The organism is uncultured Slackia sp. (assembly GCF_944321625.1).
Lineage (GTDB): Bacteria > Actinomycetota > Coriobacteriia > Coriobacteriales > Eggerthellaceae > Slackia.
This window is the reverse complement of the sequence record NZ_CALUMA010000117.1, coordinates 1-111,061: the sequence shown is the minus strand read 5'-3', so window position 1 is coordinate 111,061 and position 111,061 is coordinate 1. Positions and strand designations below refer to the sequence as shown.

The window sequence follows — 111,061 nt, the reverse complement described above, 5'->3', positions numbered from 1 at the left end:
GCTCTGCTCCTCAAGGCTGGTCTTGATGGCATCCGAGAACTCGGTGGGCACCTGGTCGATGGAGGTCACTTCCTCGGGAGCGGTGAACACGTCGGTGCACTTGATGATATGAATGCCGTAGCTGGAGGTGACCAGACCACTCACCTGGTCCTTCTCAAGGCCGTCGAGCGCGGTCTGATACTCGTCGACAAAGCTGGTCATCTTGTCCCAGCCCACGTTGCCGCCGTCCTCGGCGCTACCGGTGTCCTTGGAGTATTCCTTGGCGGCCTCGGCAAAATCAAGTTCGCCGGCGTTGATCTTGTCCAGAACCTCCTGCGCGGTAGCCTCATCGTCGGAGGCGAACAGGATATGGCTGGACTTCTTGGCGCCGTCGTATGCGCTGGCATACATCTGCGCGTACTGCAGCATGTCCTCATCGGAAGGCTCGGTCACGGTGGCGACCTTCTCCTTGAGACCGTCCTCCAGAATGCTCAGCTCAAGCGTGCTGCGATAGCTGGCCTCGGTCATACCTACGGACTTAAGCGCCTCGTCCCACTCCTCATCGGAGTTGTAGTAGCTGCGCATGGTCTCAATCTGGGAGTTCACGTCGTCAGTGTTGACGGTCACGCCGTTTTCCTCGGCGGCCTGACGCAGAAGCTGCTGGCTGGCGTAGTAATCGATGACCTGGCTGCGGATATCATCCACGGTGTAGTCGTTGTCAACGAGCCACTGACCCCAATCGTTGTCATTCTCGAGCGCACCCTGGGTGCGGAAATTCTGGATGTAGGTGGTCACGACCTTCTCGCCGATTTCGGTGCCGTTGACGGTAGCGGCCACACCTTCGGACGTGTCGTAGATGTCCACGCTTTCGTCCGACGCGTCGGCCGTGTTGCCGCCGCACGAGACGAGAGCGGTGCCGCATGCGGCCGCCAGGGCCACCGCGCATGCAAACTTAGCGATTGCGGAACGCTTCATAATTCGTTTACCCTCCGAACTCAATTCGGGCAAGCCCGCGTTCATCGCAGCGCACGCCTCTACGGAAGACGCCGCGCATGGGGCGATGGATGCGGGTCGTGCGCGTGGTGCACGAAACCCATATACCTTGACGCTTATTCTCGCACAGTGATTTTTTCGGAGAAAACCGCTTCATAATACACTCATAGAGCGCCCATGAAATACGTATTGAAGCATACGAAAAACGCCGACCCGAAGGCCGGCGTTATCCATACGATTCTTAGGCAAAAGCCGAAGCGCGTTATTTCTTGTTGGCCTTGCGGCGGTCGGTCGCGCTCAGCAGGCGCTTGCGCAGGCGGATGCTCTGCGGAGTGACCTCCACCAGCTCGTCGTCCTCGATGTACTCGAGCGCCTCCTCCAACGTGAAGGTGATGGGCGGCGTGAGCTGGATGGCCTTGTCGGCGGTGGAGGAGCGCTGGTTGCCCAGGTTCTTGGTCTTCTCCACGTTGACCACCATGTCGCCTTCCTTGGCGGACTCGCCCACGATCATGCCCTCGTAGCACTCGTCGCCGGGCTTCACAAACAGGCGGCCGCGCTCCTGCAGCGTGTCCAAGGCGTACGCCACAGCCTTGCCGGTGGACATGGCGATCATGGAGCCGTTCTTGCGACCGGGCATTTCGCCGGAGAAGGGACCGTACTCGCGGAAGCGGTGGAATAGGACGGCCTCGCCGTGCGTCGCGTTGAGGATGCGGGTCTTGAGGCCCATGGTGCCACGCGAAGGAATCTTGAAGGTGAGGTGCGTCACGCTGTCGTCGGACGCCATGTCCTCCATGATGCCGCCGGCGTTGCCCATGACCTCGATGGCCTTGCCCGCGTAATCGTTGGGCACGTCCACCGTGGCCTCCTCGATGGGCTCGAGCTTGTTGCCATGCTCGTCCACCTTGTACACCACCTGGGGGCGGCCCACCTGGAACTCAAAGCCCTCGCGGCGCATGCTCTCCATCAGCACGGACAGATGAAGCACACCGCGGCCAGCCACCTCGACGCCGGATTTATCCTCGGTCTCGTTGATGCGCATGGAGATATTGGCCTCCTTCTCGCGCATCAGACGCTCCTTGAGCTGGCGGGCGCCCACGATGTCGCCCTCGCGACCCACGATGGGGCTGGTGGACGCCTCGAACACGACCGACATGGTGGGCTCTTCCACGGCGATAGGCGGCATGGACACAGGGTTCTCGGGGTCGGTGATCACGTCGCCGATGTCGGCGTCCTCGATGCCGATGACCGCGATGATGTCGCCGGCATGGGCCTCGGTCACTTCGTCCTTGCCCAGGTTCTCGAACGTATACACCTTGCGAACCTGCGCGGTGCGCTGCGTGCCGTCGGGGCGAACTACCAGCACCTGCTCCTTCTCGTGCATGGTGCCGCTGTGCAGACGGCCCACGCCGATGCGGCCCTCGTAGCTGCTGTGGTCGATGGTGCACACCTGCATCGCCACCGGACCGTCGGGGTCAACATCGGGAGCGGGAATCTCTTTGAGGATGGTGTCCAGCAACGGGATCATGTCCATGTTGTCGTCGTTGTAATCGTAACGAGCGTAGCCGTTCACGGCAGAGGCATACACGACGGGGAAGTCCAGCTGCTCGTCGGATGCGCCCAGCTCGACCATCAGGTCGAACACCTTGTCGATGGCGCCTTCGGGGTCGGCGTTGGGGCGGTCGATCTTGTTCACGACCACCACGATGCGCAGGCCGCACGCCAGCGCGTGGGACAGCACAAAGCGGGTCTGGGGCTTGGGGCCCTCATAGGCGTCAACGATCAGCAGCGCGCCATCGGCCATGTTGAGCACGCGCTCAACCTCGCCGCCGAAATCGGCATGGCCGGGCGTATCGATGATGTTAATCTTGGTGTCCTTGTAAGTGATGGAGCAGTTCTTGGACAGAATGGTGATGCCGCGCTCGCGCTCCTGGTCATTGCTGTCCATGACGCGCTCCTCAACCTGCTGGTTGGCACGGAACACGTGCGTCGACCACAGCAGACGGTCGACCAGCGTGGTTTTGCCGTGGTCGACGTGCGCGATGATGGCAACATTGCGAAGGTTCTCTTGCTTCATGCTTTCCTTGCTTCCTCTAAATGCGTGTGAATTCAAGCCGGCTCGCAGGCATGCGGCGGCCCTCCTGAGTGCAACCAGCAGATTTTAGCAGTTCAGGGTTAAATATCGGAGGAATATGAGGTTACTTTGCGCGTTCCACATAAAGGAGCGGCGGATGGATAGGTTATCCGATGCGATGGGGCCCGAAGCGCCCAGCGTTATTCTTCGTCCTCGGCTTCGTCATCTTCGTCGTCATCGCCCTCGAGCGCACGACGCTGCACGTCGATCTCTTTGATGTGGTCTTTGATGGTACCCAGGCTTTGCATGGCGCCGATCATCTTCACGATACCGAAAATCAGCATAGCGCCCGCGATACCCGCCATCCATACGACGCGCCTCATAAGAATAGCCAGGAACAGGCCGAACACCGCCATCGCCATGGCCTTGCGACGTTCGTCGATGAGGTAGTCGCGCTGCGCCACCAGCTGAGTGCGGGCGGCGGTGAGGCCGGCGAGCTTGGCCTCCTTCGATGTCCATGTAGCGCCGTTCGAACGCGCATGCCCGTGAGAAGAGGAAGAGCCTTTGTTGCCTTTTCCGCTGGTCAGGAAATCGTATGCATCTTGCAGGCGCTTGAATTGCTCAGTGGCGCGGTCAGCAAGCTTCTTATTGTTGGCGAAGCGGTCGGGGTGCAGAATTTGCACGCACTCCTTATAAGCCACCTTGATGTCCTTCATGGTGGCGTCCTCGTCCAGACCCAGTATGTTGAGCGCCTCCGTGCGATTCACGTGAACCTCCATGAGCAAAACGTTTCAGTTGATGCCAGATTATAGCAAGGTACGAAAGCCAAAAGACCGCCGGGCCGACGAACCATCGCGAGATTCGATGCACCGTTCGCATAAAAAAATTGCAGGCTCATTTCTGAACCTGCAACATCATTCGTGGTGGAGCATAGGGGGATCGAACCCCTGACCTCAGGCTTGCAAAGCCCGCGCTCTCCCAGCTGAGCTAATGCCCCATATGGGTGCCTTTTCGCGTTCCGACCGTCGCAGATATAATAAACGCTCCACCGGCTCGTGGCTCACGGTGGAGCGTTTATTCGCGGAAAAGTGGTGGGCCTGACAAGATTCGAACTTGTGACCTCACGATTATCAGTCGTGCGCTCTAACCAACTGAGCTACAGGCCCGCGAAAAAGTGCTTGGCTATTATAATCCCATCGTTTCCAACGATGCAAGAACTATTTTTGAGAATTTTTCAGCCGCCCCGGAAGCTCCCTCTTTTCGAGGTGGGGCTTGATGGTATCCCGTCATTTTGACGTTAAATTTGCCTTCTTCGGGGGATTTTGGCGTCAAAATGACGGGATATGTCGAGTGGCGGGCTTAATAGGCCCGTCGAATGACGAGTCCAACAGGCCCACTGCAAAGCGAAGCGCGCCCCGCGAAAAAGGAAGTGCCACCTCGAAAGGCGGCACTTCCTGATGAGTTGCGTATATTGCGACAACCGCTGCGACGGCTACGCGACGGACCATCCGTCGCAAACTCGCGCGCTACTCGTCGCGCTCGTCGTCGGCGAACCCGTCTACTTCCTCATCTTCGAATTCATCGACAGGGACATCCACGAGCTCATCCTGGTCCGAATCGGCCTCAGCGACCAGCGTCTCGCCCTCGTCGATGGACTTGTCGTCCTTATCCTTAGAGCTCTCGGTGGCAATGGCAACAGCGCACACTTTGTCACCCTCAGCCACATTCATCACGTGCACGCCCTGCGTAGAGCGACCCAGCTGGCTGATATCTTCGACAGGGGTGCGGATGACCACGCCCTCCTCGGAGATGATCATCAGCTCATCGCCGGGCTCGACCACCTTCATGCCAGTGAGCAGGCCCTTCTTCTGGGTCATCGTGATGGTGAACACGCCCTGGCCGCCGCGATGGTGTGTAGGATACTCGCTCATCGGGGTGCGCTTGCCATAGCCCTTCTCGGTGATCACGAAGAGCTCCGTACCGGGGCGCGCGATTTCCATACCAAGAACGTTCACACCGGCGGGCACGGTCATACCGCGGACGCCCATGGTGTCGCGGCCCATCGCACGCGTCTCAGACTCTTCCCACATGATGGCCTTGCCTGCGCTGGACACCATCACAACCTTCTCGCCGGGCTTCACGCGGCGCACGGCAATCAGGCTGTCGCCTTCCTTGAGGTTGATGGCGATCAATCCATCGCGGCGCGAGCGGTCGTACAGACTCATGGAGGTCTTCTTCACCATGCCCTGCTCGGTGCCGAACATCAGGTACTCGTCCTCGGGGAAGTCCTTTGTGGCGATGATGGCGCTGATGGTCTCGTCTTTCTCGAGCGGCAGCAGGTTCACGATGGCGGTGCCGCGCGCGTGACGGCTGGCCTCGGGCAGCTCGTACACCTTCAGGCGATACACCTTGCCGCGCGTGCTGAAGAACAGCATGTAGCTATGCGTGGAAGCCACGAACAGGTGCTCAACGAAGTCGTTGTCCTTCAGGTTCACGCCCTGCATGCCCTTGCCGCCGCGCTTCTGCTGGCGGTAGGTATCGACCGGCAGACGCTTGACGTAACCCGCCTTGGTCACCGTGACCACCATGTCCTCCTCGGCGATGAGGTCCTCGACGTCGAGGTCCTTGGCCTGGCCGGAGATGCGGGTGCGGCGCGGGGTGTTGTACTTCTGCTTGATCTCCTGCAGCTCCTCCTTGATGACTTGGCGCAGCAGCTCGGGGTCGGCAAGGATGCGCTTGTAGTAGTCGATCTTCTCTTTGAGCTCGGCCAGCTCTTCCTCGATCTTGTGGCGCTCCAAACCGGTCAGGCGGCGCAGGCGCATCTCGAGGATAGCGGAGGTCTGCGCTTCGGAAAGTCCGAAGCGCTCCATCAACTTGGCGGCCGCCTCTTTGTCGGTCTGGGAGCCGCGAATGATGGCGATAACCTCATCGATGTGGTCAAGGGCGATGAGCAGGCCCTCCAGGATATGAGCGCGTTCCTCGGCCTTGCGCAGGTCGAAGCGCGTGCGGCGAGTCACCACGTCTTCCTGATGCTTGATGTAATGGAACAGCATCTCCTTGAGCGAGAGCGTATGCGGCACGCCGTCCACCAGGGCCAGCATGTTCACACCCCAGCCCACCTGGAGCTGCGTGTGCTTGTAGAGCTTGTTGAGCACCACCTGCGGAATGGCGTTCTGCTTGAGCTCGATGATGATGTCCACCGGGCTGTTGCGGTCGGCGCCGTCGTGCACGTTGGAAATCTCGGGCAGCTTCTTCTCGCGGATGAGCTCGCCCAGCTTGGTCATCAGGTTGGTGCGGTTGACCTGGTAGGGGATCTCGGTCACCACGATGGAGCTCTTGCCGTTCTTGCCCTCCTCGACTTTGCATTTGGCGCGGATGGTCAGGCTGCCGCGACCGGTCTCGTAGGCGTCAAGGATGCCCTTGCGGCCCATGATGATGCCGCCGGTAGGGAAGTCCGGGCCGGGGAGCACGGTCATGAGTTCCTCGGTGGTCGCATCGGGGTTGTCCAGCATCATGCAGACGGCGTCGATGGTCTCGCCCAGGTTGTGCGGCGGGATGTTGGTAGCCATGCCCACGGCGATGCCGTTGGAGCCGTTCACCAGCAGATTGGGGAAACGCGCGGGCAGAACCTCGGGCTCCTGCAGGCTCTCGTCGTAGTTGGGGCGCCAGTCGACCGTCTCTTTTTCCAGATCGCGCAGCAGCTCCATGGCAGGTTTGGCCAGACGGGCCTCGGTGTAACGCATGGCGGCGGCGCTGTCGCCGTCGATGCTGCCGAAGTTGCCGTGGCCGTCCACCAGAGGCACGCGCATGGAGAAATCCTGCGCCAGGCGCACCATGGTGTCGTACACCGCGGAGTCGCCGTGTGGGTGGTACTTGCCGATCACGTCGCCCACGGTACGGGCGGACTTGCTATGGGGACGGCTGGGCGTGATGCCGCTGTCGTACATCGCGTACAGGATGCGGCGATGCACGGGCTTCAAGCCGTCGCGCACATCGGGCAACGCGCGCGACATGATGACGCTCATCGAGTACTCGAGGAACGAGGTGCGCATCTCGCGGCCCAGTTCGGCGGACTGAATGCCGGCCGCGCCAGTCTCCGCCGCTTCAATAGTGGTGTTATCAGCCACGATACTCCAATCTTCCTACATCGAAGGCAACCATGCAGGTTGCCTAAAAGTCAGCGAGCATGGGGTCGGGAAGGGGTTCCACGCGCAGTTCCGCACGAGCCGAACAGCACCCAATGTGCTGTTCGTGCGAGCAGGACTGTTTGAGCATGGAGCCCCTTCCCGACCCCATGCTCGCGTCTAACTCGCAAGTCTTCCTAGATATCCAGGAAGCGCACGTCGCGGGCGTGGCGCTGGATGAACTCCTTGCGGGGCTCAACCTGGTCGCCCATGAGCTCGGACACCGCCAGCTCGGCAGCCGCGGCGTCTTCGATGCTCACCTGCAGCAACGTGCGCGTTTCGGGCTCCATGGTGGTTTCCCACAGCTGCTCGGGGTCCATCTCGCCCAGACCCTTGTAACGCTGCATGTCGTACTTGTCGGCGTCGTCGCCAAGCTCGGCCATAAGCTTGTCTTTGGCCTCGTCGTTGAACAGGTACTTCAGAATCTTGCCGCTCTTGGAGTTCTTCTTCTTCAGACCGTACAGCGGCGGCTGCGCGATGTAGATGTAGCCGCGGTTGATCAGGTCGGGCATATAGCGGTAGAAGAACGTCAGCAGCAGGCAGCGGATATGCGCGCCGTCGACATCAGCATCGGTCATGATGATGATGCGATGGTAGCGGGCCGCGTCGCCGTTGTAGTCGTCGCCGATGTTGGTGCCGATAGCGGTGATCAGGCTGGAGATGGTATCGCTGGACAAGGCGCGGTGCAGACCGGCGCGTTCCACGTTCAGGATCTTGCCGCGCAGAGGCAGGATAGCCTGATACTTGCGGTCGCGCGCCTGCTTGGCCGAACCGCCTGCAGAATCGCCCTCTACGATGAAGATTTCGGAGAGCGCGGGATCCTTGCTGGAGCAGTCGGCCAGCTTGCCCGGCATGCTGAAGCTGTCGAGCACGCCCTTGCGGCGGGTCATCTCGCGGGCCTTGCGCGCGGCCTCGCGGGCCTTGAGCGCCTGGGTCGCCTTGCCGATGATGCGTTTGGCGGGAGCGGGGTTTTCCTCGAGGTATTCGGAAAGGCTCTTGGTGACCGCGCTTTGCACCAGACCGCGAATCTCGGTGTTGCCCAGCTTGGTCTTGGTCTGGCCCTCGAACTGCGGGTCGTGCAGCTTCACGCTGATGACGGCCGCCAAGCCCTCGCGCGTGTCGTCGCCGGAAAGGTTGTTGTCCTTCTCCTTGAGAATGCCGTGCGCGCGGGCGTATTCGTTGATGGTGCGGGTGAGCGCGTTCTTGAAACCGTCCAGATGCGTGCCGCCCTCGTGCGTATTGATGTTGTTGGCGAACGCCATCACGCCGCTGGAGGAATAGCTGGACGACCACTGCATGGCCACCTCGACCGTGCCGTCATCGCTCTCGGCCTCGAAATAGATGGGCGTATTGAGCGTCTCCTTGCCCTGGTTGAGGTATGTCACGAAGTCGACGATGCCGCCGGCGTACTGGAACGCCTCGGTCCTGGACTTGCCCTCGTCGTCGAGCTGACGCTCGTCGGTCAGCTGGATATGCAGGCCCTTGTTGAGGAACGCCATCTCGCGGAAGCGATTGGCAAGCGTGTCGTAGTCGTACTCGGTGGTGTCGGTAAAGATCTCGGGGTCGGGCCAGAACGTGGTTTTGGTGCCCGTGCCCTGGGCGTTGCCGATGCGCTCGAGCTTTTCCACGGTCTTGCCGCGTTCGAACGCGATGGCATACAGACTGCCGTCGCGCTTGACCTCGACCTCCATGCGGGTGGAAAGCGCGTTCACGCAGGACACGCCCACGCCGTGCAGGCCGCCGGACACCTTGTAGCCCTCGCCGCCGAACTTGCCGCCGGCGTGCAGGATGGTCAGAACCACCTCGACCGTGGGGATTTTCTCTTTAGGATGCTCGTCCACAGGAATGCCGCGGCCGTTGTCGGCGACCGTGATGGAGTTGTCCTCGTGGATGGTCACGTCAATCTTGGTGCAGAATCCCGCCAACGCCTCGTCGACGGAGTTATCCACGACCTCGTACACCAGATGGTGCAGGCCGCGCGGACCCGTGGATCCGATGTACATGCCGGGGCGCTTGCGGACGGCCTCCAGGCCTTCGAGCACCTGGATGTCCGAACCGTCGTAGTGGCCGGGTTTTTTCTCAGACACGTACTACCCCCTTCTTTTACTCGACCGGCGCGCGCCGGCATGGGTTTTCACGTGAAACACCGCGCATGCCCACCCGAATTCGCCCTTGTTGGCGGCCGGCTGAGCAGCGAGATTTCAGGGTGCCGAAACACCCGGATAATCGCTTTTCATAGAGCGGTTTTGCGCGCGTCTGCGCGAACTTTCTAATTATACCAGAGACAAGGGGTTTCATACGCGCCCTCAACGCGTATCTCACAAGCCTCCATAAGCCGCATAAGCGGCGTTTTTAATCGTTTTCGCTATCTTCGTCGGATTTGCGCTCAAGGCCTGAAATCATCGCTTTTAAAAGCGCCTCGCGCATGCGAACGTCCTCGATGGCCTCGGCACGCTCCCGAAGGTCTTCCAGCTCCTCAGGCGGGAGAGGGCGCCGCGGAGGCGTAGGCGGCAGATAATCGGGCGTTTTTTCGCGATACGGATGGTTCTCTTTATACGACCCGTGCGATATGAGGATGCGGAACTCGGAAATATCCTCGCCGAAGCGCTCGAGCAGCTTGAGTTTGATCATCTCGCGGCGGGCGTTGAGCTCGGCTGCGAAGATGCTTTCGTCCACATACACGATGAGAATCTTGCGCTGGGCATCGCCTTCGCCCTCGCGAATGATGTACACGGAATTCGTATGGTCCAGGAATGCCTGCGCATTGGGACGGCAGCAGATTTCCACCACGCTCTTCCACATCTGCTTCACCTTGTTGGCGCGGGCGGCCTTGGCAGCCAGCACGTCGCTTTCAGCCGCCTGGCGAAGCGACCGACCCAAGGCCGCCGAAAACGGCGTCATATTATTGGACATGCTACACCTCCCGTCCCAGGTCAATCACGCGAGCGCGCTGCATGATGTCGTCCTCGAAAAACGCGGTCTCGGTGGTGGTGATGAACGTCTGGATGTCCTGGCGCAGCAGGCTCACCAGCGCATGGCGACGCGCGGCGTCGAGCTCGCTCATCACATCGTCCAAAAGCAGCACGGGGCTCACGCCCGCCAGCTCGCGCACCAGACCCACCTCGGCGATTTTCCAGGCCAGCACCAGCGAACGCTGCTGCCCCTGCGAGGCATACATGCCCGCGTTGCGCCCGTCGATGAAGAACTCCACGCGGTCGGCATGGGGCCCCACGCAGGCGCGTTTGCGCGCAGCCTCCTCCGCGCGACGGGCAGCCAGGGCGGCATTGAACGCCTCGGTCGCCTGCTCTTTGTCGTATTCGAGCATCATGGGCGCCCACGAGGCGGCCTGTTTGACCGACTCGTCCTCCCATGAAGGCACGTACCCCATCTCAACCTTTTCCTCGCCCTGCGTGATGGAGGCGTACGCCCGGGCGATACGCGCGGCGAGGTTGCGGAACAGCGCGGATCGATACAGATACAGCTGCACCGCGGGCGCGCACATCATATCGTCGACGCTCATCAGCAGCAGCGGGTCGGCGCCGTCGCGCAAAAGCGCGTTCTTATGGCGCACGATACGCTCGTAATCGCGCTTCAGGATGCGGTGGCTGCGCGAAAGCTGGCAACCAAGGAGGTCCAACGCCGCGCGGCGATGCGTCTGCGCGCCCTTGACCAACACCAGGTCATCGGGCGAAAACGTAACGGAAGGAAGCACGCCCTGCATATCCTGCACGGTCTTGCGCTTGCCGTTGAGCAGGCAGCTCCTGTGCCCCGGTTGCAGCACGTGCCGCACGTCCAGGTCGCGCGCGTCGGACAAAAGATGCGCGCGAAGCGTCGCCTGTTCGGCGCCCCAGCGGATGAGCTCCCTCGATTTGGCACCGCGAAACGACCCGAATGCGGTCAAAAGCTGGATGCCCTCGACCGCATTGGTCTTTCCTGACGCGTTGGGCCCCACGAATACCGTGAGGTCGCCCACGTCGTCCAATTCGAAATGCTCATAGCTTCTGAAGTCGTCGAACCGAAGCGAACGGATGCGCAGGTCCGACGATGCGCGCTCTTCCCCCACGGCAAGGCCCTGCTAGATGCGCACCGGCATAACCAGATAGAGGAAGTTCTCGCCCTCGGCCGACTTGAAGATGCCGGGCTTGAGCGACGACTGCGTTTCCAGGAACACCTGCGAGGTGCCCACCGAGGTGAGGCCGTCCAGCACGTACTGGTGGTTGAACGCGATCAGCGCGTTGTCGCCCGCGACCTCGCACGGCAGAATCTCCTCGGCGCGGCCCACGTCCTGCGACACGCTGGTCACGATGGCGTTCTTCGCGTCCTTGTTGATATCGAACTTGACCGGTTCGGTGGGGCTGCTGATCAGGCTCACGCGACGCACCGCGGTGATCAGGTCGGACGTGGTGAAGCACGTCTTGGTGACGTAAGTGTCGGGAATCAGCTGGCGATAGTTGGGGAAGTTGCCCTCGATGCGGCGGTTGATAAGCACCATTTTCTGGAACTCGAACACCACCTGGTTCTCGGACAGGCCGATCTCGATGGAGTCGGCCAGGGCGGGCAGGCTCGCAACCTCCTGGAGGAACGCGCCGGACACGATGGCCTCAAAGCCTTCCTCGACGCCCGGGGCCGCCACGTCGCAGATGGCCAGACGATACGAGTCGGTAGCCACCATGCGCAGGCCCGATTCCGTGGTGGAGATAAGCACGCCGGTCATGACAATACGGCTCTGATCCTTGGAAACCACCTTGGCCACGCGCTTGACCATCTTGCAGAACTCCGAGAACGGCACCATGATGCGGTTCTTCACGTCCACATTGGGAAACGCGGGGAAATCCTCGGGGTCGAGCGTCTTGAGTACATATGACGCGGAATCGCAGGAAACCGACACGGTGCCGTCGTCCTCGTTGGTCTTGAACTCGACCGCGGCATCGGGCAGGTTCTTCACGATATCCAAAAGCAGTTTCTCGGGAATGACGGTTTCGCCCGGCTCTTCGACCAACGCCATGACGTCGTAGCGGATGGAGCGCTCGAGGTCGGTGGTCTGCATGGTGAGGCCGGCTCCCTCTGCCTTGATATAGACGCCCGAGAGTACGGGAAGGACAGAGCGGGTCGATGCTCCCTTCGCTACGATAGTCAGGGCATTGAGGAGCTCGCTCTTGTTGATGTTGAATCTCATCTTTGTATTCCCTTCCTCTTTTAATTTAAATTAATTGAATAGTAGTAATAATAAGCGCGGTGGAAAAGGTGAAAACTATGCATCGTCCCAAGCCAGCGCGCGGCTTTCATGACTGAAGGCATAAGGGAAAACCTGTTACGGTTTCCACCGGATTTTTGAAGGCTCTCAACTTTCCACCGCTTTCGACCGTTTTTCCCTTAGTTTTCCCGAATGTTTTTGATGATGATCTCAAGCTCCTCCTGAAGCTCGCGACTCTCGCGCAGGCGGTCTTCGATCTTCTCGACCGAGTACATGACCGTGGAGTGGTCGCGGTTGAACTTCTTGCCGATGTCGTTGTAGGGGATGTCCAGCATCTGGCGGCACAAATAAATCGCCACCTGACGCGCATACATGATATTGCGCGAGCGCTTGGACCCCACGAGGTCGGCGTGGCTTACCTTGTAGAACTGCTCGACCTCCTTCTGGATGGCGCTTACCGAGAGGCGGCGCGTCATGCCTGATGAGAAGTGGTTTTCAAGCAGAAGCTTCACGTCGGCCAGCGTGATGTCGGGGTTGTTGAAGTACGTGATCTGCGAAATCACCTTGGTCACGGCGCTTTTGAGCTCGCGCACGTTGGAGCTGGAGATCTCGGCTATATACATTTGTATATCTTCGGGCACGTAGAAGTCGTAGCTGTCTTCGGCGCGCTTGTATTCCTCGATGAAGCCTTTGATGATGCCCAGCTTGGTTTCCACCTCGGGCGGCTGGATGTCAAAGGTGCCGCCGGAATTGAAACGGCTCTTGTAGCGTTCGTCGATGTCGATCATCTTGGGCGCGCGGTCGGCGGAAAGCACCACCTGGCGCCCCTGGGCGGTGAGCTTGTTGAACAGCTGGAACACGATATCCACCGTGGCGCTTTTGCCCTGGAAGTATTGGACGTCGTCGATGAGGAGCACGTCGGCGTCCAGATAGCGCTTCTGGAAGTTTTGGTAGCTGTCTTTATTCTTGTCGTGCGCCGCCACGGCCGAGGTGTAGTCGGAGAGGAATTCCGACGAGTCGATGTACACCACGTGCATGGACGGGTTGGTCTCAAGGACGTAGTTTTGAATGGCGCGCAGCAGATGCGTCTTGCCGAGCCCCGATTTTCCATAGATGAACAGGGGGTTCAGGTTGGGCTTTCCCGGCGCTTCCGCCACGGCTACGGCCATGGAGTAGGCAAGACGGTTGGAGTCGCCGATGACGAAGTTCTCGAACGTGAGGGATGAGGCCAGGCCCGCGTCGTCGCTGGGGCGGCGGGTTCCCTGGGGCTCTTCGTCTCTTCTTGACGGCCGCTCGTCGCGCGGGCGATCATTTCGGGGTTCCTCGTGCGGCGCCACGTGGGTTTTGGTGTGGTCGGTGGGCGAAGCGGTGCGCGCGGGGGGTTCCACCGTGGTGGCGGGCGCAGCAGGCTCGGGGTGGTCGGCGGCCGGCGTTGCCGCGGGCGCGGCCGGTGCCGGCGCGGGAGCCGGAGCGGCGGGTGCCGCGGTGGGGTCCACTTCGATTTCAACCAGGTAATCGATGCCGAACAGGTCGAGCAGCGCCTGCTGGATGGCGGTCATGAAGCGCTTTTCCACCTGCATCTTGATGAATTCGGTGTCGGCGGTCACGATGAGGAAGCCGTCCGAGATGGCCTGGGGCGTCAGGCGGCCAAAGAAGGCATCGACCTGCACGGGGTTCACGCTGTCGTACCCCTTGACCTGCGCAATCACGCGCTGCCATGTATCGTAAAGATTGTTCGAATCCATAAGCGTTCCGAATCTCCCTTAATGCCGCAGGGCAATTATAGTAGCCCTCGGCCGTCTTGGCGTCTCATCTGCGGCGCTTCTACGCCTTTTCCTCGTTCTGTTCGCATGCCGCTTCGTCATGCGGTGTCGGGCTGTGTTCCGGCGCCGACTTTTCGAATCGCCCGGTTTCCCGGGCGGCTTTTGGCCTGCTCGTGTTCCGGCAAGTGTGCGAGCGCCTGCCCTTCTTGTTAAAACAGCTGGTCAGCAACTTGGCTGCCGAAATCGGTCAGCACGCGCACCTTTCCCACCGTCTCCACGATGCCGTGCTCCTCCAGCTTGCCCAGGATGCGGTGCACCGTCGAGGGGCTGAGCCCCAGTTCGTCCTTGATGTCCGTCACACGCAGGGTGTGCTCCTGCATGAACAGGTACAGCACGTCCTTCTCGCGGTCGGTGAGCGCGGGGATGATGACGCCGCGCTTCTTCTGCGAGATGGGCCGGCGGTCTTCCTCTTCCGGGGAGATGCTGATGGTGACCACGGCGCCCGTTTTGAGGTTGTCCTCGATGGTTATGCGGCCGTGTTTAAACGAGAGATACTCTTTGACCAGGGGCAACCCAGATCCGACGCCACGGATGTAGCGTTTCATGGGTTCGGTCGCCGACGAGAAGCCCGGCATCTGGGCCTTCTCCTTCTGCGGGATGCCCGGGCCCTGGTCGGAGAATCTAATGGTGTTGCCGTGGTCCAGGATAGACACGATGATCTCGCGGAACTGAGCATGAATGAAGTTCTCGCTGACCTCGCGGATAGCGGTGTACGGAATGGTGCCGCCCGCCTGCTGGGCCTGGGTGTAGATGGTGGACGCCAACGCCTCGATGAATTCCGCCGTGGTGTTGGGCGGAATCTCGGTGATGCGCGGCGCGCTCATAAGGTCGTCGTAGCATGCGATGCGCGCGGAAGTGAGTGCACGCGCATAATCGGCGCTGAGCGTGGCGTCTTGTTCCGGGGCGTCTTGTGGTGTGTTTGATGTGTGTTCCAACGCTTTTCCCAAGTTTTCTGGTTTTTCCAATATGGTTTTTTCTGCCGGAAAAAGGAAAAAATCTTTTCCCGAATGGATTCCTCAATTCTATAGGTGCAGCGCGACTTTTCCAAGAACTTTTCAACCAAACGTGGAAAATTTCATAGCAATCCACCGCGTGTTTTCCGAGTTTTCCACTTTTTATTCAAGGAATGTGGAAAACAGCGGAAACACCGGAAAGAAAAAGCGGAAAACTTGAAAATCTGGGTTGACATATAGGAAAAACTGGAAAACAAAAGCGAAAAAACGAGGGTTTGTACGCTTTTCCCGCATTTGGATCCATGTTGCCGGATATTCGGACGGAAAAACATGAAGCAATAGGAAAACACCAGGTCAAAAGCTATTTATAAGATTGACCAGCCTTTTTGATTCCCTTATTTTCCAAAGGAAATTCCAGCCTGAAAAACGTTTTCCGGAAGTTTTTCCACCGAAAAACACGCGTACATACTGGGTTTTCCTCTTTTTCCACAATCTCAACCGGGTGGAGCCTCTGAATAACCCCGCTTTAGTTCTAAATCGCATGGAAGAGCCGATTTTTCAACCATGTTGCGGTTCTATGGAGATTGAAATGGGGCAAGTTTTCAACATCTATTGTTCTTATGTGAGAATAAACTATCTCTTGCCGTCAGGACCCCGATTTTAGGGTCGATTGCCAATGTTTCAGCACTTCAGAGCCTCTTCACAACGTAAAAATAGTTCTTTACATCACTTTGCATTGGGGTATACTTATGCGGCTATTCACTTTAGGATGATTTTGTCAGACCGTGAAAGGGAGAAGATATGAAGCGCACCTATCAGCCCAATAAGCGCAAGCGCGCCAAGACCCATGGCTTCCGTGCCCGCATGGCTACCAAGGGTGGTCGTGCCGTCCTCGCCGCTCGTCGCGCTAAGGGCCGCAAGCGTCTTTGCGTGTAAAGCCGAGGTGTCGGTGTGAAATCGACCATTAAGTCGAGCGCCGATATATCGCTGCTTTTCTCGCAGGGCAAAAGAATCAGTACTCCGTTTGTTACTGTGCTAGCCATGAAGCGGAGCGATCGACACGACCATGACCGCAATCATGGTCGTGTTGCTTTTATTGCGGGAAAAAAGCTCGGATGTGCGGTGTGGCGCAACAGCGCTAAGAGACGCATGCGCGCCATCGTATGCGATCTTGGAGGCCCGTGGGAGGGGTACGATATAGCCTTCATGGCTCGCTCCCCCATCATGAAGGCCTCGTATGGCAAAGTACGATCCGCCTGCGAGAAGGCACTGATAAAGGCGAACATCGTCAATCCCGCTTCGCGATAATGCTCCGGGCGGGGGCGAATTGAGGGATGTGCGAATGGAATCGGTAGGTTCTGCGCTGCGGGGGCTTCCCGCGCGGGCCGCTTTGGCGGTCATCAGATTCTACAGGCGTTCCATCTCTCCGATGTTTCCTCCTTCATGCAGGTATATCCCTACATGTTCCGAATACGGGCTCATTGCCATCCAGCGATTCGGGTTCATAAAGGGAGGTTGGCTTACCTTGCGACGTATCGGGCGATGCCACCCGTTTCGCAAGGGCGGATACGACCCTGTTCCCAAGAAATAGCGGCGCCGTTTAACCATCCAGGTGCCCAAGCTTCTTTGGGAGCGTTGAAAATTCCGGAATATGCCGCATACGCGGTTGGTGGTTCCCTACAAGAGAGGAAAGTCTATGTGGGAAGCAATCAAAGACTGGATATTTAACTGCATCCAGTTCTTCCAGGGCATCGTGGGCGACTGGGGCCTCGCGATTATCATTATCACGATCATTTTCCGCTTGATCGTGGCGCCCATCATGCACAAGCAGATTAAGTCGAGTTTCCAGATGCAGAAGGTTCAGCCTCTGATGAAGGAAATTCAGACGAAGTATGCGAACGACCCCATGCGTCAGAACGAGGAGATGCAGAAGCTCTACGCTGAGACCAAGTTCAACCCCTTGGCCGGCTGCTTGCCCATGTTTCTCCAGATGCCTATCTTCATCGCAATGTTCCAGACGCTGCGTGAGATCGGCGCGTCGCACCCTGATATTCAGTACACGTTCTACGGTCTGGTGTCTGATCTCACCAAGACTCCGGCCGACATGTGGGCGCAGGGCTTTGGCGCATTCTTCCCGTATCTGGTGCTGATGCTGATCTTCGCTTTCGCGACGTTCCTGCCCATGATTCTACAGAACCTCAAGAGCGATTCCCAGCAGCGCAACCAGATGCTTATCATGGGCGCGATCATGACCCTCATGATGCTCTGGATTTCCTGGGGTTCGCCCGCTGGCGTTCTTCTGTTCTGGGGTGCATCCTCCATCATCGGTATCGCCCAGCAGCAGATCACCATGGGCATCCTTCGTAAGGAAGAGGCCGTCAAAGAGGCCGAGACCATCGAGGTCAAGCCTGTGCAGGTGGATGTCGAGCGCCGCGTGAAGAAAAAGCGTCCCACCAAGAAGCGTTAATCATCTTTCGCCTGAACGGGCAAAATGGCCTCCAAGGCGTTTCGGCGCAGACGAGGCCGCCCAGCGATACGTTTGCTGGGATACATTGATTATGACGCGCGCCCTGTCTGTTGATAGGGCGTTGGGAGAAAGGAAGAGTCATGGCTGAAGAAGAGATCATGACCGAAGAGCCTGAAGTCCAGGAGGAAGCGCCTCGCGGCGATGCTCCCCACACCGAGACCATCGAACTTACTGAGGAAGAGCTGGACAAGGTTGCCGATACTGCCATCGATGCGCTCCAGGGTATTCTGAAGCACTTCGATGTGGGCGAAGTCACCATCGACGAGTACGAAGGCGACGAAGGCGAGCTGATTCTGGATATCACGGGCGACAATCTCGCCATCCTCATCGGTCGTCACGGCAAGACGCTCGATGCGCTCCAGTTCATCATTTCCGCCATCACCACGCGCACGCTTGGATTCCGTTACCCCGTGGTCGTGGACGTTGAGGGGTATAAGAACCGTCAGCGTCAGAAGCTTGAGAGCATCGCTCAGTCTGCTGCGAACCGCGCCGTCAATCAGCAGCGTAGCATTAAGCTGCGTCCCATGACGCCGTACGAGCGCCGCATCGTTCATCTTGCGCTTCGCAATGACCCCGATGTGGAAACCGCATCCGAGGGCGAGGGCAGCGCTCGCCACGTCGTGGTGATTCCTCGCCGCTAACGGCAGGAAGCGCTACGAGTGCTTATCTTGAAGCGTTCGTTATTGCGTCTGACATAGTATTTCTTTAAGGGAGCAGGTTTACTTCTGCTCCCTCTTTTTTATCCCGCATGGTACCCTGATGCACGCAAGCCGGGAGATATGGCCACAACCACAAAGAGGCACGTATGACTGCATTCTCTGAATTGATGAAAACTCGATACGGTATTGAGGTTTCCGACACGCAGGAGGAACTCCTTCTGAAAGATCTCCATGCAATCATGGAAGTTAATAAGGTCATGAACCTCACGCGCATTACCTCCGAAGAGGAGGGGATGGTGCTTCATCTTGAGGACAGCCTTACGGGTCTCCCTTATGTGAATGATGCGCCTCAAGGACTGTATGGCGACCTTGGTACCGGCGGCGGTTTCCCCGGCATCCCTCTTTGCATCATGACGGGCAGGCAGACCATGCTCGTTGATTCTGTTAAGAAAAAGGTGCGGGCGCTCGAGGGGGTTGCGTCCGATCTGGGGCTACAAGAGCAAATCACGGGATACGATGGTCGCATTGAGGATCTTGCTCTTGAGAAAAAGGGAGCGTTCTCGATCCTGACTGCGCGTGCGTTGAGTTCGCTGCCTTCGTTGATGGAGCTCGCTTGCCCTCTTCTTCGCAAGCACGGCAGGCTGGTGTGCTATAAAGCGCAGCCTTCTGAAGAAGAGCTGTCGATGGCTTCCGATATTGAGGGTCTGCTTAGCATGAAAAAGATCGCGCACGATTCATTCGAATTGAGCGACGGGTCGCAGCGGTGCATCATCGTGTACGAGAAGATCGATAAACCGCATGTGCGCCTCCCTCGCCGCGTGGGCCTTGCTCAGAAGTCTCCTCTCGTGCGACCTCAGAAATAGTTTGGATTCGTGTCTGATACGACTCCTGTTTCAAAATCAGTAAGGATGGCGTATTCGTTGCGGGAGAGGTCCCGCTGTGATGAAACGCTCCTTGCGTCAAGTCCGAAGTCACTGTTGATGTGGTGAAGCTGCTTCTTTCTCCTGTATCATTGCCACACCCTTCTCAGCTGCCGTAGTGTTTCACGTGAAACATAGGTAATGAGCAAAGAGGGTGTACGAATGGCGGAAGATAGGTCGATAGAGAAAGAACAACATCAATCGCATGGGTGAGACTTCTGTAAGCATCGCGCTCAGCGTATCGCCAGGTGAATCTCCGATGTGAGCAATATGACATAAAAGGCTGATGTTTCACGTGAAACATCAGCCTTTTGTTTGACCCAGCGGTCGGCTTAGTGGATACGCGGTTTCTTGATAGGGGCAGTTCATGCGTATCCGTTTTGGTAATCAAGAGGTGAGCCGCAACTGAGAGATATCTATCCACCTATCTAATACCTGATCTCTCTTTCAGACGTCAGATGTCAGAAGCTGGAATCGCAATCCGGATCAGGATCAGAATCGGAGTCAAAATCAAAATCAAAATCAAAATCAGAACAGGCCTCACCTTTCTTTGAGCGGCTAATCAATCGGCCGATTAAGAAACCAGCATGTTATCCAGTTGTCCAACTGATCCGATGATTTATTGACTATCCATTCATTTATTCGTCTAACAACGACCTAATCGGGCAACAACAACCGACAAATCAACCAACCAGTCGATAGCAAACTAACAACGCAGCATCAATGAATGAATAGGCGTCGTTTTCCAGTCCATCAAGCAATAACGAACCGATTAGGTAGCAACAACCGCCTAACCAGACAGCAGCCAGCAAACCAACCAACAAACCAACAAACCAACCAACAAACCAACAAACCAACAAACCAACCAACAAACCAACAAACCAACAAACCAACAAACCAACAAACCAACAAACCAACCAACCAATCAATCAATCAATCAATCGACTAATCAATGGGCGCCACCACTCGTCAGGTCAATCAATCAGTCGATTAACTAGAAGGAATCAGCCAATCCTTCTTGATGTGTTCCGCCGCGATGCGTCAAATTGCATCCCGGTAGAAGGTTTCACGCGTTCATTCGGTTGCTACTGCGTCAGCTTTTGACAAAAGTTCTCGAACCAAGAACTTTTGTCAAAAAAGAGAGATGCCGTTGCTGTCATGACCAGCAATCCAAGAGGATCGAATTCATAGGGATCCAATCCAAGGGGGTCCACTGCAAGCGCTCCTTAAGTACCATGCTGTGGGTAAAACAGGGTCAAGGGTTCAAGGGTCAAGGGTAAAAGGCAAAAGGCAAAGGGCAATCTCGATGGGATTACCCGGGAATCTCTTTTACCAATCCCCTACTTATATATATGTAAGGGATTCCATTCGTATGTGAGGAAGATAGCGAAAAGATGCGCCATCCTGACACTGGTTCCGTCTTGACGCCATTGGCGTGGTGCTGACCAATAGGACAGGCGGCTTATTCAAGCACCTACTTCCGGGTCAAGATAAGAAAGAAAATAATGAAGCGTTGCAGCGCAGGGTGGTATTCGCTGACAACGGGGTATAATATCGAATCCGACGCTTCCGTCAGTTTTCTTATCGATGTTTCACGTGAAACATCTCGTTCTGACTTTGGTTATAGAGTGTAGCCTGCCCGGTGCACCTTCTATATAACAGTACATTCGCAGCAGAGGAGGATTTTGTGGGCTTATTCGATAGCTTCAAGCGTCAGACAAATCGCTTCCATGAAGAACCCGTTGTGGAAGACAATCATGCATCTTCTCAGGTTGAAACCAACGAGGAGCCTGTTATTGAGGGTGCTCCTGTTGAAGCCACTGAGGTTCCTGAGACTGTAAACATGACTTCGGCGGAATCCGAAGAGGTTGTTTCACGTGAAACATCTTCCTCCGAGGAGCAGGTTGCAAAGTCCGCTGCGGATATGTATATCGCTACGCCGATTAAATCCTACGCCGATAAAAAGCCCGTTAAGCACGTCGTCGGCGCCACCAAGGTCATCGCTATCCTTAATCAGAAGGGCGGCGTTGGAAAATCCACGACGGCAATCGACCTTGGAGCTGCTCTCGGCGAGCTGGGCAAGCAGGTTCTCCTTATCGACCTCGACCCCCAGGGCAATACGTCGAGTGGTCTCGGCATCGAGAAAAACCGCCTCGATCAATGCATCTACGACGTCCTCCTTGGTGAAGCAGCTCTGACGGACGTGATTATCCCCGATGTTTGCGAAGGCTTGGATGTTGCGCCCGCCACCATCAATCTTGCTGGCGCCGAAGTCGAGCTCGTGGCGGAAATGGCGCGCGAGAATCGCTTGAAGGAAGCGGTTGGCGCCGTGCGTGGTCGCTATGACTATGTGTTCATTGACTGCCCTCCGTCCCTTGGCCTGCTGACGATTAATGCTTTGGTTGCCGCCGATAAGCTCCTCATTCCCATCCAATGTGAGTTCTATGCTTTGGAAGGTGTGACCAAGCTGCTCGATTCGATGAAGCGCGTGAAGACCCATCTGAATCCGAGCCTCGATATCTTTGGTGTGCTGCTGACGATGTACGATGGCCGCACGACGCTGTCCAAACAGGTGGCGAGCGAAGTGCGCAACTTCTTCGCGAAGCGTGTGTTCGATGTTGTGATTCCTCGTTCGGTTAAGATTTCCGAGGCGCCGAGTTTCGGTCAGCCCATTACCCAGTACGATCCCAGTGGCAAAGGCGCGGAAGCGTATCGCGCTCTTGCAAAGGAAGTGATATCTCGTGGCTAAAAACACCAAAGGTGGACTTGGTCGTGGCCTTGACTCTCTCTTAGGTGGATACGAAGCGGCAATGGAGCCCGCTCGTCCCGCTGCCCCCGCCCAGAAAGAACAGCCTGCGACGCCTGCTCCGACGCAATCCCCGAATATTGATCCGGTTGAAAAAAGAATCACGCCCGCCCGCACGGCGGACCGAGAGGTGATTCGTGAAGAGGACCTTCCTCAAGAGGATCGCGCTGTTCTTAACGGCGAAAAGAAGGAATCTTCCTCCGTTAAGACGACGCAAGAAACGGTGAAGCCGACGATTGCCGTCAAAGATGTGGTTGCAAAGAAGGAACTCATCGAAGAAAACGATGGCGTTACCATCATGGGCGTCGTCGAGCGCGTTCCTGGGGCATCTTCGGCACCGCGTCCTGCTTCGGCCCAGTCGCCTGCTGCAGTAAAAACGACTCCTGCAGTAAAAACGACTCCTGCAACCGCTTCTACGAAGGCTGCTTCTGTGACTACAGTCACCCCTGCTTCTTCAGCGTCGCGTGCAGCTACGAATGCTGCCGCCAATGCTGTTGAGAGCATCGAGGGCGAACCCATGACCATCGAGGTCGCTATCGACCAGGTGAAGCCTAATCCCAATCAGCCTCGCATGCATTTCAATAAGGAAGAGCTCGAAGAGTTGTCGTCCTCTATTCAGAAGGACGGCCTTCTGCAGCCTATTGTCGTTCGCAAGGTTAATGATACCTATGAAATCATCGCTGGTGAGCGTAGATGGCAGGCGTGTAATCTGGCTGGCATGAAGACGGTTCCCGTTCGCGTTATTGAAGCGGACGATATGAAGGTGCTTGAGCTGGCTTTGATTGAAAACCTCCAGCGCAGCGACCTCAATCCCATTGAAGAAGCGTATGGCTACAAGAGGATGATGGAGCGCGGCGGCAGGACGCAGTCTGAGGTTGCGGCAGCTGTCTCTAAGGGTCGATCCACTATCGCCAATGCCCTTCGTCTGCTTGATTTGCCCGAGGAAGCGCAGCAATTGCTGTATGAGGAGCGCATTACTGCTGGTCATGCGCGAGCGATTCTGTCTATCCCCACTGAGGAAGGACGTCAAAAGCTGACCGATAAGCTCAAGAGGGAAAAGCTTTCGGTCCGTGAGGCTGAATCTATTGCCCGTCTTTTTGCCGGAAGAGCAAAGGCGGCATCGCAGCCTCCTCGTCCTCCTGTGCCCAAGCTGTATAAGACCACGGCAAAATCGCTTGCAGCGGAGCTTGGCACCAAGGTTCGTATTCGCAGCGCTAACGGCAAGAATAAGATTGAGATTGAGTTCAAGGACGAAGAGGATCTCCAGCGTCTCCTTGAAAAAATGCATGAGTCTGGTCGTGAGGAAGAATAGGCCGCATGGCTGAGATAAAAGCATATTCGCTCGATGAATTGGGGCAGCTCTTCAAAGACAAGGGTTTGCCCCAATTTCGCGCGAAGCAGGTATATCAATGGCTCTATCAAAAGGGCGCGTGCTCGTACGATGAGATGACGAATCTCCCCAAGAACCTGCGCGCGACTTTGGCGGAAGAGCTTCCGCTTCTCCCTGCTGCGGTTATCGACCGACAGGTTTCATCCGATGGAACCAGGAAGTACGTCATTCAGTTCACCGACGGCACTGCAACCGAAATGGTTGCCATTCCTTCCCAGGATCGCCTAACCGTATGCTTTTCCACGCAGGTGGGGTGCGCGATGGCGTGTTCTTTCTGCGCGACGGGCCATGAAGGGTTCACGCGCAATCTTCTTCCCGGAGAAATGGTTGAGCAGGTCTTGATAGCGCAGCATGATATGGGTCGACGCGTGACCAATCTTGTTGCAATGGGTCAAGGTGAGCCGTTCCTGAATTATGACAACGTGAGAAAAGCATTGACCATTCTGAATAGCGAGCAGGGGCTGAATATCGCCGCGCGTAAAATTACAGTATCTACCTGTGGAGTCTTTGCTGGAATTCAGAAATTTGCTCAGGAGCCTGAGCAGTTCACGCTTGCCGTGTCGCTTCATTCTGCCATTCAGAAAACCCGCGATGAATTGATGCCCAAGGTTGCGAATCAGCCGCTTGCAGAGCTTCACGAGGTTCTGTGTCAGTATCAAGCCATCTCGAAGCGCAGAATTACATTCGAGTATCTCATGATTTCAAATATGAATGATGATGAGCGGAACCTGGATGCACTAGTTGATTTCTGTGATGGGCTCAGCTGCCATGTGAACCTCATCCCTTTGAATGAAATCGACGATTCTCCGTTCAAACCGGCTTCCCATCATCGTGTCGAGCGATTTATCGAGCGCCTACAGGGTTCAGGAACCGAAGCTACGCTGCGCCAATCCCGCGGCGGCGATATCGCAGGCGCGTGCGGGCAACTTAAGAATAAGACCTTGTAATAAAGGGGTAAGAGGAGCTAAGGGGCTGTAAGGCAAAAACGTGTCCGAGCAATCTTCCTCTCGCTCCTGAACAGGTATTTCGTCCTGCTGGAAGGGTGAAGGCATAAATAATGGCCGCCCAATCGAGCGGCCATTATCATGACTAAGTATTTCCGGCGGCATCGTTGTGCGCTGCCGATGAAGGACATCACCCCAGCGATGCTTTGGGGCATCGCTTTGCAAAGCAGTTGTATCGCTTACAGGGCGGCAGCGGCCTTCTGATAGCCAGCCTTGTGCATACCCTCGAACTTGCCGGTCATCTCGAAGAAGTGGGCGATATCCTCAAAACCCTCTTCGCGAGCGACCTTGGCGAACTCGGGATACATGTTCTCTTCCTCGTACTGCTCGCCAGCAGCGGCGTCCTCGAGGTTCTTCTTCACGTCGCCGAACATGCCCAGGTACACGGCCTCGGCCAGAGCATGGGCGGTTTCCTCGGCCATGGGACGGTCGAACGCAGCGGCGGCCTCTTCCTGGCCGGCCTCCTTGGCAATCTGCTGCCACAGGGTGTACTTACGGTTGGCCTGGGACTCGCCAGCGAAAGCGGCAGCCAGGTTCTCAGCGGTCTTGGTGCCGCTCACATCGGGCAGCTCATACTCATAGAAGGCGGCCTGCTTGGCATGGCACATGGGGCACTCTTCGGGGGCGGAGCCAACGTGGAGGTAGCCGCACACCTTGCAACGATAGATCTTCATAGCATCCTTCTTTCTTATTAGGACAATGTTGCAATAAGCACTGACGGGACAATAATACTGCTTCAATGTGTTCTGTCAACGGAAATCACCCAACCTATACGCCATGCGATATATTGGTCACGCAACGATACAACCAGCGCGCCGCGACGCTCGATTCATCGGCGGCGCGCCCGCGCGTAAGGATGAAAGATGGCTTATTCCGGTAATCCCAAAGATTATTCGGTCGCTGTGGTGTACGGCGGCACGAGCGGAGAGCGCGAAGTCTCTCTGAATTCCGGCAAATGCTGCGCCGCTGCCCTCGAAGAGGCGGGTTTTTCTGCCACGCTGATCGACCCCTCCTCCAAAGAGGACCTGAAGCGCCTGATCACTGAGGATTTTGATGTCGCGTTCCTTACGCTGCACGGCAAGGGCGGCGAAGACGGCAGCATTCAGGGCTTCCTGCAGACGGTGGGCATCCCCTACACTGGCTCGGGCATCTTGGCGAATGCCATTGCGGTTAACAAGCCCCGTGCCAAGGAATATTACGCCGCCGCGGGCCTTCGCGTCGCGCCTTCGATGGCCGTGGGCAAAAACGACGTGCTCGACGACGAGGATATGGGAGAAATTGTCGAAACCGTGGGCATTCCCTGCGTGGTCAAGCCTTCCACTGAGGGCTCTTCGCTCGGCATGACCATCGTCAAAGATGCCGCCGACCTGCGCGAAGCCATTGCGACTGCGCTTGCCGTGGACGATGAGGCCATGATTGAGGCCTTCATCGAGGGCACTGAGCTGACCATCGGTGTGCTTGGTACCGAGGACCCCTTCGCCCTTCCCATCATCCAGGTGGTGCCCAACCAGGACGAGTTCTACAACTATCACGCGAAGTACGCCGAGGGAGGCAGCACCCATCTGTGCCCCGCGCCCGTTTCTGCCGAAATCACTGAAGAGGCGCAGAATATGGCCGTCGCCGCGCATTCAATCCTTGGCTGCCGCGGCATTTCGCGCAGCGACTTCATGCTGGACAAGGAGGGCCAGTGCTGGATCCTGGAAACCAACACGCTGCCCGGCATGACCAATACGTCGCTGGTTCCCGACGCCGCACGTGTGGCGGGCATGGAATTTCCCCAGCTGTGCGAGAAGCTTATCGAATTCGCCTTGGAAGACGAATAATTCCCGCTCGGCAAGGTTTTTAGGACGCTTCGGTGTAAAAAGCGTTTCTTGAACCAAAAGCCTCCCCTCTGGCCCTTTTGGAGGTTCGGAGATGGGAGGCTTTCTTTGTTGCGAAAGAGCCTAGAACAATCCCATCGAGTGTAGCAGCCATACGACGCCCGCGATGACGGCGAAAATGAACGCCCATCCAATCACGTAGCATCCGGGATTCTTACGACGCGCCTGGTCAAGAAGCTTATCATGCAGGGTGCGATGGTCTTTCAAGATAGCCGTCCTGCCATCCCCTTGGGGAATCTTCACCTTGGCGCCCGGCTGCCACGACGAAGGGTCGTTGGCGATGGCTTCCACCGCCTGAGAATTCAAATCGGGGTCGGGACGCAATCCGTCGGCGGCGCGGCTCGCGAATGTGCTCAGAAATTGCTCGAATTGTGCGGCATAGCGAGGCGCGAACGCGATAATGGCCGCTTCTCCCCAATATTCGCTCCGCGCCACATCGTCGCTATAGGCAGTGAAGCTCAGCACATAGCGAATTTCCCACCCTTTGGCCTTGTAGATCGCCAGCGTGTGAGACACCATAGGATTGAGGTGCCCAATCAGCGCGCCGTAGGGGTTCTTGAGCCATGCCTGCTGACGTTTATCCTGGTCAAGTTGCCATTCTATCGTTCCTATATCGCCTACGGCATTATCGGGTCCGCCCAACGCCGCACCGGTTTTCTTATCCGGCGCGACAAAACGGGCGTATGTTCCGAAATACACATCTGAGGCGTTGAAATGTGCCATGAGGGCCCTTTCGTGTTAGGCTAATGCGTGCTAACTAAATCGACGAGATTGCGACATATAAACTATGAGTGTATACGACTTTATCACCGAAGGCACGCCGAAAGATGTATGCGAGCGCTATGCCGCGTTGTGCGACGTGGCTGCCCGCTCGGATTTTGGCGAACTCGACCGCAATGTAGTGATTCTTGACACCGAGACCACGGGATTCTCGCAGCATCATGACGAATTGACGCAGATTGCCGCCGCGCGCATGGAATGCGGCAAGGTCACCGATTGGTTCGTCACTTTCGTGAACCCCGGCAAGCCCATCCCCGAGGACGTCGCGCGTCTTACCAATATTCACGACGAAGATGTGGCGGATGCCCCTCTACCCGACGAAGCTCGCGCCCAGCTGGCGGAATTCGTGGGTGACGCCACCGTTGTCGCGCACAACGCGGCATTCGACAAGGGGTTCACTACGAAAAGCCCCTCGGGCTATCCCCTGCTCGAAAACCTTTGGGTGGATTCGCTCGACCTGGCGCGCATCGCGCTTCCGCGTCTGAAGTCGCATCGCCTGATTGACCTGGTCAGAGCGTTCGACGCCCCTATTTCGACCCATCGCGCCGACGCCGACGTCGAGGCGCTGTGTGCCGTATACCGCATCCTTCTTGCGGCGATCGCAAGTATGCCCCTCGATCTGGTGGAACATATTGCGTCTCTGGCCCCGGTTGAGGAATGGCCCACCGGCGCGGTGTTCTCGTGTATGGCAAGCCATATGGCTGCGCTCGAAGAAGCAAAGGCTGAAACCGGCGTGGAGTGCAAGCGTTACCCCCTTACCATCAGGGGTTTACGCCATGCGCGCCTGTCGGCGGCACAACAAAGCGACCATGCCACGCGCAATGCAGTCGTGGGCGACGCGACTACTGCAGGTCAACCCCTTTCGCCAGACCTCGCGCCGCGTGACGTGCGTTTTTCCTCCGACCAAGCACCCATCGAATTCCCCGATGCTCAGGAAATTGCCCAGGCGTTTACCGCCGATGGTATCGTCGGCGGTCTCTACGACGGCTTCGAGCCGCGCCAGGAGCAAGCCATCATGGCCGACGAGGTTCTGAAGGCGTTTTCGACCGGTACCAACCTCGTAGTGGAAGCGGGCACGGGCGTGGGCAAATCCATGGCGTATCTGTTGCCCGCCGCGCTGACGGCCGTACGCAATCATGTGCCCATGGGCGTCGCCACCAAGACAAACGCCCTGCTCGACCAAATCGTTTACAAGGAACTCCCCCTGCTCGCGCAGGGCCTTGCCGCCAACGGCGAAGGCGACCTGAGCTACGTGGCCCTCAAGGGCTTCTCGCATTATCCCTGCTTACGCCTGGTGGACCGCGTTGCGCACGAGGGTGCGCGCGTGGTCAATGTGGCAGGCAAGGACGTGAGCCAGGCTCCTTCTATCGCGGCGCTGCTTTCGTTCATCGAACAAACCGAATATGACGACATCGACGGCCTCAAGCTCGACTTCAAGGCGCTGCCCCGCTACGCCTTCACCACCACGTCGCGCGACTGCCTGCGCCGCAAATGCCCCTACTTCGGTACGCACTGCTTCGTGCACGGCCTGCGCAAAAAGGCAGAATCCGCCGATATCGTAGTAACCAACCACTCGCTGTTCTTCTGCGACCTGGCCGCCGATGGCGGGCTTCTGCCCCGCGCCCGTTACTGGGTGGTGGATGAGGCCCATGGCGCCGAGGCCGAGGCTCGCCGCGCACTCGCCATATCCCTCGACGCGGCCGAAATGGTGCGCCTGGCCAACCGTCTGGCCTCTGACGACGCCAAACGCAACGTTTTCGTGCGCACCGAGCGTCGCGCTCCCCTCGATTCGGGAACGCAGCCCGAGGCAAGCACGCTGTTCTACGGCCTTACCGAGAAAGCACGCGCACGCGGCAAGGCGTTCGCCGACGCCGCAACCGAGCTCGCTCATCACATGAAAGACCTGATCGCATGCGACACCGGTCGCGGCAACAAGGGCTATGAGAACATCGAGCTCTGGATTAACGACCAAATTCGCCAGGACGCACGTTTCTCGGCGCTGCGCGGATACGGCCGCACGTTCCGCGAGGCCGCCGAGCGCCTGATCACGTCGGGCAACGAGCTCATCGCGTTCCTCGAAGGCGTGGACGGCGTCGCCGACTGTCAGCGCGAAATCGCAACCGTGGTGATCGACGCCAAAGAGATGCTCCAGGCAAGCGAGCTCATCCTTGAGACGGGCGACCCGCGCTTCGTGTATTCCGCCAAGCTGTCGCGCAAGCCGGAGCGCATCGCCGAATCGCTGACGGCGCAGATCGTCGATATCGGGCAAACCTTGGGCGAAACGCTGTACGAAAACACCGAAAGCGTGGTGTACGCCAGCGCTACGATCACCGTCGGCGGCGAATTCAGAACCTTCATGAACGCCATGGGCTTGGGCGCCGACGAATCGTCGCGTGTGGAAACGTGCCTTTTGGGTTCAAGCTACGATTTCGACGCCAATATGCGCGTGTTCGTGATCAAGGACATCCCCGAGCCCAACCAGCCCGGTTACCTCGAAACGCTTCAGGAGCTGCTTACGCGCGTGCATGTGGCGCAGCAGGGCAGCATGCTCACGCTGTTCACCAACAGGCGCGAGATGGAGGCCTGCTACGACGCGGTTGACCCCGTGATGAAGGAAAACGGCCTCAGGCTCGTGTGCCAGAAGTGGGGCGTGTCCACCAAGGGCCTGCGCGATGACTTCCTCAAAGACGAACACCTTTCGCTGTTTGCCCTCAAAAGCTTCTGGGAGGGCTTCGACGCGCCGGGTGCCACGCTCAAAGGCGTGGTCATTCCTAAGCTGCCCTTCGCAAAGCCCACCGACCCCCTGTCGTGCGAGCGCGCGCAGCGCGATTCTGCGGCGTGGTCGCACTACACGCTGCCTCAAGCGGTGATTGAGGTGAAGCAGGCGGCAGGGCGTCTGATCAGATCGTCCACCGACACCGGCGTGCTGATTCTTGCCGACCGCCGCCTTTTGACCAAGGGATACGGCAGGTCGTTCCTCAAGTCGCTTCCCTCGCAGAACATCACCGCGTGCACCATCGACGAGGCCGTGCTGGCCGTCGAGGCGCTCGCGCGTATCGCGGACGAGCGTGCGCCGCGCGGAATCGCCGCCCCACCCGATGAGGCAGGCAACGCGATAGGCGGGGTCTATGGCGCATAACGACAACCGTTCGCACCTGTTCAGGGGCATCGCCGAAAACCTGCATATCAAGGGCAATACCGCGGGCACGTCCAACGAGCTCTCGCTTTCGGTGTTGGACGAGCGCAGCAAGAAGGCAGACGGCAAGTCGTCCACCACGCCACGCCTCTCGCGCCTGAACAAGGTGTCGGTGTTTTCCGTCGAAAAAGGTGCATCGCGTAAAGAGAAGAAGTCAGAGAAAAAAGCAGAGAAAAGGGCGGAGAAAAACGCCGGAAACGCCCCCACCGGGGCCGATGTGGCCGGATACGCCCTCGACCTGTCCACCAAGGGTCGCGCCGCCCGTGCGCGCAAGCGTGCGCTGGACGACCCCGAAGCCGAGATTCGCCGCCGTAAATCCGCGCGTCGCGCCCGCCGCGTCGTAGGCACGGTCGTGGGCGTGGCGGCATCCATCGTGGTCATCGCCTACGCCGGCTATCACCTGTGGAGCGCCTACCAGCAGAACATGGAAAACCTGACGGTGTTGGGCCAGGCCATGCAAGAGCTGGAAACGGCCGACGAGGTGGTTCTTGCCGTGGACGAGCTGGCGACGGATGGCATCGGCGACACGTCCGACGAAGACCTTGACGCCTTGATTGCCCAGATGGACGCCGCGCGCATCCACATCAATGCCGCCGCTGCGTTCGGCGATACCGCATATGAGTCGATGGAGCAATCCGCCGATCGCGAAGCCGCTCTGAAGGCGCAGGAAAGCGCCGCGGCACGCACCGAATTGCTGGACGACGCGCTGATCATCATCCAGGCCGAATCCCAGGCGCGCACCGCATCGACGGCGATGCAGCAATGCTGGGATTCCCTCGTTGCGGCCGACGCCCTGCTCAAAGAGGCCGCAGCCATGGTGACCGAGACCACCAACGAAAACGTCAAGGCCTCCGAGGAGAAGACCATCCAGGCGCGCGACACCCTCAACGAGGCCGCCGCGTCACTCGCTTCCGCGCAGGAGGCCTACCCTTCGGCGGACCTTTCCGTATTCGAGTCCTACATTGCCAAGCGTCTTGAGGCCATCGAATACGCCCTTGCGAGCAACGAGGCGATCTACATCCAGGACAAGGCCACGGCGGACGAGCAGAACGCGCTCTACAACGAGGCCGACGCCGAAGCGGTGGAAATAGCCCAAAAGCTCCCCAAAGATCCTACGCAACCCATCGAGGACGCCCTTGAGGCTGACACGCAGGAAACGCGCGACAGCTACTTCGACACACGTGAAGCAGCCGCGCAGTCCGATGCGTATATTCGGGATTATCTGGGGGAAAGCCAGTAAATCGGCCCGGATGAGGCACGATGGGCTATACTATTGAACGAATATGCCCGTATTTGAATAACGTACCGCGAACGATAAGGTGTAAACATGAGCACACCGATGGACCACATAGCATATCTCTCGCAGGAGATTGGCGCCCGCCCTTCCGGCACGGAGGAAGAGCAGCAAGCGGCGCTCTACATCACTGATTGCCTTCAGAAGGAGGCGCACCTCTCGGCGAGTATCGAGGATTTCGCCTGCTCCACCAACCCTGGATTGTCTAAGGTTATCTGCCATGCCGTGGCCATCGTCGCGGTGTTGCTTTCCATCGTGCTGCCCGTTGCATCCATTCCCGCTGCCGTAGTTGCGTTCCTCGCGGCGGCGGTTCTGTTTCTTGAGACGTTCGACAAGCCCGCGCTGTCCCAGGCGTTCATGAAGGGCATCAGCCAGAACGTCGTGGGCAAGTACGAGCCGGTGCGCGACCCCGAAAGCGCAGGTGCGCGCCGCCGCAAGGTCATCCTGGTGGCCAATTACGACAGCGGCAAACTGCGCCGCGACCTAGCGCATCCGCTGGTGAGCGTTCGTCGCGTGCTCGACATCGCCGTGCTTGCGGCAAGCGTTCTGATTCCGGTGTTCCTGCTGATCTGCGGTATTGCGTTCGGCGGCGTTCAGGGCGCCGGTGCGATTGCCATCATCGTGATCAAGGTGGTTCTGGCCGTTATCGTGCTTATCCCCGTGGTGTTCTACATCCTTGAGAAGACCGCCGATTATAACGAGGCCGCCAACTCCAACGCCGCCGGCGTTGCCGTCATGCTTGAGGTTGCCCGCCGCCTTGGCACGGGCGAGGTGAGCTCTTCCCCGATCGCTTCGGGCGTGATGCATGACGAGCAGACGGCGCGCGAGGCGGGCGTGGTGCCCGACGGCGCCACCATTAGCTACGAATCTGACGGCACCGGTGACAGGCTCTCCGCCGCCAAGGCCGCCGTTGCCGCAATGGCGGGCGGAGCCGTGCACCATGGCGTGCGTGACATCGCCGACAACCTGGTGCAGGTGAAGGACGCCCCCATCGCCGCGCCCGACGCCGCCGCCATGTCCAAGGCGCGTCAGGACACGCGCGAGGCTCTTGCTAGCGCCCCCGCTGGAACCTTGGCTGAGGCCGCTGCAAAGGCTGCTGCCCTTCATGAGCAGGCAGAACAGCGCGCGGCTGAGGAGGCCGCCGCCATCGAGCGCGCCGCCCAGGAGGCGGAACTTGCCGCCGCCGAGGAGCAGCGTGCAGCCGAAGAGGCGGAAGCGGCCCGCGTAGCCGCCGAGGCCGAAGCCGCCAAGCCCGCGAGCGTGCCCGACTGGTACAAGAAGGCCACCGAGAAAGCCCGCATCAAGGCCGAGCAGTCCGGCGAGCAGGAGGATACGGCGCAGTACCGTTCTCGCTATGCCGATTTCCCGTCCGACAATCATGAGGAGCCTGTCGAGGATTCCGCATCCGCTGAGGCTGCCGTTCAGGTTGAAACGTCTGTTGAGGAACAGGCGTCCTCGCAGGCCGAAGAGGCTGTTTCCCGTGAAACCACCGAGGCCGCTGCTGTGGCGACCGAGGTTGAACCCGCCGCCGCGCCCGCTGCTGAGGCGCACGAGGCTTCGCCTGCCGACGCCACCGGTGCCACGCCCGCCGTTCAGGCTGCCGCATATCCCAGCGAGACCACGGCCATGCCCGCGTTGGGCCAGCAGGGCAACCTCAATTTGGACGCCCTTCGCGCCGCTGTCCAGGCGGGGGCTCCCGCTGACGACGCCCAGCAGGCGCCGCAGGTGGCTCAGCCCGCTCCGGCTTCTGACATTTCGGGCGCCGAGACCACGCGTCTGCCTCAGATGATGTACTACACGCCTCCCGCCGATCGCGAGGACGTCATGCGCGACCGCGCTCAGAAGGATCGCGTCACCGTCTCGGCCGAGGGTCTTGACCAGGCGGCCACCATGGATGCCGCCGAGGTCGCGCCGCAGGACGCCTACGCGCACATGCCTCTTCCCAACCAGGCAGAGGTCGCTGCCGCGGCGCCGGTTGTTTCGCGTGAAACCGTTCCCGCCTCCGCCGACCAAGCGGCCCCGCAGGCCGCTGCGCAGGGTCGCGTGCTCAAGGCGAACATCCCCGTGGTCGACCTGCCCCAGATTACGCTTCCTCCCATCACGGCGCCCGAGCTCAAGCCGGTGTCGTTCGAGGAATTCCGTCAGCGCGCGCCCCTGGCCAACGTGGCGGATGCCCACGGCCAGGACGCTGCGAAATCGCTGCTCGCCACCACGCTGCCTTCCATCGAAGGCCCCGATGCCGACGCTACGGTGGGCATGCCCGCGGTGGAGGAGAAGCCCCAGAACGTAAGCCTGACCGGCAGCTTTGCGGCAGTGGAGGCCATCGGCTCCAAGCCTGTGGGCGATGAGCTCGTGGACGGCCTTGATCCCGAGGACATCTACGTGGACGACGCCGACGATTCCGCCTTCGACGCCGAGTTCACCGAGACCGGCGCGTTTGCCGGCCCCGGCTATGTCGAGATGCCTCAGTCCCGCGTGGGCAAGTTCTTCGGCAAGTTCCGTCGCAAGAACAAGAAGGCTGAGGAAAGCACCCATGACTGGCTGGGCGTGGACGAAGATTTCGATGCGCGCTCTGTGGGCAAGGCCCGCGGCGGCTGGGAGAGCTTCCGCGACGAGGAAGACGACTGGAACGGCGGCGCCTTCAGCAACCTCCGCGCCCGCATGGGACGCGGCGGAGCGGAGCCCGTCGATGAGCGCGACCACGAGATGCAGGAGCATGTCGAAAGCCGCCGCGCCATGGACGCCGGTCCGGCTGTTTCCGCCGATGAGTTCGCCGCGGTTGCCGCCATGGCTGCTAGCAAGGCTTCCAAGGAAGAAAGCGTAGCGCCTGTTCCGCACGCTGACTTCGAGGACGTTCAGCAGATCTACTCGTTCGCGTCGGGCGACATCAACACCGAGGTGTGGTTCGTCGCGCTTGGCTCCGAGCTGGCCGAACAGGGCGGCATCAAGGCGTTTTTGGCTGACCATGCGTCCGACATGCGCGGCGCGATTATCGTCAACCTCGAGTCGCTGGGTTCCGGCGAGCTGTGCTACCTGGAGTATGAGGGCATGCTGAAACAGATGAAGTGCTCGCCCCGTATGAAGCGTTTCATCCGCAAGGCCACCCAGGCGTCCGGCGTGGACATCCAGGGCGCTACCGTGAATTGGCGCGAGAGCCCCGCGAGCTTCGCGATGAAGCACCGCGCGCAGGCCGTGACCCTTGCCGGCATGGATGGCAACAAGCCCGCGCTCATGGGCGAGGCCGACGACGTGATTGAGAACATCGACGAGGAATCGCTCAACCGTGCCGCCGACTTTGTAGTGGAGCTGCTCAAGAACATCTAATGCTCAAGAGCTCATAGGATGTGTTCGGGCGCTGGCTTTGGCCGGCGCCCTTTTGTATAGCGCAGAATGAATGGCGAGGAATAAAGGTTACGCCTCTAACGGTATACGGACCAATTCGCCGGCATAACCGCTTTTCAGAGTTGAGATTTGCGTTACGTCTGTGCGGTATTGTGCCCTCAACGCAAATTCCATAGGGGGAGGGGACGGAATAGGGTATCATTGTCCGCGTTGGTAACGGCGTACACCGCCGATGAAATGGGGCGATGCCCCGTATGACATTTGGAGGTAAGAATGGCTATCGAGGCGTATTGCGTGAAGTGCAAGGCGAAGAAGGTCATGCAGGACCCCGTCGAGAGCGTCACGAAGAACGGCAAGCCGATCACCAAGGGCAAGTGCCCTGACTGCGGAACCACCATGTGCCGCATCGGTTCCACCAAGTAACAACGGCCTTATAAGCCATCCCGAAAGCCCGCCACAGAGCGGGTTTTCTTTTTCTCTGGGGCGATTCTACGAATAGCGCACTGCGCTGTTTTCTTGACGCGATTCCACCTCATCGGTTTGAGTCCCTCTTCGTTGTCGCAATAAAAAAGCCCACGCATGACGCATGGGCTTCGAAGCTCCTATGGAGCGGGTGACGGGACTCCCGCGTTCACTTCGCGAACGCTCACGCGCTTCGGCTGAAGCCTTCGCGCCGATTCGCTACAAACAGCCCACGGGGCTGTTTGCTTAACGCGAATCCACCTCGTCGGTTCGAGTCCCTCTTCGTTGTTGCAATAAAAAAGCCCACGCATGACACATGGGCTCCAGAGCTCGAATGGAGCGGGTGACGGGACTCGAACCCGCGAATGAAAGCTTGGGAAGCTTTTGCCTTACCACTTGGCCACACCCGCAATTCAGCGAAAGACAGTATAGCGCATAAATACGAAAAGGGGTCAGTCACTTTTTCACATCGCATTTCGGCATCCGAAGGGAGAATCGCGCGCAGGCGTGAGGATGCGCCATACACCAAGGGCTCCTCCCCGATGCGGCAATGTTGCGGAAGCGGGGGGTGCGGGGAGGGGCACCGCAAGGCGCGCTGGTAGAATACGAGGGTCGAAAGGAGCCGCATGAATCTGAGCGAACTGTCGAAATACCAGGAGGGTAACCGCCTCGAGGCGAAGGATGCGAGGGGCGGCGTGCCGAAGAGTGTCTGGGAGTCCATCTCGGCATTCGCGAATACAGGCGGCGGCGTCGTCCTGCTTGGTGTGGCGGAGCGCCGAGACAAGTCGCTCGAGGTGGTTGGTCTGCCCGATGCGTCTCGCACACTCGAGGACTTCTGGAACACCGCGCACAACCCCGGCAAGCTCAGCCCCTGTGTGCTCTCGAGCGACGACGCCCGCGTCGAGGAGGTTGACGGCAAGGAGGTCGTCGTCATCGAGGTGCCCCGCGCCCGCCGCCAGCTGCGCCCTGTTCACATCAACGGCAATCCCAAGACGGGCACATACCGGCGCGACCACGCCGGAGACTACCTGTGTGGCGTTGACGAGGTGGCTGCCATGTATCGCGATGCCGCCGACGAACCACTTGATGCTGCCGTGCTCGACGATGTTGCCATGGATGCGTTCTACGGAGAAACGGTGCGCACGTACCGCAGGAGCTACGATTTCCACCATAGCCGTAGCGCCTGGTCGAAGCTCGACGACGAGGAGTTTCTCTGCCGCATCGGGGCGGCTGGAAGAGGTCGCGATGGCGAGCTCCACCCGACGAAGGCAGGGCTGCTTATGTTCGGTGAGGAATGGCTCATCCAGCCGGAGTTTCCGCACTATTTTCTTGATTACCGGCAGGAGACGAGCCCCGAGACCCGCTGGCAGGACCGCGTCACTTCACAGACAGCCGGGGAGTGGTCGGGCAACGTGTTTGACTTCTTCCAGCGCGCCTACGAGAAGATGAGGCAGGCGCTCAGGGTGCCGTTCAGACTTGACGAGAACAGCAGGCGCGTCGACGAGACACCTGCTCATGACGCACTCAGAGAGGCTATAGCAAATTGCCTCGTGAACGCCGACTACAACGGTAGGCGTGGCGTGGTGCTGCTGTGGAAGGAGGATGGGTTCCACCTGTCGAACCCCGGCGGGTTCCGCATCCCTATCGAGGATGCTTATATCGGCGGGAGCTCCGATCCGCGCAACGGCACCATGATGAAGATGTTCAACCTGGTCAATATCGGTGAGCGCGCCGGCAGCGGCGTTCCCAACATGGTGGAGGACTGGATGTCCTCGGGATACGGGCGGCCGGTGTTAAGTGAGCGCGTGAACCCCGAGCGCTCAACTATCTTCCTGCCGCTATCGGAATCTTCCAGTGACCGTGAGATTCGACCGGAAGATTCATGGTCCTCTCCTTCGAAGAGGAAGAAGGCCAGCAAGGAGGCTATCAAGAGGTTTCTGAAATTGAACGGAGTATCGAAAACTGCTGAAATCGCATCGGCGATAGGCATGGGGCACTCTTGGACAAGCGAGCTCCTAAAGGAGATGGTAGCCGATGGGGACGTTGTCGCCCAAGGCGAGGCTCGTGCAAGGCGGTACTCAGCAAATGGCTAGCTGCGATTGCGTTGGTTTCTGAAAGAATTCGAAAAGTAGACTAGATAGACTAATCATTTAGTCTATCTAGTCTATGAATTGGTCTATCGGGCTGATTTGGGTCCCCGCATGGGGGTCGTCGAGGGCAAGCTCGTCAATGGATGGTGGCCATTGTATTCGTCATTTCCCATAAGCCGCTCATCAGGCAAATTTGAAAATCAACCGATGAATCATTTGAAAAACAACCGACAAACCATTTGAAAATCAACCGATAGAGCCAAGAGCGCCTTCCTATTCATATATATGTATGCCTTCGTATTCCATATCGCAAAGAGGCTCGCGCGCGTAATCCATTACAGGATTAATGGAACAGCACGGCGCAGAGACGCAATTATCCTACAGCAAGGTTAATCAAATTAATCTTTACGCCAAAGCGAATAGTTGTAGCCCGAATTATCCAGGAATACACCCATTTTCGCGCTCTGAAGTAGGTAAACGACCACCCACCGTTCGGACATAATAGGAATACCGTTCGGCGATTGCCGGAAATAAAGCCTATTTATGGTTCAGTTTAAGCCAATAAAGGTTTACACTTTGAATCTATCTATAGGCACCAAGGGATACTTATGCCCTTTTTAGTGAGTCGTTAGGAAACGGTAAGCATATATGGTGGTCGGAACAGAGGAGAAGAGCAGTATGGGCACCACGGTTAGGAAGAAAGCAGCCGCGTTGGCGTTCGCCTTCGCGCTGGCGATATCGAACTTACGCGTGAGGGAACGTACGTCTTCTACATTCACGAGGTTACGCCCGCAGAGACCGACCGGATTTCTGGCGTCAACTATTCCGGCGCCTGGTACAGCGTGACGATTCCTGTGTACGACAACGCCGATGGCAAGCTGATTGCCGACGAGCCCAATATCAAGATGATCCAGGTTCGCGACGATGCGGGCGAGACGGTCGAAAACGGTGCCGATGTTGAGGTTGCGGCGTTCAAGAACCATTACAACGCAAACGAGGGCACCGCTCACATCGAGGGTGAAAAAGTTTACGAGAATGAGTCCGGTGCCAACGAGCTGATCGACAACAAGTTCACGTTTAAGATCGAGGCTTTGGGCGGGTATGCTACGGAGGACGGCGCTCCGGTCGAGGGTGCGGGCTACGCTATTGATGCCGCTGATGTGCCCATGCCGCAGAATCAGGCCGGCGATCCTGTCACCGAGGTGGGCAATGTGGGTAATCTCTTTGCCTTCCCCGACATCACCTTTGGTCCGAACACCGTGGATAAAACCTATGTGTATCAGGTGACCGAGGTTCGTGGCGACGAGGTCAACATGGAGTATAGCGGCGAGTCGTTCATTGTGACGATTGCCGTAACTGACGACGAGGTAGACGCCCAGGGCAATGCCATCATTGTCGCTACGGTTGCCTATCCCGAGGGTGGCGTGAGCTTTACCAACACGTTCGACCCCGATGATGCCACGCTGAACGGCGCCGACGCTTTGGGCGGCACTAAGGTCATCGACGGCCGTGATTTCAAGGCGGATGAGACCTTTGGCTTCACGCTCAGTTGGCCCGAAGCAACGCAGACCGCTATCGACAATGGCTTGATTGACGTGCCTACCGATACGACCGCGGATGCGACTGCCGCCACCGGCGGCGCATTCTCCTTTGACGAGATCACCTTTACCCGTGCGGGGACCTACGAGTTTATCATTAAAGAAACTTCCCACAACGGCGAGCCGCTGCCTGACACCAGCGCCGAGGGCATGACCTATGACCGCCATACCTGCAACGTCGAGGTGACGGTCGAACTGGGAACGGGCGCCGACGCCGGCAAGCTTGTAGTGACCAAAGTCGACTACGGCACCTACAACCAGCAGCCTGGTAATCAATTCACCAATACTTACGAAGCCGGCATGAACTACGGTGAGGCAGCCGGTGGCCTCGTGGTGGGCAAAACGCTCAACGGTCGCGCCATGACCGCAGGCGAGTTCGACTTCACCATTACTGGCGTGGATTCCGACATCGAGGGCGCCGTGACCGCCGAGGTTGCGAATCAGTGGTTGGGCGAAGGCGATAAATCGTTCTCCAACGATAGCAATTGTGCCGCGGGCGACGAAGACACCATGGCCAAGCTCGGCCTGATGAACTTCACCCAGGATGAGGCTGGCAAAGTATTTGTCTACGAGGTGCATGAGGTTATTCCCGCCGAGGGCTCTGCCGATCGTTTGGGCGGCGTGACCTACGACGATACCGCGTGGACGGTTGCCATTAAGGTTGTTGACGATCTTGACGGCACCATGCATACCGAGACCACCGTGTCCAACGGCACCGACTCCAAGACCTACAACAGCGACAACCTTGACACCGAGAGTGCTCCCAAGGTGACGTTCACCAACACGTACGGCGCTGAACCCACCACCGACGACGTGTCCGGTTCCTTCGCAGGCACCAAGACCTTCACCGGTCGCGACATGGCTCAGGGCGAGACCTTCGACTATACCCTCACGGGAGCAAATCAGTTCACGAGCGACGCGCTTGTTAACGGTGACGTGACCATCAATAGCACCGCCGCGAGCGTGAGCACTCTGGAAGATGGCGTTGCGGGTAGCTTCGGCTTCGGCGATGCAACGTTCAAGGCTGCGGGCACCTATGTGTTCAATGTGACCGAGACTATTCCCGGTAATGCGACCAATGCCGCTGTCAGCGATGGACAAACCGCGTATAACGATGCATCGGCCGAGGACAAGGCCAAGACTGGTTGGGAATACGAGGGCATTACCTACGACAGCCACGCGGGAACCGTGACCATCGTCGTGGATGACAACCTCAAGGGCGAGTTGGTTGTGACGAGCCAGTCGGCTACCGGCATGGAATTCTCCAATTCCTATACCGCCGAACCTGTGACCTTTGGTGTCGATGGGCATTGGGACTTTGCCAAGACCATCGACGGCCGTGACTGGCTTGACACCGACAGCTTCACGTTCCAGATAACTACGGCTCAGGGTACTCCTTTGCCTGACGGCGGCACCGATCTCCAGACCGGATACGGCAAGGTCGTAACCGTCGTTACGCCCGAAGCGGGTGCGGCTGACGGTGAAGAGGTGCCCTTCGACTTTGGAACCATCGAATTCGATTTCAACGACATGATTGGCATGTCTGAGCGTGAATTCAGGTACACCGTGACCGAGCAGCCGTCCACTGTCGCTGGCATTGCGACGTCCGGCGCGACGTACGAGATGGTTGTCACGGTGAAGGACAACGGCAGCGGTCAGCTTGAGATCGTGAGCTGGACGCTCACCCAGAGTGAGAACGACAAGGGCGAAACGCTCGATAATCCTGTCCAGCTGGGCGAGGACGAAACCGCCGTATTCACCAACACTTACTCTGCGGATACCGATGACGTTCTGTTCTCCGGGGCCAAGACGTATGTCGACAACTCGCGTCCCCAGGGAACCGATCAGCTTGAGACCGGCATGTTCACCTTCAAGCTCGAAGCGCTTGGCGGATACGTGACCGATAGCGGATCCGCCAACACTTTGACCATCGCTGCCGCCGATGCTCCGATGCCGGCAAACGCTGCGCAGGACGCGACGACCGTGACCGAGAAGAACGCCGAGGGCGCCTGGACGTTCCAGAACATCACGTTCACGCAGGATGACGACGGCAATACGTATCTCTATAAGATTACCGAGGTTATTCCCGATGACGCGGTGAACCAGGATGTCAATGGCGGACAGACGCGCTATGCGGACGCCAACGACGATGAAAAGGCGAAGGCGGGCTGGAAGCTCAATGGCATGACGTACGACTCCTCTACGTATGTGGCATCCGTTGCCGTTTCCACCACGACTGACGAACAGGCCCACACCGCGCAAATTGTTGCTACGACCACCTACACCAAGGACGGCCAGGAGTACACGGTGACGTCGGAGACCCCGCTTGCGTTCGCCAACTCCTACGACCCCGAGGATGCGGTGCTTTCGGGTGAAACTGCCATCAAGGGCACCAAGACCATGGACGGCCGCAATATCAATGATGGCGAGACGTTCACCTTCGAGCTCACCGCCGCTGATGAGCTCACCCAGGCTGCAGTTAACGCTGGTGTCATAACCATTGCTGACAACAACTGGCGAGCAACTACCGCTGCGGGCGACGGCTCCGCGAACACGGCCGACTTCGCGTTTGGCGATATCACCATCAATAACGTTGGCGTAGCCAGTGGCGACGGCACGTACACCTTCAACGTGCGTGAGATTCTTCCCGTGTCGAGCCAGAACCCCTATCAGGGTGTGACGTACGACACGCACGTGGCGACGGTTACCGTTACCGTGAGCGACCCCGAGACTGCGGGTGTGGGAAGCGGCAAGCTGACCGCCAAGGTGGAGTACAACAACGACACCGAAGGCGTTGTGACCGACGCTGACGCTGGTGAGACCACCAAGGCCGCGTTCACCAACAAGTACAAGGCCGATCCCACCACCGTTGAGGGCGACGCCGACGTGAGCTTCGATTTGACCAAGCAGTTCACCGGCCGCGATGGCAACGACTGGCTGACCACCGACAGCTTCACCTTCGAGCTGCGCGAGTGGGGCAAGGGTACGTTCAACGACGAAGAGCTGACGTTCTATCCGGACGATCCTGCCCAGGCTGCACCTATGCCCAAGGGAACTGCGGAGGGCAGCGAGACGGTTCAGGTGACTATCGACCGCACCGATCGCACCGACGTTGCCAATGGCATCGCGCCGATCGAGTTCGCGCCCATCACCTTTACCGAGGCTGGCGACTACAACTACACCGTGTATGAGGTTGTCCCCAGCGATGGGGATAAGATTCCTGGCGTCGTCTATGACGAGAGCCGTGTCATCAGCATCGTCGTGCGCGTGACCGACGACGGAAATGGCCAGCTCCATGCCGAGGTTTTGAAGCCGCAGGACGAGGAATTTGATTCCGCGAATGGCATCTCGTTCTACAACTACTATGCCGCTCAGTACAACTACGGTCCTGAAGGCACGCTCGACATCACCAAGACGCTCGAGAATCGCGCTATGACTGACGGCCAGTTCAGCTTCACCATCACCGCCACGGGCGACAACGCTCAGGCTGCGGCTGAGAAGCTGGGCATCCAGGACGGCATCTCCGTTGAGGTGACGGCTCCCGCCGCCAACGCGGGCGTGGCTGCTTCGATGAATGACAACCCGTTCGATAATCTGTGGTTCACGCATGAGGACCGCAACATTACCTACACCTATACGGTGGACGAGAACGGTGAGTCCAACGACAACTACACCTACGACGACGAGGTGTACACCGTTGCCATTACGGTGCTTGATGACAACACCGGCACTCTGAAGGTTCAGACCGTTGTGACCAACGCGGCAGGTGAAGAGGTTGTCAACTCCACCTCTTCTGCCGAGGAAGTGAATAAGGTTACGCTGCCGTTCGTCAACACCTACCAGGCGTCTGAGGACACCAAGAAGGTGGAGGCTGATATCAACGGAGCGACGACCGAGGTCAACGGCAAGGTGGTTGGCGTGGGCGATACGCTGACCTACACCATCCACTGGGTGAACGATGCCATGGATGAGAATGGCGTGCCGCAGGCTGCCACCGTCACCGTGACCGACGAGCTGCCCACGGGCATCGAGCCCGCCGAGATTCAGAATGACGGCGTGTACGACGATGCGACCCATACCATCACGTGGGAGCTTGGCGAGCAGGCTGCCGACGCTCAGGGCGACGTGACGTTCACCGCTACGGTGACCGAAGACGCCGTGACTGTTGACGGCATGACCAACGACGCCACCATCGAGGTGGGCAACGACGAGCCCAAGACCACCAATGAGGTCACGGTTGACGTGCCCGAGAAGTCCGTCGAGGAGGCCGGCGACCATGTTGATGGCGAAATCCAGGTGGGCGATAGGCTGACCTACACCATCGAGTACGCGAACAACACCGACGCGACATCCGACGTGACGGTTGTCGACCAGGTGCCCACGGGCATCACGGTTGACCAGTCCACTTTGGGCGGCGGCACGTTTGACGAGGACAGCAACACCATCACTTGGGTTATCCAGAGCGTTGCTGCTGGCGATCGCGGTACCGTGTCCTTCACGGGCGTGGTGAACCAGTCCGCCGTGCACGAGGATGCGAACCTTGACAACAAGGCTTCCATCAAGGTGGGCGAGAACGGATCCGAGTTCTGGACCAATACCGAGCCTGTAACCGTGGGCTCTGGCGAGCTGACCATCTCCAAGGAGATTACGCTCACCGCTGACCAGGGTACCGAGATTGACGAGAACAAGGAGTTCACCTTCACGGTCAACCTCAAGGACGTTGCCGGCAACGCGCTTACCGACACCTATAGCGTGACGTATCAGCGTGCGGCCGGTGCGGAAGACGGCACGCTCGCCTTCGATGCTGACGGCAATGCGACCGTGATGCTCAAGCACAACGAGTCCGTGACCATCAAGAATCTGCCTGAGGGCGCGACCTATACGGTGACTGAGGCTGGTACCGCGGGCTATACGCCCGACGAGGCGAGCAAGACCGGAACCATCCCCACGGGCGATGACAACGCATCGGTCGAGTTCACCAATACCTACACCGCCGACAAGTACGAAGGTGTGCCCGTGGGCTTCGAGCTCACCAAGGAGTTCACGAAGCACGAATGGACCGCTGACTATAGCTTCCAGTTCAAGCTGACCGGTGTGGATAAGGATGGCAACCCCGCTCCGCTGCCCAAGGCTGACGAGGATGCTGGTGTGACGGTCGACGGCGACGCTGCCTACAAGACCGTGGCTGGCCCGCAGGAGAGCGGTTCGGCAACCTTCAACTTCGGCGAGATCGAGTACACGAAGGCCGGCGTCTACACCTACACGGTGACTGAGGTTGAGCCCGATCACGACAGCGAAGCGTACAACCCGGGTATCGACTACTCGAACAACGAGGCAACGATTACCGTGACCGTGACCGACCGTGACCAGTCCGGCGCGTCCATGGGCGCTCTGTCCGCATCGGCAAGCGTCGAGAAGGGTCTGTTCACCAATGAGTATCGGACCGGCTTCATCACCGTTGACGCGGTGTGCGGCCTGGACGTCGTGAAGAACATGACCGGCCATGCCATCGGCGCCGGCGACTTCACCTTCATGATGGAGGGCGCCGACGATGAGTCCATTGCGCGCATGAACGATGGTGATCCGGTCGAGTTCGCCACTGCTGGTGCTGATCTTGGCACGGGCGCGGATGACAACACCGCAACCGAGACCGTTGAGCCCAAGACCGACATGATGTTCGGCATCGATGACGTTGGCCATACTTACACTTATAACGTGTACGAGGTCATCCCCGAGGGCGCGGTTGACAATGGCGACAACACGTGGACGCTCAATGGCGTGACCTATGACGGCACGCAGCACACGGTTGCCTACGACGTGACCGAGAACGGCCGCGGCGGCCTGCTTGTGGAAGTGTTCGTGGACGGCAAGAGCTGCGGCTACGTCACCGGCTCTATCGCAACGCTTTCGCTGACCGAGCAGCCGACTATTACCTTCAATAACAGGTACGACGCTGGCGATATCACCGTCGGCGGCGAGGATGGCGTTGAGTTCGTAGGCGGCAAGGAACTTGCCAACCGCCCGCTGGAGGACGGCGAGTTCACGTTTGACGTGTATGACGCCAATAACGGCTGGGTCACCAGTGGCACGAATGCTGCCGATGGCACCATCACGTTCGGTGGCATCACCTACGACATGGCCAAGCTGAATGCCGATAGGGCAAACGACGTGGCCACGGCGACGACGAACGACGACGGCTCGACGGTGTTCGAGTACATCTACAACATCGTTGAGGACCAGTCCGACTTCGAGATGGATGGCATCAGCACCACCACGCCGAGCATCAACGTGACGGTTCAGGTGACCGATGACGGCAAGGGCAACCTTACCGCTCAGGTCGTCACGCCGGTCGAGGATATCCAGTTCAAGAATATCTACGGCAACGGCGAAGGCGGAACCTACGAGAGCAATCTCACCGGCTCCAAGCTGTACGTGAACAACGGGCTTGAGAACGCTCCCGACATCGAGGGCCTCTACACCTTCACGGTGACGGTGCCCGAGGGCGCTCCCGAGCCTGAGCTCATGAGCGCGAACAACGACGCTGACGGCAACGTTGACTTCGGCGTGATTGAGTTCACGATGGACAACGTGTTCACCGAGGCGGACGCGTACGACGAAGACGGCACGCGCACCAAGACGTTCGAGTACGTGGTCACCGAGTCCGGCAACGTGGAAGGCGTGGACAACGACTCCATGGATATCCGCACCATCACCTACACGGTGACGGATATGGGCGACGGCAGGCTTGATGTCCAGAAGACGCCTGCGCCTGATGCGCGCGAGGGCAAGGACTTCACGTTCACCAACACGTACGACGTGGATCCCGAGGATTCCAGCCTGACGGGCGACGGCGGCTTCAGCATCACCAAGACGCTGAACTCCAACACCAGCCGCACGCTGAGCGACGGTGAGTTCAGCTTCACGCTGACCGACGTGGCAACCAAGGAGGTTGTTGCTACCGCCACCAACGCCGCCGACGGCACGGTGAACTTCCCCGCTATAACCTTCAACGAGCCCGGCACGTACAACTACAGGCTGGAAGAGGTTAAGGGCGACGCTCCTGGCGTGACCTACGATACCGACTGGTATGGCGTGACGGCATTCGTTGAGGATAACGGCGACGGTACGCTCGGCGTCGAGTGGGTCATCGAGGGCGTTGAGCCCGGCGCTCCTGTGGTGTTCGAGAATACCTACGAGGCCGATCCGTCGAGCATCACGTTCGGTGCGCTCAAGACGCTGACCGGTCGTGACATGGTTGAAGGCGAGTTCACCTTCGAGCTGACCGACCCGGAGGGCAATGCGGTTACCGCCACCAACACCGCGACGGGTAGTGTGGTGTTCCCGACGGTCGAGTTCACCGAGGAGGGCACCTACGAGTACACGGTGTCCGAGGTTCTGCCCGCAGATGACGATGCTGCCACCGAGGGTATCCAGAAAGACGGTGTGACCTACGACGAGAAGATTTGGACCGCGACGGTTACTGTGGTCGACAATCCCGAGACGGGCGTGCTCGAGGCCACGGTTAACTACGGCAATGGCACCAAGCTTGCCGAGTTCCACAACACCTACGTGGAGCCCGAGGAGCCTGTTGCTCCTGCTCCCGAGGAGCCGGCGGCCGAGCCTGAGGAGCCCAAGTTCGCTCAGACGAACGACTCCACGCCGTGGATGCTGATCGCCGGCATCGCCGTGATCGCTGCCGCAGCCGTGGCCGTGGGCGCCATCGGGCTGCTCTGCACCCGCCGCCGCTAAGGCACACGCGGCAGGGCCGGACGCGCCTCACCAGGCGGGCGCCGGATGACGTTTCGCCGAGAGATTGCCTGCCGGCAGCCGCGCGGGCGTGAGCGAGCGGTCCCATAGCGAGCCTTCAGCAAGGCCCGCGCCATAGCAAGCAAGAACCCCGCTCCGGCGGGGTTCTTTTTGTGCGTATAACGGCAGAACTCGATTCCTTATGGCATGCATATGCATGCCTGTGTCCCTAAGAGTAAAAACGCAAAGTAATGAGCAGAATGAACTTCGCAAGAGTAAGAAGCATCGGATATTGCGAAGTTTGAGAATCGTCTGGGTTCGCAATAAGAGTCTGTGGATGGCGGTCAAAAAATGCAGATACGGTACGCTTGCTTTGAGCGGATGATAAGTAAATCATTACAGCAATGACCGATATCTATCCCGAAAAGATCTCGGAAATATATCGGAATTTCGAGATATATATCGGAATTCCGATATAATGTCGAAAATTCCGATATAAGACAGGATGGCGATGTCATGGCTGAGATTCCTGCGAAAGAGTCCCTCACTATAGAATTTAAGAGCGACAGAAAGACCATTTCAGATAACGTAATAGTTGAAGAAGTGGTTTCGTTGGCGAATACCGATGGCGGAAGTTTGTACATAGGGGTAGAAGATGATGGGGAGGTTACGGGTGCGCAGCCTCAGCATCGCAACCCCGTTCAAATCATGGCGCTCGTTGCGAACAAAACTGTACCATCGGTTTCGACGAGAGTTCGCATTATAGATGCCGACTTGCCGGTGTTGTGCATAGAGGTTCCGCGCTCTCAAAGCGTAACGGCCACTGCATCGGGGAAAATCCTAAGACGCCGACTCAAAGCGAACGGCGAACCTGAAAGCATTCCCATGTATCCCTATGAGATAACGACACGCTTATCTGATCTGGGGAAACTTGATTTTTCTGCTCAGCCTGTCCTCGATTCGAGCAAAGAAGACTTCAGCGCCCTTGAGCTGGATAGACTTCGAGGCATAATAGAATCGTATGCGGGTGGAGAGAAGAATTTGCTTGAGCTTTCAGATGATGAGCTCATGAAGGCGCTAAGGCTTACGACGTCGGTTGGGGAAGATGAGGTTCCTACGCTAACGGGAATTCTGCTGATTGGCAAAAAGGAATCTATATCTCAGCTGGTTCCTACGGCAGATGCGGTGTTCCAAGTTATGCAGGGTACGGATGTCAAAGTTAACACCGAATATCGGGCGCCACTTCTCGCAACGATCGAAGCGATAAACAAGGCAATCGAGCCATGGAACCCAATCACTGAGATTGCCCTAGGGTTATTCAATGATCCTGTTCCAGCATTTGACCGTCGAGCGATTCGCGAAGCTCTGGTGAATGCGTTTGGACACAGGGATTATTCGGTTTTGGGAAGAGTCAGGGTGCTTATTGACGACGCAGGCCTCACTATCTCCAATCCGGGCGGGTTTGTTGAAGGCATATCGATTGAGAACCTCTTGACCGCTGATCCACACGGGAGGAATCCCTGCCTGATGGATGCGTTGAAGCGTGTCGGATTAGCTGAGCGTACGGGCAGAGGCATTGATCGAATTTTCGAAGGATCATTGCGATACGGCAGGCCTCTTCCCGATTACTCCGATTCCACAAGCGGGAAAGTGAGTCTATTTATCGCTCGAGGCAATCCCGATGTGGAGTTTATAGAGATGATAACGAGGGAGAGCGAACGTACGGGTTCGCAGCTGTCTCTCCAATCGCTGCTTGTCTTGGATGCTTTGAGAAGAATGCGGAGGGCGGAGTATGTCACGCTCAAAAACGCTTTAGACATCCAGAGTCCTCGACTGCGTCAAGTGCTGGAGAACCTCATAGAGTTTGGCCTGCTAGAGGCGTCGGGCGCGGGGGAGCGTCGGACGTATATGTTGAGTTCTCGAGTGTACAAAATGACGGGAAAAACGAAAGGGTACGTTAGGCAAACCGATATAGATAAGGTTCGATACCCGGAGCTGATTATGAAACTTGCAAAACAGCAGGGGAGAATCACCACGTCGGATGTTGTGGATCTGCTTCATCTTGACAAAGAGAGGGCATATTACGAGATTAAGAAGCTCATAAAAGAAGGGAAACTGAAGAAGGCCCAGGATGGTCCAAAAGCTTTCTACATCCCAAGGTGACAATAATTGAGGGATTTGCTGCGCTACGTCGATGGGTCGTGCAAAGACCGCCGTCTGTCTCGAAAAGATCTCGGAAATATATCGGAATTTCGAGATATATATCGGAATTCCGATATAGGTGTTCGAGATAGGGAACGGAGACGGTTGGTTTCCCAAGTGTTGTCAGGGGTAATGAGGTTGCCGACGGGCGCTGCCGGCTTTCGAGAATTCCTGATTCATTGGGCGCGGCGGGCGTACTCGTTGCGGGGTCGTATATACTTGCTGAAAGCCCTCCAGGCGGTCGCGCCGAAGCGCGAGGTTGCTTTGCTGGAAGGCGAACGCAACTGGTATGAAGTTTCGCCGGCAGTGCGGTCAATCGCGGTGCCGAGCGCCAACAGTAAGGAGTCATCGATGTCCGAGAACACCGTTGAAAACGAAGTTATGGAAGTGCCCGAGATTGACGAGGAGCTGGAATCGCTGCTCATCCAGGTGATCGAGGAGGCGCGCGGCAAGATGGAGCAGGGCGAGGTGTTCCCGCCGTTCACCGCCGCCGTGGTGGGCGACAAGCTGTTCACCGAGACGCACGAGGGCACCATCGACGAGTGCTTCGACTCCGCGCGCGATGCGGTGCTCAACGCTGCCGGCGCACGCCTGTACGCGTTCTGCTATGACGGCTACATCGACACCGACGAGGGCGACAAGGACGCCATCATCGCCGAGGGCGGCGTCGCGGGCGATGCGCAGGCCGTGGCCGTGGGCATGATGTACGCGGTTGACGAGGAGGGCGCCGTCACCGATTTCGATGACGAGGTCGTCTACATCGCCGAGACCGATAACTTCCTGGCCGATGCCGAGCCTGTCGCCAAGGACGAAGAGGCCGCTGAGGACGAGGGCGCCGAGGAGGACGAGGCGTAGGCTTCGATAGGACGTGGGACGCAGGCCCCGATAGGACGTGGGACGTAAGCCGCGGTAGGCGTGGGCGCTTCCCCAACCAAGCGAAGATGCACGTCAGTTATCCAGGGCGCAATCTTCGCAATGGCATTCCGCCATCAACAACAAGGCCGTCAGCCAAAAGCTGACGGCCTTTTGTGTGTGGGTAAATGGGCTATTAGAAACGGTCTCGGCTGACTGCGCCTTAAGAATCAAGCGCATACTTCATGATGCGACGTGCGGTATCGAGGCTGACTTTTGAGGTATCGTTTTTATTCAAATACGCATACACGTTGCCCATGTTGAGCCCAAGATCCTTGCAGAGCCTATAGCACGTTACGCCTGACGCCTGAAGCGCAGCAACGGTTTTTTCGCGCATGAGCCCGGCGATTCTGCGCTCATTGGCCACACCGTGTTTTGCTGCCTGGTATGCCAGCCACACCTTCTTGAAGCGGGAGTTATCGGGCAAGGGGCCAAAAACCGCAGCAAGAGCCTTATCGCTGTTCGGTAGCGACGGACCTATTGCGGCGCGCGCCTCCTCACAAAGCTGTTCGACCCATGTTCCACCGGCCAGGGAGGTGACATGCGAAAACTTGTTTTGGGCGGATGCGTAAAGAACGACCGCTTCTGCCGCACGCGGGGAATCGTGCAGCGCCGCAGCAAGCAGCTTCTTGAGATTAGATGTTTCAAGCCTGGTCAGCTCTCTGCAATACGATTTAAGAAACCCCTTGAACGTTAAATTCATTTTCTGTACTCCTTGCGATACTCCTCATAAACAGAAACCATCTCTTCATATCTGCGAGGAGAAAGGGCGGACGCTTTGGCTTCGTTATCGTCATAAACAAGACAGTCAAGTAAATCCCAGTTGACCTGTTCTAAAAATGCTTCGCTCGTCAAGTCAGCTATATCATTTGGCCTCCATCCATACAGTTTCATAACTGCAAGGTCTTCTATGGACGGGGTCTTGAAGGCCACTGTTGCTGTTTTCACGGGAATATCAAGGAGCCTGTCTTCGAAGTTGTAGGGAATGGAATCCATGTATGCCATGACGGCTCCATTCACTTCGGGATAGTGGGAGATGATTTCACGCAGACGCTCATCGACCATGAATACGTCTATGTCATGGGTGGAGGGGCGTGATGTGAGGTCACGTAGTACAAATGCTCCTCCGCCAACAATGACTACACAGGGCTTTTTATCGGGTGTAACACTTTCAAGTGATAAAGACGCTTCTTCGTCGATTAGCTCAAGAATGTGAACGAGATTACCTTTATTCATGAGAACACCTTATTATTAATCATCATCAATAATAATATATATTATAGCATGAGAGAAGGCGTGTGTTTGCAGCGTTGCGGGAAACACAATGTGTTGCATGGTGATTCTTCAGCGGAGAGGATTGTGATGCCCGCAAGAAACCGGCAAGGTTTTGAGGGGAAATCGGCAAGGTTTTGCGTACGAACTGAGGGAACCCCTGTGCAGTTTCTTTCGAGGGGAAAGGGACAATCCCGCAAGATTTCATAGACGCGCTCCGACCCATTCTGCATAGTTTGCGCCGCAAAAACAGAAGCCGTTGGCAAGGGTTTGGCAAGGTTTTCAGGCTAGCATGGTGTTCAAGCGAAAAGCGCATTTGCCGGCGCCGTTCCGTCAAAATGCGATGACCGCAACGCGGTTGCGATTGCCGCAGCGTGTCGACGCAATCGCAAAGCCTAAATCGCGATCTGCGTGAGCGCGACCTTTTGCCGGATGGCGCGCCCAATGCGCTTTCGCTGCATCGTGAATAAGTTGTGACGCATCCGCGGATGCTTGAAATACTGTTTGCGCTGGTGGGAAGGTGCTGCTATTATGGGCAAGTTTCCTGTTCCGGGCAGATGCCTTCATGCGACCCGGAACCGTAAGTCCAGAGGAGGTGACATAATGAAGGCTTATGAATTGCTGTTCTTCGTCGCACCGAACATTGACGACGAAACCCGTCTCGCAACCATGAAGCGTATCGAAACCACCATCGCCCAGGGCGAAGGCAAGATCGATAACGTCGAGGATTGGGGCAAGCGCAAGCTCGCCTACGAGATCAACGGCCTGAACGAGGGCAACTACACCCTCATCGATTTCCATGCTGATCCCGCCAACATCGCGGAGCTCGACCGCGTGCTGCGCATCACCGGCGCGGTGGTTCGCCACAAGATCGTGCACCGCAGCGACCGCGACTAATTGCGGCCGCCCATCGGATTGAGCGAATGCTCTTAGATGCTTCAAGGAATGAGGAAGAACAATGAGCATCAACAAAGTGGTCATATCGGGAAATCTCACGCGCGACCCTGAGCTGCGCAGCACTGCCAACGGCTTTCCGGTCCTTGGCTTCGGCGTTGCGGTGAACGATCGCCGTCGCAACCAGCAGACCGGCGAGTGGGAGGACTACCCGAACTTCATCGACTGCACGATGTTCGGCACCCGCGCCGAGAGCGTGGCCAAGTTCCTGAGCAAGGGCTCCAAGGTGGCCATCGAGGGCAAGCTTCGTTGGTCCCAGTGGGAGCGCGACGGCCAGAAGCGTTCCAAGATCGAGGTTGTCGTGGATGAGATTGAGTTCATGAGCCGCGGTGGCGGAAACGGCGACGGCGGTTTCGGCGGCGGTTACCAGGGCGGATACAACGCCGGTGGCTATCAGGGAGGCTACAGCGCTCCCCAGATGCAGCAGGCGCCCCAATACGCGCCCCAGCCGGCTCGCCAGGCTCCCGCAGCGCCCCAGGTGGATACCTCCGTCTACGACGAGGACATCCCCTTCTAAGCCGCTCATCCGATACGGCATTAAGGATTAAGCATCGAAGCCAATAAGCGCTTCGCAACACGCCACCGGCAGGCGCCGGGCGGCGTCAAAGAGAGGAAATCAAATGGCTGAATACACCAAGCAGCCGCGCCGCAAGTACTGCCAGTTCTGCAAGGAGGACGTGCAGTACGTCGACTACAAAGACACGGCCATGCTGCGCAAGTACATGACTGACCGCGGAAAGATCAAGCCCCGCCGTGTGACGGGCGCTTGCGTCCAGCACCAGCGCGACGTTGCCACCGCTATCAAGAACGCCCGCGAGATGGCGCTCCTGCCCTACACGGTTCCTGCTGTGAGCGGCCGCGGCGATCGTCGCAACCGCTAAGGAGGCACCGATGAAGGTTATCCTGCTTACCGAGCTAAGGGGCAAGGGCGGCGAAGGTGACGTCGTCGACGTGGCTCCTGGCTTCTACAACAACTACCTGGGTCCTCAGAAGATGGCCATCCTGGCCACCAAGGGCAACCTGAAGCAGCTTGAGCAGCGCAAGGGCAACATCGCCAAGCGCGAGGAGAAGCGCATCGCCGACGCTCAGGCTCTGAAGGCCTCCCTGGAGGGCAAGTCCATCTTCGTCGAGGCTAAGGTTGGCGAAGAGGGCGTCCTGTTCGGCTCCGTGACCGCTGCCATGGTTGAGGCTGCCGTCAAGGCCGAGACTGGCGTCGAGATCGACCGCAAGCGTCTTGAGATGGGTGCTCCCATCAAGACCGCTGGCGCTCACACCGTGATCCTTTCCATCTATCGCGACATCAAGGTCGAGCTCGCTCTGACCGTCGGCGACAAGAAGGAAGAGGCCGTCGAGGAGCCCGTGGCCGAGGAAGCCGTCGAGGCTGTCGAAGAGGCCGTTGAGGCTGCCACCGAGGAAGCCGCTGAATAGCACTTCGCTCATAGGCATACGCTGAACCCAAAGCCCCGCATATTTCTATGCGGGGCTTTTTGCATATTCGTAGTCAAGCTGGGAAGGATGGTGTCGCGGCTCATGGACAAGGGTAAGGGGAAGATCATTATTGCGCCGGGCATCAATGTGTGGCCACACGAGCTTAAGACGGCAGAAGCTCTGGCGGAAGCGGGGTATGTCGTAGAGTTTGTACGCCGCAGCGAAGAGAAAAGGGCTCGGTCGGCGGACTGCATCATTAGAGGTGAACTATGGGAGATGAAGGCACCAACCGCTTCGAATATGAAAGCGGTTGAGAAGAATCTCCGTAAAGCGCTCAATCAGGCGCCACATGTTATCTTCGACTGCCGCCGTATGAAAGGTGTCCCTGATGCAGCTATTGAACGCGAGGTGCGTACATGTGCCGCTGGGCGCGTACGGGGACTGAAGTGCGTGTTGTTCGTGAACCGCAAAGGGAAAGTCGTTGACATTGGCAAAGCGTCTGATAATCTATAGCCAACAAAGCGCCCGAACGGTGAGTCATCACCTACCTCCGGCGCTTTCTTTGTGTATGGATACTGCAAGAAAGCACTCTTCACCTTGCAGCGTCCAAGCAGCAACGGAGGCGCATTGAACCATCTTGGGAGAGACAGAGTTCAAGCTCTCTTATAACTTGCATCACGGAGGAATCTTTCCATGGCGGAAAATAACGATAGGCGCAACCAGTCCCAGCAACAATCGACGCAGCTTCAGAGCGCGACCGGCCGTCCGCTGCCCAGCAACATCGAAGCCGAGAAGTCGGTGCTCGCTGCATGCATGCTGAACCCTGACGCCATCGACGAGGTGGCGACCAAGCTCACGCCGGAAAACTTCTTCCGCCCCGCTCATCAGCGTATTTTCGAAGGCATGCTGGAGCTTAATACGCGCCATGTGCCCATTGACCAGATTTCGCTCGCTGAGCGTCTTGCCGCCGAGGGCCAGCTTGAGGCCGTGGGCGGACGCGCCTACCTGGTCGAGCTCGCCAATAACACGCTCGCGCTTACTAACTGGAAGAGCCACACTGAGATCGTCAAACGCACCAGCGTCCAGCGCGACCTGGTGTATGCCTCCGTCAACATTAATGCGCTTGCCTACGACGCCCCCGACGACACCAACCAAACCATCGAAGAAGCCGAGAAGATGCTGTTCAACGTCACGCAAAAGCGCGTGTCGTCCTCGTTCCAGAACATCACCGATCTTCTCACCCAGGCATTCGACGAGATTGACGAACTGGTGAACAACCGTGCCCAGATGGCTGGCGTGCCCACGGGCTTCGCCGATGTGGATAGGCTGTTCTGGGGCCTGCGCGGCGGTGACCTGCTGATTCTTGCCGCACGCCCTGGCGTAGGCAAGACCTCTTTCGCGCTGAACCTTGCCACCAACGCCGCCAAATCGGGTGCCGCCGTGGCCATGTTCAGCTTGGAGATGGGCGCGAACCAGCTGGTCCAGCGTATTCTGTGCGCCGAGGCGCGCGTGAATCTGGGCAAGCTGCGCCAGGGTGACCTCACCGAAGGCGACTGGAACGCCATCATGAATGCTGCCGCCACGCTTTCGGGCCTTGAGCTGTATATCGACGACACGCCTGGTCTTACGCTGCTGGAGATGCGCGCAAAAGCGCGTCGCCAGCTGCGCGACAAGAAAAAAGGCTTGATCATCGTCGACTACCTGCAGCTTATGCAGCCGCCTTCGAACCGTCGCGACGGCAATCGCGCGGTCGAGGTCGCCGAGATTTCGCGAGGCCTCAAGGTGCTCGCCAAAGAGCTCAATATGCCGTTGCTCGCGCTTTCGCAGCTCTCCCGCGCTGTCGAGATGCGTGGCTCCAAGCGTCCGCAGCTTTCCGACCTGCGTGAATCTGGCTCCATCGAGCAGGACGCCGACATCGTCATGTTCATCGACCGAAGCATGGACGAGGTGGAGGCCGAAAGCGAGGGTCGCCCTGACCTGGGCACCGCCGAGCTTATTGTGGCCAAGCACCGCAACGGCGCCACCCGCGACATCACGCTGTCCTTCAACCCCGAATACACCAAGTTCGGCAACTATATCGACGCCTCGCAGCTGTAAGCAAGGTCGAACATGCGATAAGCCTTTATTGGCTTCGCCTGCCCTCTGCGCTGAAGGAGCGAGGGGCGGGAAACCACCCGCTACGCAGGTGGAGTGGGGATGTGGATTGAGGCGAGGCATTGCGTGGGCATGCCGTGCATGCGGGCATGGTAGACCTAGGCGTGGTGAACCTTTTTGCACGCGAGGAGTAGCGTGATACTTCGGCCGATTGAACAACGGACAAAAAATCGAGAATGTTTGCGTATGCATGACGCAAACGGTGGCTCATGGAGGGGTTTATCGGGAAATCCTCTCTTTGACGCCCTGAATATGGGGTATTTCGGGGCTGAATGCTGCGACGCGGCACAAACATTCTCGATTTTTCGACCCATTTTTGGAGAGCGCTTTTATCGACTGGATAATATATGAATACTCTTCAACAATTATGCATTAGTCTGAATATTTAGAATAGTAAGCCAAGGAGGACGCGTCTCCGTTAGTTCTGACGCGTTCGCCGCACATTGGCGCGGAGCGCGCGCCGCCGTGATACACTCGCTTTATGGGAGCAAAGCTAACATTCATCCATTCGGGCGACCTCCATTTGGGGGCGCCGTTTCGCGGGCTGCGAGCGCTTTCGCCCGCGTGGGCTCAGCGTCTTGCGCGCGCCATTCCCGAAGCGTATGACCGCGTCATTCAGGCATGCCTCGACAACCACGTGGACTTCCTGCTGCTCGCGGGCGACATGTTCGACACCGATAAACCCAGCTATGCGCACATGCGCCACTTCATGCGCGGGTTGGAGCGTCTGCATGATGCGGGAATTCCTGTATATATGATTCCGGGCAACCATGACCCGTATCCCAACTGGCACGACATCATCCCGCAGCTGCCAAGCAACGTGCGCATGGCCGGCTCCGATGCGCCGGAGTTCTTCCTCCATCGCGATGTCGACGGCGCGCCGTTGTGCCTGATAGCCGCGCGTGGCTTTTCCAATCAGGCATCCGACGGCTCCATCGCGGACGGCATGACGCGTGCGGCCGCCGCCCAGGCTTGCGGCTCCAAAGCTCCGTTCGCCGTCGGCATGCTGCATTCGGGCTTATGGATGGACCCGTTCAAGGCGCCCGTCACTGAGTCCAGACTGCTCAGCGCCGATATGGACTACTGGGCCCTGGGGCATATCCACATGCGCTATCTGGCCCCCGGCACCGATCCGCGCATCGCGTTCTGCGGCTGCATCCAAGGACGCGACATCAAGGAAACGGGAAGCCGCGGCTGCTATAAAGTCACCCTCGAGGAAGGTCTGCCCAACAAGCTCGAATTCATCCCTACCGCGCAGGTGGAATGGGAGCAGCTGTGCGTGGACGTGAGCGGATGCGCTGGCGTGGATGACATCCTGGCCGCATGCGTGCGCGTGATGTTCGACGCCAACGCCGCCGCCCAGTGCGAGGAGATGGTGGCCCGCGTGACCATCGGCGGCCCAACGCAGCTCTACGACGTGCTTGCGCGACCCGGCACGGTGGAGGAGATGCGCGCCGAGCTCAACGAGAGTTACCCGGCGTTCTACTGCGACGCCCTGATTAACGCCACCACGCCGCCGCTGGAGAAAGAGGGCCTGCGAGCTGCGGGTTTGTTCCCCGCTGCGCTCATCCGATCGGCCGAGAAGATGGTGGCGCCGCAAGACGATGCGCGGCTTGCATACCTCCAGGAAGAATTTGCGCGGCGCGGGCTTGCGCTTCCTCGCGGGGTGGACGGCATGTTGGACGATTTGACCGAGAGCGCCTGCGACATGTCGCTCACCTTGCTGGATGGGAGGGGTGCGTGATGGGCAAGTTCTATCTCAAGCGCATCCACATGCAGGCGTTCGGGCGGTTCTTCGACAAGACGGTGGGGCCGTTCGCGCCGGGCCTCAACGTGGTGTACGGCAAAAACGAGGCGGGCAAGACCACGCTAAACGCGTTCGTGCGTGGCGTGCTGTTCGGCTGGGAGGATGCGCGCGGGTCGAGGAACGTGTACAAACCCGCGTCCGCCGAGCGTTCGGGCTCGCTGATTTTTGAGAAACGAAAGGCCGCGCTTGCGGGCAAAGCCAAGGCGGGTGATTCCGTCGAGCTTTCGCGCGTGCGCAACGTTGACGGCTTGCAGGCAACACCCGATGACGCTCTGCGTATCGTGGCCGACATCGACAAAGATACATATAGCACCGTGTTCGCGCTCACCAGCGATGAGCTTCGCGGCTTGGGCGACGCGGGAGACATGACGTCGCGCCTGCTCACGGCGGGATCCGGCACTGAGGTGAGCCCTGCTCAGGCATTGGCGACCCTAGACGCGCGCATCGCAACCTACACGAGCCGCGCCGCTGCGGCCACGCATTCGTTCCCCAATCTGAAGCGCCAGCTTGATGCGTGCCGCGCCCAGCTGGCCGAGGCTCGCGAGGAATCGGACGCATTCAAGGAAGAGGACCGCGAACGCCGCGCCCTTGTCGCGCAGCGCGAGCGAACGGCCCTCGATCTTGCCGAGGCAAACGCGCGCACGGAAGCGCTTGCGGCGCTCAAGGCCGATCTTGAGCGTCTGGCGGCGCAGGAGGACGAGGCGCTGCGTCTGCGCGACGCGGCGCAGCATGAGGTTGACGCCGCCGACGCAGCGGTGCAGGCCGCAATCGGCGCCGGAGCCGCACGCATGACGGCGGCCGACGAGGCGGCCATCCGGGAGGCAATCGAGCGCGAGCAAGCGGCGCAGAACCGCCTCGCGCATCGCCTCGAGGCCGCGCAGGATGATTTCTCCGATGCCCGCGCCCGTTATGCGGCGGCAAGCGAACCGAAGGGCACGGCCTCGTCCAAGCGCACGCTGCCGTCGTTTTTCGTGGTGCTTGCGCTGGCCATTGCCGGTGCCGCCTGGGTTTTTGCGGGCACACGCATGGACAGCATGCCCGCCTGCATCGTCGGCTTCGTATGTATGGCGGCGGCGGTCGCGGTGGCCGTGGCGATGGTCGTGATGGCGCGTCCGAAGGCGCGCGCCGCTCAGGATTCCGCCGACGCCGCCCATCGCGACATGATGGAAAAGAAGAGCGTCCTCGAATCGCGCGAGGCCGAAGCGCTCGAACAGGACATGCGCATCGAGAAGGTGCTGAAGTCGATGGGCCTTGCCGAGGCGGGAAGGTCGCTGCGCCGTGCGATTGAGCTCGTCGACGCCGCTCACGCGGCTCGCACCGCCCACGAGACGGCCGTCGCCCGCTTGCGGGAAGCCACGGCCCGCCGCGATTCATTCGCGCGCACGGCGGAAGAGTGCCGTGCGCGGCAGACGGCCTGCCTCGAGGAATGCGGGTTCGACGCCGACGCCTCCATGGTCGACGTCGAGGCGCAGGCGGTATCGGCCGCCCATCGCCGCGACTCTCTGACCGAGCAGCTTGAGGGTCAAAACCGCCGCATCGGCGAGCTCAACCAGATTCTTGCTGCCGCCGAACATGACAATGACCTGGATATTCTCAAAACCGAGCGCGCTCAGATCGTCACGCGCCAGCACGAGTCGGGCGTGGAGCTCGCGCGGCTGCTGCTGGCTCGTCGCATGATGGTCGAGGCGATCCGCACCTGGGAGGGCGAAAGCCAGCCCGAGGTGTACGCGCGCGCCTCGGAACTCCTGTCGCTCATGACCGACGGCGCGTGGGAGGGCGTGCGCACCGACGAATCCGGATCGGTGTGCGCGGTGGACGCCGTGGGCCGCGCCTGGGAGCCGCGCCTGCTGTCGCTGGGCACGTGCCAGCAGCTTTACCTCGCGCTGCGCATCGCTCTGCTCGAATGCGTGGAGCAGGTGGGTGCCAGCCTTCCCGTGCTTGCCGACGATATTCTTGTGAATTTCGACGACGACCGCCGCCTCGGAGCGGTGCGCGCTCTGGCCGAACTCGCGCAGAAACGCCAGGTCATCGTTTTTACCTGTCACAAGGAAGTCGTCGATTTGATAGCCGCATATACTAAGGATTGCAAGATTTTGGGGTTATAATCAACAGGTTGTCGAGCGTGCGGCATTTTGCGCGGCTCCGCTGCGACGGGCTTTGTCCCGCCCCGCGTCACCGCTTTGGCGAACCCGGCTTGTTCCGGGCCTTCGCGGCAAGCCTCTGGCCTCCGCGTTTTCGCCGCCGTTCCGCGCGTTCGAACCCATGGCCATGTGTTTTCGGCCATCATGGTTCAACATATGGAAGAAAGAGAGACGAACATGCCTAACGTGGTGTTGGTCGGAGCCCAGTGGGGTGACGAAGGCAAGGGAAAGGTGACCGACCTCATCTCCCGCGACTTCGACTACGTGGTGCGCTACCAGGGCGGAAACAACGCCGGCCACACGGTGATCCACGGCGATAAGAAGCTTGCGTTGCACCTTATTCCGTCGGGCATCATGTACGAGCACGCGGTGCCGGTCATCGGCAACGGCGTGGTGGTGAACCCTCAGGTTCTGGTTGAGGAGATGCGCATGCTGGAGGGCGAGGGCCTGTCCTGCGAGCGTCTGAAGATCTCCTGCGACGCGCACGTGATTATGCCCTACCACATCGAGCTGGACAAGGCGTCCGAGTTCAAGCTGGGCAAAAACGAAATCGGAACCACCAATCGCGGCATCGGCCCGTGCTATCAGGACAAGGCCGCCCGCAGCGGCATCCGCATCCAGGACCTGCTGGACGAGCACGTGTTCCGCATGAAGGTGGAGGCCGCGCTCGAGGTGAAGAACGCCATTCTCGAGAAGGTGTACGGCAAGCGCACGTTCACCGTGGACGAGATCTGCGACGCATACCTGCCGTATGCCGAGGTCATCCGTCCCCACATGGCTGAGACCGCGCAGCTTCTGAACAGCGCGCTGCGCGAGGGCAAGCACATCCTGTTCGAGGGCGCGCAGGGCACGCTGCTCGACATCGACCACGGCACGTACCCGTTTGTGACCAGCTCTTCGTGCTGCGCGGGCGGCGCGGCCACCGGCTCCGGCGTGGGCCCTGCCGCCATCGACCGCGTGCTGGGCATCGAGAAGGCCTACGTTACGCGCGTGGGCGCCGGTCCTTTCCCCACCGAGCTGATCTACCCCGAAAACGGCGGCGAGGGCCAGGACGCCATCGACGGCGACCTGATGTGCGCCGAGGGCCACGAGTACGGCGTGACCACCGGTCGTAAGCGCCGCTGCGGCTGGTTCGACGCGGTCATCGCGCGCTATGCTGCCGAGGTCAATGGCCTCACCGACATCGCGCTGACCAAGCTCGACGTGCTTTCGGCGTTCGACGAGCTCAAGATTTGCGTGGCGTACGAGTGCGACGGCAAGACCTACGATTACTTCCCCATGCAGCAGAGCGTGCTGTTCCACGCCAAGCCCGTGTACAAGACCATGCCGGGCTGGAAGGGCCAGGACATCACCAAGGCCACGTGTTTCGAGGAGCTGCCGCAGGCCGCGCAGGATTACGTGCACGAAATCGAGCGTCTGAGCGGCGTGAAGGCCACCATCATCTCGGTTGGCCCCGACCGCGACCAAACCTTTATGAGGGGCTGGTAGGAATGAATGTTCTAGTACTTGGTTCTGGCGGGCGCGAGCATGCGCTGACCTGGGCTATCTCTAAGTCGGCGTGCTGCGGCGAGCTGTTCGTGGCGCCCGGCAACGGCGGTACGGCTGCCATCGCGCAAAACGTCCCCGTGGACATCGAGGACTCCGAGGCCATCATCGGCTTCGCGCGCGACCATGCCATCGACCTGGTGGTCATCGGCCCCGAGGCTCCGCTGGTGGCGGGCGTGGCCGACGCGCTGCGCGAGACCGGCCTTCTGGTGTTCGGCCCCGACGCACAGGGCGCGCGCCTGGAAGGCTCCAAGAGCTTCTCCAAGGAATTCATGCTGGCGCACGATCTTCCCACCGCGCGCTACAAGAAGTGCACCTCGCAGGATGACGCCATGGCGTACCTGCACGAGGTGGGCGCTCCCATCGTGGTCAAGGCCGACGGCCTGGCTGCGGGCAAGGGCGTCGTGGTGGCCGAGGCTATGGAAGACGCCGAAGAGGCCGTGCGCGACTGCTTTGCCGGCGATTTCGGCGAGGCTGGCTCCACCGTGGTCATCGAGGAGATGCTCGAAGGCCCCGAGTGCAGCATGCTGGCGTTTCTGGCGGGCGGCAAGGCGCTGTGCATGCCGTGTGCCCAGGACCACAAGCGCGCCTACGACGGCGACCGCGGTCCCAACACCGGCGGCATGGGTGTGTATTCCCCCGTGCCGTGCGTGACACCCGAGCTTGAGGCGCAGATGCGCTCCATCATGGAGGCTGCTGCGGCCGCAACCGCCAAGGATTTCGATGAGCCGTATCGCGGCGTGCTGTACGGCGGCTTCATGCTGACCGCTGAAGGCCCCAAGCTGCTGGAGTTCAACGCCCGCTTCGGCGATCCCGAGACGCAAGTGCTTATGCCGCGCCTTGCCAGCGACGCGCTTGACGTGTTCGAGGCCGTGGCCAAGGGCAACTTGGACGGCGTGCAGCTTTCCTGGCGCTCCGAATGCGCCGTGTCCGTGGTGCTTGCCAGCGAGGGCTACCCCGGCAAGTACGAGAAGGGCAAGGTCATCCTGGGTATCGAGGAGGCCGAGGCGCTCGACGACGTGATCGTGTTCCATGCCGGCACTGCTTTCAACGCCGATGACGAGCTCGTGACCAACGGCGGTCGTGTTCTCAATGTGGTCGCTCTCGCCGATACGTTCGAAGAGGCGCGTGAGCGTGCCTACGAGGCGTGCGACAAGATCAACTTCGAAGGCAAGCAGTACCGTCGCGACATTGCCATGCGCGCGATCAACGGCTAACGCGCCGGAACGGCTTAATCGGTGAACGATAGCTAGGCTGCCTTTTCACCCCGGTTGATTGCATCTTTGCATATCGGCCGGGGTATTTTTGTGGCATGGATTCGCATGTGCAATGCATGCGACGTCGCGGCGCCCGCACGGTCTTTCCTGCGCAGAGTGTCTGGGATGGTTGGAAATCGGCCTCGAACATGCAAGGCGCAGCTGCGGCCCCATAGTTTTGTCGTGACGTGGGTGCGCGAAGGGCGTCGGTGCGCTATGATGCAGGGTCGTTGTCATCAAGTTTCGCCTACGTTGCGCAGGCGAGTTGAGAATAAGATAGAGGTATCAAGCTGAATGCTGAGCGAACGACTTCTTACGCGCGCGGTGCGCTACTGCGCCGATAGTTTCATGAAAATCGAGCCCTGCCAGGTGGAACGCATCCCCGGCCCCAAGCCTGGGCAGCCGTACATGCTGTACGCGCACATCCCGTTCTGCGAGCGCCTGTGCCCGTATTGCTCGTTCAACCGCTTCCCGTTTTCCGAGAAGCGTGCGGTGCCGTACTTCAAGAACCTGCGCCGCGAGCTCATGATGGTGAAAGAGCTGGGCTACGATTTCGACTCGCTCTATATTGGCGGCGGCACGCCCACCATCATGCTGGACGAGCTTTGTGACTTCATTGACCTGGCCAAACGCGAATTCTCTATCAAAGAGGTGTCGTGCGAGACCAACCCCAACCATCTGACGCTGCCGTATCTGGAAAAGCTCCAGGGGCGCGTGGACCGCATGAGCGTGGGCGTACAGAGCTTTGACGACGGCCTGCTCAAGCAGATGGACCGCTACGAGAAGTACGGCGACGGCAAGACCATCCTCGAGGCCATCAAGGTGGCCGCTCCGTATTTCAAGTCGCTCAATGTGGACATGATTTTCAACTTCCCCGCGCAGACCGAAGAGATTCTGCGCCGCGACCTGGAGATGGTGCTTGAAAGCGGCACCAGTCAGACCACGTTCTACCCGCTCATGGCGTCGCCCTCGGTGGAAAAGTCGCTGGCGCGCACGGTGGGCAAGGTGGATTACGACCGCGAGCAGCGCTTCTACGAGATCATCAGCGAAACGCTGGCGGGCGGCGAGAACGCTCCCTTCGAGCATGGTTCGGCTTGGACGTTCAACAAGCGCGAGGGCGGAAATGTCGCGCCCGAGGACGCTATGATCGACGAATACATCGTGGATTACGAGGAGTATCCTGCCATCGGCAGCGGCGGCATGACCTATCTGGGCGACACGCAGTACGTGAACACGTTCAGCATCCGCGATTACAACGCCGCCATCGAAAGCGGCCGCATGTCGGTGATGGGCAAGGCCACGTTTTCCAAGCACAACCGTATGCGCTATCGCTTCATGATGCAGCTGTTTGGCCTGCGCCTTGACAAGAAGCAGTGGCAGCGCGACTTCGGCTGCAGCGTGGCGGCCGGTCTGCCCATGGAGTACGCATTCATGAAGATGTCGGGCGCGTTCGACCGCGACGATGACGAATGCATCACGCTTACGCCCAAGGGCCGCTACATGATGGTGGTCATGATGCGCCAGTTCTTCATCGGCGTGAACAACCTGCGCGATCAGGCCCGCGCCGCGCTTCCCGAAGGCGAGCGTCAGCTCCTCTTCGGCAGCGGCTGCGCCGAGTGCAAATAGAATTTCATGGAATAAGCCGCATGCAACGAGGGGTTTCGTCTTTTGTTCGAAGCCTCTCGTTCTGCACTATTCGGTCGAATGCTCGATTTCGGACTGCGTTTGCAGTACGAAATCGTGTATTTCCTGGATGCTTGACGCTTCTTCAGCTTTCGCGCTCATACAGCAACACCTTCTCGCGCTCAATCGCTTTAGACAGGTTTTTATTCTTCAACTGATCAGATGTGATGACATCTACCGTACGACCCGTCATTTTCTCGATGCGCTTGGAAAAATGCACCAGGTCATGAAGATTGAAGCTGTGTGACCCGTCTAAGATAAGCCGAAGGTCTATGTCGCTTGTTGGGGTGGAATCACCTCGAGCGAATGAGCCAAAGAGATACACTTGTGCAATGCCTGGGTATTCCGCTGACACTTCTCGCACTGCTTCGCGAATTTCCTCTTGCGTAGGGATGCCAGGCCGATTGTCTGCTTTAAGGAGTTTCAGAATCTCCTCTATTTGAGTCTGAATGGTTTCAATGGTCTCTGAGGTAAATTCTTTCTCCCGCTGCGCAAGCCCTAGCTCGAGGAAATGTATGAACGCATCGGTCTTGCTCAGCCTGTGTTGCGCAGCGTACTCCTCGATAGGCTCAACGATTCTTGCGGGCAGACGAAGCGACAGGGGAACTCTCGTGTCCACGATATGGCGGTATGTGACCTCTTTGCGCATAGGAAATCCTCTCGCCGGGTGATGTAACACAATTGTATCACATCATGCGGAGAGAGAAAACGAAGGGGCGGTTTTGGAACCGCCTTTATGTGTCGGTACCGATGGCGCCGTTCGGGCGTCTCTTGCGAAACCGTGGAGCAATGCGTCGAACGTGGATGTCAATGCGGGGCGCTGGGGCGTGGGGCTCCGACGTATCCGAGGCTTTCCGTCCCAAGGGTAGGCCAAAACAGGCGTGCTATTTGGCGCTGCTGCCGCCCGCTTCGGCCTCGCCCTCATGGCGGGAGTCGTTGGCATCTCCTGCAACCAACATCTGCTCGAACATGGATCCCGCGGTTTGGAAATCGCTGGGCAGCACCACGGTGGAACCCTTTCCGCTTTCGGCGAATTTGCCCATCATGTCGGTCCACTGCGTGAACATGAACAGCTGATTGGCCTCCTGCGGAGTCACGCCCGATTCCTTGATGGTCTCAAGCGAATCCTTGATGCCAAGCGCGATGGCCTTGCGCTGGTTCGCGATGCCTTCGCCCGCCTTCTCCATGCTTTCGGCCTCGGCCTTGGCCTCGGTCACCATCTTGATGCGGTCGGCTTCGGCAAGGTCCTGCGCTGCTAGTCTGATTCGCTGTGCCGAATTGATCTGGTTCATGGAATCCTCGACTTCTTTGGGCAGCGCGATGCGCGTGATAAGGGTCGACACCAACGTGAAGCCATAGCCCGCCATCTGGGTGGATACGGTTGCATTCACGTCTTGGGCAATGTCATCCTTCTTGGCGAACACCTCGTCGAGCGAGTACATGGGGATAGCGCTTCGCAGGGCATCGGTGATGAAGTCCTTCATCTGGTCGACGGGTTCCTGCAGCATGTAGTAGCTCTTGTAGATGCCCGATTCCTGCGGCGAGTTGCCCAGCGCATAGTCAACGTGGTATTGCGCCGAAACGTCCAGGCCAATGGTCACGTTGTCCTCGGTCTTCACGTCTATGGTGAAGCCGTTTTTCATCGTGCGCAGGCTGACCGTGGCCGCCTTGCGTTCAAAGATGGGGATTTTCACATGAAAGCCCGCGCCTACGAAGCGGTTGAATTTGCCCAGCCGTTCGATGATCACGGAATGCTGCTGCTCGACGATGAAAAAGCCGTCTTTAACAAGCAGCACAATCACGACGAAGATGATGACGAACACGACGATGTTGCTAACGATGAAGGCTGTCATGGCGATCCTTTCCGCCAGGATGTCTGGCTGGTTGGCACATCGCGTTTTCCGCGGGCTGTGCATCTTGCGCCGTCGCGCTGGACAGGCATGCCTATTGTATATCGTCACGCACGGGCGAAGCGCGCGCCCTTTGTATCTCGCAATGCGCCCTTTCGTAAATTTTGCAGAAGCCCAATGCTGGCAGGTGAAATTTCTGAATCTTTTTTCTTGCACTATAGGAGGCGACCTGTTAAGATACTAACTCGCGTTAAGCGCAACCGGTCAGGTAGCTCAGTTGGTAGAGCAGGGGACTGAAAATCCCCGTGCCGGGGGTTCAAGTCCCTCTCTGACCACCATTAAAACGTCAGGTCAGCCCATTGTGGCTGGCCTTTTTTGTTGGTCAAACCTACAACGTGAACAACATTTTGACATAGCACAGAGCGCGTGTCCGTTCCGATTGTCGGGCCATGGGATAAAAAGTGCGTTCGCCCGGATTATTCACCGCTTACATTCAGTGGGCATGCGGAACTCTCTCCAGATGATTCCCGGCCAGTAGTCTTCAGGCTATAGATAAAACGTACATCTTGGGCATTTCACCAGGCACGGACGAACAGCATGTGCGACCCCATCTTCGGTGCCGGATGTTCGTAAAAATCAGCGGGCGGGTTCATAATACGGATGGATCCTTTAATTTTGGACAAGATTACAGGTTAGCCGGGAATGCTCTCGATATTTTGCTTGATGAACGTTGGGGCTGGGGCTAACCGGCCAATCTCTCTCTGTCTCGTCACGATAGGGCGTTTTCCCAGGAAAATCCTGCGGATAACTTTTCTTACGCCGATTCTGCGCTCGGCTAACCTGTAATGTTGTCCAAAAACCGAGGCACGGATCGCAAGTTCGATATAGGAAGGTGAAAGCAGGGGGTACGGAGCGGAGAGCGTCTCCGCCGCGCTCTAAAACCTTATGCGTCAATTGCTGCCTGAATCAGAGGGATTGTCGCAATGCGGCACCAAGGCTTGATATGATTCAAGTGCCGAGTGCCGAGTGCCGGGTGCCGAGTGCCGAGTGCCGCGCCTCCTCTGGGACGTGTGCCGAGGCGAGCGAGCGACTAACGCCAGGAACGGAGCTGTTATGGAATCGTACGCGCAGAACAATACGAGGGATATCGAGAAGGTTCAGCCGGTTGAGGCGATGGCATCTGAAAACGACTCCTCTTGCGACCGACCGCCTACTGAAAGAACGGCAGAGGATTACGCCAAGGCAATCGCGGGAATTCTCGGCATTGCCGCTGTGGTCATAGACCGCGCGCCAATTCCCGGGCCCGGAAAAACCGCAGCCTCCGGCGCGGCAAAAGTTGCTGCGGCTGCAATTCCCGCCATGCAAAAGGCGATTCCCAAGGTAAAGGATGCCGTTGAAAAGAACCCTGAGCTTGTGAATAAAGTGGTGGGCGTCGCCAAAGATGCCGGCTCGCATGCCGCCAAGGTTGCTCGCGATGCGGGGGCGGGCGCTGCCAAAGCGGCTCCTGGCGCGTTCGAAAAGGCTGGTCACGCGTTTGGCGGTGGATTCGGTAAAGCGCGCGAGACGCTCAAAGGGGCAGCGGGCAAGGCCGTCGGCGTTGCGGGCATCGCTGCCGGAGCCGCTGGTTCGGTTGCCCACGGCGCCGCCGCAAAGGTCAAAAATGCCGCAGCAGCGCGCGATGAGGAAAAGGCCCGCCGTGAAGCTAGGCGCGTGGTTTTGGAGGGCGCGGGCGTGCGCTTGACGCCCAAGAAGTTCTTCGAGAACTGGAATCAGCACGCATTTGTCGCCCAGTCGGGCGCTTCGACGGCAAGCGTGTCCACTGATGCTTTCGGTTTGCAATCGCAACCGCAAGGGCACGGAGCAGCATCCTCTGCGGGTTATCTCGCATATCCAGGCTGCTATGTGGTGCTCACGTTTGGCAAGGGGGTCAAGCAGGACGATTACGGCAAGTTCCGCGACGTATACGTGGGCGCATCCTCCAATATGGGCGTTGCCATTCGCGCGGATTTCATAGGTCTGGGCGATCCGGACGTGTATGCCGACGTGAAATACCAGCAGGATGTTCGCGTGCTGGTATTCCCCTGTGCTGAGGAAAACCTCGATCAGCTACGCCAATCGCTCATCGTTGCGCTCGACGCCGACGCGTCATACAACCGCGTGAGGGGATAGGATCAACGCCAGCAAAGGTGCCGAAAGGCGCCTCGACTCATGCGGCCGTATCAGAAAGTCGGCTCGGCTTATGCTTGCGGCGCTCCTTTCGCGCTGGCCTCTTTCGATTACGGTTTATGCCTGCCTCTTTCGATTACGGTTCGTGCCTGCCGCAAGGCTCGAATTCGACTGCGGCGGAGTCGGCCGCTGCCGCTCGGATGCCCAAAGATTCTGCCGCTCGAGCCCGACCATGGCGGAATCGGCCAGCCCGTAAAGGCTACGGTTTGCACCTGCCGCAAGGCTCGAACCCCTGATTGATGAGGTCTTGGCGGCTGCCCTCGTAATTCTGTCGGTTGTCGGGCTCGGTCTCCTCAGCCGAAGGACAGGTGGGGTAGTGGAACTTCATCGTGTTGGTATTGAGCACGTATGTGCCCTGCGCATTGCGAGCGGATCCATCGGGGTCGCTCGCGCCTGCGCCTTCTGATGCATCGGGTTGAGCGCCGGCCGCACCCGAAGCGCTGCCTCCATCATTGCCGCTGCTTCCGGCTTCCTTCTCGCTTGTCGTCGAACCCCAGGCATCGTGGTCGTAGCGCGGATCGGCTTCGGGGGCGTCTGAAATCGACCCGTCGGGATCGATTGCGCCCACGAAGCGCTCCACCTGCGACACCTCGTTCGACGCATGGCTGGAGCCATCCGTGTAGTCGATGGACACGCCGGGCTCAACATTGTACACGAACACGTTGAAGCTCACGGCCGCCCCTCCGTCGTCGAGCGATTGCGCCTCCATCTGCACGCCCCGCGCCACAAGCTCGTCGCCTTCGAACCACGGGGTCACGCGGTACAGCACCTCGCCGCCCGTTTCATTCACATAGTCGGCGATCATGTTCTCGTAAGGCAGCATGCCTGCCGCGTTCATTTCGCGCGTGCCGGTGATAAGGTTGCGCTCGTTGGCGTCTTCGCCGGCCAGCTGCCAGCCAATCAGATGGCTGCGGTTGTAGAGAGCCTCTTCGTCCACGAAGTCATAGAACTTTTGGTTCCACCCGCTGGGATGAACGGCGGATATATCGCCGCGCTCACCAGTAGGCATGGTGTTGGAGTCTATGACGGCGTAGGCGGTGACGCATCGACCCAGGTCGTCGAGCGTGCTGTAGCGTTCGACAGTCTGACCGTGCTCTACGGCGTCTTGCGCCTGGGCCACTTCCCCATCGGTGAAACCGGGCTGCCCGTCGTTGACCTCCAAACACAGTGTGCCGTCGTATTCGGGCAAATCCTCAACAACTACAGCGGCCTCGCCCGTCGGGGGCGCAGGTTCGGGCTCGCTGGCGGAGGAGCATCCTGCAAGTGCAAAGCAGAGCGCAAGTGCCGTCATAAAGGCAAGCGAAATGCGGTGGATAATCGAGCTGTTTTCCGTCAAGGGGAAAGTCATCTGACGACTAGGGTGCATGGGGTCCTTCCATGTCGAGGGGGCGGTGCAAGGGGTGGGCGCACAACGCCGGGGCTGCGCTGGGCTTCTCCATGCCGGAGGGGCGTGCAATGCTGGGCGAATCTATTCGCGTCGAACGTGGGCGCCTGGGAGGCCCACCACGTCGGCGTCCCCGTGGCGTACAATGCTGGGCGAATCTATCCGTGCCGAACGGTCCGGGTCGAAAAACGTTGGGTTATGCGAGTGACAGCAAGTCGGCTGGTGATTCCGCCCATGCATCGGGTCTTGCGGCCTCGAGCCGCTCGCGAGGCTGATATCCCCAGGTCACTGCTACTGCGAAAGCTCCGGCGCGTTGAGCTGCCTCCACATCGGTGTGAGAATCGCCCACATATGCCACGCGTTCGATAGGCACTGCAAGCTCTTCCGCCACGCGCAAGAGCCCCGTGGGGTCGGGCTTGCGCGGCACGGGGCCTTCGCCCATCGCCATATCCATTACGTCGGCGAAATAGTGATTGGTCATAAGCTTGGTGCCGGCATCGTATTTATTGGAGAGCACCGCAAGCTTCTTGCCCTGTGCTTTGAGCGTATGCAGCACGTCCATCATGCCGGCGTATACCTGCGTTTTCACGTCGCCGCGTTCGTCGTAGAGTGCTTTCCAGTAGGCGATGCACGCGTCGGCCGCCTCTTTCTCGAGCCCCTGGGGCATGGCCTGCGTGATGAGCGAGCGCAGGCCGTTGCCCACCATGCGCAGGATTTCATCGGAGGTGTGCGTGGGATAGCCAAAGTGCTCCATGGTGTCGTTGGTCACATCCACCAGGTCGGGCAGCGTATCCAAGAGAGTGCCATCCATGTCAAACACGAATGCGTCGATCTGCGGGTTCATGGGATTCCTCCTTATGCGCCTTTGCCCGCGCTCCTTGGGCGGGGCCGGGCGCTGGGTGTCTGGTTGGGGTCAATCATACCAGGGGAGTGTATCCATCTTGTTGGGCAGATATGTTGCGTGTGTTTGGGTTGGGTGCGGCGGGCAAGGCGTTTGCGCCGGTTCCTGCTTGCTGCACGATGCATACTTGTGTCGCAATTGCATTGCGCATTTCTTTCTCTGGAAGGGCGCACTACCGCGGTACGCCCTTTTTGCGCTTTGGGCGAGGAATGTATTGGCGGCGGGCGGCAGCTATGCGAAGATTCGCACTATCATGTTACCAATGCTCCTACGCTTCCAATATGAAAGGGGATCCATGGAAATCTACGTTACCAAGGATTATCAGGAAATGAGCGAGGCTGCGGCCGATATCATCGCCGATCTGGTTGCGGAAAAGCCCGGCTGCGTGTTGGGTCTGGCCACCGGTTCTACGCCCGAGGGTCTGTATGCTGAGCTCGTGCGCCGTTTCGAGGAAGGCGAGCTCGATTTTTCTCGCGTCGCCACCTTCAACCTGGACGAGTATCGCGGCCTCGACCCGCAGCATGAGCAGAGCTACCGCTACTTCATGCAGAAGCACCTGTTCGATCACGTGAACGTGCGTCCCGAGAACACGCATGTGCCCAACGGCGCCAACCCCGATGCCGACGCCGCCTGCGAGGCCTACGAAGCATCCATCCTGCTGGCCGGCGGCATTGACCTGCAGCTTCTGGGCCTGGGCCACAACGGCCACATCGGCTTCAACGAGCCCGCCGACGAGTTCACCAAGGAAACCAACTGCGTGGACCTCACCGAAAGCACCATCCAGGCCAACAGCCGCCTGTTCAACTCCGCCGACGAGGTGCCGCGCCAGGCATACACCATGGGTATCGGCACCATCATGGCCGCCAAGCAGATTCTGCTGGTGGTGTCCGGCGAGGACAAGGCCGACATCGTGCGCGAGGTGTTCTACGGCCCCGTGACGCCCAAGGTTCCCGCTTCCATTCTGCAGTTCCACCCCAACGCCATCGCGGTGGTGGACGAGGCCGCTTTCTCCAAGTGCGGCGACGTCGCCCAGATGGTGGACGAATGCGGCTGCGGCCATCATCATGGCGACGACGAAGAATGCTGTGGTGGCGCTCATGAGCACGGCGACGAGGATTGCCGCCGTCATCATCACGGCAATCCGCCTGCGGAGGGCGAGTGCTGCGGTAAGCACCACAACGAGTAGTTCCACGGAGGGCGGCGCAAGGCGTCGCCCTTTTTATGCCGCAGGATCATTAAGGCAGCACCGCAAGACGCGACCGTGAAACCAAGCTTGATTGCATGAAGCGGCGATTTGCCGCAGCATAAACGTCGCTCCGCAACCGTACAGGCGTCGTCTCGGAACCGCGCAAACGTCGTTTCACAACCGCGCAAACGTCGCCTTGCAAACGAACGGCGATTTGCCGCACCAGAAACGTCGTTTCGCAACCGCGTAAAAGTCGTCTCGCAAACAAACGGCGATTTGCTGCAGTTTTCGCGAGGTGCCCCGAGTACACCGCCGTCAGGCTTCGCGTTTCCCCAGGTCACGGCGTCGCATGAATTGGGCTACTCGAAGGGGTATCCGAAAACTGCAGCAAATCGCCGTTTGTTGCAACATGGGGGCGTTTCTCGTAATGTGGGGGCGCTTCTTGCGGCGAGGAAGCGGTTTTTTGCAACATAAAAGCGCTACTCGGTATCGTTGACTCGCGCTGCGGCGCATATGTAGAAGAATCGGGAGGGATGCTATGATCATTGCTGATGTTCAAGCGTTTGATGGGCGTGAGTTTGCATCGCGCGACATCATTTTGAAAGATGGAAAGATTTCCGCGCTGCTTTCGCGCGGCACGGCGGACATCCTTGACGAGGAGGATTTTGGCGAGACGCTCGATGGCTGGGGCTGCTACGCAATCCCCGGCTTGATCGACATCCATTCCCACGGCGCGGTGGGTCACGATTTTTGCGATGGCTCAGTCGAGTCGATCGAGGCCATCTGCCGCTACGAGGCATCGCGCGGCGTAACATCGTGGTGCGGCACCACCATGACGTATCCCGAGGAAAAACTCGAGGGCATCATGCGCACCGCCGCCGAATACGTTGCTCCCGCTAACGCCGCCGCGCTTGTGGGAATCAACATGGAAGGCCCCTTCATCAGCCCAAATAAAGTGGGGGCGCAAAATCCGGCGTATGTGCAGGCGTGCGATGCGGGCATGTTCCGACGCCTGCAGGAGGCGTCGGGCGGGCTTATCAAGCTGGTGGATATTGCCCCCGAAGAACCTGGAGCGTTGGAGTTTGTCGACGAAGTGGCCGATGAGGTGCGTGTGTCCATCGCACATACGTGTGCGGATTACGACATCGCGCGTGAGGCATACCGCCGCGGCGCCAAGCATCTGACGCACCTGTTCAACGCCATGCCGCCGCTTCATCATCGCGAGCCGGGCGTGATCGGTGCCGCTGCTGATGCGGGCGCCACGCCCGAAATCATCGCCGATGGCGTGCATATCCATCCGTCTTCGGTGCGCAGCGCGTTCAAGCTGTTCGGGTCCGACCATATGATCCTCATTAGCGATTCCATGGAGGCGACTGGCATGCCCGACGGCGAGTACAGCCTGGGCGGTCAGGCCGTCACGGTGCGCGGCAACCGCGCGACGCTTCATGACGGCACCATCGCCGGCAGCGCCACCGATCTTATGGGATGTCTGGTCACGGCCGTGCGCGATATGGGCGTGCCGCTTGAGATGGCTGTGCGTGCGGCTACGATCAACCCTGCCCGTGCAATCGGGGTGGATTCCGATCGCGGGTCGCTTGAGGCCGGCAAGGTGGCTGATCTGGTGCTGCTCGATATGAAGACGCTTGAGATTCGCGCCGTTATTCTGCGCGGCGAGCGCATCGCGTAGCGCGCGGCTGTCTGGCGTGTGATAGGAGATGCGGCGCGGGCGCCGGGTCGCAAAGCCGAACGTCTTGATCAGCGCGACCCGTGGCATTGATGCGTACGAGGTTTTCCAGAAACATGATTTCCAGAAACATGAATGCGGACGTCGGGCATCCCGCGTCCGCATTTTCGTTTCCGGTGCCCTTCGGAAGGTCGAGCGGCGGATGTGATGCCGACGAGGACCGGGTGCTCAAGCGACGAATGTGATGCCCGCGGGGGGGGGGTCGAGGTGATCGAGCGACGAATGTGAGCCCGCGGGAGTCGGGCATTCGAGCGGTGAATGCGGGCTCGCCGGCCCCGCGCGCGAACTGCTTGGACGACTCGAAATCGAACGCGCGGCCCACGATGCCGCCGCCCTCGCGCGCGAACGCTTGGCCCGGTTAAATGAGCGAAGAAGGTCGTGCGGGATGGCCGTCCCCCGCGCGAACGGCTCGGCTCGGCCAGCGTGGTCGCGACCGCCTGCGAAGTCCGGTCGTCCCCCGCGCGAACGGCTCGGTCCGCTTACTCGACTCGGGACTTTTTACCATACAACGCGCGCTCGAGCACTGCAAAGAGAGCCTCATTGGCCGTGTCGCCGCGTCGCAACCCTTCGAATATCGAGTCCCATATCCAGTCGCAGAGCTGCTCCTCGCTTAACGCGCTTCCGAAGATAGACCGATCGACGGCCCGGTCGCGCTGAAGCGCGCAGAGTATGCCTGCACGAATGTGCCTGAAGCAGGCGTCTTCGCGTTCGCGGCTCGTCTTTATGTCGCGAACATCGAGTTTTCCCTGGTTGGACAGCCAGGTTTCGCGGAATACCGCTAAGGGCTCCCGCAGGCTTTCCATTGCGTCGCGGCAAAAGTCGACGAAACCGCCATCTACGACTTCCTCGGCGCGTGCAAGCTGGTCGTGGGGGATGGAATTGCGCCAGAACTTTTCGACGGCATCAGCCACGAGCTCGGATTTGTTCGGATAGTAGTTGTATACCGACCCTACCGCAACGCCGCATCGCGAGGCCACGGAGCGAATGTTCAACGCTCCGGCGCCTTTCTCGCTTGCAAGCTGGCAGGCGGCATCGAGAATGATTTCCTTGGATATGGTGGGCTTGTTTCCCATGGCTCCCTTTCGTTTGCGGGGTTCGCCCGCGCGGCGCTTGCCCAACATCTTGATGAACCAGTTGAGCCAAGAAAGGCTGTCAAGGGGTTCGCCCGCGCGGCGCTTGCGCCAATATCTTCGCATACCGCATCGCACAGATGTCGAAGAGCTTGCCCGCGGTGCATGTATGCCAGCAGATGTGAATCGGTTGTGTATGGCTTGCATTGTAATGCAAGGCGGATATAATGAACAGCGTTCATTAATGAACATAGTTCATAAATAGCAGATCGAAACGAAATGGCGACATGAAGAGACAGCGAGTGTTCAGAAATAAGCAGTCGAAACGAAAAGAGGGTAAGAAGGCATGAGTTTGGAACTGGTTTTGGCCACGGCGGCCATCTCGATGGCGCTCGTGTTTTATACGGTGGGGGTGTTTTCGGAGAGAAGGGCCGGATCGCTTTCGCTGCGCCACGTGGTTTTGTTTTGGATGGGGCTCGCATGCGACACGACGGGCACCCTGATTATGACCTCGATCGCAAATCAGGGAGCCGTTATGCAGGGCGCTAGCATCCATGGAGTTTCCGGCACGCTCGCCATTGTGCTCATGCTCGCGCACGCGACATGGGCGACCGTCACGTACATCCGTCGCGATGAGGCGATGCAGGTGTCATTCCATACGTTCAGCACGTTCGTGTGGCTGGTTTGGCTCGTGTCGTATATCATCGGCATGCTGGTTGGCATCCCCGCGATTCACCTGCAGGCCGTATGCGCGGTGGGAACGGCAATCGTGGCGGTTGCGGCAATAGCAGCGGCGCTGTTTGTGTCGAGTCGCCTGCGGGCCGCTCATCGCAAATAGCCAAAGGCTTTGTTGCGGTCTAAGCATCTGCGTCGCCCGTCCAGACATGCGGCATAACGCGGGACCGACGCGCTTTGTTGCGGTCTAAGCGCCTGCGCTATCCGCCTGCGATAGCCCGCTCGCCGTGGCTCACATCGAATTCGATGAGCGTGTCTGCTCCGCCTGTCTGGGGCAGCCCTGCAAACTGTTCGAAAAATGTTACTAAAATAATAGCAATTAATCCATAGAACCTCCTTTTTATGGTATGATGACGAAGTATTTTCGGGATACTGCATGCGGGCCTTGACCTTCGGTTGCGGCGCAGGGGTGCAGGCTCCCGAAAGCACAAAAAGGGGTCATGCAGCACAATCTCCAATTGTCCATATTGGCAAGGGTCGGTTTCTGCGCATGTCCAAGGGAGCGCCTGCGGGCGCCGATCAAGCAAAGGGGGTGTGCTATGGAGCAATTCCTCGATCCGGCACTGCTTGCGCGTATTCAGTTCGCCCTGGTAGTTATCTTCCACTTCATGTATGTGCCGCTATCCATCGGTTTGGGATTGATTCTGGCCATCAACGAAACGCGCTACTACAAGTCGCGCGACCCGAAGGATGCCGCCGCCACGAAGTTCTGGGCCAAGATCTTCACCACTACGTTCGCGGTGGGCGTGGCTTCCGGTATCACCATGGAGTTCTCGTTTGGCACCAACTGGGCGGATTACAGCCGCTTCGTGGGCGACATCTTCGGCGCGCCGCTGGCCGCCGAGGCCCTGCTCGCGTTCTTCCTGGAGTCGGTGTTCTTGGGCATCGTGCTCTTTGGCCGCGGCAAGGTTGGCCCCAAGTTCTACCTGGCCAGCGCATGGCTGGTGTGGCTGGGCAGCTGCCTTTCGGCGCTGTGGATCATCATTGCCAACTCCTGGATGCAGACGCCCGCCGGCGCCGAGCTTTCCGCTGACGGTTCCAAGGCCGTGCTGACCGACTTCTTCGCCGCCGCGTTCAACGCCACCACGCTGCCGCGCTACAGCCACACTGTGCTGGCGCTGCTGGTCATGGGCGCGTTTGTAGCCATCGCCGTGTCTGCGTGGTACATGCACAAGGGCAAGCACGCCGAGTTTGCGCGCAAGACGCTGCGCACCGGCGTGGCCGTGTCGCTGGTAGCTACCTGCTGCCTGCTGGTTTCGGCCCACTCTTCCGCCGTTGCGGTGGCCGAGGAGCAGCCCACCAAGATTGCCATGATGGAAGGCCATTACGAGGAAGGCACGCTGCCGTTGTATGCGGTCGGCCTGGTCGATGAGGAAGGCCAGAGCGTGATCGCCCCCATCGAGCTGCCCGGCTTTACCAGCTGGCTTGCCTCCGGCGAGTTCGACACCGTGTATCCCGGCCTGAACGACCTCGCCGCCGAGAACCCCGATATCGTGGTGGAGGATCTCCCGGTTAACCTCGTGTTCCAGAGCTATCACCTGATGGTTGCCCTCTTCGGCCTGATTTGCGTGGTCATTCTGATCGCCGCCATCGCCGCGTTCAAGAAGAACGGCAAGCTGGAGCAAAAGAAGTGGGCGCAATGGATCATGATCGTGTGCCCCATCTTCCCGATTCTTGCTATCCAGGCTGGTTGGATCACGGCCGAGGTCGGCCGCCAGCCCTACGTGGTGTATCCCGCCACCAGCTCGCCCGAAGGCGTGCAGCTGCTGACCAACAATGGCGTCTCGGCGTCCGTCTCTTCGGTCGAGCTGCTGATTACCATCGTGCTGTTTATTGCCGTGTACGCGATTATCCTGGTTGCGTGGGCGCGCCTGATCAGCGGGTTCATCAAGAAGGGTCCCGTGGAGGATCTGGAAGGCAACATCGTCGACCAGGGCGGTGCCACCGCCATCGCGGGCGCTTCCGCTGCGACGGCTGCAGCGTCCGCCGCGTCCGATTCCAAGAAGGAGGCGAACTAACATGGAGATCCTGGGTATCGTCTGGTTCTGCCTCATTTTCGTACTGATCGCGGGCTACTTCGTGCTCGACGGCTTTGATCTGGGCGCGGGCGTGCTAAGCCCGTTCGTTGCCAAGAACGATCAGGAGCGTGCCATCGTGCGCCAGAGTATCGGTCCGGTGTGGGACGGCAACGAGGTGTGGCTGCTCACTGCGGGCGGCGCGCTGTTCGCGGCGTTCCCGGCGGCATACGCCACCACGTTCTCCGGCTTCTATCTGGCCGTGATGCTGGTGCTCATGGGCCTTATCGTGCGCGCCGCCGCGGTCGAGTTCGCCGGCCACGACAAGGCGTGGGCCAAGCTGTGGAACATCCTGTTCTTCGTGGGCTCGCTGCTTCCGGCGCTGCTTCTGGGCGTGGCCGTGGGTAACGTGTACGCCGGCATTCCCATGGATGCCAACGGCGATTACATCGGCGTGCCGCTGCTGGGCCTGGTGACTCCGTTCACCCTGCTTACGGGTCTGCTCGGCCTGTCCGCCTTCATCCTGCAGGGTGCGAGCTGGCTCATGCTGAAGGCTCCGCTCGATTCCCCCGTGCGCGCTCGCGCCAAGGGTGCCGCCAAGGTTGCCGGCATCGCGGCGCTGGTGCTCTTCGCGCTGGTGTCGGTGTACGGGCACTTCGTGATCGCGCCTGAGCTGACCGGCGTGCAGACCATCCTGGGCATCGTTATCGCCATCGTGATTGTGCTGGCCATGGTCTTCTGCATCGCCAAGGCGCAGAGCGACGGCTCTGATTTGGCCGGATTCATCGCCTCCTCCGCCGTGTGCGTGCTGCTGGTGGCGCTGTGGGCCGTGAGCATGTTCCCCAACCTGGTGGTTGCGGGCGCGGGCGACCCCATCACGCTGTTCGGCAGCCCCGCTTCCGGCGAGAACATCACCATCGCCACGGCGGCGTCCAGCAACCTCACGCTCACTTGGATGCTGGGCATCACCTGCGTGGGCCTGCCCCTGGTGCTGATCTATCACTTCATCATCTACCGCACGTTCCGCGGCCGCGTGAAGGTGGAGGATTTGCACTACTAGTCGGTTGTCGCCGATACTCAAACAACGGCTCTGCCATTCGTCTCAAGGGGTCGCCTACGGGCGGCCCCTTTTATGCGCCCGTTCGGCTTCTGTGCAAGAAGGCTTTCCATCACTTGAATCATCTCTTTAATAATCACTTTAATTAAAGAGATGATTCAGGTGTAAAGTGAAGAGTGAAGTGAAAGATTCAGTGGCGTCTTTGCGTGTGACATGGGGCGCTCTTGTGTATGAACGCTATACTGGTGGACAGAATAAGGTTCTTGCAAGAGACGGGGAGGCAGTTATGAAGTACGAAGAGCTCAAGGAAGAAATCAAGAACGCCATGAAGGCGCATGACAAGGTGCGTCTGTCCATTCTTCGCCAGGTGCATGGCGAAATCAAGAACATCGAGGTCAACGAGCGCCGCGAAATCACCGACGCCGACGTGGATGCCATGCTCAAGCGCCTGATCAAACAGACGGGCGAGACGCTGGAGGGCTCCATCAAGGCCGGCAACAACGAGGAGCGCACCGAAACGCTGCGCGCGCAGGTCGCCATCCTTGAGGAGTATCTGCCTAAGCAGATTTCCGGCGACGAGCTGATCGCTCTGGTTGAGAAGACCATCGCCGAGGTGGGCGCCGAGACCAAGCGCGACATGGGCAAAGTCATGGGTGCGCTCAACGCCGCCACCGGCGGAAACTTCGATAAGGCAGCCGCTGCCAAGGAAGTGGGCAGCCGCCTGGCCTAGTGTCGCCTGAGGCGATTGAAAAATTGAAGCTGACAGACATATACGTGTCTCGCCCAAAGCGAAGGCCCAGGCGTTAGCAACCTGGGCCTTCGTCGTTTAGTCGTCGGATTCCAGCTCTTCGAACAGCTTCGCCTCGCGCTTCTGCGCCGCCCTGAACGAAACGTACAGAGCAAGCATCACGGCGCCGAAGATCATGATCGAGTCGATTGCCATGATTGCGACATCGCCCGCGCCTCGAACTCGTCCAACGCGCGGCGCAGCATCACGCCGTCGGTCTCGCACGGCTCGGCGCCGTTCTTGCGTTTCATCTCGGTCTCTACGCCCTTGCCCGTCACGATGACCACGGCGGGGCGCTCGGTCTCAAATACCGCCTTGCGAATGGCAGTCTCGCGATCGACCTCGATCTGCCAATTGTGATTGCCCTGCTCCTCTATGAAGTGCGCAATCGTCGCGCAGATGTCCTCGGGGTCTTCCGGGCCGGGGTCGTCCTCGGTAATCACGATGCGATCGGCGAACTTGCCGGCCGCCACACCCATGGTCTCGCGGCGGTCCATGCCCTTGCCGCCCGTGGCCCCGAACACCACGCACAGTTCGCGGTCGGGGTAGTTTCCGCGCAGGTCGCGCAGCAGCGTCTCAAGGCTCATGCCGTTGTGGGCGAAATCGACCACGCCCACGATGCGCCCCGACTGTGTGGGGTAGAGGTTCATGCGGCCCGGAACCATGACGTCTTCAAGGCCGTGCACGATGCATTCCTCGTCGATGCCCAGCGCCTCGGCGCACGCGATGGCGCCCAGCGCATTCGACACGTTGAACTTCACCGGCGTGGGAATAAGAATCTCGCGCTCGAACCGCGGCGTGCGCACCGTGAGCACGATGCCGTTGTCGACGCGCCTCATGCCGCCGCCGAACACGTCGGCCTGCTCATGTTCGAGCGAATAGGTGAGCACGCGCTCGCATCGGGAGCGCGCGGAGGCATACACCTTGTCGGCGTGGTCCATGTCCAGGTTCACCACGGCGGTCTGGCAATGTTTGAACAGCAGCAGCTTGCTGGCGAAGTAATCCTCAAACGTGGGGTGCTCGATGGGGGAAATGTGATCCTCACCGATGTTGGTGAACGCGCCCACGGCGAATTCGACGCCGAACGTGCGGCCGTATTTCAGCGCCTGGCTGGACGCCTCCATCGCTACGTACTGAGCGCCCGATGCCACAGCGTTGGCCAGGTGGCGCTCAAGGTCGAACGGCTCGGGCGTGGTCAGCTTGGACTCGCCGTGCGTCAAACCGTCGTCCATCTCGATGCTCGAGAACATGGCGGCCGCATGCGTGTCCGCCGCGCGCGCCTGGGCGTCGAGGATGCCCTTGAGGTAATACACGCTCGTGGTTTTTCCCTTGGTGCCCGTGAAGGCGCAAATGTCGATTTTGCCCGAAGGATGCCCCCATGCGAAATCGGCGATGGCGCCCATGGCTTTGCGGATGTCCGTGACCAGCAGGCAGGGGATGGGCGCGTCGTAATCGACCTCGGATACGTAGCACACCGCTCCGTCTTCGATGGCGCTCAACAGGTATTCCCGTTTGAAAGCGGCGCCCTTGCACACGAACAGCGTGCTCGGCACCACTTCGCGCGAATCGCAGGTGGCAAATACGATGGGCGCGTCGGCAATCGCGGCGGCAGCTTCGGGCTGCGCAAGAACCTTCAGGTCGGCGAGGAGCGCGACATACTGCTTGATGCTGGATTCTATTTGCTTAGATTGGGTCACGGTAAGCCCTCTCTTTCGTGCTTGGCATGCATCCGCATAACGTTACACCACCGCGGCGGCGTTTCGTCCCGTCGCGGCTATTTTAATGTCTTTTTAAGCCTTGTGCCTGTTTTGCACCGTCGGGCACACGGGGTGAACGCAAGTCGCGCTCCCGATATACCCTAATCGGCATCTATTCGAGAAATCGTTGAAGGAGAAACATGCGAAGCCCCCTCATTCGCTCCGTTTCCCGTGTTGCCACGATTATGGTCGCACTGTTGATGGCGGCGTCAATTACGTTGTGTATGGTCGGTTGTTCAAGCGAAACGTCCCAGGACGACCCGTCTGCATCGAGCGGTGCGGCGAGTTCTTCCGAGAATCAATATACCCTGGTCAATCAGGGGAAACTCACGGTGGCATCCGACCTTGCCACGCCGCCGTTCGAGTATGCGGACGATTCCGGCGAGCCGCAGGGCTTCACCGTGGAACTCATGGGCATGATTGCCGACCGCTTGGGGCTTGAACTCAACTATCTTCCCGCGCAGAAATTCGACGGTATCATTCCCTCGGTCAAGCAGGGCGTGAAGACCGATGTGGGTGCCTGTAACATCACCATTAACGAAGAGCGTCTGCAAGAGGTGGATTTCACCGATTCATATATGGACTCCAACCAGGGCGTCGCCGCGGCGAAGGATTCAGGCTATGAGCAGGCGTCCGACCTCAACCAGGCCGGCGTGAAGGTAGCCGTGCAGTCGGGCACCACCTCCGAAGAGTGGGCGATTGAGAACCTGCCCAACGCGCAGACCGTCAACTTTGACGACTGGATCGCGGCGTTCACCGCCGTTATGAGCGGTCAGTGCCAGGCCGTGGTGTGCGACCTTCCGGTGGAGCAGTGGATGGTGTCCAATTCGTTCACGGACATGGAGATCATCGAGGAGATTCCTACGGGCGAGCAGTTTGGCATCGCCGTAAGCAAGAGCAATCCCGGTCTGACGCAGGCGATCAATCGGGCGCTGGCGGATATCCGTGCCGAGGGCGCTTACGACGAGCTCTACGAAAAGTGGTTCGGCATGGCGCCGAGTGGCTCGGGTGGCGCGACGTCGGACGCAGCAGGCGAGGCAGCGGCATCGGACAACGCGGGCGCTGCGGGTGAGGCAAGCGACGCTGGCGAAGAGTCCGCGACTGCAGGCTCCGATAGCGCGGATGCCGCCCAGGCAAGCGTCGAAGCCCAGCCCGAGCTCTCGTCTATCACGGCTACGGCCCGCTCCAACGAAGACGGCGGCAGCGCGGTTCTCGGCGGCATCGCCACGCGTCTCACCTGGGGTTGCGTCACGGGAACCGAAGAGGGCGACATCTCCCAGATTACGCTTCAGCTGCCTGACGGCGGCTCGTTCGAGGACACGTCGGTCGAGGCCGTGATTGTGGACGACCTTAGCCGCACGCAGGTTCAGGCGCAAGCGAGCGTGTCGGATTCCTCGCTCGTCGTCGATTTCGCAGAGCCTATCCCCGCGGGCTCGCAGCTCTCCATCGAGGTGGAAGGCGTGCTGTTTCCCAGCACGGCGGGCGCCTACACGGTGGGCGGCACCTATACGACAAGCGATGGCACCCAGCGCGAGCTGCCCGCAAGCCCCACGATCTCCGTCTCCGAAAGCACGTGGGTGCAGGCTGCGGTGAACTGGCTCGACAGCCAAGCGTGGGTCGAGGCGTGGAATTCCAATCCGTTCCTTGGCATGTTCTTCAAGCTGCAGTACGTGGTCACGTCTATCGCGTCGCTGTTCCAGGGGTGGGGCACGGCGCTGCTGGTCACGGTCATCGGCTTTCCGCTGGCCATACCCGTGGGCCTGCTGTTCGCGTTTCTCAAGATGAGCCGCAACCGCGTGCTGCGCGCCATCGGCGTGACGTACATCAATCTGCTGCGCGGCATTCCGCTGTTTCTGCAGATCTACATCGCGTTTTTCGGCATGCCCATGCTGGGCTTTAACCTGCCCAACCTGCCGCTGGGCATCGCGGTCATGGCCGTAAACACGTCGGCCTATTTGGCGGAAATCTTCCGCGCCGGCATTGAATCCATCCCCAAAGGCCAGATGGAGGCGGCAAGCTCGCTGGGCATGAACAAGATCCAGGCCATGGGGCTCGTTATCATCCCTCAGACGGTGCGTCGCGTGATGCCTACTATGACCAGCGAATTCGTGATGCTCTACAAAGATACGTCGCTGCTTTCCAGCGTGGGCGTCATGGAGCTGATGATGTTCTCCAAGAACCTCACGGCAACCACGGGCAACATCACGCCGTACATCTGCGCGGCGCTGTACTACCTGGTAGTCACCATTCCGCTAATCCACGTGGTCACCAAGGCCGAGAAGAAGATGGCGTCCGAGGAAGGCGGGAGGCAGTAGCATGGCGCATAGCCCCAGTGCAACCGAAGATCGAATCGAAAACACTCCTGCCAACAAAGGCAAGGCTGCGGGCGGCGCATCGCTCGATGGCGATGGCGTCGTGGCATGCACGCCGCACGATGCTGAAGGAGCGCAGGTGCCCGATAAGAGCGATGCTTTTGCAAGCGATGCCGTCATCCGTATCGAAGGTTTGCGTAAAAGCTTCGGCGATCAGGAAATTCTCAAAGGCATTGACCTTACCGTGAATCGCGGCGAGGTGGTGGTCATCCTGGGACCCAGCGGCTCTGGCAAGTCCACGCTGCTGCGGTGCGTGAACCGTCTCGAAGAGGCAACGAGCGGCCATATCTGGTTCGAAGACACCGAGATCACCGGTCCGGCCACCGACATCACCAAGGTGCGCGAACACGTGGGCATGGTGTTTCAGAATTTCAATCTGTTCCCGCACCTCACGGCCAAGAAGAACGTGATGCTTGCCCAGGAGCACGTGCTCAAGCGTCCCAAGGCCCAGGCGGAACGCATCGCGCTCGAGCAGCTGGAGCGCGTGGGTCTGCGCGACCGAGCCGACTACAAGCCAAGTCAGCTTTCGGGCGGCCAGCAGCAGCGCGTGGCCATTGCGCGCGCTCTGGCGATGGACCCGCACGTGATGCTGTTCGACGAAGCCACGAGTGCCCTTGACCCCGAGCTGGTGCGCGACGTGCTTGACGTCATGCGGTCGCTGGCGCGCGACGGCATGACCATGATGGTGGTCACGCACGAGATGCGGTTCGCACGCGACGTGGCCGACCGCGTGATATTCATGGACGGCGGCGTGATCGTCGAGCAGGGTGCGCCCGAGGATGTGTTCGAACGCCCGCAATCCGATCGTACGAAGGATTTCCTCGGCCATATCGCATAATCTCCGATTCGCCTTTCCCAACCTATGCTCATCTCACGCATTTTCCCAATTCAGGGGCCTGGGGCGCTACAATTCTAGGTTCGAGTGAATGTTCGGGCGCTTGACCGCTGCTTGGCGGTCGGGCACGCGTCGGCTTGCCCGCGCGGCGTCGCGCCCCGGAATGCGAGATTCTACGAAAGGCATCCTATGTGCGGATTCGTCGGATTCACCGGCACTATCGACAATAAAGAGGCCGTCCTTGAGGCCATGATGAACCGTATCGTTCATCGCGGTCCCGACATGGGCGGCCAGTACTTCGACGGCGACGTGTCCATGGGCTTCCGCCGCCTGTCCATTCTGGACCTGTCCGAGGCGGGCCGCCAGCCCATGACCAGCGACGACGGCAATGTGACCGTCACGTTCAACGGCGAGATTTACAACTTCCAGGAGCTGCGCGCCCAGCTTGAGGCCGCCGGCCACACGTTCCACTGCAACGCCGACACCGAGGTGCTGGTGCACGGCTACGAGGAGTGGGGCGACAGCCTGGTGGACCACCTGCGCGGCATGTACGGCTTCGTCATTTACGACAAGCGCAACCAGAAGCTTTACGGCGCGCGCGACATCTTCGGCATCAAGCCGTTCTACTACGGCCGCACCTCGTCGGGCGATCTGCTGTTCGGCAGCGAGATCAAGAGCTTCCTCGACCACCCCGGCTTCGTGAAGGCCGTGAACAAGAAGGCCCTGCGCCCCTACCTGACGCTGCAGTTCCCCGCCACGGAGGAGACGTTCTTCGCGGGCATCTACAAGCTTGAGGCCGCGCATTGCTTCACGTACGACCTGGCCACGCGCGAGATGAACGTGCGTCGCTACTGGCAGTGCGACTTCTCGGACGACAACACCAAGAACTTCGACGAGTACGTGGACGAATGCGACCAGGTGGTGCACGAGAGCGTGGCGGCGCACCGCATCGCCGACGTGAAGGTGGGTTCGTTCCTTTCTGGCGGCGTGGACTCCAGCTACATCGCCGCGTGCCTCATGCCCGACAACACGTTCAGCGTGGGCTTCGACTACAAGGATTTCAACGAAACCAACTACGCCGCCGAGCTGTCTGACAAGCTGGGTATCAAGAACTACCGCAAGATGATCGACGGCGACGATTTCTTCGGGGCGCTGGAAACCATCCAGTACCACATGGACGAGCCGCAGTCCAACCTGTCCAGCGTACCGCTGTACTTCCTGGCGCAGCTGGCCGCCGAGCAGGTGACCGTCGTGCTTTCCGGCGAGGGCGCCGACGAGCTGTTCGCCGGCTACGAGTGGTACGAGGATACGCCCGAGATGGCCAAGTTCAAGCGCACCGTGCCGCTGGGCGTGCGCCGCGCGCTGGGTTCGCTCGTGCAGCATCTGCCGTACTTCAAGGGTCACAACTTCCTGACCAAGTGCGCCGAGGTGCCCGAGCGCTGGTACGTGGGTCAGGCCAACGTGTACTCGCCCGAAGAGGCCGACGACATCCTGAAGCCGGAATACGACCAGGGCCCTAACGCCTTCGAGCTGTGCGCGCCGGTGTATGCGCAGGTACCGCAGTTCTGCGAGCTTTCCAAGAAGCAGTATCTGGATATGAATATGTGGCTGCCGGGCGACATTCTGCTCAAGGCCGACAAGATGTGCATGGCACACTCGCTGGAGCTGCGCGTGCCGTTCCTCGACAAGAAGGTCATGGAGTTCGCCCAGCACGTGCCCGCCCGCTTCCGCGTGAACGAGAACGGCAACAAGCAGGTGCTGCGCCACGCCGCCAACCGCTGTCTGCCGGACGAGTGGGCCACGCGTCCCAAGAAGGGCTTCCCCGTGCCCATCAAGTTCTGGCTGCGCGAGCAGAAGTACTACGACTACGTGAAGGAATACTTCCAGGCTGATTTCGCCGAGGAGTTCTTCGACCGCGACAAGCTGATGAAGCTGCTCGACGATCACTTCGAAGGCAAGGCTCTCAACCAGCGCAAGATCTACACCGCGCTCACCTTCCTGATCTGGTACAAGCGCTTCTTCATTGAAGAGAAATAGTTGGTTGTTATTGACGAGAAATAATTGGTTACGTCGGCTCAACAACCGACGTAACCCCCAAGAGACGCTTCAATCAAGCTTCCCGACGCCGCCCAAGTGGGCGGTTTTTTATGCGCGGGCTCTCTCTTGGACGCTGTGTACACGAATTTATGGCAAAAACGCCACTTTTCTCGAGTTGCGAACTTCCCGTACATCATTCACGGGACTTTATCACAGGGCGGGGTCACGGTTGCAATAGTACGACCTGGGGAAACGTGGCAGGTGGAAAGGATTAGAAATCAAGCAGCTCTTCGGGCGCCTGGAAACGGGTGCTTTTTTACATGAGAAGAGTTCGCAACTCGAGAAAAGTGGCGTTTTTCTTGCAATTGCTTGTACGTAGAGTACGTAAGTCAAAAATATGGCGCCACAATGGGCGCCATATTGTCATTACCGGCATTCCTCCGTTATCGCGGGATTGAGCCGGTGCCTACTTATAGTTCTCGGAGTTCTTGAACTTGTCGAAGTAGCGGTACATGTGCACCTTCACGTAGGCCCAGCGCACGGGGTTGAAGCGCAGATCGGGGCTGTAGTAGAAGCTCACAGCGTCCTTGCCCTTGGCGATGAGCTCGTTGGCGCGGCGCACGAACTCGGGATCCTGCACGTACTCGCGTACCACCTTGCGCGGCACGGAGCGATAGAAGCCCTCGTTCTCGTTCTCGTAGCATTCGCCCAGGTTGCGCTCATAGATGCGGTCTTCCACCACGTAGCGCGCGATGTTGATGCCCGCGCCGCCGGTGATGTAGAAGTTCGAGCGGCCCTGGCGCAGGTTGATTTCGAACACCTTGTATCCGCCGTCGCGGCTGTCGTACTTGATGTCGAAGTTGGAGAAGCCGGTGAAGTGCAGCCCCTCGAGCCACGCCTTGATGCGCGCCTGCAGCTCGGGGTTGGGCTCGGTGATGATGGCGCACGGGTTGCCCAGCGCCGTGGCGGTGTGCTCTTCCAGACCCACGCGGCCGAAGCACATCATCTTCACCTTGCCGTTACGGTCGGAGTACGCGGTGAGCACGCGCATGCTGTCGTCTGAGCCGGGCACGGTGTCCTGCAGGATGATGTTCATCGGGTAGCCCGCGCCAAAGATCAGGCCCAGGATGTGCAGCGCCTCGGCCGGCGTGTCGGCGGAATACACCTTCTTCATGCCGTCGAAGGGGTGGCGCCAGTACTCCTCGCTCATGGCGGGCTTCACGATGATGGGGTACTCGAAGCCCAGCTTGCCGGCGGCGAGGTCGGCCTCGGTCATGCCGTCGGCGAACTGCTGCGGCGTAACCACCTGCGTGGTGGGGTAGGGGATGCCGTACTGGTCGCACATCTGATAGAAGCTGTCCTTGGCCTCCAGCTTGTCGCGCAGTTCGGCGTCGATGTAGAGCGTGCGGCAGTTGGCGGGCAGCTTGTCGCGCAGCTCCATAAGCATGGCGGCATAGCCGTCGGTGCAGCCCCAGACCAGCACCTTTTTGTCGGCGTTGGCGGCGGCGAACTCGTTGATGCGCGCCAGCAGCGTGTCCAGATCCTCCAGATTGGGCTCGAGGGCAACCTGCACGATGCGGCTGTACTTGGTGTCGCCGGCGGCGAAGCGCCCGAGTGCGTGGCTCACCACGCCGTACTGCTCGTGCAGGGCGCGCGCGACGGAGTAAGCGTTCATATCCGCGCCGATGAGCAGCGGCACGAAATCCTGCTGCGCCTGGGCGGCGGGCGTGGCGTCGAAGTTGTAATTCATAGGAGTGTGCTCCTTCGGTTTCCTTGGGGCGTTTGTTTTGGCCGTTGCACCTGGGCGCAAGGCGAAAGCAGAGGCGCGGCGGCTTTTCGGGGCGCGAGCGTTCCGCTTACAAAACGCCTGAACAACCGCGCGATTATACCGCGTTCGTAAACGCTTGGCGAATTATGCGTGGGGAATATGGAGACAGCGCGAGGCAAATCCTTCGGATCCGCGATCAGGGCACATGCAAATAAGATGAACGTAATCAGTATGAACGTGTTCATCTTATTTGCATGTATTGCGAATTAATGCGTCGGCGCTTCTGCATACTGCAAATATGCTTAGAAGTTGGCTCTTTAACTCTTATGGAAGCGGTCGTCGCCCCAGCCGCTTTCGCGGATGCGGCCCACCTCTTCGCCGTCCTTCGAGACGATCTTGTCGTCGCTGAACAGCGCGTCGCGCACCTGGTATTCGTCGTCACCGATGCGCACGTGGGTGCTGCCGTCGAAGCTTTCGCGGGCAGTGCCGATCTTGGCGCCATGGCGGTCGCGCACCGTTGGCTGACTGAAAAAGCCTCCGTCATCAAGCTCGACAAGTTTGCGCCCATAGCGGTCGTTGACGGTCTTGGCCTTCGAGCCGCCTCCGAAGCTGCTCGATCCGCCGCCGACAGCCCCGCCGCCATAGCCGCCGCCTCCGCCAGCGCCGCCTGTGTCGCCGCCCACGAGAAGTTCGATGACAACGAAAAGCACCACCGCGGCAACAATGACGTAGAACGCCGTTTGCAGCGTGACCTGAATGACGAACGTCCAGATAGTAGGCATGGCGAATCCGCTTGTCGCTTGTAAGGCGGTCGCTTCCAGCGCGTCGTACTTCATCTGCGCCATCGCGATTGCGTACAGTACAAGCCCGATGCATGCCGCCAGACCTGCGTACAGGACGAGCTTCGCGATGGGGTGAAGGCATCCGTGCGATTCGGCGGTCGCGTCGTTCCATTGCTGCTCCACGGCAAGCAGCGCTTCGACAACGATAAACGCTCCTGCCGCGATGGGCAGGGCGGGGCTTGCCGTGAGGATAGCGTGCATGAGCGGCGCGATATGGCTGAGGCCGCTGCCGGTTGCGGGATTGACCAGCGAAATGCCCACGCACAGCGCGACGATGGCAGCCGGCAGGCCCGCGCGAAGGATGATGGATTTAACCCATTCACCTGCGGTGATGTCGGGCTTGGCGAACGGTTCTTTTGCAGTCGAGCGATCGCTTGTGAGGCTATCGTTTGGCACCGATGCCATGGCGAACCTTCCATCTCGAGGCAACTGTTCTCTATGTCGGACGACAAGACGGCGAAGTGGCGAGGCGTGGTATCGATTCGCGGTTTGCCTGCCTCGCGTCGTCATCGTTCTTTTCCGAATGATACTGCACCGCCTTTGCCATGCGAGTGCAAACCTATTTTGCGCAAAGGGGATTCGATTCTGTATTGTGCGCATTCGTGGACATTGCGGTCCCGATTTAGGACATGTCCGGACGATGTCCTAAATCGGGACAAAAATGTCTGTTTGAGCCTCAAAATGTCCGGAATCGAGATGTATGGCCGATGGGGGCATGACGTGGCCAGAACGAATCTTGCCGTTTCAGACGAGGCACAGATGCTCCCTTGTCGCTCTTATTTGCCGAAATGTTGACAAGCTGTATACGTGCATGGGTTCGCACTTGCCATCGGGGAGGGGTCGTCACGGTATACTGGTTGCGTTCTGCCGCTTAAACTTTGGTTGAAGCCGGTTGCGCGGTCGCAGTCGCACGCCGTAGCGCCCGCGTGGCGCTTGGGCATGAATCTGAAGCGTGGACTGGCCTAACTCAGCGCGGCAGAAGAGGCCCATCGAGTGGACGTGAGGAGTTGTTAGTATGCGTCCCATCCCAAAGAACCAGCTCGATCCCAAGATCAAAAACGTTTGGCGCATCAGCGATGCCATCTCGCTGACCATCATATATCTGTGCTGCGTTATCGCGTGGCCCATCGTGGCGCTGGCGGCGCCCGAAGAAGCTTGGTGGGCCTGGATCGTGACCGGCGTGCTTACCGCCATCTGGGTGGTGTGCCTCATTATTTGGCTGATCATCCTGCCGCCCATCCGCTGGATGCGCTGGCGCTATGAGGTGGGCGAGGACGAGCTCGACATCGCGCGCGGCATCGTGTGGCGCAAGCGCTTCATCATCCCGTTTGTGCGCGTGCAGAACACCGACACCAAGCAGGGCCCCATCCTGCGTGCCTTCGGGCTGGCGAGCGTGACCGTAGCCACCGCCGCCGGCGAGCATGAGATTCCTGGCCTGGCGTTCGAAGAGGCCGACGAGCTGCGCGATCGCATTGCCGAACAGGCCCGTCTGGCGCAAGAGGACGTGTAGGCCATGAGTGAGTTCATCAATCAAGTGCCGCCGCAAGGCGGTGAGATTCCGCAGGTGCAGGCGGGTATGACGCCGCAGCCTGCGCCCCAGGGGTACGCGCAGCCTGCGCCGCAAGGATACGGGCAGGCGACAGGCGCTCCGATTCCAGCCGAAGCAATTCCGGGTGCTTCCGCCCCGCAGCCTACGCCGGGTATGCCGGCTCCCGGTGTTCCCGTCCCTGGCGCACTCTACGCCGACCCGCGTGAATCGGTGCCGGAAACGCTGCGCCCCGGCAAGCATCATGTGCATCACACCTATATCTGGCTCGGTGGCATCCGTGCGGCGCTTGCCACCATCGTTGCCATTGCGGTGGCGGGCTTCGGCAATCTGGTCGGAACCTTCGCCGATTCCGAGGCGTCCGACGCCGCAGACGCCGCCGCGTTCGGCATGATTCTGCCTTTCGTCATAGGCGGCATCGTGCTGTTCATCGTGCTCATTGTGGGCCTCATCTTCCTCATTCAGTGGCTCTCGTGGAAGAACCTCACCTACGAGTTGGGGCCTGACGAATTCACGCTGAATTCCGGCATCATCAGCAAGAAGCGCATGCACGTTCCCTACCAGCGCGTGCAGGCCGTGAACCAGAACGCCGGCTTGTTCCAGCGCATCGTGGGCGTGTGCGACGTGAAGGTAGACACGGCGGGCGGCGCTGCGAATGAAGGCGTGCGTCTGACCTATATGCGCACGTCAGAGGCCGAGGCCTTGCGCGCCGAGCTGTTCCGCCGCAAGAAGGCGCTGCTTGCGGGCGGCTCCGTGAGCGAAGACGGCACTGCTGTGGTGAACGGCGTCCCCTGCTATTCCGCATGGGCGATTGCCAGCATGGGGATGTATCCCCAGAGCATGCAGCAGACCGCGTTCGGATATGTGCTGTCGGGTGCTGTCGGGGTTGCGGGTCAAACGGCCGTGCCCGCGGGGGCTCAGGCGGGGTTCGGCGCTGCGGCCGCGACGGGCGTCGTTGTGTCCGGCGCGAATGGCGTTGGCGCGACGGGCCTTGCCGAAGACGAGACCAATGTGCTCGACGTGGCCGACGAAGTGCTGCAGGACGTGCGCGGCGTGTTTGGCGGCGCCGAGGTGGATACCGGCCAGGTGCAATACGAAACCGGCCTGTCCAACAAGGAGCTCTTGCTGGCCGGCGCATCCGGCGCGGGCGAGGGCTTGGGCCTGATTTTCGTGGGTATCGTCGCCGCAGTGGGCTCGGTGGCGCAGCTTTTCCAAGGCCTCATCGAGCGGGCCACTGAGGACTTCATCGTATCTGCCGTCGAGGGAGGCACGCTTGCCGAAAGCGGCGCCACCTTCGATTTGGTGGATCCCAATGCCGCGAGCTCGTTGATCAGCGGCGCGGCCGTGCAGATCATCCTGTGGGCATTGCTCGCTATCGCCGCGCTGTGGCTGCTGGCCGCCCTTGGCTCCGTGGTGCGCTACGGCGGTTTCCGCCTGCGCCGCCGCGAGGGGCGCGTGGAGGTGGAGTCGGGTCTCATCTCGCGCAGCTTCCACGGTGTGGACGTCGACCGCGTGCAATCCGTGGTGGTCAAGCAGAGCTTTATCCGTCGGCTCATGGGCTATTGCGAGCTCTCGGTGCTTAAGATTGATAGCGTCGTAGAGGCAAGCTCTGCCGATGGCTCTCAGCAGCAGTTGACGAAGGGCGTGATCATCCACCCGTTCGTCAAGTTGAGCCGTGTGCCCGAAATCATTCAGGGCGTGCTGCCGGAATTTGCCGATATGCCTGCCGAAACGCTCAAACCGGCGCCTGTTGCCAAGCGTCGCGCTATCGTGCGCATGGGCATCATCCGCAGCGCGGCGTTCTGGTTTGCGGTGTTCGTGGCGCTGTGCCAGGTGGGCATGGAGTTCACCATCACGCTGGTGCCGCTGGATGCCGAATCGCTGGCGCTGCTGACGGTCGTGCGCTACCTGATGTTCGCGTACTACGCCATCTTCGTGCTGGCGTTCGTGGCGAACGTGATCAACGCCATCCTGTGGCACCGCCGCAGCGGCCTTGGCTATGACCGCAACTTCATGAGCATGACCAACGGCGGTTTGGCCGTGACCACCACGTATACGCCGCGCAAGAAGATCCAGTTCGCCTACCTGCGCACGAATCCGTTCCAGCGCATGGCACACGTGGCCAGCGTGAGCGTGCGCACCGCGGCGGGCGTGGGCGGTACCACTGAGACGCTGTGGGATCTGCGCGAAGAGGACGCCGACGCCTGGATGGAATGGGTGCGTCCGCGCGGGGGGCGTGCACAAGTGGTGTCTGCAGAGCAAACCGGCGTTGCGAGCGTTGCCGACGCCGCCCAATAACGCCAATCCTCCACGGCATCAATCGCCTTCTAATCAAACGGTTTGATTCGATTTGATTAGATGAATAGAAGTGAATAGAAAAGGGCACGCTGCGTTCAGTTCCGCGGCGTGCCCTGTTTGCGTATGCGCTCGCGAGAGGGCAAACTCACTAAAATGATACAAATCTACTAACATATAAGCTTTATGGCGAGGCAGCTGTGCTAGACTTGCAGGAGCGTTATGACGCGCGGCATTTGGCACAAAAGATGAGGAGAGCGCATGTTTGACAAGGCGATATTCCAACTGCCTGGCGCGCGCCGCGCCATCGCCGTGCTCATTGCGTTCTCGCTTGCCCGCGCCCTACTCACGGTGGGGCAGGCGTTCTCGCTGGCATCGGCGTTTACTAACTTGTGGGGCGGAGCTCCCGTGCCCGACCAGGCCCCATTCGTTATCGGATTTCTCGTGTGCTTCATCGGCCGTCAGGGCGTGACCTGGGGGCAGGACGCTTACCTGGAGAAATTCGCCGCCGCCCGCGCCGACGAGCTGCGCGACCGTCTGCTGCGCACGCTATTCTCGCGCGGCACCGAGCTCACGGCGCAACGCGGCACGGGCAACCTGTGCTCGCTCGCGCTGGAGGGTATCGACCAGGTGGAAACCTATTTGCGCCTCATGATGCCCAAACTCACCAACGTGATCGTGGTGCCGCTCGTTCTGCTGCTGTGGATCTTCCCGCTGGACTGGGTTTCCGGCATCATCGCCCTCGTGGTGTTCCCGTTCATCATCCTGTACATGGTCATGCTGGGCTACACGGCCAAAAACGAGGCCGCGCGCCGCTACCGCGAGTTCGGCGTGCTGTCCAACCATTTCGTCGATTCGCTGCGCGGGCTGGACACGCTCAAGTTCTTCGGCCGCTCCAAGGCACGCGGGCGCGACGTGTTCGTCACGAGCGAGCGCTTCCGCGAGATCACGATGAAGACGCTGCGCGTGGCCACGCTTTCGGGTGCGGTGCTGGACGTGTTCGCCACGCTTTCGCTGGCTGCCGTTGCCATCATGTTGGGATTTCGCCTGGTAGATGGCTCAGTCATGCTGTTCCCGGCCATGTTCGTGCTCATTCTCACGCCGGAGTATTTCCGCCCTGTGCGTGAGTTCGCCGCCGATTATCATGCCTCGCTCGATGGCAAGAACGCCCTGGCCGATGTGCTGGAGGTTACCGGTCTGAATGAGGAGATGGAGACGAAGAGCTCCGCCTCTGCTGCTTCCGTTGCGGAAGAACCTTTGGTGACGGTGCGAGACGAGTCTCCCACGAACGCCCTGCATGACGAGGCGCCTGCGGTTGAGCCGTGGGGCGAGGGGTCCACGTTGGCCGTGCGCGGCGTGGGCTATGCGTATCCTGGCGCCGATGCCCCTTCGCTCTCCGGCATCACGTTTGACGTGCACGGATGCATGAAGGTGGGCATTGTGGGGCTTTCCGGCTCGGGCAAAAGCACGCTGCTGCGCCTGCTCGCGGGCTTCGCCCAACCGACTGAGGGCGTCATAACGGTGCTCAATGGCGTTGAGCGCGAGGCTTGCGGGGCAGATGCGAAGTGCCCGAGCGTGATGACGCCCGAAACGGGGACTTCGACCGTCAAGATGCTAAATGGAACGCCGCCAAATACAGCCGCGTCGAGCGCCCTTGTCTCGTCGCTTTGCAGCGAACGCTGGCGCGGCCAGGCGACCTATATCCCGCAAGACCCATACATCTTCCATGCCACCGTGCGCGAGAACATGACGTTCTACCGTCCCGATGCTTCCGAGGAAGAGATTCAGGCGGCGGTCTGCGCCATGGGTCTGCAAGAATTCATCGATTCGCTTCCGCAGGGGCTGGACACCTTGATTGGCGAAGGCGGTCGCGCGGTGTCGGGCGGCCAGGCCCAGCGCATCGCGCTCGCCCGTGCGCTGCTCGACCCTTCGCGTCGTATCCTGTTGTTCGACGAGCCCACCGCGCATCTGGATGTGGAAACCGAGATGGAGCTCAAGGAGCGCATGCTGCCCTTGATGGAAGGGCGCCTGGTGTTTTTCGCCACGCATCGTTTGCATTGGATGGCGAACATGAATTGGGTGCTGGTTGTGGAAAACGGCCGCATCGTCGAGCAAGGCGCGCCGCAGGAATTGGCCGCAGCGGGTGGCGCGTTCGCCCGCCTGGTCGACAGGATGCGCGGCGTGGAGCCGATGCGCGGTGCGGAATCGGTCGACGGGGAGGAGGCGTGCGATGAATAAGGACATGCTGAAATCCAACGCCGGGAAAGCTTCCGCGGCAGGGCAGGCGTCCAGCACCAGGCAGGCGTTTGCTGCCGAACAAGCATCCAACGCCGGGCCGGCATGCATGGATGGGCAGATATCCGCCGCCCCTGCCTCTATCTCCACGCATGACAACCGCAGCGCGTCGCAGTCTCCTTGGAAGGCGTTCAAGCGCGACCGGTGGGTGCGACCCTTCTTCGCGCGCTATAAGAAACCGCTGGCGGGCGCCATTGCGCTTTCCATCTTGGCGTATGCGTTTGCGGCGGGACTCATGTTCACGTCGGGCTACCTGATCAGCGGATCGGCCACGCTTCCGGCGTCGGTGCTCATGATGCACCTGGCGCTCATCGCCGTGCGCGTGTTCGGCTTGGGCAAACCGGTGCTGCAGTACCTCGAGCGCCTGACGTCGCACGATTGGATCCTGCGCGTGACCAGCAGCCTGCGCCTGCGGCTGTATCAGTCGCTCGAGGGCCAGGCGGGCATGAGTCGCGCGGTGCGGCGCACCGGCGACGTGCTGGGGCTTCTGTCCGAGGACCTTTCCCACCTGCAGAACATGTACCTGCGCTGCATGCTGCCCACCGTCGCGGCATGGCTTCTGTGGCTCATCGCCACCATCGCGCTGGGGGCGTTCTCGCCGTTCGTGGCAGTGGGCATGTTCGTGCTGTTGGGCATCCAGATGGTGCTTCTGCCGCTGATCGCCGTGACGGCGGGCGGCGCACGCCGCATGCGCATGAAGGCCATGAAGAACGAGATGTATGCCGAGCTCACCGACAACGTGCTCGGCGTGGCGGACTGGGTGTTTTCCGGCCGCTCCGACGAGTATCTGGCACGCCACGGCGCCGCCCACGACCGACTGCGCAATCTGCAGCGCCGCGAATCGCGGGCATCGCATTGGCGCGATATGGCGGGACAGGTGCTGTTCGGGCTTATCGCGGCGATGCTGCTGGTGTGGGCGGGCGCGCGGTTCGGCGGGGCGCCTGCCGCAGATGTGACCTCCGCCGCGAACTACATCGCCGCATTCGTCCTGTGCTTCTTCCCGCTGATCGAGGCGTTCGCGCCGGTGCCCGCTGCCGCTCTCGACGCCGTGTCGCATGCCGATTCGATCGGGCGACTGAATGATTTGCCTGACCCCGTAGGCGATTGGGGGAGCGAAGGCGCTGTCGATTCTCATGCCCCCGCCCCCTTGGATATTCGCCTCCAAGGGGTTTCCTTCACCTATTCCGGCGCCGACCGCTCGGTTTTGCGCGGGCTCGACCTGACGATTCCCCAAGGTCAGAAGATTGCCGTGCTGGGCCGCAGCGGTGCCGGCAAATCGACGCTCGCGGCGCTCATCCGCGGCGACTTGGTGCCCCAAGAGGGGCGCGTGACCATCGGCGGCGCGGACGCCTCAGCTCTCGGCGACGCGATGCCGCGCTACGTGGGCGTCATCCAACAGAACACCTACCTGTTCAACGACACGCTGCTTGCCAACCTACGCGTGGGCAATCCCGAAGCCACCGAGGAAGACGCCTGGCGCGTACTTGACCAGGTGGGGCTGCGCGAGATGGTCGAGCGTCTGCCGCAGGGCCTCGCCACCATGGTGGACGAGGCGGGCAAGCGTTTCTCCGGCGGCGAGCGCCATCGCATCGCGCTCGCACGCGTGTTGCTGCAGGATGCGCCCATCGTGATTCTCGACGAGCCTACCGTGGGACTTGACCCCATCACCGAGCACTCGCTGCTCGACACACTGCTCGCGGCGCTCGAGGGCCGCACCGTCATCATGGTCACGCACCATCTGCAAGGCGTATCCGCCATGGACCGCGCCGTGTTCGTGGAAAACGGCCGCATCGCCATCGACGGAGCTCCCCCTCGCCTCGCTCGCGAAAACGAACGCTACCAAGCCTTGCTTGCATTCGATCAGGGATTCTGATCGCCGCTTTTGTTGGGGATAACGAAATGGCTTTGTGGCAGGCATAGCCTGGGATAGCACGCTGCATGTCGTTTCAGAAAGGCAGAATAGGCTTTACTCGTCCAAGACGAGAGACGCTGATGCGGTGAGGAAATGAAACAAACGGCGATTCAGTGCAGTTTTCTGGTAGGTAGTCAGATAGTCTGACCAAATCTCCAGCATAATGCCAGTTCGCAGATGCGCATACGTCTGGCTGCTTGAGTTGCTCGCGAAAAACTGCACTGAATCGCCGCCTGTTGCTCTCCTGGTGCGGCACGAGAACATAGAGAAAGCCTTCATGCTGCAGTTTTTCTCGCTCTCCGAAAGTAAGCGCATTTTCGCGGTGTTGCGACCTGGTAAAACGCATGCGACAACGCTGGGCTACTTTGTGAGGCGGTGAAAAACTGCAGAATGAAGGGCACCCGCCCCTCCCAATGCGCTTTTGCGGCGTTTTGGTTACGGCTGCGTTGCGCTGCTTTTTGCCCGCGGGCGCGGTGCAGGCGCTGTGCTAGAATTGCCGGCATGACTACAGCTGAGAAACACATCGAAATCGCGGGCGCCAAGGAAGCGCCCGTTCGAGAACGTACCGCCTCATCGGGCGATTCCGCACATCAGCGCCGCGAGGACGGCAAGACAGGCGCACACTCGAAGCGCGCCTCCAACGCCTCTTTCTCGCTTTGCGAACGCGACCCCCATCCTTGGCAGCCCTCGCAGTTCGAAGACATTCGCCTGCGCAAGCCCGAACCTCAATCCAAGCAGGGCGTGAAGGCGCGCAAGAACGTGCGCGAATACACGCTGGGCGAAGAGGTGGCCAACTCCATCAGCCACGGCCTGGGCGTCATTCTGGCAATCGTCGCTATCCCCACCACCATCGTCGCCGCGGTGGCGCACCACGGCGGGGGCATCGCATTGGCGGCAGCGCTCATCTACTCGATCAGCATGCTGCTGGAATACTGCGCCTCCACGCTCTATCACGCGCTGGCGCACCCCGGTGCCAAAAAGATGTTCAAGGTCATCGACCACAGCTGCATCTACCTGTTCATCGCGGGCAGCTATACCCCGTTCTGCCTGGTCACGCTCATTGATTCGGGCGGCATCATCCTTTGCGCAATCGTGTGGGCGCTCGCTATCGTGGGCATCGCCATGGAGGCGTTCTGGGTGTTTCGTCCGCGATGGATCTCGGCGGTCATCTATCTGGCGCTTGGCTGGTGCGTGGTGTGGTTCTTGCCCGCGCTCATCGCTGCGCTGCCGCTTCCCGGCTTGATTCTGCTTGCCGCCGGCGGCGTGAGCTACAGCATCGGATGCATTTTCTACGTGCTCAAGAAGGTGCCGTACATGCACACGGTGTTTCACCTGTTCGTGCTGGCAGCATCCATATTGCAGTATCTATCGGTAGTGCTGTATGTATTGTAAGAGAGAAAAGGAAGAGAAACCCATGGATCCCGATTCCCGAAAACCCGCGTCCCTCTCCTCGATCGTCGATCGCCTGTTCAAGAAGGATCAGCGCGTCGAGTCCGAGGAAGACGAAATCCGCTCGGCGGTTGACGAAAGCGTCGAGCTGGATGCCGATGAGAAGCGCATGATTCACGATGTGCTCGACCTGGGCGACACGACGGCCGAGGAGGTCATGACCCCCCGCGTCGACATCATCGCGGTGGAGGACACCGAGACGGTGCGTCAGGCCATCGATCGTATGCGCGGCACCGGGTATTCGCGTCTGCCGGTCTACCACGATGACCACGACTCCATCATCGGCGTCGTGCGCTACAAGGATCTCATCGATCCGCTCCTGGACGACCGCGAATCGGATTGCGTGAAGGATTACGTGGCCGAGGCCATGTTTGTGCCTGAGAGCAAAAGCCTTTTGTCGCTGCTCAACGAAATGCAAACGAATCGTCAACAGATGGCCATTGTGGTGGATGAATACGGTGGAACTGCTGGTTTAATAACCACGGAGGATATCGTCGAGGAAATCGTGGGCGAGATCGTGGACGAGACCGACCCCGTAGACGCCGACATCACACAGGTGTCGGACAGCGAATGGGCGGTCAACGGCGCCTGCCCGTGCGAAACGCTCGAAGAAATGGGTTGGCCCGTGAAGCCCGGTGACGACTACGAAACGGTCGCGGGTTGGCTCATGGATACGTTCGATTGCGTCCCGCAGCTGGGCGACGAGTTCTCCGCCGACGGCTATTCGTTCAAGGTGCAGCGCATGCGTCGGCGCCGCGTATCGTCGTTGCGCGTGCGTAAGGTTGATGCCGCTTCCCAGGAAGAGGCGGAAACCGACCGTTAACGCCGGGACGAACCGATTGACGATACGGCCGGAGGCGATACGCTTCCGGCCATTTTTGTGCGTTTATATAACACGTGAAGTGGGGCTAGCGGCAGAAATTGCCGAAATCACGCCCCGCAAGACCTCCGCGCGCGAGACGCCGGAGACCGCATGATGAAAGGAGGCCCGCATGGCGAAGGAAGTCAAGCGCCTGTATCGCTCCGACGACGGCGTCATCGCGGGCGTATGCGCGGGAATCGCCGAGTATTGCGACATCGATCCTGTGATCGTGCGCATTCTGGCGGTGCTGCTCTCTATCTCGTCGTTCGGTGTCGTGGTGCTCGTGTACGTGCTGCTGTGGCTGGTCATGCCGCGCCGCGTGAGCGCGGGCGACCCCATCTCATGCGACGCGTATCTGCGCGTCGACCCCTGCGCTCAACCGGGGCCGTCTGCGCCGCCTGCTGGTTCGCGTCCCATTCCTCCTGTGGGCCATGACGCCCAGGCCGCCTATGCCGCCTCTGCGGCACAGCAGGCGGGCCAGGCGAGCCAAGCGCCCTACGCCGCCTACTACGAAGCGGTTGCTGCCACGGGGGCCCGCAACGCATCGAGTCGCGAAGCCGCGGCAGGCATGGGCGGCACCACGCGCGTCGTTGTGTGGGCGGGCGTGATTCTGCTGTTCATCGGCGTGGCGGCTTTGCTGAGCTCCATGGTCAACGAGGTGAGTTGGTGGCAGCTGTGGCCGTGCCTGGTCATCCTTGCGGGCCTGGTCGAGATGGTGGTGCCTTCGCGCCGCGAGTTCCGCATCCGCCGTTTTTCCCGTGGCATCGTGGTGTTCTCGCTGGGCATTCTTTTGCTGCTGATCACGATTCATATGCTTTCGTGGCAGACCATCATTCTTATGTTCGAAAAGCTCTGGCCGCTGCTGCTTATCGCGTTGGGAATCGACATCATCTCGCGCGCGGTGGGCAATGAGCTTCTGGCCCTCGCCGCGGCCCTGTGCGTCGTCGCCATGGTCGTGTGCGCTGCCACCGTGTTCGCGGTGCCGGGATCGCTCGAGCATCTGACGGTGTATTCCCCGCTTTTCGGCACGCATGTGTTCGAAGTGAACCCTTGGAATTAGGGGGGGGCGACTATGGCGGAATACGGAAACAAACACACAAAGCCGCAGCAGGCGGCCATCGTCATAGGCATCGTCTTGGTGCTGTTTGGCGTTTGGGGCTTGATCAACGCTGTTTTGCCTGGCTGGGTGTGGAATATGCTTGGTACCACCGTGCGCACTATATGGGGAATTCTCTGGCCGCTTGCCCTGGTCGCAGCGGGAGCATACCTGTTGTGGGGCGTGAAAACGGGCAAATTCTCCGGCTTCACGCAGGGCGGCGCATCGCGATCGCTGCGTCGCAGCAGGGCCGACAAGCGCCTTTTAGGAGTCTGCGGCGGCATCGCGTACTACTTTGGGATCGATTCCACCGTGGTGCGCGTCATGGCGGTCATCCTCCTGGTGCTGTTCACCCCGACGGCCATCATCGCCTACTTCCTGATTGCGCTGTTGGTTCCGTCGGCCTAACGGCCGCCGGAACTGCTCGGCGAGGCGCTGCGACGCTGCGCGGCAGCCTGACGGCCTGCTCCCTCTCGGGCGCGGAAGCGTGGGACTAAACAGGCCGCTGGCCTGTTTACTGTCGCTCACGTACGAAGTACGCTTCGCTCCTCGTTCAAGGCGACTCGACTCGTCAGACTGCCGCTCGCTGTTTCGTCCTGATTCCGGGGGGGTTTGGAGATTAATTGACTCCATCGATTTTGCCTCGCGTGCCCGCTCGCTATTTCGTTCCGTGTCTCAGGAAATTTTCACTCGTCGCCTTAATCCGATCCCACAAAACTTACGCGGTCATCTGTTTCGCGCCCACTCTTCATCATCAAACCGTCACACTTTACAAACAACTGAAAGACCTGTTCGGCTCGTATTCGATGCCTTGCGCGGCGCCGCTCACGAGGTCAAGAGTTTGCCTCCTGCCTCACTTCTGGGGTAAAATATCCCAGTTTTGACAAGCAATAACGCACGACAGCAATCACACCCCACAACTTCAGCACGCTGTCAGCCCCGCGCTTTTCCGGCGGGGTCTATTGCGTTACGGCATTTGGAGGATATTTGGCTCGCAAGGCATCTCATACTGGGCGCAAGCGCCGCGTTCTGCCCTTCGTGGCAGGCGCGTTTTCGCTCGTCGCGCTCGCTGTGGCGGCTTCAGCGTTCATGCTGCAGCCGGCTGTCGCGTCTCATGACGTCGATAGCACCACGGTGGGCATCGGAAGCCTGCAGCGTAGCGTGACCGAGGACGACGCTTCGGCGCAGCCCGCTAAGGATACGCCCATCGCGTCCGACACCAATACGCTCACTTCCGCATCTACGCGCACCATCACCGTTAAAGACCCCGATCCGGTCATCGTCATCACCGCGTATGACGAGACCAACCCGAACACCGTCGACGCCGCTATGAAGCTGGGCACCACCGACCCGCTGCCCACCGCGCCGCACATCATCCCCGATGAGGATGACGGCTGGTCGGTTGGCTCCGCCTCGGCATACAGCTTCGCCGACAACGACGACGGCAAGGGCAACTTCGGCACCGACGTCACGGCATCGGGCGTGCCCCTGACCGATTACGGCCTGACCGTCGCCGTGCCGCAGTCGCAGTCCCACCTGATCGGCCATGCTGTTGCCATTCGCTACGGCGAGGCCATCGTGGTGGCCACCGTCACCGATACGGGCGGGTTTGCCGGCTACGGCCGTGCGCTCGACCTGGCGCCCGGCGTGTGGAAGCTCTTCGGGGCGACCGACGTGCACGACTGGGGCGTGCGCGACGTGTACTACAAATTCCTGTAGGCGTGTGCCGCAAACCGATGCGAACCGCGCCGCAAGGCTATAGATTCCTGTAAGATGCGCCTAGGCGCATCTTTTCATTTCAGGTAGGGGCGCAAGCCCGACAAGGAGGAAAACGCCGTGGCCAATGTCATCATCGTAGGGTGCGGTCGCGTTGGATCGCAGCTTGCCACCATGCTGTCCGAGAACAACGCCAACGTATGCGTGGTGGACCGCAAGGCGGAGGCGCTGTCCAACCTCAGCCGCAACTTCAATGGCACCACGCTGCAGGGCGAGGGCTTTGACGAGGGCGTGCTGGTGCGTGCCGGCGTCGAAGAGGCCGACGTCGTGGCGGCCGTCACGTCGTCCGACAGCGCCAACTTCATGGTCGCCGAAACCGCGCGGCGCATTTTCCACGTGCCCCACGTCATCGTGCGCCTGTACAATCCCGCCCGCGAGCGCGCCCACATGCAGCTGGGCCTGGACTACGTATGCGGCACGTCGCTCGTCGCCGAGGAAGTGTTTTCCAAGGTCATGTCCGGCCATGGAAGCCATCTGGACTCCTTCGGCGAATTCGAGATTCTGCGCTTCTCGTTCAACCTCGAGGGCACGGGCCTTAAGCAGATGAAGGTCGCCGATCTGGAGCGCAGCCATGACATCCGCATCGTGGCGTTTGAGCGGCGCGACGGCAGCGCGAGCTCCATTCCCTCGCGCGACTCGGTGCTCTACCACGGCGACGGCGTGGTGGCCTGCATCCGCCACGACCTGCTGGGCGAGTTTTCGAAGTTCATGCAATAGGGTGAGCATGCCGGCGGCATGCTCCGTTTCCAATGAGACGCCCGAGAGGGCGGTCCTACTCGTGTTCGAGCGGGACATTCGAAGCGCGAGAAAAGGAGCGATTCGATGTACATTGTGATTATGGGCGGCGGCAAGGTTGGCGAATACCTGGCAACCGTCATGCTCGACCAAGGCCATGAGGTGGCCGTCATCGAGCAGACGCGGGAAACCGCCGACCGCCTGTCCATTGAGCTCCAGGGCCAGTATCTGATCATCCAGGGCGATGGCACCGACTCCGACTTCCAGGAGGACGCCGGCATCAGGCATGCGGACGTGTTCGTTGCCGTGACCGGTCGTGACGACGACAACCTGCTGGCGTGCGAGATCGCCACGCGTGTGTTCAACGTGCCGCGCTGCATCGCTCGCGTGAACAACCCCAAGAATCGCCGCATCTTCAACATCGTGGGCATCGAGAGCGTGTCATCGACCCTGCTGATTGCCAACATGATCGAGGAGGAGGCCCTGATGGGCAGCGTGGGCGTGGTAAGTGCCCTCTCGCGCGGCGACATCGTGCTGTTCGAGATGAGCGTGCCTGGCCGCATGCGCCATTTCAATCCGGAAGAAGGCGTGCCGGTGGACGCCCTGGACATGCCCGAGGGCTCCTCTATCGCCGCCATCGACCGCCTGGAAGAGGGCGAGGCGGAGGTTGCGACGCCCGATTCGATTATGTACCCGGGCGACAAGGCCGTGGTCGTGGCGGAGCGCGACGTGGTGGAGGACGTGCGAGAACTCTTCAAATCGCTGTAGAGCCGCTCGCGTTTGCGGTAAGATTCGATTTGTGGATTTGAAACTTTGCGGTGTGCCAACCCTTTGCGGCATCGCAGCGTTTATTGCGTTCTTCCGCTGTTCGGAAGAACGAAGGAAAGGACAGGGAAGATCATGATCGGTCGTTACACGCGTCCCGCGATGGGCCATATCTGGGAGCCCGAGAACAAGTTCGCCATTTGGAAGGAAATCGAGCTTCTGGCGTGCGAGGCCCAGGCCGAGCTCGGCCAGTGCGGCATCACCAAAGAAGAGGCCGCCTGGATCCGCGCGCACGCCGACTTCCGCGTGGAGCGCATCGACGAGATCGAGGCCGTGACCAACCACGACGTCATCGCTTTCCTCACCTGCATGAAGGAATACATCGACGCCGACGTGCCCGAGGGCGAGGAGAAGCCCTCCCGCTGGGTGCACTACGGTATGACCTCCTCCGACCTGGGCGACACCGCGCTGTCGTACCAGATCACGCAGGCGCTCGACATCATTCTGGAGGACGTGAAGCAGCTGGGCGAGACCTGCAAGCGCCGCGCGTTCGAATTCCAGGACGCGCTGTGCGTGGGTCGCACCCACGGCATCCACGCCGAGCCCATGACGTTCGGCATGAAGTTCGGCAGCTGGGCGTGGGCCCTCAAGCGCGCACAGACCCGCCTGCAGCAGGCGCGCGAGGTGGCTGCAACCGGCGCCATCAGCGGCGCGGTGGGAACCTATTCCAGCATCGACCCGTTCATCGAGCAGTACGTGTGCGAGAAGATGGGCCTCACGCCCGACCCGCTGTCCAACCAGGTGCTGGCGCGCGATCGCCACGCCCAGGTCATGGCGGCGCTCGCCGTGACTGCCTCCACGCTCGAGAGCATCGCGCTCCAGGTGCGCCTCATGCAGGAGAGCGATGTCATCGAGGCGGAAGAGCCGTTCAAGAAGGGCCAGAAGGGCTCTTCGGCCATGCCCCACAAGCGCAACCCCATCACGGCGGAGCGCGTGTGCGGTCTGGCGCGCGTGGTCAAGGCCAACGCACAGGTGGGCTTCGACGACGTGGCGCTGTGGTTCGAGCGCGACATCAGCCACTCCGGAGCCGAGCGCGTGGCGCTGGCTGACAGCTTCATCGCGCTGGACTATATGTTCGGCAAGATGCAGTGGATGCTGGACGGCCTGCAGACCTACCCCGACAAGATGGTGCTCAACCTCAACCGCACGCGTGGCCTGATTTTCAGCTCCAAGGTGCTGCTGGCGCTGGTGGACACGGGCATCACGCGCGAGGACGCGTACGTGATCGTGCAGCGCAACGCTATGGCTGTGTGGCACGACATCCAGAACGCCGTGGACGGCCCCACCTATCGTGAGCGTCTTGAGGCCGATCCCGAGGCCAACCTGACGCCCGAGAAGCTGGATGAGATCTTCGATCCCTGGGCGTTCCTCGGCCACAAAGACGTGGTGTTCAAGAAGCTGGAGACTCTGGAGTTTTAGAAGTTCCACCGTTCTGCCGAACGGCGGACCGCCCGAAGGCGCTTGCGCCGTTGCGAAGTAGACGAAAGCCCTCTCGGCCATCTGGCCGGGAGGGCTTTCTGCATTTGCCGTTAGGCAAATGCATTGGACGAAATGCCGAATGGATTTGCCTTTCTTCGCCGAAGGAATCTGGAACAATAGGAAGAAGATTGAGGGCGGCTTGTGGGATTATGCCGCTTTGCGGGCAAGGGGTGACTCTTTCGAGTGAACGGAATCAGGGCTTTCCTCCCTTTGGGCGAGGCTGGGTTTCCCATTTTGCGGAGCGAGACCATGCCTGAGCCCATCGATTACCAAAATGACTCGTCGGTGAAGGAGCAGCTATGCTTTCGGACAAGCTCATGCGGCTTCGAAAGAAGCAGGGTTTAAGCCAACAGGAGGTTGCCGCAGAGAGGCTTCCAAAGTGCCAATTTGCGACGAATTGACGCGGCTTTTGCGCATGTTTGGCGAGGGGCGAGTATGGTGAGTGAGTTATTTACCATGCGCATACGCCGAAAGGAATGCTCGATGACTGTGATTCGTCCTGCCGTACGTACCGATTGCGCATTCGTCTACGACCTCATCTGCGACATGGAGGCAGAGGAGCTGCCCTATGACGAATTCACGCGCATCTTTGCCGAGCAGATGGCAGACGGCCGCATGTTGTGCCTGGTGGCAGAGGACGACGGCGAGCCCGTGGGTTTCATCAACCTGCGCATGGAGCGACAGCTTCACCACGCAGCTCGCATTGCCGAAATCATGGAATTGGTGGTGGCGTCGGGTCATCGCAGCGAGGGCATCGGCGCACAGCTGTTCGAGGCTGCATGCAGGGCTGCACGCGCCGCAGGGTGCATCCAGATTGAGGTTGCTTGCAAACAACACCGCACACGCGCACATGCATTCTACGAGCGCCAGGGCATGGAAAGCACCCATTTCAAATTCTGTAAACAGGTGTGGTTTCGCGCATGAACATGCATGTGTCTGTGCCTGTCAGTTTTGCTGAGTATGTAATCCAGTTCGCGGTGCGTGATATCGCGGCTGTCAATTTTGTCGAGTATGTAATCCACCACGCAGTATTTTTCCGAGTTCGGAAGGCTTTCACGGCGGAAAATCTCTAGTTCATTCGCAAAACCCGAGGTCGAATTTCACGCCAAGACCAGATGTTGCGCCATCGGTTGCTTGGCATTGAAAAAAATCTTCGAAAATGGGTTACATACTCGGCAAAACTGGCAGTCACCCTAAAATCAACGCGATTATGGATAACATACTCGCCAAAATTGACATGCGCACCATTCGTGCTCTCGATTAAAGCAGGGCAGTGCGCTGCCAATCGGCGCACTGGGCGATTAACGCCGCCGAGCGCTTCGTCGCGCTACGCCTCTGCGTACCTCCACACGCGCACAAGGGTGTGGCCTTCTCCATCAGAACCCTCTTCAGCGGGCATGCCAATGTAGGTGACCAAGGTGTCCGTAGTGCCGGTCACGGCCAGATATTCGCCGAAATCATCGCATCCATCAGGGCATTCGATGGTAAACATGGTGCGCGAAGCGACATCCACGCCGGCCACCGACATGGTTGATTTCACGATGAGATAGGGACCCGCCCACGCGGGTGCGGCGGTAGGGGTGCGTCCAAAGCGGAACCACGATCCCCCGTTGGCACCGTTCTCATCCACGGGCACGTAGGTTCCAATCTGCGAGATGCCATCGCCGTAGCTGTACCATCCATCGAACGAGAACGTGAAGCGTCCGTTGACGTAGCCCGCCTCGAGCGGCTTCATGGAGCCCGGCAGCGTGAGCGAATCCATCATCTGGCCGCTTGCCGCATCGATGAGCGTGAGCTGGTGGTACACGCCCGAAACGCTCAGGCGCGGCGTGATGACGATGCCATCGCCCGTAGAGTACGGCGGCGTGCTCATGCGTCCAGTGGAGCGCCAGATTTCCGCCACGTCGGACTGGCCGAACGATGCCGCTTTGAGCAGCGAATCCTCCGTGGACGCCGGGCCGTTGGCGTCGGGCAGCACCTGCCAGAACGCCCTGCCGCTCGCAACGGCGATAGAGGGAATCTCGTATGCGCTTTCTCCCTGGTCAACCAGCACGGGCGACCCGAGGGATGAACCGTTATGAGTCGCCTGGTACACGCGCCACTGGCCGGTCAGGCAATTCGCCTCGGTCCAGATGACGCCTGAATCGTCGCAGCACGCTTCGTAAATGTCGAAGCCGCGTTCCTCAGAAGCGGGGCTTTCGAGCACCGTTTCGCAGGTGCCGTCCGAAAGCGAGAGCAGTCCAACCTGCGTCAGGGGCGACGCCGAATCGGTGGGAAGCAGGCATGCGGCGCGCGAAGCGCCCGGGGTTGCCCATACGAGCGTGCCGTAGGGGAGCTTGAATTCACCCTCAAGCTGCATGGGGCCGTTGTCGTCCAGGACGTTTTCTGCGGGAATGTCGTCCAGCGTGAACACGGCGTCTTCGGCGACTTCCAGCGTGGTCACGTCGTCGTCATCGCCGCCGCCAACCATGCTTGCGACGCCCACGCCTACTGCGGCCACGCCTGCCACGCCGGCGCCAATCAGAAGCTGACGTCGCGTGAGAGAAAAGTGCCCGCCTTCGGGCAGGGAGATGCTTACTTGGGAATCAAGGGTGCTTGCCGCGTCGCGGATGCTGGGCCTGCCGTTGACGCCGGATGCCTTGTCGCCCGCGCCGCCCACTGAGGAAAGCGGACTCAGCGACACCTTGCCCGCGCTTGCCATGCTGTTGCGCACGCTGGGGGCCTGCGCGTGCCTGGGGCGGGGAGACGCCCCGCGTGCATGGCGCGGCGCTTTGCCGCCGCCTAGGCGTGCAGAACCGGTGCGGCTCGATCCCGCATGCGCGGAGCCGGCACGCCTGGTGCTTGAACCTATCTTTGAGGAAGTCCTGCCCATCCCCGAACCAGAGCGTGCGGATATACCGCGCGACGCCGCCGAACGGACGGAGCCTGCGCGCATGGAACGACGTGGTGTGGGCTTTTTCTGGGTCATAGCGGCTTATTATGTCGTTTTCTCGCCCAAAGCTTCGAGGGTTTCTTCCAAATCGTTACAATAAACGCAAACCGTGTGCATGAACGCGGGTTACAATTGAGGCCAGAACAAGGCTTAAAGCGCGCGCGATGGGTTCGCCGCGCTAGGGGAGCGCCGCTTCCCGAATAGTGTTGAGGAGTGCTTATGAGCAACGAAACCCGCCGTATCCTGCTCGTCGAAGACGAAAAGGCCATTCGCGACGCTGTGGCCGCGTATCTCGAGCGCGAGAACTACTGGGTCACCGCCGTGGGCGACGGCCAGGAGGCGCTCGAAGAATTCTCCAAGCATCATTTCGACCTGGTCATTCTTGACCTCATGCTTCCGCGCGTTCCCGGCGAGCGCGTGTGCCGCGCCATCCGCGACAACTCCGATGTGCCCATCATCATGCTCACCGCCAAGGGCGAGGTCGAGGATCGCATCATCGGTCTGGAGTTGGGCGCCGACGACTACCTGGTGAAGCCGTTCAGCCCCCGCGAGCTGGTTGCCCGCGTGCGCGCCCTGCTGCGTCGCGTCCACGCCGATTCCGAGCCTCAGCGCGAGGTGCTGGAGTTCGGCGAGCTCACCATCGACGTGTCGGGCCACAAGGTGCTGGTCAACGGCCAGGAAGTCGATTTGACCGCCAGCGAGTTCAAGCTGCTTACCACGCTGTCCCGCTACCCCGGCCGCGTGTATTCGCGTATGGAGCTGGTGGAAAAGGTGCTGGGCTACGACTTCGAGGGCTACGAGCGCACCATCGACTCGCATGTGAAGAACCTGCGCGCCAAGATCGGCGACAACCCGCGCAACCCCAAGTGGCTGCACACCGTGCACGGCGTGGGCTATCGCTTCGAAGACCCCACCAAGCAGTAGGCGGTTACGCGACCCATGCGTTCATCAACCGACCGCTCTAAAGACAGCTTCACAAAGCGCGTCCACGCGTGGCTTTTTGGCTTTTCGTACACGACGCGCGTCACCGTTACCTTCGCGCTCATAGCTGCAATGACCGCCATTGTGGCTATGGGCGTGCTTTCGTATGTCTGGGAGCAGCACTTCCAAACATACACGCGCGAGAACGTGCAGGAGCTTGCCGACGCCACGGCGTCGAGCATTGCCGATGGCTATGAGAATCGCTATTCCTCCATCATCGATGGCATCAAGGAGACCGGCGAGGGTGAATATCCGCCTTTGAGCGGCGAAGATGTGGGATCCGCCCAGGCGGCTCACACGCTGCAGCCGGGCATGGGCATTCAAGTGGCCACGTCGGACGGCAACGTGATTTACGACTCTTCCGCCGTGGCGGCCAACGAGGGCCCCGGCGGCAAGGGCGGCTCCGTTTCGCTCGCGCCCGATTCCGGCGACAAGATGGCTACCGCGTCTATCACGGTCAACGGGAAGACCGTCGGCACCGTGCACATGTGGGTGTATGGTTCCGAGATGCTTCTTTCCAAGGCTGACCAGGCGTTCCGCGATCAAAGCTACCAGGCCATGGCGCTTGCCGCCGTGCTTTCGGTGGTGCTGGCCTCGTGCATCGGCTTCCTGTTCGCGCGCGGCCTGGTGAATCCCATCAACCTAATGACCAAGACCGCCAACGCCATCAAAGAGGGCGACCTCTCGGCGCGCACCAACCTCCAGGGCGATGACGAGATTGCCGAGCTGGGCAAGACGTTCGACGCCATGGCCGAAAGCGTTGAGAAGAACCAGCAGTTGGAGCGCCGCCTCACCATGGACGTGGCGCATGAGCTGCGCACGCCGCTCATGGCGATTCAATCGACGGTTGAAGCCATTGTGGACGGCGTGTTCGAGCCCGACGCCGAGCGCCTGGGCACCGTCAACGCCGAGGTCCAGCGCCTGAGCCGCCTGGTGGATGCGCTGCTCAAGCTGTCGCGTCTGGAAAGCCGCTCCACTCCCATGAGGGAAGAGGTCATCAACGTGGGCGAGCTCATTCGCCCGCTGGTCATGTCGCACGAAGCGTTCGTCAACGACGCCGGCTTGGTGCTCGAATATGACGCCGAGGACGAGGTCATGGTGTACGGCGACCGAGACATGCTACGCCAGGCGACCGCAAACCTGATTTCCAACGCTGTGCGTTACACGCCGGCTCCGGGCACCGTGTCGGTCAAGGTGCGCAAGGGCGACATCATGGCGTCCATCTCGGTGCGCGACACCGGCATAGGCCTGTCGCCCGAGGAATGCAAGATGGTGTTCAACCGCTTCTGGCGCGCCGAAGAAAGCCGCGAGCGCCAAAGCGGCGGCTTGGGCATCGGCTTGGCCGTGGTGAAAGAGATCGTCGACCGCCACGGCGGTTGGATCCAGGTGGAAGGCAAGAAGGGCGAAGGCGCCTGCTTCACCATCCACATCCCGCTGTATGATTACTCGCGCATCAAGGCGCAGAAGGAAAGGGAAGAGAGAAAGGCTTCCAAGGATTCGAAGGGCGGCAAGGGAAAAGGGAAAGGCCCTAAGTCCAAAAACCCCGGCAAATCCGGCCCCATCTCCAAAAGGAAAGAAAGGTAGGAGTCGATGAATCCCATCACCATCAAGCCCGACGCACAGGGGAAGGTGCGCGATCTGTACGATTTGGGCGATAAGCTCCTGTTGGTTGCCACCGACCGCATCTCGGCGTTTGACTACATCCTGGAAGACGAGATTCCCTGCAAGGGCAAGGTGCTCACCCAGATCAGCTGCTTCTGGTTCGAGCTGCTTGAGGGCGTGGTGGAAAACCACCTGATCAGCGCTGACGTGGCCGATCTGCCCGAGGAGTTCAAGCCGTGGTCCGATTACCTGGACGGCCGCTTCATGCTGGTCAAGAAGGCCAACATGTATCCCGTGGAGTGCATCGTGCGCGGGTACCTGACCGGCAGCGGCTTCAAGGACTACAAGAACACCGGCAAGGTGTGCGGCATCGAGCTGTGCGCCGGCTTGGATAACTCGGCCAAGCTGCCTGAGGCGGTGTTCACGCCTTCCTCCATTGCCAAGATTGGCGACCACAACGAGAAC

Annotated in this window: 79 protein-coding genes, 4 tRNA genes and 1 pseudogene; 57 read left to right on the top strand and 27 right to left on the bottom strand. The window is 59.7% G+C overall.

What is annotated here, in order from left to right; genetic code table 11:
* The 12 genes from Q0J60_RS10040 to Q0J60_RS09985 form a co-directional block, all read right to left on the bottom strand.
* On the bottom strand, positions 1-954 hold a 954-nt coding region (locus tag Q0J60_RS10040), incomplete at its 3' end, for a peptidylprolyl isomerase (RefSeq protein WP_294441160.1).
* Positions 955-1,234: 280 nt separating this feature from the next.
* Complete coding sequence (typA, locus tag Q0J60_RS10035) at positions 1,235-3,046, bottom strand: translational GTPase TypA (RefSeq protein WP_294441158.1); 1,812 nt, start codon at positions 3,044-3,046, stop codon at positions 1,235-1,237.
* A 197-nt stretch (positions 3,047-3,243) separates the two neighbouring features.
* A complete protein-coding gene (locus Q0J60_RS10030) occupies positions 3,244-3,810 on the bottom strand; it encodes a DnaJ domain-containing protein (RefSeq protein ID WP_294441154.1) in 567 nt (188 codons plus the stop codon).
* Positions 3,811-3,964: 154 nt separating this feature from the next.
* Positions 3,965-4,040 (bottom strand) — tRNA-Ala (locus tag Q0J60_RS10025).
* Between the two features lie 92 nt (positions 4,041-4,132).
* Positions 4,133-4,209: transfer RNA gene (locus Q0J60_RS10020), tRNA-Ile, on the bottom strand.
* 360 nt (positions 4,210-4,569) lie between these two features.
* Positions 4,570-7,170 carry a DNA gyrase subunit A gene (gyrA, locus tag Q0J60_RS10015; RefSeq protein ID WP_294441153.1) on the bottom strand — a complete coding sequence of 867 codons (2,601 nt, stop codon included), beginning with the start codon at positions 7,168-7,170 and terminating at the stop codon, positions 4,570-4,572.
* A 194-nt stretch (positions 7,171-7,364) separates the two neighbouring features.
* Complete coding sequence (gyrB, locus tag Q0J60_RS10010; protein WP_294441151.1) at positions 7,365-9,314, bottom strand: DNA topoisomerase (ATP-hydrolyzing) subunit B; 1,950 nt, start codon at positions 9,312-9,314, stop codon at positions 7,365-7,367.
* 265 nt (positions 9,315-9,579) lie between these two features.
* The gene (locus Q0J60_RS10005) at positions 9,580-10,140 is read right to left on the bottom strand and encodes a DUF721 domain-containing protein (protein WP_294441144.1); all 561 of its coding nucleotides are present in this window, start codon (positions 10,138-10,140) and stop codon (positions 9,580-9,582) included.
* Position 10,141: 1 nt separating this feature from the next.
* The gene (locus Q0J60_RS10000) at positions 10,142-11,290 is read right to left on the bottom strand and encodes a DNA replication/repair protein RecF (RefSeq protein WP_294441141.1); all 1,149 of its coding nucleotides are present in this window, start codon (positions 11,288-11,290) and stop codon (positions 10,142-10,144) included.
* Positions 11,291-11,302: 12 nt separating this feature from the next.
* The gene (gene dnaN, locus Q0J60_RS09995; RefSeq protein WP_294441139.1) at positions 11,303-12,403 is read right to left on the bottom strand and encodes a DNA polymerase III subunit beta; all 1,101 of its coding nucleotides are present in this window, start codon (positions 12,401-12,403) and stop codon (positions 11,303-11,305) included.
* Between the two features lie 197 nt (positions 12,404-12,600).
* Entirely contained in the window at positions 12,601-14,166 is a 1,566-nt protein-coding gene (gene dnaA, locus Q0J60_RS09990; RefSeq protein WP_294441137.1) for a chromosomal replication initiator protein DnaA, read from the bottom strand.
* A 227-nt stretch (positions 14,167-14,393) separates the two neighbouring features.
* Positions 14,394-15,179 (bottom strand): helix-turn-helix domain-containing protein, encoded by a 786-nt coding sequence (locus Q0J60_RS09985; protein ID WP_294441135.1) that lies wholly within the window; start codon positions 15,177-15,179, stop codon positions 14,394-14,396.
* An 819-nt stretch (positions 15,180-15,998) separates the two neighbouring features.
* Between Q0J60_RS09985 and rpmH the strand changes: the two genes are divergently transcribed.
* From rpmH to rsmG, 6 genes are all read left to right on the top strand, one after another.
* Positions 15,999-16,133 (top strand): 50S ribosomal protein L34, encoded by a 135-nt coding sequence (rpmH, locus tag Q0J60_RS09980; protein WP_123209632.1) that lies wholly within the window; start codon positions 15,999-16,001, stop codon positions 16,131-16,133.
* Between the two features lie 15 nt (positions 16,134-16,148).
* Entirely contained in the window at positions 16,149-16,505 is a 357-nt protein-coding gene (rnpA, locus tag Q0J60_RS09975) for a ribonuclease P protein component (RefSeq protein ID WP_294441130.1), read from the top strand.
* A 34-nt stretch (positions 16,506-16,539) separates the two neighbouring features.
* Entirely contained in the window at positions 16,540-16,788 is a 249-nt protein-coding gene (gene yidD / locus Q0J60_RS09970; RefSeq protein WP_294441128.1) for a membrane protein insertion efficiency factor YidD, read from the top strand.
* A 105-nt stretch (positions 16,789-16,893) separates the two neighbouring features.
* Positions 16,894-17,664: a YidC/Oxa1 family membrane protein insertase gene (locus tag Q0J60_RS09965; protein ID WP_294441127.1), complete on the top strand. Its 771-nt coding sequence runs from the start codon at positions 16,894-16,896 to the stop codon at positions 17,662-17,664.
* 140 nt (positions 17,665-17,804) lie between these two features.
* Complete coding sequence (locus Q0J60_RS09960) at positions 17,805-18,365, top strand: R3H domain-containing nucleic acid-binding protein (RefSeq protein ID WP_294441125.1); 561 nt, start codon at positions 17,805-17,807, stop codon at positions 18,363-18,365.
* A gap of 164 nt (positions 18,366-18,529) precedes the next feature.
* On the top strand, positions 18,530-19,246 hold the full coding sequence (gene rsmG / locus Q0J60_RS09955; RefSeq protein WP_294441123.1) for a 16S rRNA (guanine(527)-N(7))-methyltransferase RsmG: 717 nt from the start codon (positions 18,530-18,532) through the stop codon (positions 19,244-19,246).
* A gap of 740 nt (positions 19,247-19,986) precedes the next feature.
* Here rsmG and Q0J60_RS09950 read toward each other — a convergent pair.
* Complete coding sequence (locus Q0J60_RS09950; RefSeq protein WP_294441120.1) at positions 19,987-20,232, bottom strand: hypothetical protein; 246 nt, start codon at positions 20,230-20,232, stop codon at positions 19,987-19,989.
* A 995-nt stretch (positions 20,233-21,227) separates the two neighbouring features.
* Here Q0J60_RS09950 and Q0J60_RS09945 point away from each other — a divergent pair.
* From Q0J60_RS09945 to rlmN, 3 genes are read left to right on the top strand one after another with little or no spacing between them, the layout of a single operon-like run.
* Positions 21,228-22,052 carry a ParA family protein gene (locus Q0J60_RS09945; RefSeq protein WP_294441166.1) on the top strand — a complete coding sequence of 275 codons (825 nt, stop codon included), beginning with the start codon at positions 21,228-21,230 and terminating at the stop codon, positions 22,050-22,052.
* Complete coding sequence (locus Q0J60_RS09940; protein WP_294441118.1) at positions 22,045-23,421, top strand: ParB/RepB/Spo0J family partition protein; 1,377 nt, start codon at positions 22,045-22,047, stop codon at positions 23,419-23,421. The genes Q0J60_RS09945 and Q0J60_RS09940 overlap by 8 nt, the downstream gene beginning before the upstream one ends.
* 5 nt (positions 23,422-23,426) lie before the next feature.
* Complete coding sequence (gene rlmN, locus Q0J60_RS09935) at positions 23,427-24,446, top strand: 23S rRNA (adenine(2503)-C(2))-methyltransferase RlmN (protein ID WP_294441115.1); 1,020 nt, start codon at positions 23,427-23,429, stop codon at positions 24,444-24,446.
* A 236-nt stretch (positions 24,447-24,682) separates the two neighbouring features.
* Here rlmN and Q0J60_RS09930 read toward each other — a convergent pair whose 3' ends face one another.
* Positions 24,683-25,177 (bottom strand): ferritin family protein, encoded by a 495-nt coding sequence (locus Q0J60_RS09930; protein ID WP_294441112.1) that lies wholly within the window; start codon positions 25,175-25,177, stop codon positions 24,683-24,685.
* A 189-nt stretch (positions 25,178-25,366) separates the two neighbouring features.
* On the opposite strand from Q0J60_RS09930, the gene Q0J60_RS09925 reads away from it, so the two are divergent.
* The gene (locus tag Q0J60_RS09925; protein ID WP_294441109.1) at positions 25,367-26,326 is read left to right on the top strand and encodes a D-alanine--D-alanine ligase; all 960 of its coding nucleotides are present in this window, start codon (positions 25,367-25,369) and stop codon (positions 26,324-26,326) included.
* Positions 26,327-26,446: 120 nt separating this feature from the next.
* Here Q0J60_RS09925 and Q0J60_RS09920 read toward each other — a convergent pair whose 3' ends face one another.
* Positions 26,447-27,106: a hypothetical protein gene (locus Q0J60_RS09920; protein WP_294441107.1), complete on the bottom strand. Its 660-nt coding sequence runs from the start codon at positions 27,104-27,106 to the stop codon at positions 26,447-26,449.
* A gap of 64 nt (positions 27,107-27,170) precedes the next feature.
* Between Q0J60_RS09920 and Q0J60_RS09915 the strand changes: the two genes are divergently transcribed.
* From Q0J60_RS09915 to Q0J60_RS09900, 4 genes are all read left to right on the top strand, one after another.
* Positions 27,171-30,302, top strand: coding sequence for a helicase C-terminal domain-containing protein (locus Q0J60_RS09915; RefSeq protein ID WP_294441103.1), 3,132 nt, complete (start codon positions 27,171-27,173; stop codon positions 30,300-30,302).
* Positions 30,292-31,599: a hypothetical protein gene (locus Q0J60_RS09910; RefSeq protein ID WP_294441101.1), complete on the top strand. Its 1,308-nt coding sequence runs from the start codon at positions 30,292-30,294 to the stop codon at positions 31,597-31,599. Before Q0J60_RS09915 ends, Q0J60_RS09910 begins: the two co-directional genes overlap by 11 nt.
* Positions 31,600-31,686: 87 nt before the next feature.
* Positions 31,687-34,977 (top strand): hypothetical protein, encoded by a 3,291-nt coding sequence (locus Q0J60_RS09905; protein WP_294441099.1) that lies wholly within the window; start codon positions 31,687-31,689, stop codon positions 34,975-34,977.
* Between the two features lie 291 nt (positions 34,978-35,268).
* Positions 35,269-35,418: a DUF5679 domain-containing protein gene (locus Q0J60_RS09900; protein ID WP_181443042.1), complete on the top strand. Its 150-nt coding sequence runs from the start codon at positions 35,269-35,271 to the stop codon at positions 35,416-35,418.
* A gap of 374 nt (positions 35,419-35,792) precedes the next feature.
* On the opposite strand, the gene Q0J60_RS09895 is transcribed toward Q0J60_RS09900, so the two are convergent.
* Positions 35,793-35,867 (bottom strand) — tRNA-Gly (locus tag Q0J60_RS09895).
* Between the two features lie 216 nt (positions 35,868-36,083).
* Between Q0J60_RS09895 and Q0J60_RS09890 the strand changes: the two genes are divergently transcribed.
* The 4 genes from Q0J60_RS09890 to Q0J60_RS09875 all read left to right on the top strand — a co-directional run bounded on the left by Q0J60_RS09890 (position 36,084) and on the right by Q0J60_RS09875 (position 49,948).
* Positions 36,084-37,550, top strand: a complete 1,467-nt coding sequence (locus Q0J60_RS09890; protein ID WP_294441098.1) for an RNA-binding domain-containing protein — start codon at positions 36,084-36,086, stop codon at positions 37,548-37,550.
* 734 nt (positions 37,551-38,284) lie between these two features.
* The gene (locus Q0J60_RS09885; RefSeq protein ID WP_294441164.1) at positions 38,285-46,894 is read left to right on the top strand and encodes a Spy0128 family protein; all 8,610 of its coding nucleotides are present in this window, start codon (positions 38,285-38,287) and stop codon (positions 46,892-46,894) included.
* A gap of 513 nt (positions 46,895-47,407) precedes the next feature.
* Entirely contained in the window at positions 47,408-49,054 is a 1,647-nt protein-coding gene (locus tag Q0J60_RS09880) for an RNA-binding domain-containing protein (protein WP_294441096.1), read from the top strand.
* 390 nt (positions 49,055-49,444) lie between these two features.
* Positions 49,445-49,948, top strand: a complete 504-nt coding sequence (locus Q0J60_RS09875) for a hypothetical protein (protein WP_294441094.1) — start codon at positions 49,445-49,447, stop codon at positions 49,946-49,948.
* A 220-nt stretch (positions 49,949-50,168) separates the two neighbouring features.
* Here the strand turns inward: Q0J60_RS09875 and Q0J60_RS09870 are convergent, their stop codons facing one another.
* Positions 50,169-50,708, bottom strand: coding sequence for a hypothetical protein (locus Q0J60_RS09870; protein WP_294441092.1), 540 nt, complete (start codon positions 50,706-50,708; stop codon positions 50,169-50,171).
* The gene (locus tag Q0J60_RS09865; protein ID WP_294441090.1) at positions 50,705-51,241 is read right to left on the bottom strand and encodes a DUF6036 family nucleotidyltransferase; all 537 of its coding nucleotides are present in this window, start codon (positions 51,239-51,241) and stop codon (positions 50,705-50,707) included. The genes Q0J60_RS09870 and Q0J60_RS09865 overlap by 4 nt, the downstream gene beginning before the upstream one ends.
* Positions 51,242-51,880: 639 nt before the next feature.
* Here Q0J60_RS09865 and rpsF point away from each other — a divergent pair.
* From rpsF to Q0J60_RS09810, 11 genes are all read left to right on the top strand, one after another.
* Positions 51,881-52,174: a 30S ribosomal protein S6 gene (gene rpsF / locus Q0J60_RS09860; RefSeq protein WP_294441087.1), complete on the top strand. Its 294-nt coding sequence runs from the start codon at positions 51,881-51,883 to the stop codon at positions 52,172-52,174.
* A 61-nt stretch (positions 52,175-52,235) separates the two neighbouring features.
* The gene (locus Q0J60_RS09855; RefSeq protein WP_294441085.1) at positions 52,236-52,748 is read left to right on the top strand and encodes a single-stranded DNA-binding protein; all 513 of its coding nucleotides are present in this window, start codon (positions 52,236-52,238) and stop codon (positions 52,746-52,748) included.
* A gap of 103 nt (positions 52,749-52,851) precedes the next feature.
* A complete protein-coding gene (gene rpsR / locus Q0J60_RS09850) occupies positions 52,852-53,112 on the top strand; it encodes a 30S ribosomal protein S18 (RefSeq protein WP_123209279.1) in 261 nt (86 codons plus the stop codon).
* 10 nt (positions 53,113-53,122) lie between these two features.
* Complete coding sequence (gene rplI / locus Q0J60_RS09845) at positions 53,123-53,659, top strand: 50S ribosomal protein L9 (RefSeq protein WP_294441081.1); 537 nt, start codon at positions 53,123-53,125, stop codon at positions 53,657-53,659.
* A gap of 102 nt (positions 53,660-53,761) precedes the next feature.
* Entirely contained in the window at positions 53,762-54,172 is a 411-nt protein-coding gene (locus Q0J60_RS09840) for a hypothetical protein (protein ID WP_294441079.1), read from the top strand.
* Positions 54,173-54,352: 180 nt separating this feature from the next.
* The gene (gene dnaB / locus Q0J60_RS09835; RefSeq protein WP_294441077.1) at positions 54,353-55,756 is read left to right on the top strand and encodes a replicative DNA helicase; all 1,404 of its coding nucleotides are present in this window, start codon (positions 54,353-54,355) and stop codon (positions 55,754-55,756) included.
* Between the two features lie 538 nt (positions 55,757-56,294).
* On the top strand, positions 56,295-57,557 hold the full coding sequence (locus Q0J60_RS09830) for a DNA repair exonuclease (protein ID WP_294441074.1): 1,263 nt from the start codon (positions 56,295-56,297) through the stop codon (positions 57,555-57,557).
* The gene (locus Q0J60_RS09825) at positions 57,557-59,725 is read left to right on the top strand and encodes an ATP-binding protein (RefSeq protein ID WP_294441071.1); all 2,169 of its coding nucleotides are present in this window, start codon (positions 57,557-57,559) and stop codon (positions 59,723-59,725) included. Before Q0J60_RS09830 ends, Q0J60_RS09825 begins: the two co-directional genes overlap by 1 nt.
* Before the next feature lie 213 nt (positions 59,726-59,938).
* Positions 59,939-61,249, top strand: coding sequence for an adenylosuccinate synthase (locus Q0J60_RS09820; RefSeq protein WP_294441069.1), 1,311 nt, complete (start codon positions 59,939-59,941; stop codon positions 61,247-61,249).
* Positions 61,250-61,251: 2 nt separating this feature from the next.
* The gene (gene purD, locus Q0J60_RS09815) at positions 61,252-62,523 is read left to right on the top strand and encodes a phosphoribosylamine--glycine ligase (protein WP_294441066.1); all 1,272 of its coding nucleotides are present in this window, start codon (positions 61,252-61,254) and stop codon (positions 62,521-62,523) included.
* Positions 62,524-62,856: 333 nt separating this feature from the next.
* Complete coding sequence (locus tag Q0J60_RS09810) at positions 62,857-64,188, top strand: coproporphyrinogen III oxidase family protein (RefSeq protein ID WP_294441063.1); 1,332 nt, start codon at positions 62,857-62,859, stop codon at positions 64,186-64,188.
* A 142-nt stretch (positions 64,189-64,330) separates the two neighbouring features.
* Here Q0J60_RS09810 and Q0J60_RS09805 read toward each other — a convergent pair whose 3' ends face one another.
* Positions 64,331-64,894, bottom strand: a complete 564-nt coding sequence (locus tag Q0J60_RS09805; RefSeq protein ID WP_294441061.1) for a nucleotidyltransferase family protein — start codon at positions 64,892-64,894, stop codon at positions 64,331-64,333.
* Between the two features lie 235 nt (positions 64,895-65,129).
* The gene (locus Q0J60_RS09800) at positions 65,130-66,098 is read right to left on the bottom strand and encodes an SPFH domain-containing protein (protein ID WP_294441059.1); all 969 of its coding nucleotides are present in this window, start codon (positions 66,096-66,098) and stop codon (positions 65,130-65,132) included.
* A gap of 259 nt (positions 66,099-66,357) precedes the next feature.
* Here Q0J60_RS09800 and Q0J60_RS09795 point away from each other — a divergent pair.
* Both Q0J60_RS09795 and Q0J60_RS09790 read left to right on the top strand, forming a co-directional pair.
* Positions 66,358-66,433, top strand: a tRNA-Phe gene (locus Q0J60_RS09795).
* 775 nt (positions 66,434-67,208) lie between these two features.
* Complete coding sequence (locus Q0J60_RS09790) at positions 67,209-68,264, top strand: hypothetical protein (RefSeq protein ID WP_294441056.1); 1,056 nt, start codon at positions 67,209-67,211, stop codon at positions 68,262-68,264.
* A gap of 256 nt (positions 68,265-68,520) precedes the next feature.
* Here the strand turns inward: Q0J60_RS09790 and Q0J60_RS09785 are convergent, their stop codons facing one another.
* Positions 68,521-69,612, bottom strand: coding sequence for a DNA/RNA non-specific endonuclease (locus tag Q0J60_RS09785; protein ID WP_294441053.1), 1,092 nt, complete (start codon positions 69,610-69,612; stop codon positions 68,521-68,523).
* A 289-nt stretch (positions 69,613-69,901) separates the two neighbouring features.
* A complete protein-coding gene (locus Q0J60_RS09780; protein ID WP_294441051.1) occupies positions 69,902-70,549 on the bottom strand; it encodes an HAD family hydrolase in 648 nt (215 codons plus the stop codon).
* 352 nt (positions 70,550-70,901) lie between these two features.
* On the opposite strand from Q0J60_RS09780, the pseudogene nagB reads away from it, so the two are divergent.
* A pseudogene (nagB, locus tag Q0J60_RS09775) lies at positions 70,902-71,621 on the top strand (glucosamine-6-phosphate deaminase); the annotation flags it as partial.
* A gap of 709 nt (positions 71,622-72,330) precedes the next feature.
* Positions 72,331-73,479: an N-acetylglucosamine-6-phosphate deacetylase gene (gene nagA, locus Q0J60_RS09770; RefSeq protein ID WP_294441046.1), complete on the top strand. Its 1,149-nt coding sequence runs from the start codon at positions 72,331-72,333 to the stop codon at positions 73,477-73,479.
* Positions 73,480-74,015: 536 nt separating this feature from the next.
* Here the strand turns inward: nagA and Q0J60_RS09765 are convergent.
* Positions 74,016-74,732: a TetR/AcrR family transcriptional regulator gene (locus Q0J60_RS09765; protein ID WP_294441044.1), complete on the bottom strand. Its 717-nt coding sequence runs from the start codon at positions 74,730-74,732 to the stop codon at positions 74,016-74,018.
* Positions 74,733-74,952: 220 nt separating this feature from the next.
* On the opposite strand from Q0J60_RS09765, the gene Q0J60_RS09760 reads away from it, so the two are divergent.
* From Q0J60_RS09760 to Q0J60_RS09745, 4 genes are all read left to right on the top strand, one after another.
* Positions 74,953-75,444: an HsmA family protein gene (locus tag Q0J60_RS09760; protein ID WP_294441042.1), complete on the top strand. Its 492-nt coding sequence runs from the start codon at positions 74,953-74,955 to the stop codon at positions 75,442-75,444.
* A gap of 436 nt (positions 75,445-75,880) precedes the next feature.
* Positions 75,881-77,359: a cytochrome ubiquinol oxidase subunit I gene (locus tag Q0J60_RS09755; RefSeq protein WP_294441041.1), complete on the top strand. Its 1,479-nt coding sequence runs from the start codon at positions 75,881-75,883 to the stop codon at positions 77,357-77,359.
* Between the two features lies 1 nt (position 77,360).
* On the top strand, positions 77,361-78,416 hold the full coding sequence (gene cydB / locus Q0J60_RS09750) for a cytochrome d ubiquinol oxidase subunit II (protein ID WP_294441038.1): 1,056 nt from the start codon (positions 77,361-77,363) through the stop codon (positions 78,414-78,416).
* A gap of 283 nt (positions 78,417-78,699) precedes the next feature.
* Positions 78,700-79,143: a GatB/YqeY domain-containing protein gene (locus tag Q0J60_RS09745; protein ID WP_294441036.1), complete on the top strand. Its 444-nt coding sequence runs from the start codon at positions 78,700-78,702 to the stop codon at positions 79,141-79,143.
* A 191-nt stretch (positions 79,144-79,334) separates the two neighbouring features.
* On the opposite strand, the gene Q0J60_RS09740 is transcribed toward Q0J60_RS09745, so the two are convergent.
* Complete coding sequence (locus Q0J60_RS09740; RefSeq protein ID WP_294441035.1) at positions 79,335-80,897, bottom strand: Mur ligase family protein; 1,563 nt, start codon at positions 80,895-80,897, stop codon at positions 79,335-79,337.
* Positions 80,898-81,181: 284 nt separating this feature from the next.
* Between Q0J60_RS09740 and Q0J60_RS09735 the strand changes: the two genes are divergently transcribed.
* From Q0J60_RS09735 to asnB, 3 genes are all read left to right on the top strand, one after another.
* Positions 81,182-83,272 (top strand): ABC transporter permease subunit, encoded by a 2,091-nt coding sequence (locus Q0J60_RS09735; protein WP_294441032.1) that lies wholly within the window; start codon positions 81,182-81,184, stop codon positions 83,270-83,272.
* 1 nt (position 83,273) lies between these two features.
* On the top strand, positions 83,274-84,167 hold the full coding sequence (locus Q0J60_RS09730) for an amino acid ABC transporter ATP-binding protein (RefSeq protein WP_294441031.1): 894 nt from the start codon (positions 83,274-83,276) through the stop codon (positions 84,165-84,167).
* 186 nt (positions 84,168-84,353) lie between these two features.
* The gene (gene asnB / locus Q0J60_RS09725; protein WP_294441030.1) at positions 84,354-86,201 is read left to right on the top strand and encodes an asparagine synthase (glutamine-hydrolyzing); all 1,848 of its coding nucleotides are present in this window, start codon (positions 84,354-84,356) and stop codon (positions 86,199-86,201) included.
* 466 nt (positions 86,202-86,667) lie between these two features.
* Here the strand turns inward: asnB and Q0J60_RS09720 are convergent, their stop codons facing one another.
* Both Q0J60_RS09720 and Q0J60_RS09715 read right to left on the bottom strand, forming a co-directional pair.
* Positions 86,668-87,951: an ATP-grasp domain-containing protein gene (locus Q0J60_RS09720; RefSeq protein WP_294441029.1), complete on the bottom strand. Its 1,284-nt coding sequence runs from the start codon at positions 87,949-87,951 to the stop codon at positions 86,668-86,670.
* Between the two features lie 335 nt (positions 87,952-88,286).
* Entirely contained in the window at positions 88,287-89,216 is a 930-nt protein-coding gene (locus tag Q0J60_RS09715) for a hypothetical protein (protein ID WP_294441027.1), read from the bottom strand.
* 610 nt (positions 89,217-89,826) lie between these two features.
* Here Q0J60_RS09715 and Q0J60_RS09710 point away from each other — a divergent pair.
* From Q0J60_RS09710 to Q0J60_RS09650, 13 genes are all read left to right on the top strand, one after another.
* Complete coding sequence (locus tag Q0J60_RS09710) at positions 89,827-90,321, top strand: PH domain-containing protein (protein WP_294441024.1); 495 nt, start codon at positions 89,827-89,829, stop codon at positions 90,319-90,321.
* A gap of 3 nt (positions 90,322-90,324) precedes the next feature.
* A complete protein-coding gene (locus Q0J60_RS09705; protein ID WP_294441020.1) occupies positions 90,325-92,655 on the top strand; it encodes a PH domain-containing protein in 2,331 nt (776 codons plus the stop codon).
* Between the two features lie 258 nt (positions 92,656-92,913).
* The gene (gene cydD, locus Q0J60_RS09700; protein WP_294441018.1) at positions 92,914-94,890 is read left to right on the top strand and encodes a thiol reductant ABC exporter subunit CydD; all 1,977 of its coding nucleotides are present in this window, start codon (positions 92,914-92,916) and stop codon (positions 94,888-94,890) included.
* Positions 94,883-96,820: a thiol reductant ABC exporter subunit CydC gene (gene cydC / locus Q0J60_RS09695; RefSeq protein ID WP_294441016.1), complete on the top strand. Its 1,938-nt coding sequence runs from the start codon at positions 94,883-94,885 to the stop codon at positions 96,818-96,820. The genes cydD and cydC overlap by 8 nt, the downstream gene beginning before the upstream one ends.
* Before the next feature lie 540 nt (positions 96,821-97,360).
* A complete protein-coding gene (locus tag Q0J60_RS09690; protein WP_367178837.1) occupies positions 97,361-98,251 on the top strand; it encodes a hemolysin III family protein in 891 nt (296 codons plus the stop codon).
* Positions 98,252-98,273: 22 nt separating this feature from the next.
* Positions 98,274-99,131: a hemolysin family protein gene (locus Q0J60_RS09685; RefSeq protein ID WP_294441014.1), complete on the top strand. Its 858-nt coding sequence runs from the start codon at positions 98,274-98,276 to the stop codon at positions 99,129-99,131.
* 169 nt (positions 99,132-99,300) lie between these two features.
* Positions 99,301-100,230 carry a PspC domain-containing protein gene (locus Q0J60_RS09680; RefSeq protein ID WP_294441012.1) on the top strand — a complete coding sequence of 310 codons (930 nt, stop codon included), beginning with the start codon at positions 99,301-99,303 and terminating at the stop codon, positions 100,228-100,230.
* A gap of 12 nt (positions 100,231-100,242) precedes the next feature.
* Complete coding sequence (locus Q0J60_RS09675) at positions 100,243-100,674, top strand: PspC domain-containing protein (RefSeq protein ID WP_294441010.1); 432 nt, start codon at positions 100,243-100,245, stop codon at positions 100,672-100,674.
* 630 nt (positions 100,675-101,304) lie between these two features.
* Positions 101,305-101,985, top strand: coding sequence for a hypothetical protein (locus Q0J60_RS09670; RefSeq protein WP_294441008.1), 681 nt, complete (start codon positions 101,305-101,307; stop codon positions 101,983-101,985).
* A 117-nt stretch (positions 101,986-102,102) separates the two neighbouring features.
* A complete protein-coding gene (locus Q0J60_RS09665) occupies positions 102,103-102,759 on the top strand; it encodes a TrkA family potassium uptake protein (RefSeq protein WP_294441006.1) in 657 nt (218 codons plus the stop codon).
* A gap of 105 nt (positions 102,760-102,864) precedes the next feature.
* Positions 102,865-103,545, top strand: a complete 681-nt coding sequence (locus Q0J60_RS09660; protein ID WP_294441004.1) for a TrkA family potassium uptake protein — start codon at positions 102,865-102,867, stop codon at positions 103,543-103,545.
* 132 nt (positions 103,546-103,677) lie between these two features.
* Positions 103,678-105,021, top strand: coding sequence for an adenylosuccinate lyase (gene purB / locus Q0J60_RS09655; protein ID WP_294441002.1), 1,344 nt, complete (start codon positions 103,678-103,680; stop codon positions 105,019-105,021).
* A gap of 543 nt (positions 105,022-105,564) precedes the next feature.
* The gene (locus tag Q0J60_RS09650) at positions 105,565-106,005 is read left to right on the top strand and encodes a GNAT family N-acetyltransferase (RefSeq protein WP_294441000.1); all 441 of its coding nucleotides are present in this window, start codon (positions 105,565-105,567) and stop codon (positions 106,003-106,005) included.
* Between the two features lie 403 nt (positions 106,006-106,408).
* Here the strand turns inward: Q0J60_RS09650 and Q0J60_RS09645 are convergent, their stop codons facing one another.
* On the bottom strand, positions 106,409-107,794 hold the full coding sequence (locus Q0J60_RS09645; protein ID WP_294440998.1) for a hypothetical protein: 1,386 nt from the start codon (positions 107,792-107,794) through the stop codon (positions 106,409-106,411).
* Between the two features lie 124 nt (positions 107,795-107,918).
* Between Q0J60_RS09645 and Q0J60_RS09640 the strand changes: the two genes are divergently transcribed.
* The 4 genes from Q0J60_RS09640 to Q0J60_RS09625 form a co-directional block, all read left to right on the top strand.
* Positions 107,919-108,113 carry a hypothetical protein gene (locus Q0J60_RS09640; protein ID WP_294440997.1) on the top strand — a complete coding sequence of 65 codons (195 nt, stop codon included), beginning with the start codon at positions 107,919-107,921 and terminating at the stop codon, positions 108,111-108,113.
* Between the two features lie 119 nt (positions 108,114-108,232).
* Positions 108,233-108,937 carry a response regulator transcription factor gene (locus Q0J60_RS09635; RefSeq protein WP_294440995.1) on the top strand — a complete coding sequence of 235 codons (705 nt, stop codon included), beginning with the start codon at positions 108,233-108,235 and terminating at the stop codon, positions 108,935-108,937.
* Positions 108,938-108,952: 15 nt separating this feature from the next.
* Entirely contained in the window at positions 108,953-110,578 is a 1,626-nt protein-coding gene (locus Q0J60_RS09630; protein WP_294440990.1) for an ATP-binding protein, read from the top strand.
* A gap of 6 nt (positions 110,579-110,584) precedes the next feature.
* A partial coding sequence (locus tag Q0J60_RS09625) for a phosphoribosylaminoimidazolesuccinocarboxamide synthase (RefSeq protein WP_294440987.1) occupies positions 110,585-111,061 on the top strand: 477 nt, incomplete at its 3' end.

What these genes read in the sequence shown, in the direction of transcription:
- asnB (WP_294441030.1), top strand. Translation starts at nt 84,354, where the DNA reads ATGTGCGGATTCGTCGGATTCACCGGCACTATCGACAATAAAGAGGCC.
- nagA (WP_294441046.1), top strand. Translation starts at nt 72,331, where the DNA reads ATGATCATTGCTGATGTTCAAGCGTTTGATGGGCGTGAGTTTGCATCG.
- Q0J60_RS09760 (WP_294441042.1), top strand. Translation starts at nt 74,953, where the DNA reads ATGAGTTTGGAACTGGTTTTGGCCACGGCGGCCATCTCGATGGCGCTC.
- dnaN (WP_294441139.1), bottom strand. Translation starts at nt 12,403, where the DNA reads ATGAGATTCAACATCAACAAGAGCGAGCTCCTCAATGCCCTGACTATC.
- Q0J60_RS09960 (WP_294441125.1), top strand. Translation starts at nt 17,805, where the DNA reads ATGGCTGAAGAAGAGATCATGACCGAAGAGCCTGAAGTCCAGGAGGAA.
- Q0J60_RS09635 (WP_294440995.1), top strand. Translation starts at nt 108,233, where the DNA reads ATGAGCAACGAAACCCGCCGTATCCTGCTCGTCGAAGACGAAAAGGCC.
- rpsF (WP_294441087.1), top strand. Translation starts at nt 51,881, where the DNA reads ATGAAGGCTTATGAATTGCTGTTCTTCGTCGCACCGAACATTGACGAC.
- Q0J60_RS09690 (WP_367178837.1), top strand. Translation starts at nt 97,361, where the DNA reads ATGACTACAGCTGAGAAACACATCGAAATCGCGGGCGCCAAGGAAGCG.
- rpmH (WP_123209632.1), top strand. Translation starts at nt 15,999, where the DNA reads ATGAAGCGCACCTATCAGCCCAATAAGCGCAAGCGCGCCAAGACCCAT.
- Q0J60_RS09875 (WP_294441094.1), top strand. Translation starts at nt 49,445, where the DNA reads ATGTCCGAGAACACCGTTGAAAACGAAGTTATGGAAGTGCCCGAGATT.
- Q0J60_RS09900 (WP_181443042.1), top strand. Translation starts at nt 35,269, where the DNA reads ATGGCTATCGAGGCGTATTGCGTGAAGTGCAAGGCGAAGAAGGTCATG.
- Q0J60_RS09785 (WP_294441053.1), bottom strand. Translation starts at nt 69,612, where the DNA reads ATGACGGCACTTGCGCTCTGCTTTGCACTTGCAGGATGCTCCTCCGCC.
- Q0J60_RS09755 (WP_294441041.1), top strand. Translation starts at nt 75,881, where the DNA reads ATGGAGCAATTCCTCGATCCGGCACTGCTTGCGCGTATTCAGTTCGCC.
- Q0J60_RS09915 (WP_294441103.1), top strand. Translation starts at nt 27,171, where the DNA reads ATGAGTGTATACGACTTTATCACCGAAGGCACGCCGAAAGATGTATGC.
- Q0J60_RS09910 (WP_294441101.1), top strand. Translation starts at nt 30,292, where the DNA reads ATGGCGCATAACGACAACCGTTCGCACCTGTTCAGGGGCATCGCCGAA.
- Q0J60_RS09965 (WP_294441127.1), top strand. Translation starts at nt 16,894, where the DNA reads ATGTGGGAAGCAATCAAAGACTGGATATTTAACTGCATCCAGTTCTTC.
- Q0J60_RS10005 (WP_294441144.1), bottom strand. Translation starts at nt 10,140, where the DNA reads ATGTCCAATAATATGACGCCGTTTTCGGCGGCCTTGGGTCGGTCGCTT.
- cydD (WP_294441018.1), top strand. Translation starts at nt 92,914, where the DNA reads ATGTTTGACAAGGCGATATTCCAACTGCCTGGCGCGCGCCGCGCCATC.
- Q0J60_RS09925 (WP_294441109.1), top strand. Translation starts at nt 25,367, where the DNA reads ATGGCTTATTCCGGTAATCCCAAAGATTATTCGGTCGCTGTGGTGTAC.
- dnaA (WP_294441137.1), bottom strand. Translation starts at nt 14,166, where the DNA reads ATGGATTCGAACAATCTTTACGATACATGGCAGCGCGTGATTGCGCAG.
- Q0J60_RS09710 (WP_294441024.1), top strand. Translation starts at nt 89,827, where the DNA reads ATGCGTCCCATCCCAAAGAACCAGCTCGATCCCAAGATCAAAAACGTT.
- Q0J60_RS09830 (WP_294441074.1), top strand. Translation starts at nt 56,295, where the DNA reads ATGGGAGCAAAGCTAACATTCATCCATTCGGGCGACCTCCATTTGGGG.
- Q0J60_RS09865 (WP_294441090.1), bottom strand. Translation starts at nt 51,241, where the DNA reads ATGAATAAAGGTAATCTCGTTCACATTCTTGAGCTAATCGACGAAGAA.
- Q0J60_RS09685 (WP_294441014.1), top strand. Translation starts at nt 98,274, where the DNA reads ATGGATCCCGATTCCCGAAAACCCGCGTCCCTCTCCTCGATCGTCGAT.
- cydB (WP_294441038.1), top strand. Translation starts at nt 77,361, where the DNA reads ATGGAGATCCTGGGTATCGTCTGGTTCTGCCTCATTTTCGTACTGATC.
- Q0J60_RS09820 (WP_294441069.1), top strand. Translation starts at nt 59,939, where the DNA reads ATGCCTAACGTGGTGTTGGTCGGAGCCCAGTGGGGTGACGAAGGCAAG.
- rsmG (WP_294441123.1), top strand. Translation starts at nt 18,530, where the DNA reads ATGACTGCATTCTCTGAATTGATGAAAACTCGATACGGTATTGAGGTT.
- yidD (WP_294441128.1), top strand. Translation starts at nt 16,540, where the DNA reads ATGGAATCGGTAGGTTCTGCGCTGCGGGGGCTTCCCGCGCGGGCCGCT.
- Q0J60_RS09765 (WP_294441044.1), bottom strand. Translation starts at nt 74,732, where the DNA reads ATGCGAAGATATTGGCGCAAGCGCCGCGCGGGCGAACCCCTTGACAGC.
- Q0J60_RS09905 (WP_294441099.1), top strand. Translation starts at nt 31,687, where the DNA reads ATGAGCACACCGATGGACCACATAGCATATCTCTCGCAGGAGATTGGC.
- Q0J60_RS09825 (WP_294441071.1), top strand. Translation starts at nt 57,557, where the DNA reads ATGGGCAAGTTCTATCTCAAGCGCATCCACATGCAGGCGTTCGGGCGG.
- Q0J60_RS09840 (WP_294441079.1), top strand. Translation starts at nt 53,762, where the DNA reads ATGGACAAGGGTAAGGGGAAGATCATTATTGCGCCGGGCATCAATGTG.
- rplI (WP_294441081.1), top strand. Translation starts at nt 53,123, where the DNA reads ATGAAGGTTATCCTGCTTACCGAGCTAAGGGGCAAGGGCGGCGAAGGT.
- rlmN (WP_294441115.1), top strand. Translation starts at nt 23,427, where the DNA reads ATGGCTGAGATAAAAGCATATTCGCTCGATGAATTGGGGCAGCTCTTC.
- Q0J60_RS09715 (WP_294441027.1), bottom strand. Translation starts at nt 89,216, where the DNA reads ATGGCATCGGTGCCAAACGATAGCCTCACAAGCGATCGCTCGACTGCA.
- Q0J60_RS09920 (WP_294441107.1), bottom strand. Translation starts at nt 27,106, where the DNA reads ATGGCACATTTCAACGCCTCAGATGTGTATTTCGGAACATACGCCCGT.
- cydC (WP_294441016.1), top strand. Translation starts at nt 94,883, where the DNA reads ATGAATAAGGACATGCTGAAATCCAACGCCGGGAAAGCTTCCGCGGCA.
- Q0J60_RS09650 (WP_294441000.1), top strand. Translation starts at nt 105,565, where the DNA reads ATGACTGTGATTCGTCCTGCCGTACGTACCGATTGCGCATTCGTCTAC.
- Q0J60_RS09720 (WP_294441029.1), bottom strand. Translation starts at nt 87,951, where the DNA reads ATGAATTACAACTTCGACGCCACGCCCGCCGCCCAGGCGCAGCAGGAT.
- Q0J60_RS09805 (WP_294441061.1), bottom strand. Translation starts at nt 64,894, where the DNA reads ATGCGCAAAGAGGTCACATACCGCCATATCGTGGACACGAGAGTTCCC.
- Q0J60_RS09630 (WP_294440990.1), top strand. Translation starts at nt 108,953, where the DNA reads ATGCGTTCATCAACCGACCGCTCTAAAGACAGCTTCACAAAGCGCGTC.
- purB (WP_294441002.1), top strand. Translation starts at nt 103,678, where the DNA reads ATGATCGGTCGTTACACGCGTCCCGCGATGGGCCATATCTGGGAGCCC.
- Q0J60_RS09870 (WP_294441092.1), bottom strand. Translation starts at nt 50,708, where the DNA reads ATGAATTTAACGTTCAAGGGGTTTCTTAAATCGTATTGCAGAGAGCTG.
- Q0J60_RS09880 (WP_294441096.1), top strand. Translation starts at nt 47,408, where the DNA reads ATGGCTGAGATTCCTGCGAAAGAGTCCCTCACTATAGAATTTAAGAGC.
- Q0J60_RS09855 (WP_294441085.1), top strand. Translation starts at nt 52,236, where the DNA reads ATGAGCATCAACAAAGTGGTCATATCGGGAAATCTCACGCGCGACCCT.
- Q0J60_RS09780 (WP_294441051.1), bottom strand. Translation starts at nt 70,549, where the DNA reads ATGAACCCGCAGATCGACGCATTCGTGTTTGACATGGATGGCACTCTC.
- Q0J60_RS09800 (WP_294441059.1), bottom strand. Translation starts at nt 66,098, where the DNA reads ATGACAGCCTTCATCGTTAGCAACATCGTCGTGTTCGTCATCATCTTC.
- Q0J60_RS09675 (WP_294441010.1), top strand. Translation starts at nt 100,243, where the DNA reads ATGGCGGAATACGGAAACAAACACACAAAGCCGCAGCAGGCGGCCATC.
- typA (WP_294441158.1), bottom strand. Translation starts at nt 3,046, where the DNA reads ATGAAGCAAGAGAACCTTCGCAATGTTGCCATCATCGCGCACGTCGAC.
- dnaB (WP_294441077.1), top strand. Translation starts at nt 54,353, where the DNA reads ATGGCGGAAAATAACGATAGGCGCAACCAGTCCCAGCAACAATCGACG.
- Q0J60_RS09735 (WP_294441032.1), top strand. Translation starts at nt 81,182, where the DNA reads ATGGTCGGTTGTTCAAGCGAAACGTCCCAGGACGACCCGTCTGCATCG.
- Q0J60_RS09945 (WP_294441166.1), top strand. Translation starts at nt 21,228, where the DNA reads ATGTATATCGCTACGCCGATTAAATCCTACGCCGATAAAAAGCCCGTT.
- purD (WP_294441066.1), top strand. Translation starts at nt 61,252, where the DNA reads ATGAATGTTCTAGTACTTGGTTCTGGCGGGCGCGAGCATGCGCTGACC.
- Q0J60_RS09930 (WP_294441112.1), bottom strand. Translation starts at nt 25,177, where the DNA reads ATGAAGATCTATCGTTGCAAGGTGTGCGGCTACCTCCACGTTGGCTCC.
- Q0J60_RS09810 (WP_294441063.1), top strand. Translation starts at nt 62,857, where the DNA reads ATGCTGAGCGAACGACTTCTTACGCGCGCGGTGCGCTACTGCGCCGAT.
- Q0J60_RS09745 (WP_294441036.1), top strand. Translation starts at nt 78,700, where the DNA reads ATGAAGTACGAAGAGCTCAAGGAAGAAATCAAGAACGCCATGAAGGCG.
- Q0J60_RS09790 (WP_294441056.1), top strand. Translation starts at nt 67,209, where the DNA reads ATGGAATCGTACGCGCAGAACAATACGAGGGATATCGAGAAGGTTCAG.
- Q0J60_RS09680 (WP_294441012.1), top strand. Translation starts at nt 99,301, where the DNA reads ATGGCGAAGGAAGTCAAGCGCCTGTATCGCTCCGACGACGGCGTCATC.
- Q0J60_RS09730 (WP_294441031.1), top strand. Translation starts at nt 83,274, where the DNA reads ATGGCGCATAGCCCCAGTGCAACCGAAGATCGAATCGAAAACACTCCT.
- Q0J60_RS09660 (WP_294441004.1), top strand. Translation starts at nt 102,865, where the DNA reads ATGTACATTGTGATTATGGGCGGCGGCAAGGTTGGCGAATACCTGGCA.
- rpsR (WP_123209279.1), top strand. Translation starts at nt 52,852, where the DNA reads ATGGCTGAATACACCAAGCAGCCGCGCCGCAAGTACTGCCAGTTCTGC.
- Q0J60_RS09705 (WP_294441020.1), top strand. Translation starts at nt 90,325, where the DNA reads ATGAGTGAGTTCATCAATCAAGTGCCGCCGCAAGGCGGTGAGATTCCG.
- Q0J60_RS09890 (WP_294441098.1), top strand. Translation starts at nt 36,084, where the DNA reads ATGAATCTGAGCGAACTGTCGAAATACCAGGAGGGTAACCGCCTCGAG.